Source organism: Dethiosulfovibrio faecalis (assembly GCF_021568795.1).
In the GTDB taxonomy this organism is placed as follows: Bacteria; Synergistota; Synergistia; order Synergistales; family Dethiosulfovibrionaceae; genus Dethiosulfovibrio; species Dethiosulfovibrio faecalis.
Genome location: NZ_JAKGUE010000003.1, coordinates 115344 through 230686 on the forward strand (window position 1 = coordinate 115344; position 115343 = coordinate 230686).

General features: G+C 57.4%; 109 protein-coding genes and 2 pseudogenes (2 of these 111 cut by a window edge). 62 read left to right on the forward strand and 49 right to left on the reverse strand.

All coding sequences use genetic code 11. The annotated features are described in order from the left end of the window. On the forward strand, positions 1-2095 hold the 3' portion of the coding sequence (locus L2W58_RS13155; protein ID WP_236101742.1) for a winged helix-turn-helix domain-containing protein. It extends 407 nt beyond the left edge of the window; only the last 2095 of its 2502 coding nucleotides appear in the window; its start codon lies off the left edge, out of view; its stop codon occupies positions 2093-2095. A 22-nt stretch (positions 2096-2117) separates the two neighbouring features. On the opposite strand, the gene L2W58_RS04095 is transcribed toward L2W58_RS13155, so the two are convergent. After that, positions 2118-2840: a PucR family transcriptional regulator gene (locus L2W58_RS04095; protein WP_338033063.1), complete on the reverse strand. Its 723-nt coding sequence runs from the start codon at positions 2838-2840 to the stop codon at positions 2118-2120. Between L2W58_RS04095 and L2W58_RS04100 the strand changes: the two are divergent. The 5 genes and pseudogenes from L2W58_RS04100 to L2W58_RS04120 form a co-directional block, all read left to right on the forward strand. Next, a pseudogene (locus tag L2W58_RS04100) lies at positions 2764-3651 on the forward strand (glycine/betaine/sarcosine/D-proline family reductase selenoprotein B); the annotation flags it as partial. The gene L2W58_RS04095 and the pseudogene L2W58_RS04100 sit on opposite strands and share 77 nt — an antisense overlap. 7 nt (positions 3652-3658) lie before the next feature. Beyond that, complete coding sequence (locus L2W58_RS04105) at positions 3659-4054, forward strand: GrdX family protein (RefSeq protein WP_236101743.1); 396 nt, start codon at positions 3659-3661, stop codon at positions 4052-4054. Next, a complete protein-coding gene (locus L2W58_RS04110) occupies positions 4047-5129 on the forward strand; it encodes a YkvI family membrane protein (RefSeq protein ID WP_236101744.1) in 1083 nt (360 codons plus the stop codon). The genes L2W58_RS04105 and L2W58_RS04110 overlap by 8 nt, the downstream gene beginning before the upstream one ends. 259 nt (positions 5130-5388) lie before the next feature. Beyond that, positions 5389-5667 (forward strand): type II toxin-antitoxin system RelB/DinJ family antitoxin, encoded by a 279-nt coding sequence (locus tag L2W58_RS04115; RefSeq protein ID WP_236101745.1) that lies wholly within the window; start codon positions 5389-5391, stop codon positions 5665-5667. Beyond that, entirely contained in the window at positions 5664-5954 is a 291-nt protein-coding gene (locus L2W58_RS04120; RefSeq protein ID WP_236101746.1) for a type II toxin-antitoxin system YafQ family toxin, read from the forward strand. The genes L2W58_RS04115 and L2W58_RS04120 overlap by 4 nt, the downstream gene beginning before the upstream one ends. Positions 5955-6086: 132 nt before the next feature. Here the strand turns inward: L2W58_RS04120 and fumC are convergent, their stop codons facing one another. Further along, the gene (gene fumC / locus L2W58_RS04125) at positions 6087-7448 is read right to left on the reverse strand and encodes a class II fumarate hydratase (protein WP_236101747.1); all 1362 of its coding nucleotides are present in this window, start codon (positions 7446-7448) and stop codon (positions 6087-6089) included. 116 nt (positions 7449-7564) lie between these two features. On the opposite strand from fumC, the gene nikR reads away from it, so the two are divergent. Beyond that, entirely contained in the window at positions 7565-7978 is a 414-nt protein-coding gene (nikR, locus tag L2W58_RS04130) for a nickel-responsive transcriptional regulator NikR (protein ID WP_236101748.1), read from the forward strand. A 34-nt stretch (positions 7979-8012) separates the two neighbouring features. On the opposite strand, the gene L2W58_RS04135 is transcribed toward nikR, so the two are convergent. Beyond that, on the reverse strand, positions 8013-8390 hold the full coding sequence (locus tag L2W58_RS04135) for a RidA family protein (RefSeq protein ID WP_236101749.1): 378 nt from the start codon (positions 8388-8390) through the stop codon (positions 8013-8015). 31 nt (positions 8391-8421) lie between these two features. After that, positions 8422-10119 (reverse strand): diguanylate cyclase, encoded by a 1698-nt coding sequence (locus tag L2W58_RS04140; RefSeq protein WP_236101750.1) that lies wholly within the window; start codon positions 10117-10119, stop codon positions 8422-8424. 100 nt (positions 10120-10219) lie between these two features. Between L2W58_RS04140 and L2W58_RS04145 the strand changes: the two genes are divergently transcribed. From L2W58_RS04145 to L2W58_RS04170, 6 genes are all read left to right on the forward strand, one after another. After that, on the forward strand, positions 10220-10987 hold the full coding sequence (locus L2W58_RS04145) for an LmeA family phospholipid-binding protein (RefSeq protein ID WP_236101751.1): 768 nt from the start codon (positions 10220-10222) through the stop codon (positions 10985-10987). A gap of 63 nt (positions 10988-11050) precedes the next feature. Next, positions 11051-12232, forward strand: a complete 1182-nt coding sequence (locus tag L2W58_RS04150; protein ID WP_236101752.1) for an MFS transporter — start codon at positions 11051-11053, stop codon at positions 12230-12232. A 24-nt stretch (positions 12233-12256) separates the two neighbouring features. Next, complete coding sequence (sdaAB, locus tag L2W58_RS04155; protein WP_236101753.1) at positions 12257-12931, forward strand: L-serine ammonia-lyase, iron-sulfur-dependent subunit beta; 675 nt, start codon at positions 12257-12259, stop codon at positions 12929-12931. Beyond that, entirely contained in the window at positions 12931-13812 is an 882-nt protein-coding gene (gene sdaAA, locus L2W58_RS04160; protein WP_236101754.1) for an L-serine ammonia-lyase, iron-sulfur-dependent, subunit alpha, read from the forward strand. The genes sdaAB and sdaAA overlap by 1 nt, the downstream gene beginning before the upstream one ends. Before the next feature lie 18 nt (positions 13813-13830). Then, a complete protein-coding gene (locus tag L2W58_RS04165; RefSeq protein ID WP_236101755.1) occupies positions 13831-16638 on the forward strand; it encodes a UPF0182 family membrane protein in 2808 nt (935 codons plus the stop codon). Positions 16639-16826: 188 nt separating this feature from the next. Further along, positions 16827-18194, forward strand: coding sequence for a 4Fe-4S binding protein (locus L2W58_RS04170; RefSeq protein ID WP_236101756.1), 1368 nt, complete (start codon positions 16827-16829; stop codon positions 18192-18194). A 144-nt stretch (positions 18195-18338) separates the two neighbouring features. Here the strand turns inward: L2W58_RS04170 and L2W58_RS04175 are convergent, their stop codons facing one another. Beyond that, a complete protein-coding gene (locus L2W58_RS04175) occupies positions 18339-19544 on the reverse strand; it encodes an FprA family A-type flavoprotein (protein WP_236101757.1) in 1206 nt (401 codons plus the stop codon). A 26-nt stretch (positions 19545-19570) separates the two neighbouring features. Next, the gene (locus L2W58_RS04180) at positions 19571-21697 is read right to left on the reverse strand and encodes a methyl-accepting chemotaxis protein (RefSeq protein ID WP_236101758.1); all 2127 of its coding nucleotides are present in this window, start codon (positions 21695-21697) and stop codon (positions 19571-19573) included. A gap of 182 nt (positions 21698-21879) precedes the next feature. On the opposite strand from L2W58_RS04180, the gene L2W58_RS04185 reads away from it, so the two are divergent. Beyond that, positions 21880-22569, forward strand: coding sequence for a transglycosylase SLT domain-containing protein (locus L2W58_RS04185; RefSeq protein WP_236101759.1), 690 nt, complete (start codon positions 21880-21882; stop codon positions 22567-22569). A 6-nt stretch (positions 22570-22575) separates the two neighbouring features. Here L2W58_RS04185 and panF read toward each other — a convergent pair whose 3' ends face one another. From panF to dnaA, 9 genes are all read right to left on the reverse strand, one after another. Beyond that, complete coding sequence (gene panF, locus L2W58_RS04190; RefSeq protein ID WP_236101760.1) at positions 22576-24054, reverse strand: sodium/pantothenate symporter; 1479 nt, start codon at positions 24052-24054, stop codon at positions 22576-22578. Beyond that, entirely contained in the window at positions 24041-24328 is a 288-nt protein-coding gene (locus L2W58_RS04195; protein WP_236101761.1) for a YhdT family protein, read from the reverse strand. The genes panF and L2W58_RS04195 overlap by 14 nt, the downstream gene beginning before the upstream one ends. A gap of 2 nt (positions 24329-24330) precedes the next feature. Further along, on the reverse strand, positions 24331-25080 hold the full coding sequence (locus tag L2W58_RS04200) for a hypothetical protein (RefSeq protein ID WP_236101762.1): 750 nt from the start codon (positions 25078-25080) through the stop codon (positions 24331-24333). Between the two features lie 4 nt (positions 25081-25084). Beyond that, positions 25085-25558, reverse strand: coding sequence for a DciA family protein (locus tag L2W58_RS04205; protein ID WP_236101763.1), 474 nt, complete (start codon positions 25556-25558; stop codon positions 25085-25087). Continuing rightward, positions 25545-27425: a tRNA uridine-5-carboxymethylaminomethyl(34) synthesis enzyme MnmG gene (mnmG, locus tag L2W58_RS04210; protein ID WP_236101764.1), complete on the reverse strand. Its 1881-nt coding sequence runs from the start codon at positions 27423-27425 to the stop codon at positions 25545-25547. Before mnmG ends, L2W58_RS04205 begins: the two co-directional genes overlap by 14 nt. Further along, positions 27422-27958: a hypothetical protein gene (locus L2W58_RS04215; RefSeq protein ID WP_236101765.1), complete on the reverse strand. Its 537-nt coding sequence runs from the start codon at positions 27956-27958 to the stop codon at positions 27422-27424. The genes mnmG and L2W58_RS04215 overlap by 4 nt, the downstream gene beginning before the upstream one ends. Positions 27959-27962: 4 nt before the next feature. Further along, entirely contained in the window at positions 27963-29027 is a 1065-nt protein-coding gene (gene recF / locus L2W58_RS04220; RefSeq protein ID WP_236101766.1) for a DNA replication/repair protein RecF, read from the reverse strand. 6 nt (positions 29028-29033) lie between these two features. Then, positions 29034-30194 carry a DNA polymerase III subunit beta gene (gene dnaN, locus L2W58_RS04225; protein WP_236101767.1) on the reverse strand — a complete coding sequence of 387 codons (1161 nt, stop codon included), beginning with the start codon at positions 30192-30194 and terminating at the stop codon, positions 29034-29036. Positions 30195-30425: 231 nt separating this feature from the next. Next, positions 30426-31748 (reverse strand): chromosomal replication initiator protein DnaA, encoded by a 1323-nt coding sequence (gene dnaA, locus L2W58_RS04230; protein WP_236101768.1) that lies wholly within the window; start codon positions 31746-31748, stop codon positions 30426-30428. Positions 31749-32108: 360 nt separating this feature from the next. On the opposite strand from dnaA, the gene L2W58_RS04235 reads away from it, so the two are divergent. The 3 genes from L2W58_RS04235 to L2W58_RS04245 all read left to right on the forward strand — a co-directional run bounded on the left by L2W58_RS04235 (position 32109) and on the right by L2W58_RS04245 (position 36216). Beyond that, entirely contained in the window at positions 32109-33269 is a 1161-nt protein-coding gene (locus tag L2W58_RS04235; RefSeq protein ID WP_236101769.1) for an aminotransferase class V-fold PLP-dependent enzyme, read from the forward strand. Positions 33270-33400: 131 nt separating this feature from the next. After that, on the forward strand, positions 33401-34768 hold the full coding sequence (gene trkA, locus L2W58_RS04240) for a Trk system potassium transporter TrkA (RefSeq protein WP_236101770.1): 1368 nt from the start codon (positions 33401-33403) through the stop codon (positions 34766-34768). Beyond that, on the forward strand, positions 34765-36216 hold the full coding sequence (locus tag L2W58_RS04245) for a TrkH family potassium uptake protein (RefSeq protein WP_236101771.1): 1452 nt from the start codon (positions 34765-34767) through the stop codon (positions 36214-36216). Before trkA ends, L2W58_RS04245 begins: the two co-directional genes overlap by 4 nt. A 189-nt stretch (positions 36217-36405) precedes the next feature. Here the strand turns inward: L2W58_RS04245 and L2W58_RS04250 are convergent, their stop codons facing one another. After that, positions 36406-36780 (reverse strand): tetratricopeptide repeat protein, encoded by a 375-nt coding sequence (locus L2W58_RS04250; protein WP_236101987.1) that lies wholly within the window; start codon positions 36778-36780, stop codon positions 36406-36408. Positions 36781-36906: 126 nt separating this feature from the next. Then, positions 36907-37080: a hypothetical protein gene (locus L2W58_RS04255; RefSeq protein ID WP_236101772.1), complete on the reverse strand. Its 174-nt coding sequence runs from the start codon at positions 37078-37080 to the stop codon at positions 36907-36909. Between the two features lie 51 nt (positions 37081-37131). Between L2W58_RS04255 and L2W58_RS04260 the strand changes: the two genes are divergently transcribed. Then, the gene (locus L2W58_RS04260; RefSeq protein WP_236101773.1) at positions 37132-37662 is read left to right on the forward strand and encodes a nitroreductase family protein; all 531 of its coding nucleotides are present in this window, start codon (positions 37132-37134) and stop codon (positions 37660-37662) included. A gap of 316 nt (positions 37663-37978) precedes the next feature. Here the strand turns inward: L2W58_RS04260 and L2W58_RS04265 are convergent, their stop codons facing one another. Genes L2W58_RS04265 through L2W58_RS04295 form a run of 7 tightly spaced genes read right to left on the reverse strand, consistent with a single transcriptional unit; the run spans position 37979 to position 42580 of the window. Then, positions 37979-38605 (reverse strand): IMPACT family protein, encoded by a 627-nt coding sequence (locus tag L2W58_RS04265; protein WP_236101774.1) that lies wholly within the window; start codon positions 38603-38605, stop codon positions 37979-37981. Then, complete coding sequence (locus tag L2W58_RS04270) at positions 38593-39075, reverse strand: HIT family protein (RefSeq protein ID WP_236101776.1); 483 nt, start codon at positions 39073-39075, stop codon at positions 38593-38595. The genes L2W58_RS04265 and L2W58_RS04270 overlap by 13 nt, the downstream gene beginning before the upstream one ends. 43 nt (positions 39076-39118) lie before the next feature. Continuing rightward, positions 39119-39355 (reverse strand): hypothetical protein, encoded by a 237-nt coding sequence (locus L2W58_RS04275; protein ID WP_236101778.1) that lies wholly within the window; start codon positions 39353-39355, stop codon positions 39119-39121. A 15-nt stretch (positions 39356-39370) separates the two neighbouring features. Next, complete coding sequence (locus L2W58_RS04280; protein ID WP_236101780.1) at positions 39371-40219, reverse strand: ParB/RepB/Spo0J family partition protein; 849 nt, start codon at positions 40217-40219, stop codon at positions 39371-39373. Then, the gene (locus L2W58_RS04285; protein WP_236101782.1) at positions 40198-40971 is read right to left on the reverse strand and encodes a ParA family protein; all 774 of its coding nucleotides are present in this window, start codon (positions 40969-40971) and stop codon (positions 40198-40200) included. The genes L2W58_RS04280 and L2W58_RS04285 overlap by 22 nt, the downstream gene beginning before the upstream one ends. Then, the gene (gene rsmG / locus L2W58_RS04290; RefSeq protein WP_236101784.1) at positions 40968-41684 is read right to left on the reverse strand and encodes a 16S rRNA (guanine(527)-N(7))-methyltransferase RsmG; all 717 of its coding nucleotides are present in this window, start codon (positions 41682-41684) and stop codon (positions 40968-40970) included. The genes L2W58_RS04285 and rsmG overlap by 4 nt, the downstream gene beginning before the upstream one ends. After that, the gene (locus tag L2W58_RS04295) at positions 41681-42580 is read right to left on the reverse strand and encodes a LysR family transcriptional regulator (RefSeq protein WP_236101786.1); all 900 of its coding nucleotides are present in this window, start codon (positions 42578-42580) and stop codon (positions 41681-41683) included. The genes rsmG and L2W58_RS04295 overlap by 4 nt, the downstream gene beginning before the upstream one ends. A 156-nt stretch (positions 42581-42736) precedes the next feature. Here L2W58_RS04295 and L2W58_RS04300 point away from each other — a divergent pair, with 156 nt between their 5' ends. From L2W58_RS04300 to arcC, 16 genes and pseudogenes are all read left to right on the forward strand, one after another. Then, positions 42737-43957 (forward strand): M20/M25/M40 family metallo-hydrolase, encoded by a 1221-nt coding sequence (locus tag L2W58_RS04300; RefSeq protein WP_236101788.1) that lies wholly within the window; start codon positions 42737-42739, stop codon positions 43955-43957. Beyond that, positions 43935-45170 carry a threonine synthase gene (locus L2W58_RS04305; RefSeq protein ID WP_236101790.1) on the forward strand — a complete coding sequence of 412 codons (1236 nt, stop codon included), beginning with the start codon at positions 43935-43937 and terminating at the stop codon, positions 45168-45170. The genes L2W58_RS04300 and L2W58_RS04305 overlap by 23 nt, the downstream gene beginning before the upstream one ends. 68 nt (positions 45171-45238) lie before the next feature. Continuing rightward, complete coding sequence (locus tag L2W58_RS04310) at positions 45239-46717, forward strand: pyridoxal-phosphate dependent enzyme (RefSeq protein WP_236101792.1); 1479 nt, start codon at positions 45239-45241, stop codon at positions 46715-46717. 98 nt (positions 46718-46815) lie between these two features. Further along, positions 46816-48393 carry an N-acyl-D-amino-acid deacylase family protein gene (locus L2W58_RS04315; protein WP_236101794.1) on the forward strand — a complete coding sequence of 526 codons (1578 nt, stop codon included), beginning with the start codon at positions 46816-46818 and terminating at the stop codon, positions 48391-48393. Positions 48394-48629: 236 nt separating this feature from the next. Further along, positions 48630-48734 (forward strand): annotated as a pseudogene (locus L2W58_RS13035) (DctP family TRAP transporter solute-binding subunit); the annotation flags it as partial. A 79-nt stretch (positions 48735-48813) separates the two neighbouring features. Next, positions 48814-49509, forward strand: a complete 696-nt coding sequence (dctP, locus tag L2W58_RS04320; protein WP_338033064.1) for a TRAP transporter substrate-binding protein DctP — start codon at positions 48814-48816, stop codon at positions 49507-49509. 17 nt (positions 49510-49526) lie between these two features. Next, the gene (locus L2W58_RS04325) at positions 49527-50105 is read left to right on the forward strand and encodes a TRAP transporter small permease (RefSeq protein WP_236099229.1); all 579 of its coding nucleotides are present in this window, start codon (positions 49527-49529) and stop codon (positions 50103-50105) included. Between the two features lie 21 nt (positions 50106-50126). Then, the gene (locus tag L2W58_RS04330) at positions 50127-51419 is read left to right on the forward strand and encodes a TRAP transporter large permease (protein WP_236101796.1); all 1293 of its coding nucleotides are present in this window, start codon (positions 50127-50129) and stop codon (positions 51417-51419) included. Positions 51420-51470: 51 nt separating this feature from the next. Further along, complete coding sequence (locus tag L2W58_RS04335) at positions 51471-52682, forward strand: YgeY family selenium metabolism-linked hydrolase (RefSeq protein ID WP_236101798.1); 1212 nt, start codon at positions 51471-51473, stop codon at positions 52680-52682. 21 nt (positions 52683-52703) lie between these two features. Further along, on the forward strand, positions 52704-53699 hold the full coding sequence (locus tag L2W58_RS04340; RefSeq protein ID WP_236101800.1) for an ornithine carbamoyltransferase: 996 nt from the start codon (positions 52704-52706) through the stop codon (positions 53697-53699). Positions 53700-53859: 160 nt separating this feature from the next. Continuing rightward, entirely contained in the window at positions 53860-54858 is a 999-nt protein-coding gene (locus L2W58_RS04345) for a BMP family protein (protein ID WP_236101802.1), read from the forward strand. Between the two features lie 69 nt (positions 54859-54927). After that, positions 54928-56442 (forward strand): ABC transporter ATP-binding protein, encoded by a 1515-nt coding sequence (locus L2W58_RS04350; RefSeq protein WP_236101804.1) that lies wholly within the window; start codon positions 54928-54930, stop codon positions 56440-56442. Next, entirely contained in the window at positions 56435-57517 is a 1083-nt protein-coding gene (locus L2W58_RS04355) for an ABC transporter permease (RefSeq protein ID WP_236101806.1), read from the forward strand. Before L2W58_RS04350 ends, L2W58_RS04355 begins: the two co-directional genes overlap by 8 nt. Further along, positions 57514-58431: an ABC transporter permease gene (locus L2W58_RS04360; RefSeq protein WP_236101808.1), complete on the forward strand. Its 918-nt coding sequence runs from the start codon at positions 57514-57516 to the stop codon at positions 58429-58431. Before L2W58_RS04355 ends, L2W58_RS04360 begins: the two co-directional genes overlap by 4 nt. A gap of 49 nt (positions 58432-58480) precedes the next feature. Next, positions 58481-59839 (forward strand): dihydroorotase, encoded by a 1359-nt coding sequence (locus L2W58_RS04365; protein ID WP_236101810.1) that lies wholly within the window; start codon positions 58481-58483, stop codon positions 59837-59839. A gap of 20 nt (positions 59840-59859) precedes the next feature. Next, a complete protein-coding gene (gene arcC, locus L2W58_RS04370; protein WP_236101812.1) occupies positions 59860-60804 on the forward strand; it encodes a carbamate kinase in 945 nt (314 codons plus the stop codon). Between the two features lie 213 nt (positions 60805-61017). Here arcC and L2W58_RS04375 read toward each other — a convergent pair whose 3' ends face one another. Both L2W58_RS04375 and panB read right to left on the reverse strand, forming a co-directional pair. After that, positions 61018-61872, reverse strand: a complete 855-nt coding sequence (locus L2W58_RS04375) for an alpha/beta hydrolase family protein (protein ID WP_236101814.1) — start codon at positions 61870-61872, stop codon at positions 61018-61020. Positions 61873-61901: 29 nt separating this feature from the next. Next, positions 61902-62774, reverse strand: coding sequence for a 3-methyl-2-oxobutanoate hydroxymethyltransferase (panB, locus tag L2W58_RS04380; RefSeq protein WP_236101816.1), 873 nt, complete (start codon positions 62772-62774; stop codon positions 61902-61904). 222 nt (positions 62775-62996) lie between these two features. Here panB and L2W58_RS04385 point away from each other — a divergent pair, with 222 nt between their 5' ends. Beyond that, on the forward strand, positions 62997-63545 hold the full coding sequence (locus L2W58_RS04385; RefSeq protein ID WP_236101818.1) for a DJ-1 family glyoxalase III: 549 nt from the start codon (positions 62997-62999) through the stop codon (positions 63543-63545). Between the two features lie 8 nt (positions 63546-63553). Here L2W58_RS04385 and L2W58_RS04390 read toward each other — a convergent pair whose 3' ends face one another. Then, positions 63554-64027 (reverse strand): ASCH domain-containing protein, encoded by a 474-nt coding sequence (locus L2W58_RS04390; protein ID WP_236101820.1) that lies wholly within the window; start codon positions 64025-64027, stop codon positions 63554-63556. Positions 64028-64197: 170 nt separating this feature from the next. On the opposite strand from L2W58_RS04390, the gene L2W58_RS04395 reads away from it, so the two are divergent. The 3 genes from L2W58_RS04395 (at position 64198) to L2W58_RS04405 (ending at position 67251) form a co-directional block, all read left to right on the forward strand. Beyond that, the gene (locus L2W58_RS04395; protein WP_236101822.1) at positions 64198-65343 is read left to right on the forward strand and encodes a ZinT/AdcA family metal-binding protein; all 1146 of its coding nucleotides are present in this window, start codon (positions 64198-64200) and stop codon (positions 65341-65343) included. Positions 65344-65522: 179 nt separating this feature from the next. After that, positions 65523-66338, forward strand: a complete 816-nt coding sequence (locus tag L2W58_RS04400) for an NYN domain-containing protein (RefSeq protein ID WP_236101824.1) — start codon at positions 65523-65525, stop codon at positions 66336-66338. 25 nt (positions 66339-66363) lie between these two features. Next, positions 66364-67251, forward strand: a complete 888-nt coding sequence (locus L2W58_RS04405; RefSeq protein ID WP_236101826.1) for a fumarylacetoacetate hydrolase family protein — start codon at positions 66364-66366, stop codon at positions 67249-67251. 12 nt (positions 67252-67263) lie between these two features. Here L2W58_RS04405 and L2W58_RS04410 read toward each other — a convergent pair whose 3' ends face one another. Genes L2W58_RS04410 through L2W58_RS04425 form a run of 4 tightly spaced genes read right to left on the reverse strand, consistent with a single transcriptional unit; the run spans position 67264 to position 72267 of the window. Continuing rightward, positions 67264-68991: an ABC transporter ATP-binding protein gene (locus tag L2W58_RS04410; RefSeq protein WP_236101828.1), complete on the reverse strand. Its 1728-nt coding sequence runs from the start codon at positions 68989-68991 to the stop codon at positions 67264-67266. Beyond that, positions 68991-70796 carry an ABC transporter ATP-binding protein gene (locus L2W58_RS04415; RefSeq protein WP_236101830.1) on the reverse strand — a complete coding sequence of 602 codons (1806 nt, stop codon included), beginning with the start codon at positions 70794-70796 and terminating at the stop codon, positions 68991-68993. The genes L2W58_RS04410 and L2W58_RS04415 overlap by 1 nt, the downstream gene beginning before the upstream one ends. Next, complete coding sequence (locus L2W58_RS04420) at positions 70793-71626, reverse strand: class I SAM-dependent methyltransferase (protein ID WP_236101832.1); 834 nt, start codon at positions 71624-71626, stop codon at positions 70793-70795. Before L2W58_RS04420 ends, L2W58_RS04415 begins: the two co-directional genes overlap by 4 nt. Positions 71627-71655: 29 nt before the next feature. Beyond that, positions 71656-72267 (reverse strand): TetR/AcrR family transcriptional regulator, encoded by a 612-nt coding sequence (locus L2W58_RS04425; RefSeq protein WP_236101834.1) that lies wholly within the window; start codon positions 72265-72267, stop codon positions 71656-71658. A gap of 169 nt (positions 72268-72436) precedes the next feature. On the opposite strand from L2W58_RS04425, the gene L2W58_RS04430 reads away from it, so the two are divergent. Beyond that, positions 72437-73798 (forward strand): rhodanese-like domain-containing protein, encoded by a 1362-nt coding sequence (locus tag L2W58_RS04430; protein WP_236101836.1) that lies wholly within the window; start codon positions 72437-72439, stop codon positions 73796-73798. Between the two features lie 463 nt (positions 73799-74261). Then, positions 74262-74981 (forward strand): TVP38/TMEM64 family protein, encoded by a 720-nt coding sequence (locus L2W58_RS04435; RefSeq protein ID WP_236101838.1) that lies wholly within the window; start codon positions 74262-74264, stop codon positions 74979-74981. Positions 74982-74991: 10 nt separating this feature from the next. On the opposite strand, the gene L2W58_RS13040 is transcribed toward L2W58_RS04435, so the two are convergent. Both L2W58_RS13040 and L2W58_RS04440 read right to left on the reverse strand, forming a co-directional pair. Continuing rightward, positions 74992-75114 (reverse strand): hypothetical protein, encoded by a 123-nt coding sequence (locus L2W58_RS13040; protein ID WP_255700374.1) that lies wholly within the window; start codon positions 75112-75114, stop codon positions 74992-74994. Positions 75115-75117: 3 nt separating this feature from the next. Continuing rightward, complete coding sequence (locus L2W58_RS04440) at positions 75118-75918, reverse strand: sulfurtransferase (RefSeq protein WP_236101840.1); 801 nt, start codon at positions 75916-75918, stop codon at positions 75118-75120. A gap of 117 nt (positions 75919-76035) precedes the next feature. Here L2W58_RS04440 and L2W58_RS04445 point away from each other — a divergent pair, with 117 nt between their 5' ends. The 7 genes from L2W58_RS04445 (at position 76036) to L2W58_RS04475 (ending at position 82764) form a co-directional block, all read left to right on the forward strand. Further along, positions 76036-77133, forward strand: a complete 1098-nt coding sequence (locus tag L2W58_RS04445; RefSeq protein WP_236101842.1) for a heterodisulfide reductase-related iron-sulfur binding cluster — start codon at positions 76036-76038, stop codon at positions 77131-77133. 41 nt (positions 77134-77174) lie between these two features. Then, the gene (locus L2W58_RS04450) at positions 77175-78176 is read left to right on the forward strand and encodes a biotin synthase BioB (protein WP_236101844.1); all 1002 of its coding nucleotides are present in this window, start codon (positions 77175-77177) and stop codon (positions 78174-78176) included. 66 nt (positions 78177-78242) lie between these two features. Then, the gene (locus L2W58_RS04455) at positions 78243-79178 is read left to right on the forward strand and encodes an ABC transporter substrate-binding protein (RefSeq protein WP_236101846.1); all 936 of its coding nucleotides are present in this window, start codon (positions 78243-78245) and stop codon (positions 79176-79178) included. Next, the gene (locus L2W58_RS04460) at positions 79175-79966 is read left to right on the forward strand and encodes an ABC transporter permease (protein ID WP_236101848.1); all 792 of its coding nucleotides are present in this window, start codon (positions 79175-79177) and stop codon (positions 79964-79966) included. Before L2W58_RS04455 ends, L2W58_RS04460 begins: the two co-directional genes overlap by 4 nt. Continuing rightward, on the forward strand, positions 79963-80706 hold the full coding sequence (locus L2W58_RS04465) for an ABC transporter ATP-binding protein (protein ID WP_236101849.1): 744 nt from the start codon (positions 79963-79965) through the stop codon (positions 80704-80706). The genes L2W58_RS04460 and L2W58_RS04465 overlap by 4 nt, the downstream gene beginning before the upstream one ends. A gap of 49 nt (positions 80707-80755) precedes the next feature. Further along, positions 80756-82093, forward strand: coding sequence for a TIGR04283 family arsenosugar biosynthesis glycosyltransferase (locus tag L2W58_RS04470; RefSeq protein ID WP_236101850.1), 1338 nt, complete (start codon positions 80756-80758; stop codon positions 82091-82093). A gap of 2 nt (positions 82094-82095) precedes the next feature. Continuing rightward, positions 82096-82764: a TVP38/TMEM64 family protein gene (locus L2W58_RS04475; RefSeq protein ID WP_236101851.1), complete on the forward strand. Its 669-nt coding sequence runs from the start codon at positions 82096-82098 to the stop codon at positions 82762-82764. 46 nt (positions 82765-82810) lie between these two features. Here the strand turns inward: L2W58_RS04475 and L2W58_RS04480 are convergent, their stop codons facing one another. The 5 genes from L2W58_RS04480 to cbiM are packed head-to-tail and all read right to left on the reverse strand — an operon-like array spanning position 82811 to position 87433. Next, on the reverse strand, positions 82811-84847 hold the full coding sequence (locus L2W58_RS04480) for a methyl-accepting chemotaxis protein (RefSeq protein WP_236101852.1): 2037 nt from the start codon (positions 84845-84847) through the stop codon (positions 82811-82813). Between the two features lie 52 nt (positions 84848-84899). Then, a complete protein-coding gene (locus L2W58_RS04485; protein WP_236101853.1) occupies positions 84900-85562 on the reverse strand; it encodes an energy-coupling factor ABC transporter ATP-binding protein in 663 nt (220 codons plus the stop codon). Beyond that, positions 85559-86278 carry a cobalt ECF transporter T component CbiQ gene (gene cbiQ / locus L2W58_RS04490; protein WP_236101855.1) on the reverse strand — a complete coding sequence of 240 codons (720 nt, stop codon included), beginning with the start codon at positions 86276-86278 and terminating at the stop codon, positions 85559-85561. The genes L2W58_RS04485 and cbiQ overlap by 4 nt, the downstream gene beginning before the upstream one ends. Beyond that, positions 86271-86819 carry a hypothetical protein gene (locus L2W58_RS04495; RefSeq protein WP_236101857.1) on the reverse strand — a complete coding sequence of 183 codons (549 nt, stop codon included), beginning with the start codon at positions 86817-86819 and terminating at the stop codon, positions 86271-86273. Before L2W58_RS04495 ends, cbiQ begins: the two co-directional genes overlap by 8 nt. After that, complete coding sequence (gene cbiM, locus L2W58_RS04500; protein ID WP_236101859.1) at positions 86816-87433, reverse strand: cobalt transporter CbiM; 618 nt, start codon at positions 87431-87433, stop codon at positions 86816-86818. Before cbiM ends, L2W58_RS04495 begins: the two co-directional genes overlap by 4 nt. A gap of 376 nt (positions 87434-87809) precedes the next feature. Between cbiM and L2W58_RS04505 the strand changes: the two genes are divergently transcribed. The 3 genes from L2W58_RS04505 (at position 87810) to L2W58_RS04515 (ending at position 91379) form a co-directional block, all read left to right on the forward strand. Beyond that, positions 87810-88601 (forward strand): sulfide-dependent adenosine diphosphate thiazole synthase, encoded by a 792-nt coding sequence (locus L2W58_RS04505; protein ID WP_236101861.1) that lies wholly within the window; start codon positions 87810-87812, stop codon positions 88599-88601. A 170-nt stretch (positions 88602-88771) separates the two neighbouring features. After that, positions 88772-90190 (forward strand): YfcC family protein, encoded by a 1419-nt coding sequence (locus tag L2W58_RS04510; protein ID WP_236101863.1) that lies wholly within the window; start codon positions 88772-88774, stop codon positions 90188-90190. A gap of 13 nt (positions 90191-90203) precedes the next feature. Next, entirely contained in the window at positions 90204-91379 is a 1176-nt protein-coding gene (locus L2W58_RS04515; protein WP_236101988.1) for an amidohydrolase, read from the forward strand. A gap of 51 nt (positions 91380-91430) precedes the next feature. On the opposite strand, the gene L2W58_RS04520 is transcribed toward L2W58_RS04515, so the two are convergent. From L2W58_RS04520 to L2W58_RS04530, 3 genes are read right to left on the reverse strand one after another with little or no spacing between them, the layout of a single operon-like run. Continuing rightward, entirely contained in the window at positions 91431-91841 is a 411-nt protein-coding gene (locus L2W58_RS04520; protein WP_236101865.1) for a pyridoxamine 5'-phosphate oxidase family protein, read from the reverse strand. Between the two features lie 16 nt (positions 91842-91857). Next, entirely contained in the window at positions 91858-92463 is a 606-nt protein-coding gene (locus tag L2W58_RS04525) for a hypothetical protein (RefSeq protein WP_236101867.1), read from the reverse strand. A 49-nt stretch (positions 92464-92512) separates the two neighbouring features. Continuing rightward, entirely contained in the window at positions 92513-92905 is a 393-nt protein-coding gene (locus L2W58_RS04530) for a winged helix-turn-helix transcriptional regulator (RefSeq protein ID WP_236101869.1), read from the reverse strand. 164 nt (positions 92906-93069) lie between these two features. Here L2W58_RS04530 and L2W58_RS04535 point away from each other — a divergent pair, with 164 nt between their 5' ends. The 3 genes from L2W58_RS04535 (at position 93070) to L2W58_RS04545 (ending at position 95190) form a co-directional block, all read left to right on the forward strand. Continuing rightward, positions 93070-93465 carry a pyridoxamine 5'-phosphate oxidase family protein gene (locus L2W58_RS04535; RefSeq protein ID WP_236101871.1) on the forward strand — a complete coding sequence of 132 codons (396 nt, stop codon included), beginning with the start codon at positions 93070-93072 and terminating at the stop codon, positions 93463-93465. Positions 93466-93670: 205 nt separating this feature from the next. After that, the gene (locus L2W58_RS04540; protein WP_236101873.1) at positions 93671-94705 is read left to right on the forward strand and encodes a M48 family metallopeptidase; all 1035 of its coding nucleotides are present in this window, start codon (positions 93671-93673) and stop codon (positions 94703-94705) included. A 38-nt stretch (positions 94706-94743) separates the two neighbouring features. Then, positions 94744-95190, forward strand: coding sequence for a YbjN domain-containing protein (locus L2W58_RS04545; RefSeq protein ID WP_236101875.1), 447 nt, complete (start codon positions 94744-94746; stop codon positions 95188-95190). A gap of 12 nt (positions 95191-95202) precedes the next feature. Here the strand turns inward: L2W58_RS04545 and L2W58_RS04550 are convergent, their stop codons facing one another. From L2W58_RS04550 to L2W58_RS04560, 3 genes are read right to left on the reverse strand one after another with little or no spacing between them, the layout of a single operon-like run. Next, positions 95203-96003, reverse strand: coding sequence for a radical SAM protein (locus tag L2W58_RS04550; RefSeq protein ID WP_236101877.1), 801 nt, complete (start codon positions 96001-96003; stop codon positions 95203-95205). After that, on the reverse strand, positions 96000-96413 hold the full coding sequence (locus tag L2W58_RS04555; protein WP_236101879.1) for a MerR family transcriptional regulator: 414 nt from the start codon (positions 96411-96413) through the stop codon (positions 96000-96002). The genes L2W58_RS04550 and L2W58_RS04555 overlap by 4 nt, the downstream gene beginning before the upstream one ends. Then, positions 96410-96691 (reverse strand): hypothetical protein, encoded by a 282-nt coding sequence (locus tag L2W58_RS04560; protein WP_236101880.1) that lies wholly within the window; start codon positions 96689-96691, stop codon positions 96410-96412. The genes L2W58_RS04555 and L2W58_RS04560 overlap by 4 nt, the downstream gene beginning before the upstream one ends. Before the next feature lie 215 nt (positions 96692-96906). Between L2W58_RS04560 and L2W58_RS04565 the strand changes: the two genes are divergently transcribed. Genes L2W58_RS04565 through L2W58_RS04580 form a run of 4 tightly spaced genes read left to right on the forward strand, consistent with a single transcriptional unit; the run spans position 96907 to position 101359 of the window. Beyond that, positions 96907-98247 (forward strand): YcaO-like family protein, encoded by a 1341-nt coding sequence (locus L2W58_RS04565; protein WP_236101882.1) that lies wholly within the window; start codon positions 96907-96909, stop codon positions 98245-98247. Beyond that, entirely contained in the window at positions 98244-99650 is a 1407-nt protein-coding gene (locus L2W58_RS04570) for a TfuA-like protein (RefSeq protein WP_236101989.1), read from the forward strand. The genes L2W58_RS04565 and L2W58_RS04570 overlap by 4 nt, the downstream gene beginning before the upstream one ends. Beyond that, a complete protein-coding gene (locus tag L2W58_RS04575) occupies positions 99643-101007 on the forward strand; it encodes an asparagine synthase-related protein (protein ID WP_236101884.1) in 1365 nt (454 codons plus the stop codon). Before L2W58_RS04570 ends, L2W58_RS04575 begins: the two co-directional genes overlap by 8 nt. Positions 101008-101050: 43 nt before the next feature. Further along, entirely contained in the window at positions 101051-101359 is a 309-nt protein-coding gene (locus L2W58_RS04580; protein ID WP_236101886.1) for a Nif11-like leader peptide family RiPP precursor, read from the forward strand. A 31-nt stretch (positions 101360-101390) separates the two neighbouring features. On the opposite strand, the gene L2W58_RS04585 is transcribed toward L2W58_RS04580, so the two are convergent. After that, positions 101391-102698 carry a TolC family protein gene (locus L2W58_RS04585; protein ID WP_236101888.1) on the reverse strand — a complete coding sequence of 436 codons (1308 nt, stop codon included), beginning with the start codon at positions 102696-102698 and terminating at the stop codon, positions 101391-101393. Between the two features lie 110 nt (positions 102699-102808). Here L2W58_RS04585 and L2W58_RS04590 point away from each other — a divergent pair, with 110 nt between their 5' ends. From L2W58_RS04590 to L2W58_RS04600, 3 genes are read left to right on the forward strand one after another with little or no spacing between them, the layout of a single operon-like run. Beyond that, positions 102809-104104: an NHLP bacteriocin system secretion protein gene (locus tag L2W58_RS04590; RefSeq protein WP_236101890.1), complete on the forward strand. Its 1296-nt coding sequence runs from the start codon at positions 102809-102811 to the stop codon at positions 104102-104104. Further along, positions 104097-106247 carry an NHLP family bacteriocin export ABC transporter peptidase/permease/ATPase subunit gene (locus tag L2W58_RS04595; RefSeq protein ID WP_236101892.1) on the forward strand — a complete coding sequence of 717 codons (2151 nt, stop codon included), beginning with the start codon at positions 104097-104099 and terminating at the stop codon, positions 106245-106247. Before L2W58_RS04590 ends, L2W58_RS04595 begins: the two co-directional genes overlap by 8 nt. Before the next feature lie 19 nt (positions 106248-106266). Next, positions 106267-109131: an NHLP bacteriocin export ABC transporter permease/ATPase subunit gene (locus tag L2W58_RS04600; RefSeq protein WP_236101894.1), complete on the forward strand. Its 2865-nt coding sequence runs from the start codon at positions 106267-106269 to the stop codon at positions 109129-109131. 12 nt (positions 109132-109143) lie between these two features. Here the strand turns inward: L2W58_RS04600 and L2W58_RS04605 are convergent, their stop codons facing one another. Genes L2W58_RS04605 through L2W58_RS04620 form a run of 4 tightly spaced genes read right to left on the reverse strand, consistent with a single transcriptional unit; the run spans position 109144 to position 113458 of the window. After that, positions 109144-110364 carry an ABC transporter permease gene (locus L2W58_RS04605; protein ID WP_236101896.1) on the reverse strand — a complete coding sequence of 407 codons (1221 nt, stop codon included), beginning with the start codon at positions 110362-110364 and terminating at the stop codon, positions 109144-109146. Beyond that, a complete protein-coding gene (locus L2W58_RS04610; RefSeq protein WP_274705045.1) occupies positions 110361-111056 on the reverse strand; it encodes an ABC transporter ATP-binding protein in 696 nt (231 codons plus the stop codon). The genes L2W58_RS04605 and L2W58_RS04610 overlap by 4 nt, the downstream gene beginning before the upstream one ends. Next, positions 111028-112209 (reverse strand): efflux RND transporter periplasmic adaptor subunit, encoded by a 1182-nt coding sequence (locus L2W58_RS04615; RefSeq protein ID WP_236101898.1) that lies wholly within the window; start codon positions 112207-112209, stop codon positions 111028-111030. Before L2W58_RS04615 ends, L2W58_RS04610 begins: the two co-directional genes overlap by 29 nt. Before the next feature lie 4 nt (positions 112210-112213). Further along, positions 112214-113458 carry a TolC family protein gene (locus L2W58_RS04620; RefSeq protein ID WP_236101900.1) on the reverse strand — a complete coding sequence of 415 codons (1245 nt, stop codon included), beginning with the start codon at positions 113456-113458 and terminating at the stop codon, positions 112214-112216. A gap of 188 nt (positions 113459-113646) precedes the next feature. Here L2W58_RS04620 and kdsB point away from each other — a divergent pair, with 188 nt between their 5' ends. Together kdsB and L2W58_RS04630 are read left to right on the forward strand one after the other, a co-directional pair. After that, the gene (kdsB, locus tag L2W58_RS04625; protein WP_236101902.1) at positions 113647-114396 is read left to right on the forward strand and encodes a 3-deoxy-manno-octulosonate cytidylyltransferase; all 750 of its coding nucleotides are present in this window, start codon (positions 113647-113649) and stop codon (positions 114394-114396) included. Continuing rightward, positions 114393-115343, forward strand: partial view of an iron-containing alcohol dehydrogenase gene (locus L2W58_RS04630; protein WP_236101904.1) — the 5' portion only. The gene runs 207 nt beyond the window's last position; the window shows 951 of its 1158 coding nt (coding positions 1-951); the start codon lies at positions 114393-114395; its stop codon lies off the right edge, out of view. The genes kdsB and L2W58_RS04630 overlap by 4 nt, the downstream gene beginning before the upstream one ends.

The following is a 115343-nucleotide window of genomic DNA, read 5'->3' on the forward strand; positions in this document are numbered from 1 at the left end:
CGAGACCCTGAGCATACTGTCCGATCTGGCGGAAAGCCCTTCCCCGGGGCTCATCTTGTGCATCCTCAGCAGAAAAGGACCTCCGAAGGAGCTGTCTCCATCGATACTGAACGGCACCATGGCACTGATGACGGAGGAATACCTCGTCATGGACGAAGAGGAGATATCCTCCATGATGACCAAGCACCATATGAGCCTGAGAAGATCGGAAGAGGTCATATCCGAGACGAGGGGGTGGCCGGTGGCGGTAAACGCCTATCTGATGGGAGACGAAGGCGACTGGAGCCTTCTGGACGGCTATCTCGACTCCCGGGTGTGGGACAGATGGCCCGAGGAGGTCAGGGAATTCATGGTAAGGGCCGCACCCTGCCCCAGGCTGGACGAGGATATATGCCGCAGCCTGAACGGATCGAGAGACTGCGAGGCCCTTCTGAAACGCCTCCGCAGCAGCGACGCCTTCCTGGAGAACTCGGAGGACGGCGGATACGGCATATTCCCCCCTTTCAGGGAGTATCTGCTCCGAAGGATCAACTCCCAGCTGAGTCGAGACAGGATCGACGAGATATATCGGTCGCTCGGCAGGATATTCTTCGACGAGGGGGACTACCTGGTGGCGGCGGATCTATACGTGAGGTGCCTCTGCCTCTCCGGGCTGTCCGACTGCTGCACTGCCATGACGAAATACAGAAAGGATATCTCGGTCCACAGCAGATTCCGCTTCTTCAAGGAGAGGGTGCTAGGACGGATCAGGTTCACCGGAGACGAGGGACTGCCTCTTCTGGCCCAGTCGGCCTTCATGTACTACCTGGACGGCAACGCCGAGAGGTTCACCGAGCTCATGGACATGCTGTACAGGAGGGCAAAGAGATGCGGAGACGGCCCCTTCGTGTCCTTTCTGACATTGCTGAAGGTCCTGGACTTCAGGATACCCCTGAAATCCTATATAGAGAGGGTGATAGACGGCAAGGAGACTCCCACGTCGCCCATATGCTTCGGAGAATCCCCCTCCCCCGGAACCTTCTCCGCAAATATGCCTCTGATCCACCGGTCCCTCAGGGAGAGGTCCGACCTGGCCCTGTCCATGGACGAGCTCTACAGGACGATGGAAAAAGACAGGGCGCCTCTGACCGATTTTCTGGTCAGAGACCACCTCATACTGAGGGAGTGTCAGATCGCGGGAATACTGTACGAACAAAACCACCTGGAGGAAGCCTATCGCCACGCGGTGGAGGCTCAGACCGCCGCCATGAAGAGAGACTGCCGTCGGGACGTCCGCTTCTGCTCCGACATGATACTGATCCACATTCTGAAGGCCATGGGACGAAGCGACGAGACGTCACTGACCGCTCTCGAGATGGAGAGACAGATCCACAGAGACGGGGCCACCGATCTGGTCCCAAACCTCAGGGCCTGGAGGTTCCGGCAAAGGATCGTCTCAGGAGACGGGACGGCTGCGGAGGAATGGCTGACCTCCTACGGAGAGAACCCCATGTCGTCTCCGGACCTATACGGCATCTACCGACACTTCACCACGGAGAGGGCCCTGGTGGCCTCGGGCAAGGCGGCCCTGGCCGAGCTCTTCGGGGAAAAGCTTCTCCGTATGAGCCGAGACTTCAATAGACCTATGGACGAGCTTGAATCCTACATCCTCCTCTCCACGGCCTACTGGAGCACCGACGACAGAAAACGGTCCTTCGAATACATAGAGAAGGCCCTGACACTGGCCGAACCTTACGGCTACATGAGGATGTTTCTAGACGAGGCCCTGTCGATAAAGCCGATGATGGTCTCGTTTCTCAGGAGGACGAAATCCGACGGCAGGCGGATATCCGACTTCGCCTCCGAGGTGGCCCTGGCCGTGACGGGAACGAGCTACGAAAACGTAGTCCCATGTTTCGAAGAGACCTCTCTGAGCGAGAGACAGATGAGGATTCTAACCCTGCTCAAGGGTAACGGCAGCTACAGAGATATAGCGGAGGATCTCGGCATAGCCCACTCCACCGCCAAATACCACGTGACCAAACTCTATCGTTTTCTGGGAGTCTCGAACGGGACGGAAGCCCTGAGAAAAGCCCGCTCCATGGGAATAATATGAAGGGAGGAACGGCAATTTAGGGTCACTCCTTGCTTCCGGGGCCGAGGAACCTGTCCAGCAACAGGGCGGTGTAGAGGTTTAGGCAGGTACGAAAATCCCTCAGGTCGTGGCCCGAATAGGCCTTTATCTTGTCCAGCCTGTATATGACGGTGTTCCTGTGCAGGTGAAGCTCCTTCGCGGTGTTGACCAATGAGAAACCGCTCTCGCACCACGATCGGATCGTATCCTTGAGCTCGTTCCAGTCCGGTCCCTCCCTTAGAGCTTTCAGATTGGACAGCACGAACCGGTTTCTCACCGACGGGGCGACGGTGGAGATCATCTCCTCCAGCCGATAGTCGTCTATACAGTAGACCCCGGGCCCCTGCATGAACTTCTTCCCCAGGGTCAATGCCCTCCAGGACTCCTTGTAGGAAGCGGCCAGGTCGGCTATCCCCAGGGCGGGAGACCCTATTCCCACGGCGGCGTTTAGCCCCTCGTCCATTATTCTGCCCAGAAGCTCCTCGGTCTTCTCCCTTGTTCCCGCAACGGCATTTGACGGTGCCGGATAGGACTCGGCGGGCCGAACCCCGTGGAGCACCACGAAGCGGTTGTTGCTCTCCATGGTGGATATATCCCTGGGACCGTTGAAGATCCTCCTTATCTCCAGGAGGATCTTTCTCTTTACGTGAGGAATGAAGGACGCGGTAAAGACCATGAGCTCTCTGCTTCTCAAGAGGTTGAAGGGCGATGCCATGGGATCCGCCATGGAAGAGGGATATCTGTCCAGAGGGGTCAGAAAGGTGTTCTTCCACGAGAAGACTGGCGCGAAAAGAGCGGTGGAGATGCTGCTCAAGAAGATGGACGGCCAGCCCTTCCATACCGAGTACGAGATGCCGGTGTTCAAAAAGATTCCGCCGTCGGCTCCCATAGAGGACCTCTCCAAGGCGACCATCGCCATAATAACCTCCGGAGGCATAGTGCCCAAGGGCAACCCGGACAAGATCAGGGTGTCCTCCGCCGAGAGCTACGGCATATACGACATAAGTTCACTGAACGATCTGACTCCGGACAACTACGAGTCCATCCACGGCGGCTACGATACCACCTGGGCCAACGAGAACCCCGACGTGGTGCTTCCTCTGGACGTCATGAGGGAGTTTGAGAAAGAGGGAGTTATAGGCAAGCTTCACGAATACGCCTACTGCACCACCGGAACAGGCACCGCCGTGGGACACGCCGAACGCTTCGGTCAGGAGATAGGCGCAAAGCTGAGGGAAAGCGGCGTAGACGGAGTTATACTCACGTCCACCTGAGGATCCTGCACTCGATGCGGTGCATCGATGTCGAGGGAAATAGAGAAATCGGCGGGTATACCGGTGGTCCAGATGGCTACGATCGTTCCGATAATGCTGACCGTCGGAGCTAACAGGATAGTTCCCGGGGTGGCCATTCCCCATCCCATAGGAGCTCCCGAGCAGGGCCCCGAGGGAGACGTAAAGGTAAGGAGAAAGCTCATCAACAAAGCGCTCGAGGCTCTGACCACGGAGGTTTCCGAACAGACGGTCTTCAAGGCCTGAGGAGGTGATGGACTTGATCGTCGTCACCAACAACGAGAGAACCAGGGACTCCCTCCCTATGGCGCGATGGGTTGACGGTACCGCCATCGACGTCCTCGACGAGGTGGAGTCGATGCTCCGAACGGGGTACGGTCTAGTGAGCGCCCCTCTTTCGGCCAACAACAGGCTGAACCGCTCTCCCTACCGTTCTATCATCCTTGGAAAACAGGGAACCTGGTCCGGAGACGACTTGGAACTGGTCGACAAGGCCAGAGCCTTCCTCAAGAGCCAGAGGATCGTTCAAGACAGCTCAGCCGACGTAGATTATCGTTGGATCGACGCCGATCTGGCAAAGACGGCCTGGGACGAAGGTATGAAGCTGGGCCTCCAACGAAGAGATCCGAAAGGGGCTCCCCATGAATAACGACGACTACAGCGTAAAGACGGTGATAACCTTCGGAGGAGCCTTCATAGCGTTTCTCATAGGATCGGGGTTCGCCACCGGACAGGAGGTGCTCCAGTATTTCACGTCCTACGGTTACAGGGGAATAGCCGGGGCGGTCCTGACGTTGATACTGCTGCTGTTCGTAGGGGTGAGCTTCATCACAGTGGGACAGGAGGAGAAGTTCGAGAGGAGCAGCGATATCTTCAGGTATTACTGCGGAGATACCCTCGGAGGATTCTTCGACTATTTCGCCACGGTCTTCATATACCTCTCCTTCGTGGTCATGATAGCCGGAGCTGGAGCCACGGTCGAGCAGCATTTCGGCCTTCCCGTTTACGTCGGAGGCGTCCTCATGGCCCTTATGGCCGGGTTCACCGTCTCCTTCGGGCTTGGCAGGATAGTGGACGTGATAGGCAGGATCGGCCCCACCATAGTGGTAATATCCATAGGGCTCGGACTGGTTTCCATATTCGGCAACTTCGACGGCATAGCCCGAGGTCAGGAGGCGCTCCCGACCATGAATATCATGAAGGCGTCCTCCAACTGGATATTCGCAGCCGGATCCTACGTTGGCTTCTGCATGCTCTGGCTGGCGTCCTTCCTGGCGGCCATGGGGGCCACGGCCAAAAGCAGAAAAGAGGCGGCCTACGGGGCCGGTCTGGGGGCGATAGGGTTCTCCCTGGCCGTCATAGTGGTGGCCCTGGGCCTTCTGGCCTACGTGAAGGACGTCGCCGCGAGCCAGATACCTATGCTGATACTGGCGGAGAAGGTCCACCCCATGCTGGCGAACGGCTTCTCTCTGATAATAGTGGCGGGAATATACACCACGGCCGTTCCGCTTCTGTGGTCCGTCTCCTCCAGGATAGCCGAGGACAAGAGCCCCCGGTTCAGGACGGCGACGATTATACTGGCCGTAGCGGGGCTGGTGGTCGGGATATACCTTCCCTTCGCCAGGCTGGTCAACATAGTCTACGTCATAAACGGCTATGTAGGCATACTCCTTCTGGGGATAATGGTACTGAAGAGCTTCAGACAGCGTGTCGCTAAAGCATAAAACGTGTCGCTAAAGCGTAAAGAGAGCACGGATAGATGATTAGGGGAGCCTTCGGGCTCCCCTAATCCCTTTTATACCATCTTCTCCGGACAGACTCCCCATGGTGGATATAACTGGCTTGCCCATGAAGAAGATCAAAGACATCTCGGAGAACAGGGAAAAGTACGCCGCCGAACTGGAGAACTAGTTAGTTCGTGCTATGTATTGTTTTTTTCGCACAATAGACGTATGATGTAGGTAAACAAAAGGAGGTGGGCATATGGCTGGAAATACCACAAATATCAGCATCCGTATGGATTCCGACCTAAAGGCTCAGGCAGAGATTCTCTTCGGAGAGATGGGGATGAATATGACAACTGCTTTCAACATCTTCGTTCGCCAGTCGCTCCGTGAAGGCAGGATTCCTTTTGAAATCTCTGTAAACAATATAAACAGGGAAACCATGGCTGCGATATTAGAGGCTGAGATTATCGCCAAAGACCCCTCAATCAAGGGCTACACCGATTTAGACAAGCTTTTTGCCGATCTCAGAAAATGAGAAAGACAAAACTAACTGTAAAACCGACCTCTCAATTCAGAAAGGACTACAAACAAGCCTTTAAACGTGGGCTAAAGATAGAGCTCATAGAAGACGTCATCTCCATTCTGGCTATGGCTGAGGAGCTCCCCCCAAAAAACAGGGATCACGCTCTTTCCGGAAATTGGGCAGGGCATCGAGAGTGTCATATTCAGCCTGATTGGTTACTGATATATCGTGTGGAAGCATCGGTCCTGGTGTTGACCCTTACCCGGACAGGAACGCATGCGGATCTTTTCGGGAAATAAAGCACCCTGTGGGACAGGAAATCCCTCAGGGTGCTTGTGTTAAAAAGGGCAATACCACAATGGAGAAGATAACGTACAATATCTTTCGCACATTTACTTGAGGTAAAACTTGGCAGTACCCCCTACTTCCTTTTATACCATCTTTTCCGGACGTACCAGCTTGTCGAACTCCTCACCGGACAGGCTCCCCATGGCTACCGCCGCCTCTTTCAGTGTAATTCCCTCGGAGTGGGCCTTCTTGGCTATGGCCGCCGCCCCGTCGTAGCCCAACACCGGCGCCAGAGCTGTGACCAGCATCAGAGATCTGTCCCTTACCTGGGATATCCGCTCCTCGTCGGCCTCCAGACCCGCCAGACAACGGTCCGTGAAGGATTCCATGACGTCGCTCAAAAGGCCTATGGAGTTGAGCACCGCCTCGATGGTCACGGGCATGAAGACGTTCAGCTGGAAGTTGCCCTGGCTGGCGGCCACTCCGACGGTGGTGTCGTTTCCCATGACCCTCACCGCCACCATGGTGACCGCCTCCGCCTGGGTGGGGTTGACCTTGCCTGGCATGATGGAGCTTCCAGGTTCGTTCGCCGGTATGATCAGCTCTCCCAGCCCGCACCGGGGCCCGGACGCTAGCCACCTGACGTCGTTGGCTATCTTCATGAGGTCCGCCGCCAGGGCCTTGAGGACGCCGTGGAAGGCCACCAGCTCGTCCTTGCTGGTCAGGGAGTGGAACTTGTCCGGAGCGGTGCTGAAATCGACTCCCGTGAGGTCCCCTATCTCCTGGGCGACCTTTCTTCCGAAGTCCTCCGGGGCGTTCAGGCCCGTGCCGACCGCCGTACCTCCCAGGGCCAGATCCTTGAGGTATTCCACCGAGGTGATCACCATGGACTGACACCTTTCCATCATGCGGACCCAGCCGCCTATCTCCTGTCCCAAGGTCAGAGGGGTGGCGTCCTGGAGATGGGTCCTGCCTATCTTGACCAGGTCTCGGTAACGGTCGCTCTTCTCCCTAAGCACTTTCGTGATCCTCTCCAGTGCGGGAAGGAGCCTTCTTTCCACCGCCAGTACCGTCGCCACGTGCATGGCGGTGGGGAAGACGTCGTTGCTGCTCTGGCTTCGGTTCACGTGGTCGTTCGGATGGATCGAAAACCTGGAATCGTCCGATGCTATCCTGGCTATCACCTCGTTGACGTTCATGTTCGTCTGGGTGCCGCTCCCGGTCTGCCAGAGAGACAGGGGGAACTGATCGGAAAAGTCCTCCGACAGTATCCTATCGGCCGCCTTGGCTATGGCTCGTCCTCTGTCCTCGTCCAAAACCTCAAGCTCCACGTTGACCACTGCGGCGGCCCTCTTGACTAGGACCAAAGCCTCTATTACCTCCTGAGGCATCTTCTCCCTGCCTATGGGAAAGTTGTTCAGGCTCCTCTGGGTCTGAGCCCCCCACAGGGCCTCCTCTGGAACCTGGACCTCCCCTAGGGAGTCTCTCTCTGTTCTGGTTTTCATTCTCCATCACTTCCTAATATTTATTTTTACCGTTTCGAACCTTCAATTTTTCCCTGAAAAAACTAAGTCGATACGTAAGTTGATATAATGGGGGAAAGGGGAAAGGGGTTAGTAGAATGGCAGGAGACGTTTTGGTCCGTTTCGGGGTGGCGGTTCCGGAAGGACTACTGAGGGATTTCGACCGCCAGATAGAGCGGAAGGGAGTTCCCAACCGCTCGGAGGCCATAAGACAGCTGATCCGGGACTCCATCTCGGACACACGCTGGACCGAGGGGAAGGGCACCGTCTACGGATCTGTGACCATCTCCTACAACCACCACACCAGGGAGGCCTGTTCGACCCTGACCGACATACAGCACGATTTCGGCGACGTCATAATATGCACCAACCACGTCCACGCCGATCACGACCACTGTGTGGAGGTCATAATGGTCAAGGGACAGGCGTCCAGGGTGAAGGTCCTCATAGAGGAGCTGTCGGGGGTAAGGGCGATAAACAACCTGTCGCCGGTCATAGCCTCCATACTTTAAAGAGGTCGTCGGGAGTTCCCGACGACCTCCGACTTTAACCTTTTAGGGCCACTACCTCTATCTCGACCATTCCGTTCAGAGGAAGCTTGGCTACCTGGAAGGCGCTCCTGGCGGGACACTCTCCCGTGAAGAAGGACTTGTACACCTCGTTCATGGCGGCGAAGTTATTCATGTCGCTGAGGAACACCGTGGTCTTAACGACCTTGTCCATGGAGCTTCCGGCCTTCTCGAGGATGGCCTTGACGTTCTCCAGGGCCTGTTTGGTCTGCTCCTCGATCGTATCGGGAAAGGCCTTGGTTGCCGGATCCATCCCGAGCTGCCCGGAGGTGTAGACGAACTGCTCCGTCTCTATTCCCTGGCTGTAGGGACCTATGGCCGCAGGGGCCTTATCGGTGGCTATCGCTTTTCTCAACTTACATCCCTCCTGTTTTTTATGGTTCCCTTCAATTATAACCAGCATCGTCGAAGACAACCACCCGGTTTCGCCCGTCTTTTTTGGCCCTGTAGAGGGCCTCGTCGGCCATGTTGGAGAGGTTTTCAAGGGACGCCCTTCCGTTCCACAGGGCCAGTCCGAAGCTGGCCGTCACTCCCTGAAAGCTCTCTCCCAATGCATCGCATATCCTCTTTCTCAGGTCCTCGGCCACTATCAGGGATTTATCCAGGTCCTGCTCCAGGGCCACCATGAACTCGTCGCCGCCCCAGCGCCCGAACAGATCTCCCATCCTCAGACGGCCCGACACCGCCTCGCTGGCCAGCACCAGGGCCCGATCTCCCTCCAGGTGACCTCTGGCGTCGTTCAAATCCTTAAATCGATCGAGGTCGAACATTATGAGGCAAAGAGGAAGCCTTTTCTGATCCATCTTCTCCTGAAGGAGAGATTCGAACCTCTGGCGGTTCAGTATGCCGGTGAGTTTGTCTATGGAGGCCATCTTCTCCAGCTTTTTGGTGAGCTCCAGCCTTTCCTCCTCTATCCTCTTCCGCCTGTCCACGTCCATGATCGTTCCTACCATCCTGAGAGGAGCCCCGTCGGACCTGCGGTCCACCACCCGGCCTCTCTCCAAAACCCACCGCCATCTTCCGTCGCCTCGGTTCATTCTGTACTCGACCCGATACTCGTCGCCTCTATCCAGGTGCCCCGTAAGGGCCTCATCTATGTCGTCCCGATCGTCCCTATGGGCCATCTCCCTCCAGACCCGATAGGGGAACCGTTCCTCGACGTCGCCGCTTCCGCCCCAGGAACTGCCGCTGACGTACATTGTCATGGTGGGAACGTCGAGCTCCCACAGACCGTCGTCGTTGGCCTCCATGGCGAGACGCAGCCTCTCCTCGCTACGTCTGAGAGCCCTCTCCGTCTCGACCCTGGAGGTCGTGTCCCTGACGACCATAACGACGATGGACCGTCCTTCCAGCTCGGTTATCCTGACGCTTATCTCCACCGGGAAGGGACCGGAGGGACCTTTGTGGACGGCCTGGAACAGCCCGCCCTCCTTGGGGCTGGAGTTCACCCTTCGGAGGAAGGCGGTGAGCTCGTCGTCGTCCATGAGGTCGTCCAGACGGGAGTTCAGCATCCTCTCTTCCGACAGACCGTACATTCGAAGAGCCGCTATGTTGGCCTCCAGTATGGATCTGTCCCATCGGGATGCCATTATTATGGCGTCTCGAGAAGAGGTGAAGAGTATGGAGTACCTTCCGGCTGTTATGGGCCCCACGGGAAAGGAGCGGTGGTCCGACTGGGTCCTGTCCGGTATGGAGTGGTGCAGATGCTCCTGGACCCATCGGCCCTCGACCTTTCGGAATACCACGGTCCTCCTGGTCTCGTATCTTATGGGCTCCCCCTTGACGTTGACACCGTAGACGGCCTGAAAGAAGAGCCAGCCGGCGTCCCCTCTGGCCTTGACGGTGACGAAGCCGTCTATCAGCCTGAGTTCGTCCAGCTCGCCGAAATCACGGGAGAAGCCCTCCCTTATTGCTTCGGAGCTTCGGCTGATCTCGTCCCTGCCTGTGCCTACGGATAAAACGTCCGGAGCCATCCACTTCATTATTCCCTCTATGTCGCCTCCGTCGTAGGATGCCATCCACTCCTGGAAAGCCCCGTATATCTCCAGCTCCTCCGGAGTGGGGGTCTCGTTGAGCAGTTTCAACGCGAAATGCCCCCTCCCGTCTTTTTCTTTCCATTCATTGTCCTTTGCCTACTATGATAAGATACGGAAGACATTACAACAACTAGGAGGGGCGATCAACATGACGAAGAGTTTCAAGGCCATAGCTCTGGCCGCAGCACTGATCACCGTATCGGCGTCTTCCGCCCTGGCGGAGGACCTGGGAGACAGGCTCTTTCGGATGTTCCTGGACGAACTCGATCCACAAAGGGCCCAGATGGTACTTAGTGAACCTCCGGAGGAATCCGGATTGGTCAAACACGTCTACATGGACATGGAGGGGGCCGATATAGGGGGAGTCCGCATAGACAGGATAACGGTGGAGGGAATGGACGTGGCTTTCACCTCCCCCGAGACGTGGGGAACAGAGAGCGCCGACGTAACCTCCATACTGGCGACCAACGCCGTGGCGGTGATAAAGGAAGAGGACATAAACTCACACCTGAGAAGCAAGGAGTTCGGCGACGACGAAAAATGGAACAACCTCGCCCTGGATTTCTCTCCGGGAAAGGTGTACGCCAAGGGGTACTATCTGGCGGACCTGGTACTTTTGAGGTTGAACATACTGATAGAGATAGACGGAACCTTCAAGGTAAAAGAGGGCAAGCAGGTATGGCTCGACGACTACACTCTGAAGGTCAACCGAGCAAAGGTTCCCGAGGGGCTGACCGACAGGGCCATGGCCAAGATACAGCCCATACTGGATCTGGGTAAGTTCATGTTCCCGCTGAAGCTATCCGGCATAGAGCTCGATGAGGACAAGGCGGTGGTTAAGAGCGTCTCCGAGCCCAGGCCCTTCGAGGGAATCGTCTACGAATACGATGCCGAAACCGTTTCGAGAGATCTGTGACACAGAGGAGCGGCGGTGTTAAAATGCCCTCCATCCATATAATGAAAGGGGGCAGATCGTCCCATGACGACCGCCGGAAAAGCTCTATCATCCAAGACTAAAGTAGCCCTTCTATCCACAGGGCATCTGGTGAACGACGTACACACGGCGTTTCTCGATACCTTCTTGCCCTATCTGGTCAAGAATCTGGGTCTGTCCTACGCCCAGGCCGGTATACTGACGTCCCTCTCCGGGGTGATCCACACGGTTTTTCAGCCGATAATGGGTCACGTGGCGGACAGACACACCAGGCCCTGGCCGATAATGTTCGGCCCCATAGCGGCGGCGTTGGGAGCGTCCATGATACCCCTTTCGACCTCGTACGCCATGGCCCTGGCAATGGTGACGTTGTGGGGGATAGGGGCTGCCACCTTCCACCCTCAGGGGCAGGGCTCTCTGGGATACGTGGCCCCTCCGTCGGAGCTGGCCTTCGCCATCTCCCTCTTCGGGCTGGGAGGCATGTCGGGCAGCACCATCAGCTCGCTCTACGCCATAGCCCTCTATCGTTACTTTCCCCACTGGGCCATGCCTGTGATAGCGGTTATTCCCCCTCTGATACTGGCGGCGGTCTACTACAGAACCATGCCGAGGATAAGGGACAGATCTCCCGAGGAGGACGGAGACGACGTCGGCATGATAAAAAACCTATCCTCGGTTTTCCGCCGGATATATCCCATATGGGCTGTGACCATCCTGAGAGAATGTTCCCAGAGAGGAGTCCGTTTTCTCCTTCCCCTTCTTATAGTGTCGGAGGGAGGCTCGATCACCAAGGTGGGAACCTTTCTGTTCTCCCTCTCCCTTACCGCGTCGATACTACCTCTGATAGCGGCGAGGATAGCCATGAAGACCGGGAACGTAAAGATCGTAAAGATAATAATCCCTCTGGCCTCCACCTTTTTGGTGATAGGATGGGCCACAGAGGGTTTTCTGTCCCTGGTGATGATAGTTATAGGAGGAGCGTCCATAACGGCCTGCAATCCCGCCACGGACGCCATGGCTCAGGAGTTGGCGCCTGACAAAAGAAGCACCGCCAGCTCTCTCATGATGGGCTTCTCCTTCGGACTGGCAGGAGTGGCCATGGCCCCTCTGGGATGGTTCACCGACGCTGCGGGACTCCGCGCCGCCCTGGGTGTCGTGGCCTTTTTGCCCTTTCTGTCCCTTCCGGTGATGTACCTGCTGTGGCCCAAAAAGGGACTTATCCGATAGGATAGGAGAGAAGGAGGTTTCGATATGTCGCTTATGGAGATAATAGGACCGGTCATGATAGGGCCGTCCTCGAGCCACACCGCCGGGGCGGCCAAGCTGGGAAACGTGGCCAGAAGATTATGGGGCGGAGACATAAAGGAGGCCACCCTTTACCTCAGAGGCAGCTTCGCGGCTACCTACTGGGGACACGGCACAGACAGGGCCCTGGTAGGTGGGCTCATGGGATGGCATCCCGACGACGACAGAATACCCAGGGCCTTCGAGATAGCCTCTGAATCGGGCATGATCTACCGTTTCAAGGAGGAGTTCGTGGACGGATCCCACCCCAACTCGGTCCGTTTCGTCCTCTCCGACGGAGATAGGACCATGGAGATGGTAGGGGCCTCCATAGGTGGAGGCTCGGTGAGGATACAGGAGATAGACGGTTTTCCGGTGGACATAGACGGAGAGCTTCCGACCCTGGTGATATTCCACAGGGACAAGCCGGGGGTGATGGCGTCCATAACGTCCGAACTGTTCAGGATGAAGCTGAACATAGCCCAGATGACCCTCAAGAGAAAGGCACGGGGAAAGGACGCCATGGTGTTCATAGAGATGGACGGAGCCCTGGACGAGGAATCCCTGAAGAGCCTGGAGGGCTTTCATCACGCCTACACCAGGATGTTCCTGCTTCCACCGGCCAGAGAGGAGATCGAATAATGAGGTCCTTCGGCGAGATGCTGGCCTACATGGAGGAAAACGGGGTTAACCTTCTGGAGGCCATACTGGAGAACGAGGCGGCGGAGCTCGAGTGTTCCACCGAACATGTGCTCCAGGGAATGGCGGACAGGCTGGAGACCATGAGACGGTCCATGGACGACGGCGCCAGAAAGGAGATGTACCCCAAGATAGTGGAGCTCGACGCTCCCAAGATGAGACGCTACCGCATGAAGAGAGACCCCCTGTCGGGATCCATCTCCGCCAGGGCGTCGGAGATAGCCCTGTCCATAAGCACCTGCAACTCCTCCATGGGTAGGGTGGTTGCGGCCCCTACAGCCGGAAGCTGCGGAATACTGCCGGGAGTTCTCTTCTCCTGGGAGGAGCATAGAAACCCCGAAGGAGACCTCCTATCCGAGGGGCTGACCGTGGCGGCCTTCATAGGTCAGATAATAGCCGAGAGGGCCACCCTGGCCGGAGCGGAGGGAGGCTGTCAGGCCGAGTGCGGTGCCGCAGGGGCCATGGCCGCGGGAGCTCTGGTCTGGATGGAGGGAGGATCGGCGGACCAGGTATTCCAGGCCGTCGCTCTGACTCTGAAATCCATACTGGGGCTGGTATGCGATCCTGTGGCGGGGCTGGTGGAGGTCCCCTGCATAAAGAGAAACGGCATGCTCGTGTCTCTGGCCTTCATAGCGGCCGACATGGCTCTGGCCGGTATAAGGTCGGTGATACCGGCCGACGAGGTAGTGGACTCCCTCTACGAGGTCGGGCGATCCCTGCCTCCCAGCCTGAGAGAGACCGGCAGAGGCGGGGTGGCAGCCACATCTACAGGAAAGGCCATAACGGCAAAACTTAGAGAATCCGCGCCCTCCCTGGAGGGATGATGAGGAAAGGATGGTTCCATGACCTACAGAGATTGGTTCCCAAGCGGAAAAGGCGACTGGTTCGGACAGGGTGACGGAGGAGGGGAAGGCGGAAACAGGCCTCCCAAGTTCAACTTTCCTCTGAACAAAACCCTTACGATAACCCTGGTAATCCTGGGCCTCGGTCTGTTTTTGGTACAGGCCTCGGCGGGACTTCTGACCGATTACTACTGGTATCAGGCCCGAGGACTGACCTCGGTGTTCTGGATGAGGATACTGCCACAATGGGCTCTCTTCGGAGTGGCCTTCGTCCTCTCGTTTATAGCTCTGTCCGGATCTCTGAGGCTCGCCAAAAAGAGGGCCGCCGATATTCCCCTTCCGGATGAGATAGCACGGATGCTTCCCCTGAGGGCCCCCTTCGCCGGACTGATAATACTGGCGGCGGCGGTGCTGCTCGCCCTGATGTCGTCAAACGGCGTGAGGGACCAATGGGAGGTGGCGTTGAAGTTCATCAACGGAACCCCCTTCGGCACCTCGGACCCCATCTTCGGGAAGGACGTCGGCTTCTACGTCTTCACTCTGCCGTTTCTGAGACTGTTCCAGACCTGGCTGATGCAGCTGCTGTTCCTCTGTCTCGCAGGGGCGGCGGCCATATACGTCCTAACCCTCCTTCCCAAGATACAGCTTGAACGGCGGGCCGACGTACCAAAGCCGGTAAGGGCCCATCTACTGATACTTGCGGCAATGATGGCCCTTAACTGGTCCTTCGGATATTGGCTGGAGAGGTTCAATCTGCTCTACTCGCCCAGAGGGGTGGCTTTCGGTGCCAGCTACACCGACATACACGCCGACCTGCTGGCCCTCAACGTCATGACCGCCCTGTCCGCCATAGTGGCGGTTCTTTTGGTCATAGGAATAGCCAGGAAAACCTGGAAATTCTCGGCGGCTGTGGTCGGAACCCTTTTCGTGGCCGGGTTCGTCCTGAGAGGCGTATACCCGAACATAATACAGAAATACGTGGTCGTCCCCAACGAGTTCACCAAGGAAAAACCCTACATAGAGAACAACATAAAGGCCACCAACGAGGCCTACGACCTGAACGACCTCACCATAATGGAGGTGGAACCGGGAGAAAGGGTAACCGAAAAAAACCTGGAGGCAGACCCAGACACACTGAGAAACGTACGTCTATGGGAGTACAGCCCTCTTCTCAGAAGCTACAAACAGCTTCAGGAGATAAGGAGCTACTACGACTTCCTCAACGCCGACATAGACCGCTACTCGGTTGACGGCCGAATAAGACAGGTGATGATAGCCGCCAGGGAGATCAACCTGAGGGAACTTCAAAACCCGACCTGGACAAACACCAAGCTGGAGTTCACCCACGGCTACGGAATCGTCATGAACCCGGTCAACGAGGTCAGCGTAAGCGGCCAGCCCATATTGTGGGTGAAGGACCTTCCTCCGGCGATGTCCATCCCCCTGTCCATAGATAGACCTCAGATATATTACGGGGAGACTCCGGAGAATTACGCCTTCGTCAACACCACGGTAGAGGAGTTCGACTATCCTATGGGAAACGCCAACGCCAGGACCGTGTACAGCGGCCTGGGAGGGGTGCCTATGGGATCGATGTGGAGAAGGCTCATCTACGCCCTCGATTTCAACGATTCGAAGATAATATTCTCCAACGTCTTCACACCGGACAGCAAAATTATGTACAAGAGAAACATCCAGGGAAGGCTGAGAGAGGTGGCTCCGTTCCTGATGTACGACGGAGATCCCTATATGGCGGTTATAGACGGCAGGCTTCTCTGGATACAGGACTGCTACACCGCCACAGCGGACTATCCCTACTCCGAACCGGTACTGATAGGAACCGGAAGAGGGCGGTCCAGGATCAACTACATAAGAAACAGCGTCAAGGCCACCGTGGACGCCTACGACGGCACCATGACCTTCTACGTGATGAACGAGAACGACCCCCTTATAGATACCTGGAGAAAGATATTCCCCGACCTCTTCACCGACGGATCGAAGATGCCAGCGGAGGTAAAAGAACACATCAGGTACCCCAAGGGGCTCTTCTCAATACAGAGCGAGATATACAGGACATACCACATGAAAAACCCCAACACCTTCTACAACAAGGAGGACGTCTGGGAGACCATGAGGGACGGCGACGACAGGACGACGATGGACTCGTATTACCTAATGATGAAACTTGCGGGAGAGCAAGAGACCGAGTTCGCTATAATATCCCCCTTCATGCCTGTGGGGAAGAATAACCTCATAGCCTGGCTGGCAGGAAGGTCCGACGGAGATAACTACGGGGAGCTCTTGGTCTACAAGTTCCCGAAACAGAAGTTGATCTACGGACCGACCCAGGTAAACGCCCTGGTGGACCAGACCCCGGAGATATCGGCTCAGCTCTCCCTCTGGACCCAGAGGGGATCGGACGTCATAAGGGGTAACATGCTGGTCATACCGATAGACAACTCTCTTCTCTACGTCCAGCCACTGTACCTGAAGGCAGATAGGGGAGACCTGCCGGAACTCAAAAGGGTAATAGTCTCCACCGGCGGCAGAGTCGCTTGGGCAGAGGACTTCGGAACAGCCCTGTCCAAGCTGCTGGGACTCTCCGCCCCGCCCGAGATGATTCCATCCCTCAAAACTGAGACGGGAGTGGGTATGGACATACACCAACTGGCCGAAAGGGCCCAGGAAGCCTGGGAGGAATCCCAGAAGGCCCTTCAAGGAGGGGACTGGTCGTCCTACGGAGATTGGATGAAAGAGCTTGAAAAGGCCATAAGGCAGATGACCGACATGGCCGATACAGCCGAGTAGAATAGAAACGAGAGAGAGGGGAGGTCCTGAGGACCTCCCCTCTCTCTCGTTGAAAGTGAAAGAAGAAAAGAGGTATTATCTTAGAAGGGATGGGATACCTTTCTTACTTTTCTTTACTCTAGCCTTACAACACCGATATAGAAAGCCCTGAACGGTCAGGATATCATGCAGAAGAGAGGGGGAGAAAAATGAAGACAAAAGGATCGAGATGGCTGAGATACGGGGTTCAACTGGGATTTCTGGCTTTTCTGACCTACGTGGGATACATGCATCAGAAACTGGGAGGCGGCCCTCAGGGGGCTCCTCCGGTGGACGCCCTATGTCCATTGGGAGGGGCGGAGAGCATCTACGGTTACATCACCTCCGGGACCTGGCTGAGGAGAACCGCTCCCAGCGCATTGATACTGTTCGTAGCTGTGGCGCTGATGACCGTCTTGCTGGGAAGGATCTTCTGCGGATGGATATGTCCTCTCGGGACCATAGGGGAGTGGTCCTCGAAGATAGGCAAAAAGCTGGGAATAAAACAGATAGAGATTCCCGACGGTCCGGACAGAATAATGAGACTGGGTAAGTACGTAGTCATGGCCATAGCGGTGTTCGGAGCCTGGTACTACGGAACCCTCCTCTGGAGGGACTACGACCCATGGGTGGCCTGGATGCACATATCCGCCGGATGGGCCGAGGTGGAGGAGAGCCCCTGGGCCTTCGCCGTCCTGTTCGGGACCGTGATAGGGGCGTCGTTCTTCGTAGAGAGGTTCTGGTGCCGCTATCTGTGTCCTCTGGGAGGGTTACTGAGCATTCTCCAGAAATTCAGCCTGGTCAAGGTTCGAAGAGACGATTCAACCTGCGTCCACTGCATGAAATGCGACCGTTCCTGTCCCATGGGGCTCAAACCAGAGTCGGTAAAGGTGGTCACTTCGGGAGACTGCATAGCCTGCGGCGAATGCGTCGAGAGCTGTCCCGTGTCGAACACCCTGGAGACCGGGACATCCGGCCGAAAAATCTCGCCTATGGCGATGGGGATCGTCGGGCTGATAATCTTCTTCGGAATCTACGGGACGGCCAAGACCACCGGATACTGGCAGACCTACGCATCAGCGCCCAAGGGAGTCACCGTCGAGGATCCGGCCGAATACGTCTACGGATGGATGAGTCTCGAACAGGTTTCGGATCAGGTGGGCCTTCCCATCGAAAAGCTCGTGGAGATAGGGAACTTGCCCGAGGGAATCCCCACCGACGTGGCTATGAAGAGGGTAGAGGGGGTGGACGATCACGAATTCACCGAGGCCCTTTCTCTTTGGTTCGAGGCCAACGACGTGCCGAAGACGGAGATGTCCACTATTCCGGAAAATCCGGACGAGATAAAGGGCAGTCTGACCCTGTTGGAGATAGGAACGATGTACGGGGTGGACCCATCCGAGATAGTGGATATGCTGAGAGATAAAGGGTGGACAGGCGAGATTTCCCTGGAAGAACCTGTGAAAGACATCGCAAAGAGCAGAGGCGAGGAAGTCCAGGTGATCAGGGACGCTGTAAAGGATATTTTAGGCAAATAACTTTCGGCAGCCCCTTGAGAAAAAGTTCGAAAGAGGGTATGCTGTTCGAGGTAGATCAAGTTTTTCTCCATACCAACAACCTCCAGACCGACGACGGCGGACCATATGGTCCGCCGTCGTCGGTCTGTTTTTTAGAGATGCCCTCTAGGCTTTCGATACCGCTTCCGCCATGTTGGCCCCCAACTTATGAGCCTCCTCCAGGTCCTTACGATCGGGACGGCTCAATACCTCCACCTCCGGCTCCACCTTGGTCCAGCAGCTCTGCTCGGCGAAGGCCCTCATAGGCTTCATCGCGGCACCCTTGCTCCAGGTATAGGAGCCGCATATTCCTACGAAACGGCCGGATACCTTTTTGCCCTCCACTATGTCCATGAAGTGTTTTATCTTAGGGAACACACCTCCGTTGTAGCTGCACCCCACGAGGATCAACCCCCTGCACCGCCACAGATCCCTGACCAGCTCGGAAAGATCCGCCGTGGCGGAGTTTCTGACGGTAACGTCGGTGATGCCTCCGGAGTGAACTCCCTCGGCCACCGCCTCGGCAAGCCGGGCGGTGTTGCCGTACATGGATCCGTAGACCACCAACACCGCCCGGTCCGTCTCGTTCCGGGCCATTTTTTCGTAGAAGTCTATTATATAGTCCGGGTCTTTCCTGTAGACCGGTCCATGAGAGGGACACACTATGGCTATATCCAGCTTCATGTCCCTTATCTTGTTCAGTGCCTTCATCACGAAGGACGAGTATTTGCCCACTATGTTGGCGTAGTAGCGATAGGTTTCGTCCCTGTAGGAGTCGAGCTCCAACTGGTCGTCGAACACCCCTCCGTCCAGAGCTCCGAAGCTGCCGAAGGCGTCGCAGGAGAAAAGAGCCTTGGTGGATGTATCGTAGCTAGCCATGGTTTCCGGCCAGTGGACCATGGGGATGAGGGCGAAGGTCAGCTTATGGTCTCCCAGGTCCAGAACGTCTCCGTCCTTCACCTCCAGGGATTTTGGCAGAGGACCGTAGAACTGGGTCAAGAACTTCAGGGTCTTGTCGTTTCCGACCACAGTTATGTCCGGGAAGGCCTGGACCATTACCTCAACGGCTCCCGAGTGGTCCGGTTCAACGTGGTTGACTATCATGTAGTCCACGGTCTTATCCGGACCGAGGATGGCCTTTAGGTTCTCGACGTACTGGGGATAGAAGTCGGCCTTGACCCCGTCGATGACCGCCACCTTATCGTCCGCTACCATGTAGGAGTTGTAGGATATCCCCCGATCCAGAGGCCATAGGGCCTCGAAAAGATCGGTGGTCCTGTCGTTGACCCCGACCCACCAGGTTTTATCGGCTATCTGAACAGGTCCCTTCATTCCTCATCGCCTCCCTTATTTTTTAGTCAACTCTCGACGGGCCTGAGTCCGCCGTCCCTTTCGACCGTGAATTTCCCGACCATGGACTGAAGATCCTCCATCGACTCGGCCAGAGACTCGGCTTCCTTGGCCACCTTCTCCGCCGCCTTGGTGGTCCTTTCCGTGGCGTCCTGGATGGAGTTCATCGACTCGACAGATTCCATGGTGGAGTCGGTGACAGACTGTATGGCGGAGGTCATCTCCTCGCTGGAGGCGGCCTGTTCCTCCGCTACCGCCGCTAGGTTCTGTATGGCCTCGTTGACGTTCTCCATCTGGGCCGTTGCCTTCTGAAGCTGTTCCTCGGCCTCCTTGGCCTCCTTCACGGCCTCGGACAGAATAGAACCGGTGTTCTCAGTGGCCGATATGGACCTCTTGGAGGTCTCCTGAAGTCCGTCGATGAGGTCGCCTATCTCCTTGGCAGACGCTCCGGACTCCTCAGCCAGCTTGCGGACCTCCTCAGCCACGACCGCGAATCCTCGTCCGGCGTCTCCGGCCCGGGCGGCCTCTATGGCGGCGTTGAGGGCCAACAGGTTCGTCTGATCCGCTATGCCGGTGATGGTGGTCACGAATCCGGCGATGGACTCGACCGCCTCGGCAAGCTCTCTTATGTTATCTATGCTGCGGGAGGACTGATCTCCGGCCTTCTCCATCCTGTCTATGGTGTTGAGCACCTTCTCCACGGCGTTCTCCGTCTCGGATATGCCCTTCTCCGAGGCCTCGGCGCCGCTGGAGGCGTCCTGTGCGGACTGCTGGGCCCCGGAGGCAACCTCCTCTACCGAGGCGTTGCTCTCCTGAAGTGCCGCCGAGTTGCCCTCGGCTATGGTGAGCATCCTCTCCAGGGAGGTATTTACCTCCTCCATGGAGGAGGTAACCTGCTGGATCATGGAGGACATGGCCTCGGAGCGCCGTGCCGTGGCCTCTGTCTGGTCCACCACGTTCTTGATCGTGCCCCTCATGCTCTCTGTCATACCGGCCATGGCGTAGGCCAGCTGGACCACCTCGTCTCGGCCCTTTATGAATATGTCCTCTCTGCGAAAGGTCAGGTCTCCATCCTCGATCCTCTTGGCCACACCGAGCATCCTCTTGAGAGGAGCGGTGATGCTCCTGGATAGCAGGATCGTCAAGACCACGGCCAAGACCAATATCACCAGAGAGGATACACCTACCGCCGCGGCGAGTCCCTTAAGGTTCGCCAACGCCTCCGAGACGGGAGCGGAAGCGGCCACCACCAGGCCGTTGGACAGCGTATCGAAGGCCACAAACCTGTCCGTTCCTCCGAAAAATGTGGTGGTTATACCTCTTTTCTTCTCCATCATGGTCCTGTACATGGGGGCTATCTCGCCCTGATCCAAGTCGGCCATGACCGGCCCGTCTATGGTCAAGGTGGGATGGGAGAGAAAGCGTCCGTCATCGTCTATCATGTAGACGTAACCGGTCTCCAGGACCTTCCTGCTCTTCAGGGCGTTATCTATGAAGGAGAAGTCCAGAGACATCCCTATGACCGCGACCTTCTTGCCGTTCATCTCGACCGCCATGTCGTAGTCGATCCTCTTCTCCCCGTTCTCGTCCACGTAGACCTCGGACCATACGGGGGTGTCGGATCCTACGGCGGAACGGAACCATTTCGTTTCTTCCTTAGAGGTATCCTTAAGGTCCTCTATCGTGAAGGTCTGATCCATAACGGGTTGGAGAACACCGTCTTTTTTGGTGAACCATACCTTCTGGACCGACGTAAGATCCGGAAACACCTCGGGGTTGAACACTATGTATATGTCCCTTACCTCCGCTATCTGCTCGGCCAGACGCCCCACGAAAGAGGTGTTCTGAGAGGCGAACTGATAGAAATAGATCTCCCCGCTCATAGAGGCCAGATCGACGTTGAAGGTCGAGAGGATGGCCGCCTTAAGGGCCAGCAGCTCGCCGTTGAACTCGTTGAATTTACCCTCTATGAACTCGCCGTTTTTTAAGACTACTTCCTGACAATAATCCTCCGAGGAGCTCACCAATGCCACCTTGCTTCTCCAATAAGACAGACCTGCCACAAGGGACGTCGTTCCCAACAGCAGGACCACCACGAACACGGTGATCTTGGTCCCTATAGTTTTGAAACCCATAATCCGATCTCCCTCCGTAAAACTCAGTTTGGATCCAGTGTAACACATAGGATTACTGCCTTGTATATTCCGTCTACCTAAAAACTCACGTCCGAGTTTTCTCGTAGAGGTCGGCGTTTTAGAGACGCCCTATTTGATTCCATCCCTTTTAGTCATGTATAATTCCATTGGGGTGGTACAGTATGGACGTCAAGATGAAAAAGAACATAGCGATGCTGGTACTGGCGGCATCGATAGTTGTCGTTGTCCTCTCTCTGCTGAAGCTTGAGCTTCAGGGAGAGTTTGTCGATGTCGACATATCGGACAGATTCACACGGTCCGCCTCCGCCTTCGAGAACGCAAGGTCGAGAGAACTGTACATCCCGGGATCGGATACAGTCAGGGAGTCCGTCATGGCCTGCCGGACTATAATAAGGTCCGCCGCCGAGGAATCCACCGTCCTGGCGTCCTATATAATCGGTCAGAACAAGAAAATCCCCCACTCCGTGGCGATGGAGGAGGCCGTCGCCTTTCTCAGATACAGCAGCCTCTACGGAGTACCGCTGGACATAGCTGTAGCTGTGGCCAACACGGAGAGCCATTTCAACCCCCAGGCCGAGAGCTCCCACGGTTCACTGGGTGTCATGCAGGTTACCTGGAGGGTACACAGAGACCTGCTATCGCCCTACGGATTCAAGTCAGACGACGACCTCCACGATCCATCCCTGGGGATAAAGGCGGGATGCATTCTGCTGTCCAGATACATAAAGGCAAACGACGACCTGAAGACAGCTCTGGGAAGATATTACGGCGGCTCCCTCGAGGTCTACTGGAGAAGGATATCCAGAAACCTCCGCAGGTACAGGAAATTCGAGGAAAACCGCCTAAAATAAGCCGTATCACTCCATCCAGAACAGATCGATAACCGAATCATTCGGCCTCTTCGACAACAGACTGACCAGGACGAAGGCCACGAGCCCCACCAGCAACGTCGGTATAATTACGTTCATCCCCATGAAGCTCTTCATCGTGGAGGCCATCGATATGTAGGTAATCACCCCTGTAACCATCGAGGCCAAAGCTCCCTTTCCGTTAGCCCTTTTCCAGTAGAGTCCCAAAACCAGAGGCCATAGAAAGGCGGCCTGCATTCCACCGAAGGCGAAGATATTTATCCACACTATCAGCTCCGGAGGCCTGAAAGCCGCCAGCAAGACCACCGTACCTATCATTGCCGTGGCGGCAAGGCTCATTATTCGGACCTTTTTTATGCCTCTCTCGGAGCGTACCGATTCTGGAGAGACGTAGTTCACGTATATATCCTTCACTATGGTGGCAGATGCCAATATCAGCTGGGAGTCTATTGTCGACATGACCCCCGCCAAGGGGCCGGCCAGGAATATTCCCGCCACCACCGGAGGCAACACCCTCAGGGACAGTATGGGCATTATGGTATCTCCCACGTCTATCCCCGGCACCACGGCCCTACCGAGAGCCCCGCAGAGGTGCATCCCCAACATGACAAAGGCTAAAACGAAGGTGCCTATCACCATGGCTCCGTGCATGGATCTCGAATCCCTGTAGCCCATGCATCTTACTGCGGTGTGGGGCAGACCGACCACTCCGAGACATACCAACACCCAGAAGGAAAGTATGAAGGGCTTGGATATGAATCCGTCCGGCCCGTGAGGGGTTATCAGGTCCGGGTCTATATTCCTCAAAGTGGCTATGACCTTCTCCATACCTCCTCCCATGGACACTATGCCGAAGAGCAGGGCCGTTGTCCCTACTATCATGACAACCCCCTGGAGAGCGTCGGTAAGAGCCACCGCCCTAAAACCCCCAACTGTTGTATACACTACCACGGTAACGGCGAATATTGCCAGTCCCGTGTTGTAGGATAGACCGGTCATGCCCTGAAAGAGCCTGGCCCCCCCTATAAACTGGGCGGTCATGGCTGCCACGAAGAAAGCCAGCAGACTGACCGATCCGGCTATGACCACAGCGGGACTCTCGTATCTGGCCCTGAGAAGGTCGTTGACCGTCACAGCCCCTATCCTCCTGGCCACTATGGCGAACTTCTTCCCCAGGACTCCCAGTGTCAGCCAGGCCGTAGGGACCTGGATCATGGCTAAGAGGACCCATCCGAGCCCCATTTTATAGGCAACTCCCGGACCTCCTATGAAACTGCTGGCGCTGGTGTAGGTAGCCACCAGCGTCATGGCCAGGACGAAGCCTCCCATGCCGCGACTTCCTATAAAGTACTCCTCCATGAAGTTATCCGAGCTCGACAGCCTCCTGTTGCAGTAGACCGCCATCGCGTATATTCCTATCAAATAGAGGGCTACGGGGATCACTACGGATACGTTAACCCCTTCCATCGTCTTCCTCCTTCGGAGCGAGGCTGACTTCCTTGAACAGGAGGTTCACCATGGCCCAGGCTATGAAGCAAAAGAGGAAGGGCCCCAACACGCAGCTGAAGAAAAACCACCCAGGAAGCCCCATGAAATAATGGTAGCCTTCCGGCCCGGAATCGGTACCGTGGTAGGCGAAACCGTACCACCATAAAAAATAAAGAGCGGTTAGAGCCAGTGAACAGATCGCCTCGAAATGAGCCGTCTTGAACCTTCTATCCTCATGTTTCCCGGGAAACATGTCTATTTACCTCCTATTATCCAGAAAGGATCGTCCGGATCCTTGATCCTGTAGATTTTTCCCTTTACACGGTCCCAGCAATACGGTCCGTTGGATCTAGGGGTTCCCCAGTTATCGAGAAACTGCATTTCCTCGGACAGGGCCCTGTTGGAGGAAATATAGCCTCTGACAGGCGAAGCCGTTGGTAGATGCCCCCAGGTCCTTAAAGGACTCCAGTCGCCTATGAGGCCTACGGAGGAAGCTACTTTCTCTATTACAGGAGCCATCTCCTCCGGTGGGTTGACTATGTAAAGATATCTTCCTCTGGGAGAGTCAGCCATCAACTCCAGAAGCAGCCCTGCCAGTCCCATTCCGTCCTCCATATGGGCCAGACAGGTCAGGGCGACGTAAAATCCGTCCAGCGCTATCAGCACACGGGGGATCTCCTGTGGCAGCACGAAACCAGATATATCCTCCCATCTGGACGGATCTCCCTCCGGGAAAATTCTGTCTATTATCGCCATGGCCGCGGAACATCGGCTCCTTTCGTCGCCGGTCCAAAGTAGCCTCCAAAGACCGATTTCGTCCATTTCGGGAGCCTCTGATACGAGTTTATCCCTGATAGCCTCGGCAGTCTCCATGGCGGAGTCTCTGAAAAGCATGGACTCCACCATATCGTCGAACCTATCTCCGTAATCCCCCTGATAAGCGAAGGATACAGATGATGAGGATAGGAAAAACAGCATAAAAAGGGAGAAAATAAAACGCATCACGACTTCATTCCTCCTTTTCGGGAAAACGCTTCATATACGTGGCCATCAGTCTGGCCAGAGCCTCTGCCACGTCCTCTCTGTCTATCTTATCGGACGTGTAGCTGAGGCATGCCTTCACCGATCTCTCCGAGGGTATTATCCTGGCAGGCTTCGACTCGGGAATATCCCTCTTGGCCTCTATCCTGGCAACCACGGCTCTCACCGACTTTACCCCCAAACGCCATCTTTTCTCCACCGAGGAGGCCACCGTACCTGCCTTCATCGATATCATCTTGGCCACCCCGGGACTCTCGCAGGCCACCACCAAGGTCCCTCTGTCCAGACTTACCGGTCTGCTCTTACGACCAAGGACGGACCCAACTATGGAGGACCACTCCTTGTCCACCTCCGATATGGACAGTGCCGTGGACAACCCCGGAGGAAGCCTGCCGGAGAGCAGGCCCCTCAGAAGCTCGGGACGGGATCTACGCCGCGCCATCTCTCCGTCTCCTGACCGACAGGGCCAGGGACAGAAGCTGCAGGTCCGTAGGGGTTACCCCGGATATGCGTCTGGCCTGTCCCAGGGTCTTAGGACGGATCCTCTCGAGTTTTTCCAGGCTCTCTGCCAACATGCCCTTCATCGATCTGTAGTCGAAATCGTCAGGAATGGTCAACGCCTCCATCCTCTCGAACTTCTTAACGGATCTCTCCTGTCTCGCTACGTAACCGGCGTATTTGATCTCGACCTCCACCCTCCGACGTATGTGTCCCTCCAGATCCTCTCCGGAGGGTATATGTCGAGACAGGAAGTCGTAATCGACGCCGGGGCGTTTCAGGAGCTCCGCTCCCGTGAGGGACCTGTCCATAGGGGCCTCTCCTATGGAGGCAAGATCGGAGTTTATCTCCTCCGACGGCTTTATCCTCGTGGATCCCAGTCTTTTTATCTCTCGATCCGTATTCCGCCACCGTTCGACCAGTATCTCCCATCTGCCGTCGTCCAGAAGACCTAGTTTTCTACCTATGCCGGAGAGTCTTCTGTCGGCGTTGTCGTGTCTCATGAGCAGCCTGTGTTCGCAGCGGCTGGTCAACATACGATAAGGCTCTCTGGTACCTTTGGTGACAAGATCGTCTATCAGGACCCCTATATAGGCCTCGTGGCGGCCCAATACTAAGTAGGGCTCCCCCCTGAGCCTGAGAACGGCGTTTATACCGGCCATAAGACCCTGGGCAGCGGCCTCCTCGTAGCCGGAGGTGCCGTTTATCTGTCCGGCGCAGAAGAGACCCTTTATAGCCTTTGTCTCCAGCCAGGGAGCGAGCTGGGTCGGGTCCATATAGTCGTACTCTATGGCGTAGCCGGCCCTCATTATCCTGGCCTCCCTGCATCCCGGAAGGGTTCTGGTCATCTCTATCTGGACGTCGTAGGGCAGGCTGGTGGAGAAGTTCTGAAGGTATATCTCCTTGGATCCCCGAGCTACCGGCTCGAAGAATACGGTGTGACTTTCCTTATCGGGAAACTGCATAACCTTGGACTCTATGGAGGGACAGTATCTCGGTCCGGTTCCCGTTATGGTTCCGGAGCTCACCGGCGACCTGTCCAGGTTCTCCGTTATTATCCTGTGGGTGTCCAGGTTGGTCTTTCCTACGCCGCAGGTTATGTGGCGATATACCTCCGGCTCGTCCCACAGGTCCATGGACTGAGGCTCCTCCTCGCCCTCCTGGATCTGGAGTTCGCTCCAGTCGATGGAGTCCGAGTGGACCCTGGGGGTGGTGCCGGTCTTGAGCCTTCCCATGCGGAATCCCAGCTTCAAGAGGTTCTCGCCCAGTCCGTGGGCCGGAATCTGTCCCAGAGGCCCTGACGAGAAGTTGACCGTGCCTATGTGGACCCTTCCGTCCAGATATGTCCCTGTGGTCAGTATCACCGATCTGGCGTGGTATGAGAGGCCGTACAGAGTCTCGACTCCCTTGACCTGATCCCCCTCGACTATCAGACCGACCACCGTGTCCTGATGCAGCTCCAGACGGGGACAGCTCTCTATCACCTCGCGGTAGTGCCAGTGGTAATCGTGGAGGTCGCACTGGGCCCTGAGGGCCCTTACGGCAGGTCCCTTGGAGGTGTTGAGCCATCTCATCATCAAGGCCGAGCGATCCGTCGCCCTGGCCTGTTCCCCTCCCAGAGCGGATATCTCCCTGACCAGATGTCCCTTTGCAGGGCCGCCTATGGAGGGATTGCACGGCATCAGGGCTATGTTGTCCAGATACAGGTTCAAAAGGAGCGTGTCGTGGCCCATTCTGGCGGCTACCAAGGCGGCCTCGCATCCGGCGTGGCCCGCTCCGACAACTATCACGTCGTATACTTTATTCGTCATGGTTTGACCGATCCGTCCTCCTCGAAAAGATAGGTCAGGGTGGTGGTGTGACCCGAGACGGATCGCCCGTCGCAGGCGAGGACTATCCTGGTTCCGTCGACGTTCCAGGTCTGGGTCTCCCCTCCTCCGTGGGATACTATCTCCCTATCGTAGCCGTATTTAGAACGAAGTTTGAGGGTCAGATCCGAGTAGTTCCCAAACATGGCGCCATCGGCGTCTCCGCTCGTCAGAACGTCTTTATTAAGGAAACAGAGACGGAAGGTCTTCATCTTTCCGCCCTCGAAATATACCCGGACCATGCAGGGCCTGCCGAAGAAGTCTCCTCTGTATAGGACCTCCCTGGCCCGGCCGAAGTCTAGAGACGACTGGTCCAGGATCATAGAACATCCCCTGTCGGACAGAGCGGACGATACCGTATCGAAGGCCGATCCCGCCGGAATTCCCCAGACCGATTCGACGGCGCAGAAAGCCGGTGTAGTTAAAGTCAGGGTGATTATCGTAGCTGTCAGAGCCTTTATATACCTCAATCTCAAATTTTCATTCCTCCCGTCTGGTTATACGCCCTTCCCTCACGGTCCATAGAGATCCGGGCCAGCTAATAAGGTCGTCCTCGGCCGTGGCTGCGAATATCTGCCACCCAGAGGAGACCAGGGTCTCTACCGTTATGTCCCTGCCGGATCGATCCAGCTCCGAGGCCACCTCGTCCAGCAGCAATATGGGAGACCGCCGCAGCTTTCTCTCCACGGCCCATCCCGCCGCCATCACCATAGCCAGAGAGGTCCGTCTTCTCTGACCTCTGCTGAATCTGGAAGACGCCTCCATACCGGAGGCCTCTATCGTCAGATCGTCCCTATGAGGCCCCACCAGAGGCCGTCCCGAGCCGATCTCGGACCGTCTTCTGGACCGGACTCCCTCTACATATCCGCCGGAAGGGTTTCTGGAAAGATCCACGCCCCCTCTCGAAAGGGCCAGATCTATCGGTCCCGGAAGAAGGTCGGAGAAGCTGTCCAGTCCCATGGTCACGGCCAGGGAGGCCTTTTCCCTGCAGGTCCATATCCACTCCGCCATAGGAGCCATTACCGAGTCGATAAGCTCGGTGTTTTTGCCCTCGGACAGAAGAGCCCTCTTGTGTCTGACCGCCCGTCTGTACTCTGTAAGTTTCAGGGCGTAGACCGGGTATAGAAGTGCGCAGAGGACGTCCAGAAACCTCCTCCTGACCGACGGACCTCCTTCTATGAGTGCCAGGTCCCCCGGCAGAAAGGCCAGAGCCGGAACCCTGAACCTTATGGAGGCGCAGTTACTCCTTTTTCCGTCACATTTCATGGCGCATCGGGACGTGACCGAGGACTGCACCAGGACGTCCTCTTCGCCTCCGAAGGTCCCCTCCAGGAATCCCCTGGACTCGTCGGAATCCCAGTTCAGAAGAGGCGATTTCCTTAGAGACTTGAACGGTCCCCATCCCGTGAGAATGTGAAGGCTTTCGAGAATATTGGTCTTGCCCGCTCCGTTTGGACCTATCAGGAGGTTGAGCTTTTTATCCCACTTTATCCTTCCGGTCTCGAGGTTTCTGAAGTTTCTGGTTCCGCTCTCGGAGAAGAACACGATGTCCTATAGGTCGTCTCCGCCGTCGTCCAGACCGTCCAGGTCGGCGCTCTTGAGCTTTATGGGCATAAGCATGTAGAGAAAATCGCTTTCGTTGGGCCTGAGCATCATCATCTGCCCCTCTTGGCCGTTGAAGGAGAGGGATACCTTGTCTCCGTGGAAGGCCTTCAGTCCGTCTATGAGAAAGCCGACGTTGAAGGCTACCTTGAGGGACTCGCCCTTTATCATTCCGTCCACTATCTCGGTGGCCTCGCCTATCTCAGGGGCCCTTCCCGAGAGTTTCAGGTCCCCTCCGGGCGACAGTATCAGGACGACCATCCGACTGTGGTCCCTGACCACCACGTCGACCCTCTCCAGAGCAGATATGAACTGGGATCTATCGACGTCCAACGTGGTGGTGGTGTTGGGGCTCAGTATCCTCTCGTAGTTGGGAAAGGACGAATCCACCCTTCTCACCGAGAACTCCAGAGAGTCCAGTCGGAAATAGCCCAGAGCGCCGTCTACCGATACGTTCACCTGAAGCTCCTCCCCAAGACCGGAGAGTATCCTCAGAAATTCCCTCACCGACGCCAGAGGCAGCAACATATCCTGTTCCGGGCTTTCCTTGTCGACGTAGGCCTTGGACAGAGAGAGCCTTCTGCCGTCGGTGGACACGCAGTGGCATTCTCCGGATTTGACCTGAAGGAGCTCCGCTCCAAGGTATTTGGGGAATTCCTCCCCCATGCTTCCGGCTATGCCTCCCTCGTCCAGGATCCTGTGCAGCTCGCTCTTTCCCAGTACGCAGAAGGAAGAGGCTCCCTCCGGAGAGGGGAGAGGAGGAAAGTCGTCGGCGGGATAGGTGGTGAAACGGTATCTGTTTCTACCGGAGAGTAGGGTTCCGGTTCCTCCCTCCGCCACCTCGACCGTAAATATGGAAGTGGGAGCCTTCTTGAAGAGCTCTCCGACGACCTTTACGGGAAGGACGGCCTTTCCCGGTTCGTCTACCGTGATCCCTTCCGACTTGACCTTGACGGATGTCTTAAGATCCGTTGCCTGTAGAGTTACGTTTCCATTTTCAGCAGTACAGAGTATTCCGGACAACACGCTAAGGGTGCTCTTCTGTGCCGCGACCCTTTCCGCTACGTTCCAGCTCTTCATAAAGGCGGTTTTGTCTATGGTGAGTCTCATCGTGGATAGTCCTCCCTCTGTGTTCTTCTATGGTCTTTATTATTTAGTTATAAGCAGTCGTCGTAGTATAGGCTGTGTATAAGTGGATATCCCTCTCGATCCCTTGTCGCCGTGAGTTGTCCACTGTGGATAAGTCTGTGTCGGATCGGAGGATCGTTATTCACATTATCCACAGGATTTTTGTGAATAAGCGGAAAGGTCGAGTTATCCACATGGAGTCCCACTGTGATTTCACAGCTTAGACTCGATGTTATCCACAATTCCCTTCACTCTGGCGTTGTCCTGTAAAAGTTGCTCTATCTTCTTCTGGGCGTGGAGAACCGTAGTATGGTCCTTCTTGTTGAAGGCCGATCCTATCTGTTGAAGGCTGCTCTCCGTGTGTTTTCTGCATATGAACATGGCTATCTGTCTCGCCAGGGCTATCTCCGAGGTCCTCTTGCTGCTGGTGAGATCCTCCACCGTGAAGGAGCATTCCTCCGCGACGATCTGCTGTATAAGGTCTATGCTGACCGGTCCCTTGGAGGTATGTCTCACTATGTCCTTGAGCCATTCCGAGGTGTTTTCCACCGTGACCGGCTCGCTGTTGAGCTCCGCACAGGCTATAACCCTGTTGAGGGCCCCCTCAAGCTCCCTTATGTTGCTCGGTACGTTCTGGGCCAGGTAGTTTATTACGTCCTCCGGCATGGGGTAATTTCTGAACTCTGCCTTCTTAGTGAGTATGGCTATCCTGGTCTCGTAGTCCGGCGACTGTATGTCCGTCACCAGACCCCATTCGAAACGGCTGACCAACCTGTCCTCTATGGACTTTATGTCCTTGGGAGGTCTGTCCGAGCTCAGTACTATCTGTTTCTTACCGTCGTGGAGGCTGTTGAATGTGTGGAAAAACTCCTCCTGGGTGCTTTCCTTCCCTGCGAGAAACTGTATGTCGTCTATCAGCAGGAGGTCCATGGTCCTGTATCTGGCCCTGAACTCGGCGGTTCTGTTGTTTTTTATGCTGGTTATGAGCTCGTTGGTGAACTTCTCCGAGCTGACGTAGCCTACCTTGAGATTCCTGTCGTTTTGAAGGGCATGGTGCCCTATAGCGTGCATAAGATGGGTCTTCCCTAGTCCTACCCCTCCCCATATAAACAGGGGGTTGTAGGCGGCTCCAGGGCTCTCGGCGACTGCCAGACTAGCGGCGTGGGCCAGCCTGTTGGATTTGCCGACGACGAAGGAGGAAAACAGGTAGTTGGGGTTGAGTCCGTTGACCTTTCCATGCGATTCGGGTTTTATTGTCTTCTCGGCCCTCTCCTGTTCCTTTCTGTTTTCTCCTGTTCCTACGTTCAGTTTAAGTCCGTCTCCGTAACCGAGATCCCTCATTGTATCCTCCAGTATTTTCTGGAAGCGGTTCTGGATCTGCACCTTTATAAAATCGTTGGCTACGTCCAGCAAAAGAACCTCGTCCTCTATGGAGAGGGGGACGCAGGTCTTCAGCCACACGTCTACCGTTCCGTCCGGAAGTTTAGGCGTAGATGCCGCGACGATGTCTTGCCATAGTTTTTCCACGTCTTTCACAAAATTCACCTCTGAAGGGTAATATTTTCGTCCACAAAAGTTATCCACATATCCACAGTTATCCTACAACAGCCTGTGAAAAAAGAGAAGTGGCTGTTTCAGTGGCGTTACGGATTGTGGATAGTTATCCACTCAATTTGACCAAGCTTCCAGATCCACATCCCATGAGGCTTTGTGGTTTATCCACAGGTTGTCCACTTTGGTGGATAAACTGTTTTCTCAAATCCGGAGCACAAGCACCCTATGATACAACAGGACCGGGGTTTCATGTGCATAGTGGACGGTTGATGTAATCCCTTTACAGGAGCTCTTTTTTGTGAATAATATATAGTAATACTTATTATGAGAAGAGGTATCATTATGTCCGTATATGTGAACAACGCCGCCACAAGTTGGCCCAAGCCGGAGTGCGTTCCCAGAGCGGTTTTCGATTTCATGACAGGCAGAGGAGCCAACCTGGCCAGAGGGGCTGCGGCTAAGAGGGATGTGGATACTCTGGACATGGTCATGGAGTGCAGAGAGGCTCTGGCGGACCTGTTTTGTGGATATCGTGACGGCGATCCCAGATACGTCACCTTCACGTCAAACGTAACCGAATCGTTGAACATAGTCCTGAAGGGATATCTGCGTCCGGGTATGACAGTGGCTACTACATCGATGGAGCATAACGCCGTGGTCCGTCCTCTTAGGGCTCTGGAAAAAAACGGGGTTAATTTGGAAATAATTGAATGCGATGATCGAGGAAGGCTGGATCCAAGGTCTCTGGAGCTGTTGATCGAAAGCAAGACCATAGATCTAGTGGTAATGGCCCATGGAAGCAACCTATGTGGGGTTATACAGGACGTTAAGTCGGTTGGGGACATATGTAGAGACAAAGGCATTCCCTTCGTCCTCGATACGGCCCAGACCGCAGGAGTTATCCACATATCGGCGTCCGATCTGAGTCTCTCCGCCCTGTGTTTCACCGGCCACAAGGGACTGATGGGGCCTCAGGGGATAGGGGGCATAGTCTGGGAGCCCTCCTTCGCCGAAAAATGCTCCCCCTTCGTTGAGGGAGGCACAGGAAGCTTTTCCGACGAGGAGTATCAGCCAACGAGGATGCCCGATAAATTCGAGGCGGGAACCCCCAACCTACCTGCCATAGCCGGGCTTCTGGCCGCAGTTAGGTGGATAGAGAAGACTGGGATAGACGCTATCCACAGCAGGGAAATGGAGCTCGGAGAGAGGCTTCTCAAGGGACTTGTCCACATTAAGGGGATAAAGTTTCACGGTCCTTCCGATATGGAAAGCAGGCTTCCGGTGTTCGCCGTCAACTTCGATTGTGTGGACAATGGAACCCTGGCGGGGGAACTGGCCGATCTGGGGATAGAGACCAGACCTGGACTTCACTGCGCCCCTCTCGCCCATAAGACCTTGGGGAGTTTTCCACAGGGAGCTTTGAGGTTGAGCGTCGGCTATTTCAACACCGAGGAGGATGTGGATTCCACCCTGAGCCAGCTGAGTCGACTGGTGGATAGATGAGTGAGGGATAGACGGTTATGACGGCAAACCCGGTGGATATCCGCCGGGTTTGCTTTTTTTCCACCCCTACTATAAAGTGACATACGTTGTGTGATAGGTTGTTCTATAAAACGTTTGTCTTGGAGGCCGTCATGAAAGTAGTGATAGTTGGAGCCGGAAACGTGGGCTATTCCATAGCGAGAAGCCTGTCGTTGGAGGGACACGATATAGTCGTCGTGGAGAGAGATATCGAGGTCGGATCCAAGGTGGAGAACGAGCTTGACGTGTCGGTGGTTATAGGCAACGGATCCCGTCCACCGGTTTTGGAACAGGCCGGAATAAAGGCCGGATGCGACGTAGATTTTCTCGTGGCCTGTACCGACAGGGACGAGGTAAACATAATGGCCTGCTGGGTGGGCAAGAGATGCGGCGTCAAGAGGGTCATCTCCAGGGCCAGAGGTATGGAGTATACCGATACTCCCCAATGGGCCACATTCCTCGGCATAGACGTCATGAACTCTCCGGAGAGGTCCGTCGCCAGGGATATAGACGATCTTCTGGCGGTCAGCGCCGCGGTTCACGCCACGGAGCTGTTCGACGGAAAGGCCGGGTCCTATGCCTTCAGGGTCGGATCCGACTCTCCCATAGTTGGGATGACCCTCAGCGAGGTGGGACAGGAGTACCCTAATCTCTCCGCCGTTATGGTTTACGTCGAGAGGGGAAACAAGGGATTCGTCCCCTCCGGCGACTGGGTGGCAATGGAGGGGGATCTGTGTTTCATGGTCTCCTTCAAGGACAGGGTGTTTCATCTTCAGGAGCTGTTCCATCCCTCCAGCGGCAAGGGACTCCGCAGGGTGATGATAGTAGGAGGAGGAAAACTTGGAGCCCATCTGGCCAGGAGGCTGGTCAGGAGATATCCCGGCATAGACGTAAAGATATTGGACAAGAACAGGGAGAAGTGCGACAAGCTGGCGGAGGAGATGCCAAAGGTCACGGTCCTTTTCGGAGACGGAACGGACGAGAGACTGCTCCTTCACGAGGGAATAGAGGACATCGACGGTTTCGTAGCCACCACCGACTCGGACGAGCTCAACATGATTCTGACCGTTCTGGCCGATAGTATGAAGGCCAGAAAGACCGTTGCGGTGGTCCATAAGGAGCTTTACTCCAGGCTGGCCGAGGACATGCCCATAGACTCGGTGGTGAACCCCAACGAATCCCTGGCCTCCTTGATACTCCGCCACGTCAGGTATCCGGAGACGGCGGGGTCTTTGTCCCTCATAGACAGGATAGGAGCGGAGATGCTGGAGGTTACGATACCGGAGGACAGCCCGGTGGTGGGCAAGAAGCTGATGGAAGTGGGACTTCCCAAGGGGGTCCTCTTCGCCATGGTCAACAGGAAGGGGAACATCATACTTCCCAGAGGGGACATGGTCATAAAAGAAGACGACACGGTCTCCATCTTCGCCACGGGGGATCTTCTGCCCAGGGCTCTCAGGATTTTGGGGATACAGGGATGAGATTCGGTCTGGTATCCAGGGTGCTTGGCCTGCTCTGCGCCATAGTATCCCTCTCCATGACCTGGCCTCTCTACTGGAGCCTGAAGGACGGTTCCAACGACATCAGGGCGTTTCTGGCCGCCATAGCTGTAGGATTTATATCGGGAGCGGCTCTCTACCTGGCGGGAAGAGGAGAGGACTACCAGGAGCTGGGAATAAGGGAGGCCTTCGCCGTGGTCACCCTTTCCTGGGTTTTGGCCTCGGCAGTAGGAGCCTTGCCCTTCTACTTCGCCGGGTCGGTTGATACCTACACGGACGGTTTCTTCGAGGCCATGTCGGGTTTCACCACCACGGGAGCGTCCATTTTGACCGATATACAGTCAAATCCCAGGGGGATCCTGTTTTGGCGCAGTCTGACCCATTGGTTAGGTGGAATGGGGATCATAGTTTTGAGCCTGGCCATCCTTCCCTTTATCGGGGTAGGGGGAATGCAGCTCTTCAAGGCAGAGGTTCCCGGTCCCACCCCGGAGAAGCTCACCCCCAGGGTTCAGCAGACGGCCGTGCTTCTCTGGGGGGTCTACGTCCTTCTGTCCGGCGCCGAGGTGCTGGCCCTGGCGGCCGGTGGAATGGATCTGTTCGAATCCCTGACCCACACCTTCGGTACCATGGCGACTGGGGGATTTTCCCCACTCAACGGCAGCATCGGACAGTACGGGAACCCCTATTTCGACTGGGTCATAACGATTTTTATGTTCCTGGCCGGGGCTAACTTCACTCTGCACTACATGGCTCTTAGAGGGAAGCCCCTCAGCCTCTGGAGGGACGAGGAATTTCGGTTCTACACCAAGGTAATTCTGTTTTCCACCGTTACGATAACCCTCTCTCTTCTGGTCTTCGGAGGATACGCCTCGGCGGAGAGGGCTCTGAGGGAAGCGGCCTTTCAGGTGGTCAGCATAGTAACCACAACCGGTTATGCCACGGCGGACTTCGACCTGTGGCCCCAATACTGTCGGTTTCTTCTGCTCCTTCTGATGTTCGTAGGGGGCTGTGCCGGTTCCACCGGAGGTGGGATGAAGAACGTCAGGATAATGGTCATCCTGCGGAGGGTGGGCATGGAGATAAAGAGGCTTCTTCATCCCAGACAGGTGATAAAGATCCGGCTCAACGGAACGGTGCTCAGGGACGACGTCATAACCTCGGTTACGGCCTTCTTTATCCTCTACATCGTGCTCTTCGCTCTGGCGACCCTTGCCATGGCCGCCATGGGGTTGGACCTTACGGCGGCTATATCCAGCGTAGCAGCCACACTCGGCAACATCGGCCCCGGTCTGGGAATGGTAGGTCCCACCCAAAACTATCACTGGATCTGCGCTCCGGGCAAATGGCTCCTCTCTCTGTGTATGCTGCTCGGCAGGCTAGAGATATTCACGGTAGTGATGCTCTTTTTCCCCGGTACTTGGAAGAGATAGGCTGAAACCACACTGCGGCAGGCCTAAAAGACTGGCTCGAACGGGCTCCACCGAAACGACCTCTCCGAGAAGTAGCGTTTTTAGATATGACCTTTAGAGATTTCCGTCACAAACGACGAAGGAAGGGACCCAAAACTGGGTCCCCTCCTTCGTCGTGTTTCCCGGGAAACATCCCGGTTTTTTAGGAAACTACAGGCTGTTGAGCCCCATCTCCGATATCGATCTGGCCGCACCTATGCAGCCGTTTCTCTTCGCTGTCTCCAGCCAATGCTCCGCCTTATCCTTTTGCCCCATTTTGGCGTAGAGAGAGGCCAGACTCATCTGAGCGGTAGCGTTGCCCTGATAGGCCGATAGGCTCAGCCACTTGAGAGCCTGATCCCTGTCGGCGGTGACCAGATAACCGGCGGAATAGGCCTCTCCAAGTACCCTCTGAGCCTCCGAATCTCCCTGTTTCGCAAGTTTATGGATCGACTGAAACTCTCGGGAGTCCACCGCACCTACCCAGCCTGGGGCTATAGCACAGAGAGAGAACAACGCGAATATCAAAAACATAGCCTTGAACATATTCACAGAAAACACCTCTTTTGGAGACGTATTTAGGATCTTTTACAGCTCGGATTATACATCTCCTTTTGGCGAATGCAATAGAAAGAGAAAAAGAAAGATAAGTGAAACTCGTTTTGTTTGATTTTATGTTTTTCTATTGTTCAATCCTATTCCGTCTCTACGTTTAAGTTCCTCCCTCACTGTTTCGGTTAGAGCCATGGAGGCCTGATCTGTTCGGCCGGATATTTCGTCCAGAAGGTAGAGAAGGTCGGTGGAGCCTATCTTTCTAAGGGAAATCCCCTCGTTGTCGTGTGTCATTGCTTCGAGACCTCCTTTCCTGGAAAATGATATCGAAAGGACGTGATATTCATGAATATGCTTAAAGTGATGCTGTCTCGCAGAAGCGTCAGGGCTTTCGACAGGGATAAGCCGGTCGAAAGCTGGAAGAAGGATGCGGTGATAGCAGCCGCAACCTCGGCACCCAGCGCGAAAAATTTGAGGCCCTTCAGGTTCCTGGTGCTGGACGACAGGGAGATACTGGACGATCTCGGAAACGTCCTGTCTCAGGGCAAGCCCTTCAAGGAGTGCGATTTCGCCGTGGCGGTCTGTGCCGATCTGTCCGATTATCCCGATGGAAGCCTGGGATGGCTGGAGGACTGCTCCGCAGCCCTGGAAAACATGCTTATAGAGGCCACCTCGCTCGATCTCGCTTCCTTCTGGTTCGGGGTCTATAGAAGGGATCCCAAGGAAGGACAGGTCCGGTCGGTTCTGGAGGTTCCCTCCCATGTGGAGGTCCAGGGAATAGGGGTCTTCGGCTACGGTGCCGAGTCCGTTCCGGCCAGAGAGGGAGTCGACAGCTCCGTGGTCAGATACGGCAGATGGGGAGACTTCAAGGCCTGATTTTTGGGAAATACAGGGCGACGAAGATCTTGATCTTATTTGACTAAAGGCATCTATAAAAAAACACTCCTCGGAGAGGTCGTTTCGGCAGAGCCCGTTCGAGCCCGTATTCCCGACCGGCCGTCGTGTAGTACGGATGGGGCGACAGGACGTCGCCCCAAGCCGAGGGGGCACAGGACGTGCCCTCCGAGGCGATTCGTACGAAACAGGCAGGTCGGGAATACGTTCGGGCGAGACAGGGCGGAGCCGAAATGACCTCTCCGAGGAAACTCGGAAGTGCGTTTTTAGAGGTGTCCTAAAAAGGGATGGGAGGACCTCAAAGGCTCTCCCATCCCTCTATTATCCCTCTGAGTCTGAGGTCCTCCATGGTCTCTTCCGCCCTACCCAGCAGGGAGATGGGGATTTCCACCTTTACCGAGACCTTCTCCCCGAAGGACGGCGCCACGTTTTCCTCCGGTATTCCCAGAGCTGTCAGATGGTGGAGACAGTCTCCGTAGCCCTCGTATCCGACGGTGAAACCTAGAGGTTCGGTGACGGTCCTCTCCTCTCTGGGACAGGTCTCCAGAACTCCCTGAGCGGAGGCGGAGTAGGCGTCTATCAGTCCTCTGACCCCCAGCTTCACCCCGCCGAAATATCTGGTCACCACTATGGCCAGATCGTAGAGGTCCGCCTTTACTACCGCCCCCAGTATAGGACGTCCAGCCGACCCCGAGGGTTCGCCGTCGTCGGAGCAATGTTCCGTCGTTTTTGGAAATCCGACCCTGTAGGCCCAGCAGTTATGTCTCGCGTCGGAGTACTTCTTCGATATAGACTCTATGGCCTCCTTGGCTTCCTCCACCGTATCGGCCGGCACCGCCGTAGCTATGAACTCCGATCTCCTCTCCTTCAGGGAGAACCGTCCTTCCTTTATTATCCTGACGTATCTGTCCTCTAATCGGGCCATGCTTCTTTGAATATCCTGTATGTCTCCTCCAGCGATTGGGGGACCACCCTTACGTCTCCCATCACCGGCATGAAGTTGGTGTCCCCGTTCCACCTCGGAACCACGTGCATATGTACGTGATCGGCGACCCCCGCACCGGCTACCTTGCCTATGTTTATGCCCAGGTTGAATCCCTCGGGGTTCATCGTCCTCTTTATCACGTCCATGGAGGTGGAGGTAAGACGGTGCATCTCCGCCACCTCCATGGGGTCCAGGGATCCGTATTCGGAGGTATGCCTGTACGGGACCACCATTAAATGCCCAGAGTTGTATGGGTATCTGTTAAGTATGACGAAGCAGCTTTCCCCTCTAAAGAGGATAAGGTTCTCCTCGTCGTCTTCCTGTGCCGGAAAAACGCAGAATATACATCCCGAGGGTTTTTCTCCGCTCTGGATATAGGCGGCACGCCAGGGTGCGAATATCTTCTTCATAATAGTAGGTCCTCCTGATCGCCGGATATTTCCCGGGAAATATCTAGCCCTTTTTCCCGTCTCTCTTGTTCAGTACATCCCTTACGCCGTAGATCCCGTGGAGGATGCCGACAAAGGTCCCCCCGATCGTGCAGGCGGACAGAGTCCAGTCGGGGTAGCCCTGTCTCAGTAGATATCTCCCCAAATAGAGGCCCATGAGCACGTATCCTCCGAACAACAACGCCAGAGAGACTATCTTGCCGAAGACGACCAGGTCGCTTAGGTCTATTTTCTGTCTCATGGAGAAGGGCCTCCTTTATTTCCCGGGAAATAAACGGTCGCTTTCGCGGGAGAGTATATCGCCTATCCTCTCTATCTGGTCTCTGTTCAGTCCCGAGAGGATGAGTTTCATCTTTCTTCCTCTTCCCGTCATGGATACCCCGACGTCGTGTCGAGAGAGGCTTTCTCCCCAGGAAGGGACTCTTTTTATCCGTTTTTCCTTGGGGAGGTCTTTAGTGGCTTCGGCGACCTTTTTTTCCAGTTCCCGAACGGTCCAGTCTTTTTCCGCCGCGGTGTCTCCCATCTTTATCATCGACTCGCTGGAGTCCAGGGACAGGAGCGCTCTCCCGTGTCTCTCCGATAGGGTGCCCTCGGATATCAGTCTCAATACCTCCGTCGGAAGTTTCAACAGTCTGAGCTTGTTCGCCACCGCCGGACGGCTCCAACCCACCTTCTCCGCCAGATTGTCCTGAGACAGGGAGAAACGATCCATCAGTTCCTTGAGGGACATGGCTACCTCGACCGGCGACAGATCCTCTCTCTGTACGTTCTCCACCAGGGAGACCTCCAGTATGGCTCCGTCGTCTCCGTCGAACATGTGAACCGGCACGTCCTTGATCCCGGCCTCTCTGGCGGCCCTCCATCGTCTTTCTCCTGCGACTATCATGTATCCGCCGTCTTTTTTCGTGACCAGCAGAGGTTGAAGGATGCCGTGTACCTTTATGGAAGCGGCCAGTTCCCCTATGCCTTCTTCGTCGAAGTCCTTTCTCGGTTGATCCGGGTTGGGTTTGAGCTCCTTGACCGGGAGGGTCTTGGGTATCGAAGGGGTCACGTCCTTGGGGAGCAGGGCGTCCAGTCCCTTGCCTAAAGATCTTCTTTGAGCCATCGGCCTTCCACCTCTCTTGCCAGATCCCTGTAGGCCAGGGCTCCTTTGCAGTTTTCCTGATAGTAGCTTATGGGTTTGCCGTAACTGGGCGCCTCCGACAGGGTGACGTTTCGGGGTATCAGGGTCTCGAAAGCGGCATTGCCGAATCCCTCCCTTACCTCAGTTACGACGTCGTTGGCCAATCTGGTCCTGCTGTCGAACATGGTAAGCACGACCCCGTCCATGTTGAGGTTTGGATTCAGGTACTGTCTTACCAGGTCCACCGTCCTGGCCAGCTGGCCGACTCCCTCCAGGGCGTAGTACTCGCACTGAATGGGGATCAATAGCCGTTTTGCCGCGACCAGGGCGTTGACGGTAAGAAGCCCCAAGGACGGTGGGCAGTCCACTATGGCTATGTCGTAAAGGTCGTCCACCGTGGATAAAGCCCCCTTCAGCCTGGACTCCCTGCTTATGGCGGAGGAAAGCTCTACCTCCGCTCCGGCCAGGTTTATGTTGGCTGGGACCAGGGAGACCCCTTCCCATGGGGTCTCCACGACGACGTCCTGTACCTCGGAGTCGTCGATAAGTATGTCGTAGAGGCTCTTGGGGGAGTCCCCCTTGTCGTGTCCCAATCCGCTGGAGCAGTTGCCCTGGGGATCGGTGTCAACCACCAGTACCCTATGTCCCAGCCTTCCCAGCTCCGCCGACAGGTTGACGCAACAGGTCGTTTTTCCTACTCCGCCTTTTTGGTTCGTCACGGCTATGGTGATCATCTCTTCGCCTCCCACCAGGGTTTTTTCTCCGCCTTGCCCGGCCGTCTAGGGTAGACCTCCGGACAGTGGGATTTCTTTCGGAACGCCAACAGGAATCCCTGACGTTCTCCGTTTACGTAGTCGAATATCCTGGGATAGTCCAGCCCCAAAAGATCCCACCGTCCCTTTATCTTTGCCAGCTCCTCCCGATATCCCGGACCTTTTATGGACAGAGCGGTGCCCCCTAACTTCACGAGGGGGGAGAGGTACTCTGCCACTATGCCGGCCTCGCTGACCCCTCTTGCCGCCGCCATGTCGTATACCTCCCTTTCCTCCAGGGCCAGCTGTTCCGACCGTCCCCATATGACCGAGACGTTCTCTACCTCCAACTCGGATACTATTGACTCCAGAGCTCCGGTTTTCTTGCTCTGGCTGTCCAGAAGGGTTATCTCCAGGTCGGGGCGGCATATTGCCCAGGCGAGCCCCGGAAGCCCGCCTCCCGTTCCCACGTCGACGACCCTGCCGGAATGGGGCAGGAGCTCCAGTGCGAAAAGGGAGTCTCTGACGTGGTCCTTCCAAATGGTATCCTCGTCCTTGGGGCCCGTTAGCCTGACCTTGTCGGAGGACCATCGAGCCAGGATTTCCGAATAGACCCTGAGTTTCGTCTCGATATTCTCGTCCAGAGGGGGGATTTCCACCGTTACGTGAACCTGATCCGACGTGCAGTAATTCATAGCGCCGCCCTCTTTTCCAGTATTCTCCTGAAGGCCCAGCCGGCGAAACTCAACCCGGTAGACTGTCTGTAGAAACATACCACGTCTATTCTCTTCATCTCCAATCCTTCTATAGATAGGGATACCAGATCCCCTTTTCTCAGGTCCTCCGCAACCGTGCCGTGGTTTATGAAAGCGACTCCCACGCCGGCCTTGACGAAGGCCCTGGCCACGTCCCTGCTGTTGACGAAGGTGCCCCTGTGTTGTCCCACCCTCTGTTCCATCAGATACTCCTGTACGAAGGGACAGAGGGAGCAGTCCTTCTCGTAGAGTATAAGCTGTTCCTCGTTCAGGTGGGAGGGGGTCACCGACGGCAGAGTTGCGAGGGGATGGTCTTTCGACGCCACCAGGACTATATGGTCCTCTCCTATTGTGAAGGTCTTCAGGTCCTTGTCGTTGAAGGTCCTGGCGTTCCCCTCCAGTATGGCTATCTCTATCTCTCCTCTTCGGAGCATCTCCTGTATGTCCGGGTCGTTTCCGGTCTGTACAGTCATGGCCACGTCGGGATGCTCGTTTCTGAACGCCTCCACCAGAGAGGGAAGGACCATCGTCCCCACGTAGGTGGACACCCCGAGCTCCAGTTTACCGTATCTCATTGCCTGCATCTCCCTGAATTTTCCCGGGATGGAATCGGCTCTCTGGAGGACGTCCAGCGCCAGTGTGTAGAGGGCGTTCCCCTCGGGGGTGAGGGACAGGCTCCTTCCCCTCCTGTTGAAGAGGACGACGTCGTACTCTTTTTCCAGAGTCGCGATATGCTGGCTCACCGAGGGCTGAGACAGATATAGCCTTTCGGCTGTCCTGGTGAAGGATCCTTCCTCCACCAGGGTGCAGAAAGTCCTAAGTTGATGTAGCGACATTGTCGTCCCTCCTCAGATGGAAATAGGTTCTTCCTATAATAATACTCCAATCTCGATCGGAACGCTTTATATATAGGACAACCTGATGGATTGGATTATCTTTTCTTTATTGATACTGATAACGCTCGGTGTATCCTGTAAAAGGAGGTGATGTCCATGGACGAAGCCAGACGGGACGATCTGGTCCAACTCTGTCAGGGGCTGGTTAGATATCCCAGCCCCTCCGGAGGGGAGGGCGAGATCGCCGCCTTTTTGCGGTCCGTCATGGTGTCCCTGGGTTACGACTCCGTCCAGGTCGACGGTTACGGCAGCCTGATAGGCACGGTGGACTTCGGTTCTCCCGGTCCAACTCTGCTCTTGGAGGCCCAGATGGATCACGCCGAGTCGGGAGACCCGGGAGAGTGGCGCCATTATCCCTTCGGGGGCCGGGTCGAATCGGGTCGGATCTACGGTCGGGGTGCCACCGATCAGAAGGGCATATTGGCCGCCATGGTGCTGGCCCTGGCCTGGCTGAAGCAGGATAGGGGAGATTTACTCTGCGGCAGGGCAGTCATGGCCGCCATGGTGCACCAGGAAAGCTTCGAGAGGGCCGCCTCCAAACTGGTGGCGGAGAGGGTGAGGCCCGACGGGGTAGTGTCCGGAGAGCCGTCGGACCTGACGGTGGAACGGGGGCAGAGGGGAAGGGCCTCCATAGCGGTAGAGACCTTCGGCCGTATGGAACACAGCTCCATGGGGGACAACAGCTCGGCTGACATGATGGTCCGACTGGTCTCCCGGCTCAAGGAGGACTACGTTCCAAAGGTGGACCCCTTCTTCGGAGAGGCTACCATGACTCTAACCAGCCTTCACTCCTATCCGGCGGACGTAAGGACCACCATGCCCATCCGTTGCAGGGGCACCTTCGACAGAAGGATCCTTCCCGGCGAGACCGCCCAGTCCGTGATGAGAGATATAGAGGCGTCCATTTCCTCCGCCATGAGGGATATCCCGGGCTTGAAGGCTCGGGCCTTTCTGGACGGAGGCGACGGACACTGCTACACCGGAGCGATGATAAGCTCCGAGGGATTCGCTCCGGCCTGGGAGATCGAGGCGGAGCATCCCTTCGTAGAAATGGTCCTGGACGGCGTCGCCGAGGCGGGGCTGGAACCGGTTCTCTCGAACAGGTCCGGTTTCGGAACCAACGGATGTATATATGGAGGAGACATGTCGGTCCCCACGGTGGTCTTCGGCCCCTCAAGGAGGGAGCTCGCCCACGTGGTGGACGAGTACATAGAGGTGGATCAACTGGCCCTCGGCTGTAAATGCTACGGTTCCATAGCCGAGAAGTTTCTTGCTCGAAAGGAGGAGATCCCAGGTGGGGAAGGCAGTAAAGCTTGAGTGCGCCATCTGCGGAAAGATCTACGATCCCGATCCGGAGTTCACCACCTGTCCCGACTGCGGCATAGACGGGACCATGCACGTTCTCTACGATTACGAGGAAATCAGGGAGACCATGACCGCAGAGTCTCTGGCGAGGGATCCGAACAGGTCCCTGTGGCGCTACCTTTCACTGCTTCCGGTTTCGGACGTCGATGCCGTCCCGGCACTTCAGGTGGGGTGGACCCCCCTATACGATTCCAAGGCCCTGGCCGAGAGATACGGCGTAGGTCGCCTTCTGGTCAAGGACGACGGAAGAAACCCCACGGCGTCGTACAAGGACAGGGCAAGCGCCGTCGCAACCGCCATGGCGAAGGAACTCGGACGGGACGTGGTGGCCTGCGCCTCCACCGGCAACGCCGCCAGCTCCCTGTCGGGATTCGCGGCTGTCTCCGGGCTGAAAAGCGTGATATTCGTTCCCGAGGCCGCGCCGGAGGCCAAGGTAACCCAGCTTCTGGTCTACGGATCCCGGGTGTTCTCCGTCAGGGGAGACTACGAGGAGACGGTCAATCTCGCCATAGAGGCCATAGATTCGGAAGGCTGGTACAACAGAAACTGCGCCATTAACCCATATCTGGTGGAGGGAAAGAAGACCTGCGCCATGGAGATAGCCGAGCAGATGGGATGGAAGGTCCCGGACAGGGTTATAACCTCCGTCGGAGACGGCTGCATAATAAGCAGCCTCTACAAAGGATTCCTGGACCTCAAGAGGATCGGCCTGATAGACCGGATTCCGGCCATAACCGGCGTCCAGGCAGAGGGAGCCTGTCCCATCCACGACGCGGTACTGTCCGGAGCGGATAGGGTGACCTTCGGTCCCGCCGATACCTTGGCGGACAGCATATCGGTTGGCGCTCCCAGGAACTGGGCCAAGGCGCTGAACGCCGTGAGGTCCAGCGGAGGGACCACCGTGACCGTGTCGGACCAGGAGATACTGGAGGCCATGACGGAGCTGGCCCGGGCCACAGGGGTCTTCGGAGAGCCAGCCGGCGTGACGTCCTTCGCCGGATTCAGGAAGATGGCGGACCAGGGAACGCTGGGATCGGACGAGACGGTCGCCATAGTGGTGACGGGAAACGGACTCAAGGACGCGGCCTCGGCCAGAAAAGCGGTGGAGGCACCTACATCGGTGGATCCGTCGATGGAGTCGTTCCTCAAGGTGTTGAAACGGTAGAGACGTAATCCAATAAATTTTATTTTGTAATATAAAAATACATAAATATGAGGAGAGTGTGTCTAAAGATGTCGTATAACATAATAGACCTCACCGTAAACGAGAAACAGCTCGAAAGCGCCGTCGAGAGGGCCAGGGAAAAGGAAATCGTAATTCCCACCTTCGCCGAGATGAAGGACCCCTCGAAGGTCCCGGCCAAGATAAAGGAAAAGCTGGGCTCGGTGGGACTCTGGGACGTGGATCCTCTGAACCTGTTTCGAATAACCTGGAAGAACGAGCCGGTCAAGGACGGCGGACTGTACGACGGGGTCAACTTCGTCGAGCTTCCCGAATCACTCACCGGGGTCAAGGCCAGGATCTTCGCCCTGGTGGGAAAGTGGTTCCCCACCGGAGCCCACAAGGTAGGGGCGACCTTCGGCTGTCTCGCCCCCAGGCTCGTGACGGGGCAGTTCGACCCGGTGAACCAAAGGGCGGTCTGGCCCTCCACCGGAAACTACTGCCGCGGCGGAGCCTACAACGCCCAGCTCCTGGGATGCGAGTCCATAGCCATTCTTCCCGAGGGAATGAGCCGCGAGCGTTTCGACTGGCTCAAGAAGGTGGCCGGAGAGGTAATAGCCACCCCCGGATCGGAGAGCAACGTCAAGGAGATATTCGACAAGACCTGGGAGCTCAGGAAGACCAGGGACAACGTGGTCATCTTCAACCAGTTCGACGAGATGGGCAACCCCCTCTGGCACTACGTCGTGACGGGAAACGCCATAGAGGAGATGCTGAAGCAGGTGATGGGCAAGGACGACCGCTACTTCGGCTGCGCCTTCACCACCGGGTCCGCCGGGACCATAGCCTGCGGCGACTACATGAAGGAGCTTTTCCCTGCGAGCAAGATAGCCGCCTCCGAGGCCCTTCAGTGTCCCACCCTTCTATGGAACGGATGGGGAGCCCACAGGATAGAGGGCATAGGGGACAAGCACGTGCCCTGGGTCCACAACGTTAAGAACACCGACATGATAATCGACGTGGACGACGAGGACTCCATGGCCTGGATCCGGCTGTTCAACGAGCCAGCCGGAAGGGACTACCTCAAGAAGAAGGGAGTGCCGGAGGATCTGGTGGATTCCCTCGACCTGGTGGGGATCTCCGGAGCGGCCAACATAATATCCTGCATCAAGATGGCCAAGTACTACGAGCTGACAGAGAAGGACGTCCTGGTGACCGTCCTCACCGACTCGATGGAGCTGTACAACTCCCGTCTGGCCGAGATGGAGGAGGAGTACGGTCCCTACGGCGAGATAGACGCCGCGGTGGACTTCCACCAGCACATCAGAGGGCTCTCGGTGGACTACATGCAGGAACTTTCCTACAGGGACAGAAAGAGGGTCCACGACCTCAAGTACTACACCTGGGTGGAGCAGCAGGGCAAGTCCATGGAGGAGCTGGACGCTCAGTGGTACGACGCCGAGAACTACTGGGGCGAGATCCACGGCATGGCGGACAAGATAGACGAGAAGATCAGAGAGTTCAACGACAAGACCGGATTGCTGAAATAAAGTCAGCTTAGATCAAGGTCCTGACCCCCTCTTGAGGACCTCGAGAGGGGGCCTTTTGTAAGCTATCTCCGAGTTTTTTTATGGAAGGGTGATTCATCTTGTTCGACCTCCTTATTACAGGGGCCTCCATAGTGGACGGCAGCGGAAGAGATCCCTTCGTCGCCGATCTGGCCGTTAAAGACGGCCTCGTCGCAGCCATAGGTTCGAATCTCGGACTGGCGGAGGAGACGATAGAACTCGCAGGCAAAACCCTGGTCCCGGGGTTCGTGGACGTTCACGGTCACTCGGAGCTGAGGGCCATGACCGACCCCGACGTGTCTCCTAAGCTGCTTCAGGGCTACACCTGCGAGCTGGCGGGAAACTGCGGAGTGGGAGTGGCCCCTGTCAGGGAGGAGGAGAAGGCCTCTCTTGCCCAGGAGGTGGCGGGGATATTGGGCAGAGGTCCCGACGTCTGGAACTGGAACTCCTTCCCCGAGCTGCTGGACCGGATGGAATCGGGGGCCTACGGACTCGACCTGGGGCTTCTGGTGCCTCACGGGCCTCTGAGGAACTACGTCATGGGAGAGAGGCGTTCCGGCCTCGCATCGGAGAGGGACATCGAGGAGATGACCGCCATTCTTCGGGAGGCCATGGACGCCGGTGCCTTTGGCCTGTCCACCGGGTTATTCTACGATCCCTGTTGCTACGCCGACTCGAAGGAGCTGACCGCCCTCTTCGAGACGGTCTCCGGCAGAGGCGGCATCGTGTCGGTCCACCAGAGAAACGAGGGCGATAGGATACTTGAGTCCCTGGAGGAGATCCTCGCTCCGGCAGAGTCCTCCGGGGTCAGACTTCAGATATCCCATCTGAAGGTGGGAGGAGAGAGAAACCGCCATAAGCTGGACAGGGTTTTGGAGACCATCGAGAGATACGCCGAGAGAGGTTGCGACGTTTCCTTCGATCAATACCCATATTCGGCCGGGTCCACGTCCCTCTACAGCCTGTTGCCCCCCTCGTATCTCGCCCTTGGATTTAGCGAGGTCAAGCGGCGTCTTGATGATAAAGTAGAGAGAGGAAACATCCGAGGACAGATGGAAGAGCCGGAGGGCTGGGACGGCGTCTACTCCATGCTGGGCTGGGACGGGATAATCCTGACCGGTGCCGATCTGGAGGAGAACCGGAGGTTCCTGGGTCGGACTCTGAGGGAGATAGGCGAGATGAGGGGGCAGGATCCCTTCGATTCCTACTTTGACCTGATCTCTAAGGAGGGGAAGGCGTTGACCATGATTGACTTTATCACCGACGAGGATTCGGTGGAGAGGATAATGGTCCATCCCCTTCAGTGCTTCGGCACGGACGGCCTCTATTCCGGCTGTCCTCATCCCAGAACCTTCGGATGTTCCTACCGTGTTCTGGATCGTTACGTGAAGGGCAAAAAACTTTTGACCCTTCCGGAGGCGATTCGAAAGCTTTCGTCCCTTCCGGCCCAAAGGGCCGGTTTCGACGACAGGGGACTCCTGTCGGTCGGCTTCAGGGCCGACATGGTCGAGCTGGACCTGGACGGTCTGGAGGATCGGGCGGACTACGGTTCCCCCTCTCTGACAGGTAGGGGGATTCCGTCCGTCTGGGTGCGAGGACGACCGGCCGTCAGGGACGGCGAGGTGGTATCTCGGGAGGGACGTCTCGTCAGGAGGTGACGTATGGAAAAATTGGAGGGAGACACTTAAGGGGAGATAGTCCTATGGTTAAAAGAACAGGAGAAAAGGAGGCGTATTGAGATATGAAGCGTAGAGTGACGATTATAGCCCTGGCGTTGGTGGTGGCCCTGTGTTCCTCCGCTCTGGCGGGACCTAAGGTCCTCAAACTGGCCCATCTGAACCCTCAGCAGCCCTTTGAAAACGCAACTGGAGCCATGGCGGCGGTGTTCAAGAGCATGGTCGAGGCCGGTACCAACGGCTCGGTTCAGGTGAAGATATTCCCGGCGGGACAGCTCGGCAACGAGAGAGAGACCATGGAGCAGGTCAAGGTCGGAGTGGTCCAGAGCTACATAGCCTCCGCCGGAGGAATGGCCCCCTTCTACCCCCTTTACGGCGTCCTGCGCAGTTCCCAACTACGCGGTGGCCTGGAAGGTCTTCGACGGCCCCTTCGGCGAGTATCTCAAGGAGGATATCAAAAAGGTCACCGGCTTCAGGGTCCTCGGTTTCGGCGAGGCGGGTGGTTTCTTCCAGCTCTCCAACAGCGTCCGTCCCATAAAGACCGTGGAGGACATGAAGGGTCTCAAGATGCGCACCATGACCCTTCCCACCCATCAGAACCTCATGAAGACCTACGGAGCCGCCGCTACCCCCATAGCCTGGGCCGAGGTCTACACGGCGCTCCAGACCGGAGTGGCCGACGGTCAGCATAACCCCCTTCCCATAGTCCTTCTCGGGAAGCTCTACGAGGTTCAGAAGTACCTCACCCTGACCAACCACATATACAGCACCTACTGCTGGATCATGAACGACGAGTTCTGGGACGGCCTCAGCGATGACGAAAAAGAGGTAGTCAACTCCTCCGCTATAACCGCCATAGTGGCCGGACGGGGCCTCAACAGGATCATCGAGGGCTCCGATAGAGGACTTCCAACCATCATAGAGAAGGGCATGGAGGTCAACACCCCGACTCCGGAGGCCATGGAACAGTTCCGCGAGATGGGCAAGGACTCGGCAATGGTATTCATAAAGGAGAACTTCGGCGATAAGGGCGTGGAGATAGCGGATCTCTATCTCGAGGCCATAGACGAAGCAGTGGACGAGCTGGAAGACGATTAGTCTTTCCGGACAGGTCCATGACGAAGGATAGAAAAAGCGCGGGCCGGGGAGTTTTCTCCCTGGCCGAGCGCCTCGGAAACGGTCTGGAGAGGTTCCTGGAGGTCCCGGTACTGATACTGTCGATCGTCATGACCGCATCGGTGCTCGCCGGGGTCTTCTTCCGATACGTCCTTCGATCCCCACTGGGATGGAGCGAGGAGCTCTCCCGTTACATCATGATATGGATGGCCCTGCTGTCGGTGGCTCTTTGTATATGGAGGCAGGAGCACGTTGGAGTGACCATGTTCATAAAAAAACTTCCCCGGCTTCTGGCCAAGACCCTCGTCTTCGCCTCCAACGGACTGGTCATGTTCTTCCTCTACATACTTCTGGCCTATGGGCTCAAGATGGCCGAGAGGGGCAAGTCCCAGATAGCCACCGGACTTGGGACCACCATGGAATGGTGGCTCATGGCGGTGCCAGTCAGCGCGGGCATCTGCATGGTGATGCTGGCCTGCAAGATGGTGCTGGACGTCAGACGGAGGGATCTGGACGAAATTCTGATGTCGGAGGAACTGGTGGACGCGGTCAAGAGAGAGGAAGGACTGGACTTTTAGCAGTGAACGGGGGGATTTTATATGACCGGATTCCTTAGCGCCTCCTTCGCCATACTGATAGCGGTGGGGATGCCCATAGGGTTCGTCCTGGGAGTGGCGGGACTTCTCGGTATGGTCAAGATGGGCGGTGGAGCCGTCTTGAACCTGGTGCCTCAGAGGTACTTCGCAGGGGTGGACATGTTTACACTGATGGCCATGCCCTTCTTCATACTGGCGGGAGAGATCATGAACAAGACCGGCATCACCCAGAGGCTGGTCAAGTTCAGCAACATACTGGTGGGACATCTCCAGGGAGGACTGGCCCACGCCAACATAGTGGCTTCAATATTCTTCGCGGGTATAACCGGAGCGGCGGTCAGCGACACCGCCGCCATAGGATCCATGCTCATACCGGCCATGGTGGACGAGGGATACGACAAGGACTTCTCGGCGGCCATAACCGCCGCGTCCTCCATAATCGGCCCCACCATACCGCCGTCGAACATAATGGTTATCTACGGGGCCTTCATGCAGGTCTCCATAGCGGGGCTCTTCATGACAGGGCTCGTCCCGGGGCTGCTGCTAGGGGTGGCCCTCATGATAATGACAGCCAGGATATCCAAGAAGAGGGGATATCCTGTTGGAGAGAGAAGAGCCACGGTAAAGGAGATGCTGGTCGGACTGAAGGACGCCATAGTGGCCCTTCTGATGCCCCTGATAATACTGGGGGGAATTCTCTCCGGCATGTTCACCCCCACCGAGGCGGCCGCAGTAGCCGTGGCCTACGCCATGGTGCTGGGCTTCTTCGTCTACAGAAACCTCACCTTGAGGGACATGGTTCCCCTGTTTCTCAAGATGGCCAGGACCACCGGGGTGGTCTTTCTGGTCATAGCAGCCGCGTCCATTTTGGGATGGGTGCTCACCATAGAGCAGATCCCGGAGAAGGTCGCCACCTTCATGTTGAGCATAAGCGACAATCGCTACGTCATCATGGGGCTCATCCTGATCATGCTCCTGGTGGTGGGTATGTTCATGGACATAGCGGCGGCACTCATAATACTGGGTCCTATCCTTCACCCTCTGGCGGTGCAGCTGGGATACCATCCGCTTCACTTCGGGATCATCATGGTCCTGGCGCTCAACATAGCCCTGATGACCCCGCCGGTGGGGGCCTGTCTGTTCGTGGCCTGCGGCATAAGCAAGCTGACCCTGGAGCAGATAAGCCGGGAGATACTGCCCTTCATTCTGGTGGAGCTGGCGGTCCTTTTGCTTATAACCTTCGTTCCGGCCATACCTCTGGCCCTTCCGGGAGCCATGGGGCTGCTGGCTCGGTGAACGAGAAGCAACCTTACATAACATAAAAAATCGAAAGCGAGGCGTTATCTCTTGAAGATCCCTTTTGATCAGGTGGTGGCGAAGGCGGAGGAGTACAAGGACGATATGACCCGTTTCCTCAGGGACATGATAGCCCTGCCCAGCGAGAGCTGCGGCGAGGAGGCCGTCATAAAGAGGATCAAGGAGGAGATGGAGAAGGTAGGTTTCGACAGGGTGGAGATAGATCCCATGGGCAACATCCTGGGATATCTGGGACGGGGCAAGCACCTGATCGCCATGGACGCCCACATAGACACGGTCGGCATAGGGGAGATAAAGAACTGGAAGTTCGATCCCTATAAGGGCATGGAGGAAGGCGACGTCGTAGGAGGCCGCGGAGCCAGCGACCAGGAGGGCGGAATGGCCGCCATGGTCTACGCCGGAAAGATAATAAAGGACCTGGGGCTCGAGGACGACTACACCCTTCTCGTCACTGGGACGGTCCAGGAGGAGGACTGCGACGGCCTCTGCTGGCAGTACATAATAGAGGAGGACGGAATACGTCCCGAGTTCGTCGTCAGCACCGAGCCCACCGACTGCCGGATCTACCGGGGCCAGAGGGGAAGGATGGAGATAAAGGTCGAGACCGGAGGCATAAGCTGCCACGGCTCCGCCCCTGAGAGAGGGGAGAACGCCATATACAAGATGGCCCCTATCGTCATGGAGCTTAGAGCCCTCCACGAGAACCTGAAGGACGACGACTTCCTGGGCAAGGGCAGCCTGACCATATCCCAGATATTCCACAAATCCCCGTCCCGGTGCGCCGTGGCGGACGGATGCACCATATCGATAGACCGCCGTCTGACCTGGGGCGAGACCTGGGAGGGAGCCCTTCAGGAGGTCAGAAACCTTCCCGCCGTCAAGGAGGCCGAGGCGGAGGTGTCTCTCTACACCTACGAGAGGCCTTCCTGGACCGGCCTGGTATACCCGACCGACTGCTACTTCCCGGCCTGGAAGCTGGAGGAGGAGCACCCGGCCTGCAGGACCCTTGTGGACGGCTACAGAAGGCTGTTCGACCGGGAGCCCGTGGTGGACAAATGGACCTTCTCCACCAACGGCGTCTCCATAATGGGCCGCCACGGCATACCGGTCATAGGCTTCGGACCAGGCAAGGAAGAGGAGGCCCACGCCCCCAACGAGAAGACCTGGAAAAGCCACCTGGTGACCTGCGCCGCCATGTACGCCGTCATCCCGGGAATCTACGTGGACGAACACTGCGATTAAAACGAAAGGGGAACTTTACGGATGAACACGATATTTAGAGGCAAGGACTTCATTACACTGGAGGAGTGGACCAAGGAGGAGATAGACACCCTCCTGGAGGTATCCAAGGACCTGAAAAAGGACTTCGCCATGGGCAAGACGACCCCCTATCTGCCATACCAGACCGTCTTTCTCATGTTCTTCGAGCAGTCCACCAGGACCAGAAACTCCATGGAGGCGGGGATAACCCAGCTCGGCGGACACGCCCATTTCCTGGACACCAGCACCATGCAGGTATCCCACGGAGAGGTCGCCAAGGACACAGCGGTCATCCTATCCCGTATGGGCCACGCCATAGCCTGCCGCAACTGCTTCTGGGGAATAGGAAACGCCTATCTGAGGGACATGGCCAAGTATTCCTCCGCTCCTATCCTCAACCTTCAGGACGACCTGTTCCATCCCATGCAGGGACTGGCGGACCTGTTGACCATACAGGAGAAGAGGGGCAGCGACGTCAAAAACCTCAAGGTCTCCATCATCTGGGCCTACGCCACAACCCACAAGAAGCCCATCTCCGTGCCTCTGACCCAGAGCCTTCTGTTCCCTCGATACGGCATGGACGTTACCTTGGCCTATCCCGAGGGCTACGACCTTCCCGACTGGGTCGTCGAGCAGGCCAAGAAGCACGCCGAGAGCACCGGCGGATCCTTCAGGATAACCCACGACCAGGAGGAGGCCTACAAGGACGCCGACGTGGTCTTCCCCAAGAACTGGGGCTCCTGGTTCAAGAACCCAAGCACCGAGGTGGTAGACGCCGGTCTGGAGGCCAACAAGGGCTGGAAGTGCACCGAGGAACGTTTCGCCCTGACGAACAAGGACTGCCTCTACATGCACGCCCTTCCGGCGGACCGGCAGAACGAGGTGGACGCCTCGGTCATAGACGGCCCCAACTCGGCCATCTACGACGAGGCGGAGAACCGCCTTCACACGGCCAAATCGGTCATGGCTCTCACCATGGGAGGCAGAGGCCGCCAGTAGACTCTTCGGATTTCGAAGCGGTTCCCCGGGGGAGACGGATTTCATCCGCCTCCCTTCGGGCTTTTTCTATGGAAGGGAGGTGTTGCCTGAGATTTGTCGACTGTAGCAAGAACTAAAGCGTGATGTAGACCATTTTCGAACCGTAAAAGGAGGGAGATCCATGAGATTCACCGAAAAGTGCGCCGTATTCTTCATGGCGGTCTGTATAGCCCTGGCCGCGATAGCCCCGGCTATGGCGGAGGCCAAGGCCCCGAAAGACCACAAAATAGTACTGATACTGCCGGGCCCCATAAACGACCAGAGCTGGAACGCCACCAACTACGCCGGACTGGTGGCCTGCAACAAAGAGCTCGGAACGGCCATGGAGTACGTCGAGAACGTCCAGGCCAGCGACTACGAGTCCACCTTCAGAAACTACGCCGAGAGGGGCTACGACCTCATAATGGCAGCCGGGACCCAGTTCGACGAGGCCGCCAACAGGGTGGCTGCCAAATACCCCGACAGCGTCTTCTGCGTCGTGAACGGCCTAGTATCCCAGGGGCCGAACGTCCGTCCCGTCCTGCCCAAGGAATACGAGGCCAGCTACCTGGCCGGGATAATAGCCGGATTCACCACCGAGACGGGCAAGGTAGGAATGGTCGGAGGCTTCCCGAACAAGCTGATGGTCCGTCTGATGAACACCTACGAGTACGGCGTCCGCATCGGGTCTCCCGAGGCCAAGGCCAACAGGGCCTACTCCAACTCCTGGAGCGACGTCGCTCTGGGCAAGCAGATGGCCACCTCCATGATAGACAAGGGAGCGGACGTCCTCTTCTTCTACGCCAACCAGGTGGGCCTCGGAGCCATCCAGGCCGCCAAGGAAAAGGGGGTCAAGTTCGTCGGCTTCGCCAGCAACCAGAACGATATAGCCAAGGGCACCGTCGTCGCCAGCGTCTACTTCGACTTCGCCGACATGTATAAATGGACCCTGGAGAAGTTCATGGACGGAACCCTGGCCCCCGAGGTAAACCAGGCGGGAGTCGCCGAGGGCATAGTCAAGGTGGCCTACTCGGACCAGGTTCCGGACGAGGTAAGGGCTCAGGTCGAGAAGGCCGAGAAGGCCATAACCTCCGGAAACCTCCTCTATTTCGCCTCCGAGTTTCCCGAGTCGCTGAAATAGGGTAAATACGAAATACGCCGGGCGGAGACAGCTCTTCGTCCGGCATTTCAGGTGGAGGAGGTGTCCGCGATGCCCGCGGTCGAGCTCAGGGGAATAACGAAATACTTTCCCGGCACGGTGGCGAACGACGGCGTGGACCTGAAGGTCCCGGCGGGAAAGGTCGTCGCCCTGTTGGGGGAAAACGGAGCTGGAAAGACCACCTTGATGAGGATCCTCTACGGAATGTACCGTCCCGACGGCGGGGAGATAGCCGTGGACGGCCAGGTGGTCCATATAGACTCCCCTCAGGACGCCATGGCCCTGGGGATAGGTATGATCCACCAGCACTTCAGTCTGGTGCCGGTCCATTCCGTGGCGGAAAACGTGGTGTTAGGGCTCGGATCCTCCATGTCGGGACTGGACCTCGGCAGAGTCTCTCGGGAACTGAAGGAACTGGGAGGAAAATACGGCCTGGAGGTGGATCCGGACGCTCTGGTGGGACAGCTTCCGGTCGGAATGCAGCAGAGGGTGGAGATAGTGAAGGCCCTCTATCGAAAGGCGAAAATACTGATCATGGACGAGCCCACGGCCGTGCTGACCCCTCAGGAGACCGAGCACCTCTTCGGTTTCGTCAGGGAGTTCACCTCCATGGGAAACTCGGTGATCTTCATAACCCATAAACTCGGAGAGGTCATGGCCATAGCCGACTCGGTCACGGTCATGAGGGACGGAAAACCGGTCGGAACGGTATCTCCCTCCGATTCCACCGAGATGGACCTGGCCAGGATGATGGTCGGGCGGGATCTGGATCTCCTCTCCGGCGACAGAGACGAGACCACCGGCGGCCCCCTCCTGGAGGTTCTCGAACTGGCGGTGAAGGACGACCGAGGGGCCGCGGCCCTGGACGGCCTTTCCCTGACCGTCAGAGAGGGGGAGATCTTCGGAATAGCAGGGGTCAGCGGAAACGGCCAGCAGGAACTGGCCGAGACGATCTGCGGCCTCAGAGAGGCGGTCTCGGGAAAGATCGTCCTCGACGGTCTGGACGTCACCGGCCTTCCTGCCTCCCGGATGATAGACCTGGGAGTCGGCTACATCCCGGCGGACAGACACAGAGACGGACTGGTGCTGGACATGACGGTGGAGGAAAACCTGATGCTCAAGGGAAGCTCCTCCTCCGATCTGTCACGAAACGGGGTCCTCCGGTTGGACCGAATATCCGAGATGGCCGTGGAGATGATCCGGCGGTTCTCCGTAAAGACCCCCTCTTACGCCACCAAAGCCAAGGCCCTCTCCGGAGGAAACCAGCAGAAGGTGGTCATAGCCAGGGAGATAGAGGTAGGATCCCGGCTTCTCGTGGCGGTTCAACCCACAAGGGGACTGGACCTCGGAGCGGCGGGATATGTCCACTCCACCCTCATGGAGGAGAGGGCCAGGGGAAAGGCCATACTGCTTCTCTCGACGGAGCTCTCCGAGGTGCTCAAGCTCTCGGACCGCATAGGGGTCATATATCGTGGTAGGCTTCTGGAGATATTCGACAGAGGCCGCTTCGACGTGGACCGTATCGGCCTTCTGATGGCCGGCATAGAGGAGGTGCGCCATGGCTGATATGAAGTCCACCGAGAGAAAGGGAGCCGGAGCGGTGTTCTGGCCTCTCTTCTCCGTGTTCATGGGGCTTGCTGCCAGCGGCTTAATGATGACCCTTCTTGGGGCGGATCCGATAGAGGTCTACCGCAGGATCTTCGCCATGGCCTTTCGAGACGGATACAACGTGGCGGACATATTCGCCAAGGCCACCCCTCTCATACTCACGGGGCTGGCCTTTGGATTCGCCTTCAGGGCCAACCTCTTCAACATAGGGGCTCAGGGACAGTTCTACCTGGGCTGCGTCGCCTCTGTATGGTGCGCTCTCAGGCTGGGACACCTGTCTCCGTGGCTGGTGCTGCCTCTGTGCGTGCTCCTGGCGGCGGCGGCCGGAGGCGCCTGGGCCTCTCTGGTGGGATTCGCCAAGGCCAGGTTCAACTCCAGCGAATTTCTCATAAGCATGATGTCCACCTACGTCGCTCTGGCTCTGATGAACTTTCTCCTCCGAGGTCCCCTGAGGGAGGCCAAGGGAGAGTATCCCCAGACCGACGTCATATCCGAGGGAAGCTGGATACCTCAGCTGATCCCCCATACCAGACTCCACTGGGGATTCGTACTGGCCCTGGCAGCGGCGGCCCTCGCCTGGTTCATACTGTGGAGGACCTCTCTGGGCTACAGGATAAGGGCGGTCGGCATGAACAGAGACGCGGCCCGTTACGCCGGAATGGACTCGGGAAAGATCTTCGTTATAGTCTTCGCCGTGAGCGGAGCCTTCGCCGGTCTGGCCGGATTCACCGAGGTCAACGGCATACAGCACATGCTGGTGCAGGGATTCAGCCCCATGGTGGGAGCGGAGGGAATAGGCATAGCCATACTTGGTAACGCCCATCCCCTGGGCATCGTGCTGGCGGCGATATTGTTCGGAGCCCTTCAGGTAGGGGGAAACCTGGCGGTCCAGACCTCCGGGGTCCCCGCCAGTATCGTAGGGATAATGGAGGGGTTCGTCATGCTCTTCGTCATACTCTCCTACGCTCTCCAGATAAGGCTGGCCTCCGCCAGGAGCAAGAGAAAGGCCAGAGAGGAAGGTGACCGACGATGATTACCGGACTGCTGGCCGGAGCCCTCCAGATGAGCACCCCCCTGATGATGGGAGCTCTGGCGGAGGTCTACGCCGAGAGGACCGGGGTCATGATAATCGCCATAGAGGGGATCTTTCTCCTGGGAGCCTGGGGAGGCTTCGTGGCCGCGTATTCGACCGGAAGCATGATGCTCGGTCTGCTGGCCGCCATGGCCATAGGGACGGCCACGGCCCTGGTCTACGGGATCTTCACGGTAAAGCTCAAACAGCACCAGATAGTCACGGGCACGGCGATAAACATCTTCGCCGCCGGACTGGGCATATTCCTCTACAGGGTCTTCTTCGGCGTGCCCCTTCTTCCCCTTACGGTGGATCCCCTCGAGAGGATAGCCGTACCGGGACTGTCGTCCATACCGGTTATAGGTGAGGCCCTGTTCCATCAAAACGCCCTCACCTATCTGGCCTGGGCCCTCATCCCCGTCGGCTATTGGGTTCTCTATAAGACCCAGCTTGGGCTGATACTGCGTTCAACCGGTGAAAACCCCGAGGCAGTGGACGCCGCCGGAATAAAGGTGGAGACGGTGCGTTTCGGCACGGTCCTGGCCGCAGGCGCATTGGACGGCTTGGCTGGGGCGTTCTACTCGCTGGGATTTCTGGGCATGTACACCAACGACATAATCGGCGGTCGAGGATGGATAGCCTTTGCCATATGTTTCCTGGGAAACTGGAACCCTATGGGGGTCCTGGTGGGGGCTCTGGTGTTCGGACTGGCCGACGCCATGGCCATTCAGCTTCAGACCTCCGGCGTAACCCTCGTTCCGAACGAGTTTCTAATAGCCATGCCCTACATACTGACCATAGTGGCCACGGTGGCCAGAAAACGGTTCAACGTCCCCGCCACATTGGGGGTCCCCTACGAGAAGGAGCGGCGGTAGTAAAAATCGAAAAAAACATAAACTTGATCTCCCACGGAGGTGATTTTTAGTGTATGATCTAGTGGTGCGAAACGGCAGGGTGGTTACCCCGGAAGGACTCTCCTACTGCGATGTAGCGGTGGATGAAGGTGTAATCGCAGCCGTCGGTTCTAAACTAAAGGGCAGAAAAGAACTGAACGCCGACGGTCTTTTGGTTTTACCGGGAGTGGTGGACGCCCACGTCCATATGGCCCTTCCGGTAAGGGGAGACCGGTCCAGCGACGACTTTCTGTCCGGCAGCATGGCGGCGGCGGCGGGGGGAGTTACCTCCATGGTCGACTTCACCGTCGGAAGCCCCCGGACCGATCTGGTTCAGGATATAGACGCCAGGCTGGAGACGGCTGCGCCGTCGGTGATAGACTACGGCTTCCACTGCGAGATGGTCGGATGGACCCCCGGCAGGGAAAACGAGATACCCTCGGCGATCGAAAAAGGCGTTACCAGCTTCAAGTTCTTCACCGCCTACGGCGACTCGGGACGCCGGTCCGACAGCGGAGCTCTCTATCGCTGTTTCTCCAAAATAGCCGAGACCGGAGCCGTTGCGGTGGTCCACGCCGAGGACGACGACCTCATAAGATCCCTGACGGCCGAGCTGTCCGACGACGAGAAATCGTCCATGACGGTCCTGAGCAGGACCAGACCGGATATCTGCGAGGGTGCCGCCATAGATCAGGCGGCATTCTACGGCGAGGTGACGGGAGCTTCGGTCCACGTGGTGCACGTCAGCTCCGCTCTGGGGGCCTCCAGAATAGAGGCGGCCCGAATGAGAGGGCTCGACATCACCGCCGAGACCTGTCCGCAGTATCTCTACCTCACCGACCAGGTCTACCGGAGGGAAGACGGCCACCTCTACTCGGCCAGTCCGGCCCTGAGAGGCGAGGACGACGGCGAATACCTCTGGGGCTGTCTGGGATACGGCGCTCTGGACTTCGTTGCCACCGATCACTGTCCCTTCACGTCGGAACAGAAGGCCTGGAAGGGCTCCTTCTCCGACCTCCCCTACGGACTTCCCGGGGTGGAGACGTCACTTCCCCTGATTTACTCGGGAGGGGTGGCGACGGGGCGGATTCCTCTGGAGACGCTTCCGGTCATCATGTCCCAGGCTCCGGCGGAGAGATACGGATTGAAGAGCAAGGGCAGGCTGGCTCCCGGTTACGACGGCGATCTGGTTCTGTTCGACCCAGAGGCCCGGTGGACGGCGAGGGCCGAGGATCTGCACATGAAGGTGGACTTCTCCCCCTACGAGGGGATGGAGATACAGGGTCGGGTGATTACCACCGTGGCCCGGGGAGAGATTATCTACTCGGAAGGGCGGCATCTCTGCGAGCCCGGACGGGGTAAATACCTCTTCCGAAATACGAGAGACTAATTTGAACGGGAGGATATAACATGAGTAAAAGAGTTGTCGTGGCGTTGGGCGGAAACGCGATCCTTCAGAGAGGCCAGAAGGGAACGGAAGCGGATCAGAGGGAGAACGTCCGCAAGACGGTGGCACAGATAGTCAAGATGATAGAGGCGGGCTACGAGGTGGTGCTGACCCACGGCAACGGACCTCAGGTCGGAGCCATACTGATCCAGAACGAGGCTGGCCGTGGCAGCGTGCCGGCCATGCCGATGGACGTGTGCGGAGCCGAGAGCCAGGGGTTCATAGGCTACATGTTCGTTCAGGAGTTCAAGAAGGCCCTGATAGCTCACGGCCTGGATAAAGAGCCGATCTGCATAGTGACCCAGGTGGAGGTGTCCTCGGAGGACCCCGCCTTCAGCAACCCGACCAAGCCGGTGGGCCCCTTCTACGACGAGGCCACGGCCAAGGCCCGGATCGAGTCGTCCGGCGAGAGCTGGATAGAGGACGCCGGAAGGGGATGGAGAAGGGTAGTCCCCTCGCCGAAACCCACCAACATAGTGGAGCGCAAGGCGGTCAGAGAGCTTGCCGACAACGGCTACGTCGTCGTGGCCTCCGGCGGAGGCGGCATCCCGGTGGTGAAGGGCTCCGATGGCAGCTACGGCGGAGTCGAGGCGGTCATAGACAAAGACCTTGCGGGAGAGCTTCTAGCCCAGCAGGTGGACGCGGACCTCTTCATGATCCTGACCGACGTACCCAAGGTTGCCCTCCGTTACGGAACCCCCGATGAGGAATGGCTCGGCAAGGTGACCATAGACGAGATGAAGGTCTACCAGTCTGAGGGACACTTCAAGGCCGGATCGATGGGCCCCAAGGTATCCGCCGCCATGGCCTTCGTGATGAACGGAGGATCCCGTGCGGTCATAGCCAGCCTGAACCAGGCCCTGGAGGCTCTGGAAGGCACCGAGGGAACCCAGATAGTCAAGAACTGATTTAAGCTCAACGTAAAATAGAATCTCAAAATAGAGGCCGACGTCCTATAGGACGTCGGCCTCTATGTGTTTAAAACGTATCCCCATCGGCGTGACGACCAGGGGAACGTTCAGCCTGGAAATCTAGATCAGTAAAGATCAGCTTCTATGTACTCTAATGATGGATTTGAACGCTAAAAAAAGGAGGCCCGATCAGGCCTCCTCTTTCAGCTTTCAGCGTATCGGTATATCCGAGCTCAGCCACTTAAGGATCGCCTCCGCCAGGGCTATCCTCTTGTCGTGAAACGAGTGGGAGGTGGTTATCACCATGTCCTTTGCCGTGGTCACTCCCGCCTTTCTAAGCGCCGTCATCAGGGGGTTGTGGTGTATCTCCAGATGAGACACGTCGTCTCTGGATCCGGCTATGGTCAGCAGATTTTTGCCCTTGAGGCGGTGTGCCAGGTCTCTTAGATCCCACTCCTGGGCTTTCTCCTTTATCTCGTCCAGAAGAGTTTCCGGGCTGGTTCCCTTGAGCGGCCTGGTGCAGTTTATGAACATCTCGTAGGTGTTCTTCGCGTACCTTTCATCCCTGTTCTCCCGTTGCCTTTCTTTTGCCACCGCTCCCAGGTTGTAGGTAGCTATGGTTATTATCCTGTCGATCTCGGTCATCTCCGCCCCGGTCATCAGGGCGGCGAATCCTCCTATGCTGTGGCCGATCAGGACGAACTTGGAGGGATCTATCATGTATCGCTCCCTGTTGATCGGATCCATGAGGTATTCTACCGCAGCCCTGGTGTCCTCCAGGACGTGTTCGAAGGAAAAGTCTCCCTCGCTGCCCCACGAGCCTCTGTAGTGAAACACGACCGAGTTGAAGCCGCCTCTCCTGAGGATCTGGGCCAGGTCCACGTTCTGCTCGCTTCCGGGGAACCCGTGAAGTATCAAAGCCGTGGGATGGGGGCCTCTTCCCTGAGGAGTGTACATTATTCCGTACAGGTCGCTTCCGTGGCTGGGTATGGTCAGGTCCAGCAGGTCGGCCGGATACCTGACGTCGGGAAATTCGGGATCTTTGCAGATACAGTTGAAGCTCATGCTCTCTCTCCTTTACGCCCCCTCTAACGTCAAACCACTCCCTTGGGCAGGTCGAACTCTCTCAGCATGGACTGGAATTCCTCCTCCATTCCCTCGTGAATGTGGTAGACGTGGTCGTCTGTGGGGAAACGGCCTTTCTTTACGTCCTGGACGTATTCCTTGAAGGCGGCTATCTCCACCTCGGCTACGTTGGCGTATTTCTTGACGAACTTGGGGGTGAAGGCCTGGAAAAGCCCCAGCATGTCGCCGCAGATTATGAGCTGTCCGTCGCAGGGAGCTCCGGCACCTATGGAGTAGACGGGTATCTCCAGTTTCTTGGCTATGAACTCGGTAAGCTCCGGCGGAACCGCCTCCAGCAGGAGGGCGTAGGCCCCGGCGTCCTGTACCGCGATGGCGTCTTTTATAAGTTCTCTGGCGCTTTCCGGGTCCCTTCCCTGGGCCTTGAAGCCGCCGAGCTGGCCGGAGCTCTGAGGAGTCAGCCCTATATGGCCGCAGACTAGAATGCCCGCGTCGGTTATGGCCTTGATCCTGGAGCAGACCCTGCGGCCTCCCTCCAGCTTGACGCAGTCCATGTCGGCCTCTTTAAGGAACCGTATGGCGTTGATCACGGCGTCCTCGTCGGATACCTGGTATGACCCGAAGGGCATGTCCCCCACGCACCACAGGTCAGGGGCTCCCCGGCGGACCGCCCGGCAGTGTATCAGGCATTCCTCCATGGTGACGGGAACGGTTCCGTCGTAGCCGAGCAGCACCATACCCATGGAATCTCCAACCAGGATCATGTCCATCCCGGCCTGCTGGGCGAAGGAAGCGGTAGGGAAGTCGTAGGCGGTTATCCAGGTCGCCTTTTCTCCCTCTCGCTTCATCCTCACAAAGTCCAATCGGGTCTTCTTCTTAGCCATGTCGGTTCCTCCTTACGTTATTCATATTACCTACTAGGGGTAACAGGAATATATGTCTTTCGCTTAATTCGGTCAACTGAGAAAAGAAAATCTTTGCCGACAAAATAGGTATCCGAACGGAGCGGACTCCTCTTTCATCCGTGGTTGGTCGATGAATCCGGTAGTATGATAGGAGATGGCGGTTTAAACGGCTGCCTAAAACTGTATGAGAGGTGATCCACGATGATCGAAGTTGCGGTTTTTCTGACGGACGGTTTCGAGGAGACCGAGGCCCTCACGACGGTGGACATACTGCGAAGGGGCGGTGTGGACGTGACCACGACGTCCCTGACCGGATGCATGACCGTCAAGGGGAAGCACGGAGTGCCGGTCATGGCGGACGCCCTTTTCGACGACGTGGCGGACCGCCCCTTCGATATGCTGGTGGTTCCTGGCGGAACGGTGGCTTATACGGAGCACGAGGGGCTGCTGGATCTGGTGGTCCGTTATGATTCAAAGGGCAAAAAGCTGGCCGCCATATGCGCGGCTCCGGCGGTCTTCGGCAAGGCGGGAATTCTCAAAGGACGAAGGGCTGTGTGCTACCCCGGCATGGAGTCATGGCTCACCGGCGCCACGATCGGTTCCGACATGATCGAGACCGACGGTCACATAACCACCGCCAAGGGCCCTGCCGTGACCCCCTTCTTCGCACTGAGGCTCCTGGAGATCCTGAAGGGAAAGGAAGTTGCCGACGAGGTTGCGAAGGCCTTTTTGATTCCGTTGGTGTTGTAAGAGTTTATTCACCTCGGGTAGACCACGGAGAACTCCTCGCATATCACAGGGGTCTCTTCGTGGAAGACCAGCCCCATGGAGGACAGCTCTCTGGAGAGGGCGGCACGGTGGACCTTTTTCCAGTATTCCAGCGAGCCGTCCCCCTCGCCCTCTATTGCGGCGAACTCCTCTGAGACCTGATCGAAGGGCACTACGCTCACCTTCTCGTTCTTGATCACGCATACGGCGACGCCCTTCCAGTCTGTGACGACCGAGTGATCTCCCGGCTTGGGAACAGGCTCTCCCTCCTGGATCATGGCCTCCAGAGACGATGTCGTACCCCTCTTTTGACCGGCCAACACCAGCTTGGCCAGCTTGTTTGCGTCCTTCTCGTTGTCGCAGAAACACCACGTCTCGTGTCCCGGGTCGTTCCGACGTGATATACCGGCGTTATCCAGATATTCCTTCCACATCTTTCTTACCGAAGGATGATCGAGCTGCATAGTGTAGCCTCCTTTTTGTTCGTTTCCCTTTGAATTATATAGAATAATCGCTTGACATTCTCTCTCCTGTGTCGTATACATCTTGTCGTGTGTTGAGTTAGTCTTATAAAACTTATTTGGCTAGGCAATCGAAGGAGCGTGTATCGGCCATAATCGAAAGGAGAGGTAACATGTCTGTTCTTAAGTTCAGAAACGGCATATTGGCGCTTTTGGTCGCGGTGGCGGCTTTTTCCTCCGGTGGGTGTGGAGGAGGTGGAGACAGCGATGTCTCTATGGACAAATGGAAAGGGTCTTGGAAAAGCGAGTCCGGATATCTGAAAGATTCCGGTATGAACGAAGCCTATTCTGCCGTGGCTTCCCACGTTTCAGGGGTGTCCTCCGAGGACGTCAAGGGAGCTTTCGAAGCGATGTTGTACAGTTCGATAGATTCCATAAAGATCTCCGGGGGCGCCGCTGTGTTGATCTCTAACGGAGGAGCGGTCAGTTACGATTATTCCCTCGTTGGAACCACCCCTATCCCCGGGTTCGACGGTAGTGTATGGAACAAGTTCGAGTCGGAACAGGACGGTCCGTTCAAGTATCTGATCGTGACGGAGGTACACTCCGACGGCCCCGACGCCATGAAACACTGGCATTTCCGTTACGGGGCCTCCGGATTCGATAGTCTTGTTAGTGGAGATAACTCTCTTTGGTGGCCCACTTTCGTAGCTGCCGACACCTCGATCGAGAAGGTGGCGAAGGACATGAACGACGAGGCCGAGGCGATGGCCCAGTTCCTCTCTTCCTCCCCCTCCCTTTCCGGTTGGGATGGCGACTGGAAGAGTTTTTCCTCCTATCTCGACGATCCCGCCATGGATTCCGCCTACGAGGCGATAGCTGCCAAGGGGAAGAATCTGACTGCCGCAGAAGTGGAGACCGCTCTCAAGAATATGTACGATTCCAAGGGTGTCACGGCTCTTTCAATAAGGGGAGACGTCATAACCGTCACGTCGGGAGGCGGCTCGATGGCCTACGACTACGAGGGACGGATGTTCGCACCCATCTCCGGATTCGACGGGGTCTTTTGGTATAAGTTCGAGGCTCCATCCGCCTCGGATCAGCGTTATATGGTGATGACGTCGGTCCATTCCGACGGTCCCGACGCTATGAAACACTGGCACGTTCGTTTCGGTGATGCGGGCTTCTCAGCTCTGACCGACAGGACCGATTTTTGGTATCCGACTTTCGTCGAGAGTTCCACCGAGGTGTCGGATATAGCTAGCGATTTTCTAGCCGAGGCCGACGAGCTGGCTGCTATGATAACTGCTTTGAAATAGTAGTTTCCATAATCGAGGAGAAAGACGAAGGGGTCCCGAGCTCGGGGCCCCTTCGTTTATTTCTTGTAAGGCCTTATACTTGTGAAAAGATTCGGGGCAAGCGACGGATGGGAGGAACTGACGTGGAGCAAATTCTAGAAGATGAACGGCTATGCCGTTTCGGAAAGGACATAGTATAAATGAGCGAACTGGACATCATACAACCCAGGCTGGCGGTGCTTATAGACGCCGACAACGCTAGGCCGTCGATCACCGAGCCTCTGCTGGCGGAGGTGGCCAAGTACGGAGTTGCGAGCGTCAAGCGCATCTACGGTGACTGGACCACCCCTAATCTCGGAGGCTGGAAGACCGTGCTTTTGGAGCACTCGATCCAGCCGATACAGCAGTTTCGCTATACCGTGGGAAAGAACGCCACCGACAGTGCCATGATAATAGACGCCATGGACCTGCTCTTCACCAACCGTTTCGACGGATTCTGTCTCGTGTCCAGCGACAGCGACTTCACCAGGCTGGCCGCCAGGATAAGGGAGGCGGGGCTGATGGTCTACGGTTTCGGCGAGAAGAAGACCCCCAAGCCCTTCGTGTCGGCCTGCGACAAGTTCATCTACACCGAGGTCATATCGGTGAGCAAGGAGGACTCCCCCTCGGCGATAAAGAGAAAGACCACCGACGAGCTCAAGGGAGATACCCAGCTGGTCAACCTGTTGAGATCGGCCCTCGAGGCGGCTTCGGACGACACGGGATGGGCCCAGCTGGGGACGGTGGGGAGCAACATAGCCAAGCAGTCTCCCGAGTTCGACCCCAGAAACTACGGCTACGGCAAGCTGGGAGAGCTGGCCTTCGCCATAGGTATATTCGACGTGGACGAGAGGGTCCAGAGCGACGGCCATTCCCGGGTGATATACATCAGAAACAAGCCCAAGAGCAGAAAGGTCGCCCGTAGAACCACCAACGGAAACGGCAACGGTAGAAAGACCAGAAAAAAGACCCAGTAAGGTTTGAGTGAGGAGGGAGCCGCGTATGAAGTTCGTCGCGTTCGAATCTGGAGGAGTTGCGGGGATCGGGGTCATGACGGCAGACGAAGGTGCCGTTTTGGACCTCAGGTCCGCTCTACCCGACCGGGAGTATAGGGACATGCAGGATTTCATAGAGAGGTCCTCCGAGAGGGATATCGAGGCCCTGAGGAAGGCCATCGAGTCGTCGGACCGTTTCGGTGCTTTATCTATGGACAAGGTCCGGATGCTCCCTCCAATAGCCAGGCCGATCCACGACGTGCTCTGCGTCGGGGTCAACTACAGGGATCATCTGGAGGAGACCAAGGGAGAGATGAAGGATTTCGCCGAGCCCTCCGCCCCGGTGTTCTTCACCAAGAGGGCGATCCGAATCATTGGCGACGGCGAGCCAATAGAGGCCCGTCTCGATCTGGACGATCAGCTGGACTACGAGGTCGAGCTGGCCGTCATAATAGGCAAGGCCGGTGCAGATATACCGGCGGAGAGGGTCGAGGAGCACGTCTTCGGCTATTCCGTGCTCGACGACCTCTCCTCCCGCAGGCTTCAGAAAAGACACGTCCAGTGGTTCCGGGGCAAGAGCCTGGACACCTACACAGCCATGGGGCCGGTCATACTCCATAAATCGGCCCTGCCCTTTCCCGTGAAGGTGGACGTCAGAAGCTACGTCAACGACGAGCTTCGCCAGAGTTCCAACACCGCCATGTTCATCCGCGATATACCGGCCCTGGTTTCGGAGATCTCCGCCGGGATGACCCTGGAACCGGGGGACATAATAGCCACGGGCACCCCGGCGGGGGTCGGAATGGGTTTCTCCCCTCAGAGGTTCATGAAGAGAGGGGACACGGTGGTCTGCGAGATTCCTCCAATAGGGCGGCTGGTCAACAGGGTGGAGTGACCTGAAGGCCCCTCAGATGGTCCATCCGGCCGACTCCTCCTGGATGGACCAGAGCCTGGCGTAGAGCCCCTTCTTCTCCAGCAGCTCTTTATGTGTTCCGGACTCAACCATCTCGCCCTGGTCCAGGACCACTATGGAATCGGCCCGGCAGATGGTCTTTAGCCTGTGTGCCACCACCACGACGGTCCGCCCCTTTATCAGGGTGTCGATGGCCTTCTGGATGTCCAGCTCGTTCTCCGGGTCCAGAGATGCCGTAGCCTCGTCCAGCAGCACCACCGGGGCGTCCTTCAGAAAGGCCCTGGCTATGGAGATCCTCTGTTTCTCCCCTCCGGAAAGGGTGCAGCCTCCCTCTCCCACCATGGTGTCGTAGCCGTCTGGCAGTTTTGTTATGAAATCGTGGCAGCACGCCCTCTTGGCCGCCTCCACGACCTCCTCCCTTGTGGCTCCCTCGCGACCGAAGGCGATGTTGTTCGCCACCGTGTCCTGGAACAGATAGACGTCCTGGAAAACCATTGAGATCCTTCCCATCAGGGCTTCCGGGTCCATCTCCTTCACGTTCTTGCCTCCGAAGAGAACCCGCCCCGAGTCGGGATCGTGGAACCGGGCCATCATTTTCAAGGTTGTGCTCTTGCCGCTTCCGGAGGGGCCCACCAGGGCTGTGAGGGATCCCTCCGGAACGGACAGTGACAGGTCCTTCAACACCGGCGATTCGCCGTAGCCGAAGTTCACCTGGTCCAGCCGTATGGAGTGGTTCTGAGGAGGGACCTTCGTCCCGGTCATGACCGGCTCGGATCGGAGTTTCAGTATCCTCTCTCCAGCCTGTTCGGCGTAGCGCAGTTCGGCGTAGTTTATCAGGGCCGTCGAGAGAGGGTCGAACACCCTGGAGCCAACCACCAGGAATGTCACGAAGACCATCGGGTTCAGGGTTCCCTCGGCCATCAACCATACTCCTGTGATGACCATTATGGTCAGCCCCGTCCTGGCGCAGGCTATGGCGGACATCACTATTGGCCCGGCCCCTCCCTCCAGGCGAATGCTCTCCTTCATTAGTTCCCTGAAGGATCTCTCCAGACGCTGAAACCGCCCTCCGGTAAGGTTATAGGCCTTTATCACCCTGATTCCGTAGAGATATTCCTGAAGCCTGTTGGCGGCGGATATCTTGGCCCTCATGTGTCTGGCACCCATCAGGCGGATGAACCTGGTGGCTCCTACCAGAATGACAAGTCCTATGGGCAGAGGGGCGAACATGGCAAGGGCCATTCGCCAGTCCAGAAACCAGAGTCCCGCGAAGGCCATCAGAGGCAGCACCAGGGCCCCAACCAGCTGAGGCACGAAATGGGACACGGCCTGTTCCAGCAGGGCGAAGTCTCCCATTATCATGTTGGCCATGTCTCCTGGGTCACGGCTGAACAGGTATCCCAGAGGCAGCTTTCTGAGGTGCTCCGCCAGAGCGGCTCGCCCCTTGGCGGAGGCGGAGTAGGCGCTTCTGTAGCATGTCCGGTAGGCCGGGATCTCCGCTGCGAATATAAGTAGGGCGTAGGCTGCCAGGCCTATGCAGACCTTCCACAGCCCGCCGATGTCCAGGGTGCCGTTTGTGCCGAATCCCTCGAAAAGGATCCCTATGGCTCCCAGGGCCATGACGAAGGGGCCCACGTTTACGATGTCCGACAGCACCGTGAAGGAGATGGGTTTTATCAGCTTCCCCGGAGCTCCGGCGGTTATGTTCTCGAAAAATCTCATCATATCGCCTCCGCCTTTGCCGGTCTCTCCATGCCCCACTCTCTGGCGCTGGTGTGGGCGGTCCACATCCTTTCGTAGACCCCTCGGTTTTCCAGAAGTTCCCTGTGGGTTCCCTCCTCGGACAGAGTTCCCCCGTCCAGGACCACTATATGGTCGGCTTCTTTTATGGTGGACAGCCTGTGGGCTATCACTATGACCGTCTTGTCCTTTATCAGGCTCTTGAGCGCCATCTGCATTCTGTGTTCATTCTCCGGATCGGCGAAGGCCGTGGCCTCGTCCAGCACCAGTATCGGCGAGTTCTTCAATATGGCCCTGGCGACCGCCACCCTCTGTTCCTCTCCGCCGGACAGATACACGCCGCCCTCTCCTATGAGGGTGTCGTACCCGTTGGGAAGCCTCTCTATGAAATCGTGACACTGGGCGGCTCTGGCGGCGGCGTGGACCTCCTCCTCCGTGGCGTCGGGTCTTCCTACCAGTATGTTTTGATACAGCGAGTCGAAGAACAGAAAGGTGTCTTGGAAAACGAAGGAGACCCTGTCCATCAGGTCCTCGGTCCTCATGTCCCTCACGTCGACCCCGCCTATCTTTATCGACCCGGAATCGACGTCCCAGAATCGGGGGATCAGGTTGGCCGCGGTGGATTTTCCCGACCCGGATGGTCCAACCAGGGCAGTGACCTCTCCCTCTCTGGCCGAGAAGGACAGCCCGCTCAGGGCATCTACCCTGGTGGATTCGTCCTCCGATCCGTAGGAGAAGGATACGTTCTCGAATGCTACGTCGTGTCCCTCAGGCAGGGCCGGTCGGGCCGGTTCGGAAACGGCGGGCTGATCCAGTATGTCGTCTATCCTGTTGACCCCCTCGGTGATCTGCCTCAGTGTGGCGGACAGATGCATCATCTTGTAGAGAGGGGCGGTCAGTCCGGGGATCATTATTATCGAGAAGAGCACGGTCAGGCCCGTGGACCGGTCTCCCCCTCTGGAGAGGAGCAGCACCCCTACGGGAAGCACGAAGGCCAGCAGTGACGTCAGCATTGTCTTGAAGAGGATGTAGCCGTTTTGGAAGGAGTCGGTCCAGTCCGTTACCAGACGGCAGTAGTCCATCATGTCTCCGTAGAACTTGCGGAAGGAGTGAACGGTCCGGCCGAATATCTTCACCGCCGGCATGCCCCTGACGTACTGCACCGCCGAGCCGTTGATCCTCTCGAGAGAGTCGTAGTAGGCTTTTATGAGGGTCTGGCCTCTTGAGCCTATCATCATGTAGCTCTGGACGAAGAAGGCCAGCAGGGCCGCTCCCGTCGCGGCTCCGGCTATCCAGGGGTTCAGTGAGAACAGAGCCGCCGCCATCACCGCCGCCGTCGCCAGTACGCTCACCAGGTCCGGTATCTTGTGGGCCACGAAGTTCTCTATCTTCTCCACGTTCTGTTCCAGGGTCTTCTTGACCGCTCCGGTGGACGTTCGAGACAGATACCCGAGGTGGAGTTTCCCTATATGTTCCGCCAGCCTTACCCTGAGGCCGTAGAGGATCCTGAACGCCGCAACGTGAGAGGCCATGTAACCGGCGTAGAGGAAGACCATGGAGGCCAGTACCCCGGCCAGGGCCGTGAAGCCCCAGAACCTCATGGACTGGCCGTCCAGGTTCGAGGGATTGCCCCAGTGGACCATAAGTTCCTCCAGTATTTTGTAGACCGAAAGATAGGGGGTCAGAGCGAGTATGGCGCTCACGACCGACAGAACGCCGGAAAGCACCAGCAGCCCTCTCTTCTCCCCTGCTATCTCCATAAGTCGGGCCACGCCCTTTTTTCTCATACGTTTCGTCTCCTTTCCGTCGACTCCGGCTTGAAGCGAAGGCGAACTATGTGGCACGAGGTCATCCTCTTAAGCTTTGGGATGTACTTGAAGACCCTCATCCAGCGCCATCGGGATCCGCCGTAGTCGTAGAAGTTCCATTTGCCCGCGATCTCTATCGACCGGGACCAGCTTGCCATCGTCTCGGGATCTTCCGGGCCCCATAGAAACTCGGGGGTCTCGTCGATCTTGGACAGAGAATCGTGCCATCTCGCCTTTCCCACCACGCAGGGGGCGGTGGACTCCAGCAGCATCTCTCCTCTGGGAAAACGATTTGCCAGCTCCACCAGGAGGGATCGTACCTTTTCCTCCGGAAAGTACATCAGAAGCCCCTCTGCTATGAAAAGCACCGGCTCACCCCTGGTCTTCACCTCGTCCATCCAGGAGAAGTCGAAAACCGAGCGGGCTATGAATCGTCTGGTGTCCGTCTCGCGGAAGAACCGCTGTCTGGTCTCTATTCCCTCAGGCAGGTCCAGGTCATACCATCTTGCGGAGTTCTTTCCGAGCCGCTCCATCCTGGAGCTCAGCCCCGCACCTAGTTCCACGACGGTTCCGTTAGGGTGGTTTCGGAGAAAGCGCTTGGTCTCGCGATCCAGAATCATAGATCTTATCGCGACCCCCACCTGGGATTTCCAGCATCCTTCGAAAGTCGAGAAGTCGTAATCTATGGCCTTCATCATCTTTACCGCCTTGGGATCCCTCAATAGCGGTCTCTCCATGCCGGTTTCCTTCGCCTTGGCCCAGAGGGTTATCAGCATAGTTCTCGGCAGGGCCGACATATCCTTTCCCATGGGAAAATCGCCTCCCTTCAGCCCCGAATCTACGGGGTCAGTCCCTTCAATATGATGGCGGTTATCTGCTCGAGGTAATCGTCGTCCTTAACCTCGCTGTAGCTGCCCTGTCTTACGTGTTCCTCCATGTGTCCGTGAAACTCCCACCATACGTGAACCGTTCCGCACACCATCGCCGTGATCGTGAGGGGCGACACGTCGTTTCTTATCTCGCCACGGCTCTGGGCCTCCTTGATGGACGATTCGTACCAGTGGTGGATGTCCTCCTCGCCGCCCCAGGGGGCGTCGTCCCCCTCCAGCCTTCCCCAGTTGGCCATGCGGACCATCCTGGGGTTGTCCCTGTAGAAGGAGAAGGCCACTTCTATCATGTCCGAGACGAACTCCGGCCCCGCCCCGACGGGAATCGGCTTGGGCTGAAGCTTATCCCTCCATCGATCGACTATCCCGTCCTTGACCGATTCGTACAGTCCCTCCTTGTTCTGAAAGTGAAACAGTATCAACGGCCCGGAGGCCCCGCTTTTCCTGGATATCTCGCTTATCGTGGCGCCTGCGAAGCCCTTGTCGGCGAAAACCTCCTCCGCCGCCTTCAATATGGCCCTCTTCGTCCCCTCCGGGTCTCTAGCAACTTTTCCCTCTTTCATAGTTAGAAACACCTCACTTACTTATCGGTCAGTAAGTTAGTTCATATAAACAAAAATGTCAAGAGGCAAAGAGCCCGTTCCCGCTCAAGCGGCTGTACGAGATCTCTCGTTGAGGATATAATCTCTATTCGGTTGTGTAATTTATTTAAGGCAGGAGGAGATGGTGCTTATGCGTTTTAGAACAATCGCAGGGTTCGTCTTTTTTATGGTGTCCTTTTTGTTCCGATCGGTGGCTTTCTCGGAAGAGGTCGACACGAATCGATTGAAAGAACTCGTAAACGGAGGGAACTGCGTTCTCGTGGATGTCAGGGACAGCGCTGCCTTCAATGGGTGGAAGCTGGATGGTGTCTCCAGAGGAGGCCATATCGCCGGAGCGGTCAATTTTGCCGCCTCATGGCTCGGCGTTGACCGTAAAGACCGAGAAGAGGTGCTGGACCAGGCGTTGGCGGACAAGGGAATCGCAAAGGATAAGACGGTCGTGTTGTACGACGTGAACGGCCGTGATTCCGTCGAGGTGGAGAGATGGCTCGAGGGCAAGGGGTTTGAGAACGTATTGACCTACGACGGCAAAAAATGGATCGACGATCCCGATCGGCCCGTTGAAGTCTTTTCCGGATATAGTCTGTTGATTCCTGCCGAGGTTTTGAAGGATCTCGTGGATGGCAAGAGACCGGAGACTTTCGAGAAGGCTGGAAATGTCCGTATACTCGAGGCGAGTTGGGGCGAGGAAAAGACCTCCTATGCCAAGGGGCATGTCCCCGGTTCCGTTCATGTCAATACCGATTGGGTGGAGCCTCCCGAGGAATACTTGCTGGAAGGCGATGATAAACCGGTTACCATGTGGATACTGGCCTCTTCGGATAAGCTGATCGATCTGGCACGAAGACTCGGAGTCTCGTCGAACGACACCGTGGTGGTCACAGGTGAGCATCAGATGGCGGCCTATCGTGTGGCTTTCGTGATGGAATATCTGGGAGTAGCGGATGTACGGGTTTTGGACGGTGGCAACGATGCATGGGTTAGGGCCGGTTATCCGTTGGAAAAAGATAGTGTGAAGCCCGAGCCAATAGACGATTTCGGAAGAACCTCTCCCGGCAGACCCGAGATTTTGGATACTATGGATGAGACCAGAGAAAGGCTTGTAGACGATCCCGATTTCGTGTTGGTGGATGTCAGAACCTGGGACGAGCATATCGGCAAGGTTTCCGGTTATTCCTATCATCATAGAAAAGGGCGTATACCCGGATCCGTCTTCGCCTACGCTGGCAAGACCGATTCCAACTCTTTGGATTACTATCGGAACGTGGACGGAACCATGAGGGAACCTAGAGAAATCCTCGCCATGTGGAAGGATTGCGGCGTAGACACCTCGAAACATCTATCGTTCATGTGCGGCAGTGGCTGGCGGGTGGCCGAGGTCTGGTTTTATTCCAGGACTATGGGGCTTCGGGACACGTCCATGTTCAGCGACGGTTGGATCGGCTGGAGCAATGCCGGATATCCCTTCGAGACAGGGGAGCCGGCAAAATAAATGTTTTGATGAAAAAGCCCGGAACTGCCGGTCTCCGGGCTTTTTTTTACTGTGTCGTGCTTTTTACGCAGGGTATTTTTCTGGCTGTCTGTCCGATACTGCGCCGGCTTTGCGATGAGAGAGCCGGAGTGATGAAACACGTGTATTACAGATCAGCCCAGCTGCGCCATGGAATCATGTCCGACGGCAATATCGCCTTCCTGTCCGCGGCGGCGCTTCTTGCGTCGTTGGTTTTGTTTTCGCTTTTTTGGGTAGGTAAAAAGAAATGGAGCCGAATTTGCCTTGCGGAGATTTTATGGGGAGTCTGTTTGAGCTTGTTTCTTGTCGCTGTTATTGACATGAGATGGTCTATGGATCATGTTTCCTATCGTTACGTAATTATAGCGGTGTTTTGGGCGTGGATTATACAGCTTGTACCCCTGCTCTTAGGGACATGGAATTTTTTTGCTCGAGGTGGTCGTCTGTGAGAAGGTTTCTTAACAGGTCGTTTCTTTTGAGGGTCTTTCTGCCGGTGGTCCTGATAGCCGGGGTCGTGGCTTTCAAGCCGTCCAGAGATTGGATAAAACAGGTTTTCTTGATGTTTCAGCTTCTGGACGTGAACCTTATTCGGGGATACATACTGTCGTTCGGAATCTGGGCTCCGGTCATGTCCTTTTTCCTCATGGTGTTTCAGTCGGTTATAGCTCCTCTTCCGGCGTTTCTGATAACCTTCGCCAACGCCGGGCTTTTCGGTTGGTGGAAGGGGGCTATCCTGTCCTGGTCGAGCGCCATGGCCGGTGCTGCTCTGTGTTTCTTTATCGCCAAATGGTACGGAAGAGGCCCGGTGGAGCGTCTCACCTCCAAGGCTGGGCTCGAAGGGGTAGACCGTTTCTTCGAACGCTACGGCAACTATGCCGTTTTCGTGGCGAGGCTTCTTCCCTTCGTGTCCTTCGATATCGTAAGCTACGGGGCCGGACTGACCTCCATGAAGTTCTGGCCGTTCTTTCTGGCCACCGGATTAGGGCAGCTGCCGGCCACCGTAGTCTACTCTTACGTCGGGGGGATGTTGACCGAGGGGACGAGACGTTTCGTCCTGGGCCTTTCCCTGCTTTTCGTCTTGACCGCTTTGGTCTCTCTGTGGAAAAAGATCTATAGGGATCGCAGGGATTCGGAAAGTTGCGTCGATCTATCCTCGGGAGATTGATCGATAGACGCTATTTCTCTATCGGCATGTCCTCGTTTCCGCCCCACTCGTAGATGGATCCCTCGTAGTTTCTCACCCGCTCAAAGCCGACGGCTCTGAGAACCGAGGTAACGTACCCCGATCTTATGCCCATCGTTCAGTAAACGGTGAAGGAATCCTGCGGAGTCAGTCCGAATCTCTCTTTCATGATGGACTTTATCTCCTCCGCCGATTTGGGGCTGCCGTCTTTGTTCAGTATGTCCAGCCACAGCATCCACTTGGATCCGGCTATGTGGCCGCCTCTGGGTTCCCCGGCGTTGGTGCTGCCGTCGAACTCCTTTTTGGTCCTGGTATCGATGATGAGTTCCTTTCCCAAGGAGCTGTACACCTGGTCCATTGTGGTGTACCAGGACGGATCGTATTCGTGAAGGGTGAGTGCCCCCTCGTCCGAGGGGGAGGGTTTCGCAACCTTTTTCGTAAGATCGTACCCCAGCGAACGATAGAGGGGCAGTCCGCCGTAGAGGAGTTTGACGTTCTTCATCCCGGCCATCTTCAACTGCCAGAAGTTGCGTCCGTCCGCTCCGGGACCTTTGAACATATTGGAATATAAGACCACTATGGAATCGTCGTTTACTCCCAGCTCTCTCAGTTTTTTCTCCAGACGATCTATTGGAAGGGACGTGCCCCAACCGGGGTCGCCAGGTCTTCCCACCGTTTTGGACAGGAAGTGAAAACCGATGTTTACCGCTCCAGGTATGTGTCCCTTCCGGTAGACCTTGGGATTGTTCCCGTCCAACAGGACCAGCTTGGGGTCGCCTAAAATCGAGTGGAGCTTCTGCGGCGTGATGAAGTACTCGGGGTGGACGAATCCGGAAAGATCCGGCTCTCCGCCCCAGGCGGTCGCCGAGATGGTCAGCATGCATAACGCGAACCACACTCGGAGAAGAGTTTGCTTCATTTAAGTAACTCCTTTCATATTAAGGTGCTATCATCATGCGATCCCTACGAAAAGGGATTATACACATTATAACCTGTGGTGACCAGGGTTGCCGTGTGGATCGGAGGAGGTCGAAAGTTGAAGTTGAACGAGGCCGTTTGCCCGGAATTACGGGTTTTCGCCGATAAGTGTGTTGATTGCGGACTGTGTCTCAAGGGATGCATTATGTCCGACCAGTTGGAAGAGGGGCCGGGGAAGGTAGTATCGCATTTTCTTAAAAACGGCGTGATCGAGGACGACTGGGCCTTCCGTTGTTCCCTTTGCGGCTACTGTTCCAGCGTCTGTCCCGTCGGAGCGGACCTAAGGTCCGTCATGACCGCCCTCAGAAAGAGGGCCTGTGCGAAGCCGTCCTTAAAAATGAGAAAGCTTTTCGCCGGGGTCCTCGCGTTTCAGTTTATGGCGGCCTGGGAACATATGGGAACGCCTCCGGTCTTCCCGAAGGGTAAGGGGCGTAGGCTGTTTTTCCCGGGGTGCGCCTTGGCGTCCTCCGATCCGGAGCTGGTGCTGATGACCTGGAGGGAGCTTCGTTCCCTGGATTCCGACATGGGCATCATGGTCGGTTGCTGCGGAACTCCCGCCGCGTCTCTCGGGCGAGACGACGTTGCCGAAGGGATAAGGTCCGAATTGGCTAAAACCCTGATGTCCTGCGGGGTCGAGGAGATCGTGGTGGCCTGTCCGAACTGTCTGAAGGCCCTGTCGAGCCTTCCCGTGAAGGTGTCGTCCATATGGGGTTGTCTGGGAGGTAACGGATCCCTGTCCGGATCTCGACATGCCGAGTTGGAGGGGGCCATGTTCCACTCTCCCTGTCCCCTCAGGGACGACGAAAGGGAGTTGGCCGAGGTCGAGAGACTGGCGGAAGAGGTCTGCCCGTCCATACGCACCGATCCCTACGGTTCGAAGGGCGGACTTTGCTGCGGGGCGGGGGGAATGGTTCCCATCGTCCATCCCGAGGTACTGTCGTCCTGGTCCGAGAGGATATCCCGCTACAGACGTAACGGTGAGACGGTGGTCTGCTGCTGTCAGAGCTGCGTGGACTCTCTGGGGGGAGGCGACTCCGACGTGGTGCATCTCCTGAGGTTGATGCTGGGCGGTGCTTCGCCGCCTCCTCCTACGGGATTGTCCAGATGGACCAACCGCAGGAAACTGAGAAGGGCGATACTCGACGACGTTGAATAAGTTTTTTATATCATGTGTGATTTTTATCGGAGGGGTTCTGAATGACTTGGAAAATAGCGCCTAAAACAGGGGAAATATTGAAGAAGGGCTCGGACGGCTCGGGAATCGACAGAGACGAGGCTCTCTATCTTATGGCCCTTCCCTTGAGATCCAAGGACACCTACGCCTTGATGGAAGCTGCCGATACCCTCTCCAGGGAGACCTTCGGCAACAAGGGGGAGAATCATTTCCACATAGGGCTGAACGTGGCTCCCTGTCCTCTCAACTGTAGTTTCTGCTCCCTGACAGTGAAGGCCGGGATCTTCAAGGAGTCTATAGACTTCTCCGACGATCAGATTCTGGAGTGGGCGAGATACGGTGAATCCCGCAAGGCCGATTCGCTGAACCTCATGACCACCGGAAACTTCCCGATGGAACGGCTCCTCCACGTGGGCAGGCTCCTTCGGGACAACGTCGACGTTCCCCTGGTGGCAAACACCAGAGACATAACCCACGAGGAGGGAGAGGCCCTCCTGGAGGCCGGTTTCGTAGGGGCTTATCACGCCGTGCGGCTGGGCGAGGGCAGGGATACCCCTCTAAAAAGGGATAAGAGAATCGAGACCATCAAGGTCCTCAAAGACGTGGGGCTGAGATGGATGAACTGCGTGGAGCCTGTGGGGCCGGAGCACGAGGCGGAGGAGATAGTCGACCTTATGTTCCTGGCAAGGGATTACGGGGCCACCTACAGCGGAGTAATGAGAAGGGTCAACTTTCCCGGTTCTCCCATGGAAAAATACGGCATGATAACCGAGAGAGAGATGGCCAGGATGGTGGCGGTGTCCCGGCTGGTGATGGGAACCGTTCCGAAGGCCCACTGCACCCACGAGCCCAACGCCCTCTCTCTGATAGCCGGGGGCAACCTCCTCTTTCCCGAGGTGGGGTCCAGCCCCAGAGACGGGGAGGCCGACACGGGCAAGGGAAGGGGAAACACCGTCGAAAACTGCGCCGGTATCCACCTGGAGACCGGATGGGATCCGACCGTAAAATCGAACTGTTTCGCCTAAAGGGTGCCTCTAAAAACGCTAATCCCCGGACGTGAGATTTTTTAGATACCGAAAGGACGTGTCGAGATGAAGAAACTATCCTTTTTGATGCTGCTGTGTCTATGTTTTGCAACTACCGTGTCGGCTGAAGAGGCCGTTAAGGTAGGGACCTGGAAAACCGCCCAGACCATACAGCCTTTTTTCTACGGCGATTACGCCTCCGAAGACGTGGAGGTCCTCTCCTTCACCAATCCGGCTGATCAGAAGACGGCTCTTCTGGCGGGAAGTCTCGGTATGTGCGGCACCACCATCGCTCACGCCATACACTCCGCCTCCATGGGGCAGCCGGTCGTTTTGGTGGCCTCCCTCTGCAACAGGTGCTCCGCCCTGGTGGTGGGAAAGGACGGCCCCATAGAGGAGATCTCTCAGCTCAGAGGTAAAAGGATAGGCTACGTTCCCGGGACTATGCACGAGATACTGCTGAGAGAGGCCCTGACCCGTAACGGCCTGTCCCCGGAGAAGGACGTCAGCCTGGTCAGGATAGACTTCTTCGACATGGGAACCGCCCTCGCCCGAGGGAGTATAGACGCCTTTTTGTCCGGAGAGCCTTTCCCCACCCTAGCCGTGGCCGATGGATACGGTCGTGTACTGTCCTATCCCTATTACGACGATAGCGTGGGGACCATAAACGCCGGGATGTTGGTCACGGAGAGGCTCATAGAGGAGGATCCCGACATGGTGATGGACCTGGTGAGGGCTCACGTCAGGGCCACCGAGTTTTTAAGGTCCAATCCCGACGTATGGCTGAAAAAGGCGGTCTCCTTCGGAACGGAAAAGGAGATACTGGAGAAGGCTTCGGCCAACATAGAACTTGCCTGGGACATGGACGACGCCTTCGTGGAGAGGGTCAAGGCACTCGGCGCCAGGATGGAGGAGCTTCACGTTATAGACCGCCAGCCCGACTACGAAAGGCTTTTCGACCTCTCCTTCGTCCGCAGGGTCAAGGAGGAAATGGGGTTTTGACCAAAAGGTCCCGGGCCTCTGCTTTTCTGCCCTGGATCGTTCCGACATGTCTTCTGGGAGCCTGGTTCTGGGTATGCCGCACCGGAATAGTCCCGACTTATCTGCTGCCCGACCCGATGGACATAGGAAGATCCGCTTGGGTCTACCTGTTCGGCGAGGTCGGATCCGCCCCATACGCCGGGAGATTCGTTACCGATCTATCGGCCAGCACCGGGAGGGTCGCCATGGGATTCGTCGCCGCGGTCGTCTTCGGGATACCTATGGGCGTGGTTTCCGGCAGGGTCCCGATCGTCAGGAGCCTGTTGGGAACCACCGTAAACGGACTCCGTTCCGTGCCGGGAATAAGCTGGCTGCCTCTGGCCATGGTGTGGTTCGGCGTGGGCATGAAGACCACCGTCTTCCTCGTCGCGTTGGCGTCGTTTTTCCCCGTGTACGTCAACACCGCCATTGGAGCGGGGAACGTCGATTTCATACTCTACCAGGTAGGTGCCACCATGGGAGTCGGCAGGATAAGGGGCGTCTTCGACATACTGCTGCCCGCAGCCATGCCCCAGATAATGAGCGGTCTCAGACTGGGTCTTGGAACCTCCTGGGCGTATCTGGTTTTAGGGGAGCTGACCGGAGTTCCCTTTGGCCTGGGTGCCCTCATAATGGACGCCAGGATGATGGGAAGGATAGACATGATAATAGTCGGCATAGTGGTCATAGCCGCTATGGGAAGGCTGAGCGATCTGCTGCTGTCTTCGGCCATGAGGTTTTTCTTCCGCTCGGCCCGGAGGATGGCGTGAGCCGCCTGAACGGGACGGGACCGGCCGCTCTGTCGGTCCGAGGGGTCTGCAAGACCTTTCTGGAAAAAGGCGGCGAGCTTGATGTCCTCTCGGACGTGAGCTTCGATATAGAAAAAGGCGAGCTGGTCTGCGTTTTGGGGCCGAGCGGTTGCGGAAAGAGCACCCTGCTGAAGATAGTGGCGGGTCTTGAATCCCCCGACCGGGGAGACGTGTCGGTGGATGGTCGGGCCGTATCTGGGCCGGGACGGGACAGATGCGTGGTCTTTCAGGAAGACGCCCTCTTTCCCTGGCTTACGGTGGCGGAGAACGTGGCCTTCGGGGCGAAGGGAAGGATGGCCAAGTCGGAGCTGAGGTCCGAGGTGAAGCGGCATCTCGAGATGACCGGACTGTCCCGTTTCGCCGATTACCTTCCCAGAGAGATATCCGGTGGCATGAAGCAGAGGGTCGCTCTGGCCAGGGTCCTGATACTGAAGCCCAAGGTCCTGCTGATGGACGAGCCCTTCGGCGCCCTGGACGCCCAGACCAGGGAGGCCATGCAGGAATTGCTTCTTTCCCTTATAGAGGACCATTCCTACACCGTGATGTTCATAACCCACGACGTGGGCGAGGCCGCCGCCATAGCCGACCGGGTGATCGTGATGGATAGATCTCCGGGCGGGATCAAGGCATTCTTGTCCACCGACGGTCTCGATCCGGCGGAGGTTCGAGCCGAGTTGCGGTCGATCATGAAGGCTCGGTGACGGCGGTAACGCCGATATATAACGAGTCGATTTCTCAGAGGTGATTTCGTTGGACCGAGTTGTAGCTTTCGTCAAATGGCCCGAGCCGGGAAAGGCCAAGACCAGGCTTATACCTGCTTTGGGAGCCCATGGCGCGTCGGATCTCCACCGTCGGATGGCGGAAAGGACCCTGTCTTCCATAAGGCGTGGAGCGAGGATGGCCAGATGTTCCTCGGAAATCAGGTCCACCGGTTCGGACCCCGATCGCTTTCGGAACTGGCTCGGCGAAGATCTTTCCGTCAGGGACCAGGGGGACGGCGACCTGGGAAGCAGGATGGAGCTTTCGGTTTTGGACGCCCTCGAAGAAGGCGTGAAAAAGGTGCTGATCGTGGGAACCGACTGTCCCGACGTGGATCCGTCTTTTATACCCAGGGTCATGAGGCTGCTCGACGATTACCCCGTAGTGATGGGACCGGCCTCCGACGGAGGATATTACTGTCTCGGCATAGACCTTGACTCCGTCGGAAAGAGGGCCTGCGGCCTCTTTCATGGGGTTCCCTGGAGTTCCGAAAGGACGGGCCGAGCCACGTTGGAGAGGGCCCGTTCCCTGGGTCTTGAGGTGGCCAGCCTTCCGGTCTTGAGCGACGTCGACAGGCCGGAGGACCTGGCCGTGTGGAATAGGGCCCGTCGAAAGATATCGGTGGTGATACCGACCCTGAACGAAAAGGACTCTATATCCCGTGCGGTACGTTCCGCCCTGGGAGCTATGGACGTGGAGGTCATAGTCTCCGACGGAGGCAGCACCGACGGCACGGTGGAAGCGGCCGAGCTTTGCGGCGCGAGGGTGGTTCGGTCTTCCCGGGGCAGGGCTGCTCAGATGAACGCGGGGGCCGAAGCCACCTCGGGAGATCTCCTGCTGTTTCTGCACGGCGACAGCGTCCTTCCCTGGGGATACAGCGGATCGGTCCGTAAGGTTTTGAGCGACGAAAGGGTTTCTCTAGGGGCCTTCTCCCTTCGGATAGGGCTGTGCGGCGAGCTGAAAGACCCCGAGTTCCGCTCATCTATGGCGACTATCTCCTTCTGGGCCAACGCCAGGTCCAGGTGGCTGTCTCTGCCCTATGGAGACCAGGGCCTTTTCCTTCGCAGGTCGGTTTTTCTCGACCTGGGGGGCTTTCCCGAGATGCCCCTGCTGGAGGACGTGTCGCTGGTGAGGTCAGCCTCGAGGGCTGGTAAGGTCACGACCCTTTCAAGGGAAGTACGTACCTCCGCCCGCCGCTGGAAAAGGCTGGGCGTGGCCAGGACCTCCTTGCGCAATTTCATGATAATGCTCGCTTGGGGAATGGGAATCTCTCCGTCAAGGTTGGCGGCCTGGTACAGGGCCGGAAGTTCCATAAAAGGGGGATCGTAACGATGAAGGGTAACTCCAGGGTGAGGCTTGCAATAGTAATCGGAGGACTGTTGACCCTGTTCGTGGTCTTTCGGATGTGCGGCATAGACAAAAGCTGGTTTACCGAGGAGCACCTTCGTTCGTTCGGGCCGATGGCTCCGGCGGTGTTCACCGCCATGTTCGCCGTGGCTGTGATTCTGGCCGTTCCAGGCGGGCCTATAACGATCCTGGCAGGCAGCCTTTTCGGCGTGTTTTACGGAACCGTCGTGGTCTCAGCGGGGTCTACTCTGGGAGCGGCGGCGGCCTTTCTGATAGCCCGATACGCGGCCAGGGATCAGGTCTCCCGATGGCTGGCCCGAAACCCTAGATTCGTGAAGCTGGACGACATGATCCGAGAGAAGGGTTTCCTCGTCATTGCGATAGTGAGGCTCATCCCCCTCTTTCCCTTCAACCTGGTGAACTACGGGATGGGGCTGACGTCGGTCTCTTTCGGGTATTACGTGCTGATGTCGTGGCTGTGCATGCTCCCGGGGACGGTCCTCTACGTGGCCGGAGGGGACGTCTTCAAGAGGGCTCTGATGGAGGGGTGCGTACCCTGGCGAACCGTCAGTCTCTGCGTGGTGATACTGATATGCCTGACGGTGGGCTATCTCGGCCTCAGAGGTTCGCTGAGCGAAAAGAGGGGAGAATAACGGAAGAAGGCGGCCGGATCTCCCGGCCGCCTTCTTGTCATGTGTCTTATCCTTTCAGAGTGGCTATTTCCGAGCTTTCCGTCTTGAACCTCTTCAGCTCTTCGTCTATGGACCGGGCCAGTCCAGCCAGTCTCTCCGCCTCCTGGGCCACCCCGTCGGAGCCCTTAGCGGTCTCTACGGTGGAGGACTTTATGGATTCCACCTTCTGGGCCATCTCCACCGTGGACTTGGATGCCTGATCGACGGCTCCGGCCATCTCGTTGGACGATGCCGCCTGTTCCTCCGAGGTGGCGGCGATGTTCTGCATGGCCACGTTTACCCTCTTTATGCTCTCCAGAGTCTCGTCCAGTCCCCTTCTGGCCTCGGAGGCGTTGGCGACGGTGTCCTTCATCACCTCGGCTGTCTCCTTGGTCACCGATATGGACTCGCCTGTCTGTTTCTGGAGATCCCCTATGAGGGCGTCTATCTTTCCAGCGGCTTTGGCCGATTCCTCCGCCAGCTTTCGGACCTCCTCCGCCACCACGGCGAAACCCCTTCCGGCCTCTCCCGCTCTGGCTGCCTCTATGGCGGCGTTCAGGGCCAGGAGGTTGGTCTGATCCGCTATGGAGTTTATGGTCTCTATGAAGCCCGTTATCTGTTGGACCGACTCGCCCAGGGCGTTCATCCTGGCTATGGTGTCGTCGGACTTACGTCCCACCGACTCCACTCCCTCTATGACTACCTCGACAAGCCCCGCCGCCTTCTCCGACGTCTCAGTGGCCGACTCGGTCGCCTCGGTTCCCTCCGTTGCCGATTCCGCCGCCAGATGGGCGCTTGAGGATACCTCCTCGACCCCTGCGTTGGTCTCCTCCAGCGAGGCGGCGTTCGTCTCGGCCAGAACGGCTATCTCCTCGACGGCCCTCTTCGCCTCGTCCATGGAGGCGTTGGCCTGTTCGCTTATGGCGGCCAGTCCGGAGGAGCTTTGGTTTATGCTGTCCGCCTCGGAGGTTATCTTGCCTATGGTAGCGCGGATGTTCTCCACCATGTCCGCCAGGGCCGTTATCATGTTACCCAGCTCGTCTTTGGCGTCGTAGCCTATGGAGCGGAGGTCCACCGTGAGGTCCCGTTCCTTCATCAGCCCGGCCATGTCGGAGACCTTCTTGAGAGGCGAGGCTATGCCCCTGTAGGTGAAGATCACCACGGCCAAGGTCAGTATCAGGGCTATCACTGATATTACGATCAAAGGCAGGGTCAGAGAGTGCACCAGAGCCGCTATGGCGCTGACCGGGTAGAGTATCGCCAGAGATACCCCCCATTTCGTCGGGGTGTAGAACGCGGTGTGGCTTCCGTTCAGGTTTACCTCCATGAAGCCCGATTTGCCGTCGGTCATCTTTCCGCCCAGTTCCGCCATGTCCGCCTCGGGTTTTTCCGAGAGCTTTCTGGTCATGACGTCCTCCTCGATCGGTCCCGCTATGACCATCCCTTCGGTGCTGAGCAAGATCCCTTTGCCCTGCCCCAGTATGGTCAGCTTTTTGGTGAACTCTACCAGGTGGCCTATGCCGACGTCGGCTCCGACGCATCCCACCAGCTTGCCTTCGTCGTCGTAGACGAGCTTACTCAGCGCTATGACCGGCTTGTTAGTGACTACGTCCATGTACGGTTCGGAGAGAGCCACCCTGTCTCTGCCCAGCTTGGAAGCCATGAGGTACCAGCTTCTCTTTCTCGAGTCAAACCCTTTCGGGGGGACGAATCTGTGACTGGTGGCTAAGTCTCCGTTGATCTCGAAGCCGAAGTAGATGTCCTGAAAACCCCATCTTTCGTTGACCTCAAGGGAATCGACCATGAGATCCTGTATCTGGACGAACTCTCTCTTGTTCTCCCTCCAGGCCTGATCTACGGCCAGAACGATGTTGTCTATTATCCCTGCCAGCATGTCGAAGTGCTGGCCCACCGTTTCTGCCGACCCCTTTACGGTCTCGAAGCCGGTTTTGGTCACCTGCCCCTTCAGGATATCTCCCCCCTTGAAGAAGATGGCGATCCCTATTCCCGACAGGGTTAGGATCAGTATTATCAACAACATGGCGAATCGTCGACCTATAGTCATATGAACGGACCTCCTGGGAAAAGATATATCGTAACCTTCCCTTATTATACTCCTATGGCATCGAGTTAGTGCCCCGATAACTAGGATGGCCTATCTTAATCTCCGAGGAGGTCACCCTGCGGAGGAAGTCCGGTTCGTGAGAGGCTATCAGATAACCTCCGGAAAAATTCCTCAAGGCCGTTATCAGCCTCTCGACGGCGTCGTCGTCCAGCCCCGCCGAAGGCTCGTCCAGCAATATGAACGAAGGCGACATGGACAGCACCGTCGCCAGGGCCCCGAGCTTCTTCTGTCCTCCGGACAGGCTGTAGGGAGGTCGGTCCGCCAGATTCTCTATTCCCAAGGCCCGGAGGGTCGAGAGGGACAGCTCCCCGGCTTCCTTTCGCTTGATCCCCATGTTCATCGGCCCGAATGCCACGTCCTCCAGGAGGGTGGGGCAGAACAGCTGGTCGTCCGGGTCCTGGAAGACCATTCCGACCTCTCGCCTCAGTTGGCGCCAGTCCTCGTCGTCGGAGATCTCCTTTCCGTCCAGAGCTATATATCCCCTTTGGGGTTTCAGCAGTCCCATGGTAACCCTGAAGAGGGTGGTCTTGCCCGAGCCGTTGGGGCCGGTCAGGGCCAGTCTGTCCTCGTCGGTAAGGCAAAGGGAGAGGTCCTTAAGCACCGGGGCTTCCTCCCTGTAGTGAAAGGAGAGCTCCCTCAATTCAAGAGATCTCAAAAGACCAGACACCCCCCGAAAAGGACCACGATGCCTCCGAACCACGCCAGGTCAGGAAGGGCCGCCCTGGAAGGCTCGTGCACCGACGGGAACGTGCCGTCGAAGCCCCGTAAGAGCAGTGCGTCGTTTACCCGGACCGATCGGTCGTAGCTCTTAACCAGCAAAGAGGCTACCATCGAGGCGGTGGTCCTCAGTCCTCTCGGGGTTATTCCCGGTCTGTAGCCTCGTAGGGCTGCCGCCTCGTGGATGCGCCTGTTCTCGTCGGTTATGACGTGTATGTATCGGGAGCAGAAGTGGAGCAATGTCACCAGCTTCGTGGACAGGCCAAGCTCTTTCAGGCCTCTCATCACCAGATGGGTCTGGCTGGTCCCCAGCAGGGCCATCAGCACCAGCACCATGGCGGAGCTTTTGAGGGTTATGTTCCCCGCCAGGTCGATGCCCTCCAACGACAGATCCAGTCCGGCCAGCCTTACCGTCTCGCCTCCGGTGGTCAGAGGCAGGGTCAGCCACAGGGTTATCAGCAGTCCGTTTACGGCTCCCAGTCTTTTCAGGGTCTCCTTCGGCGACAGTCGTCCTAAAAACGCCAGAAATACTCCGTAGCCCAGCAAAAGGGCCGAGCTGTGGATCTCTCTGGAGAAGGAGACCACGATGGCCACGGCGAAGGCGAGGAGGATCTTCCAGCGGGGGTCTATTCTCCCTAAAGGGGAATCAGACACGTTTCGATCTGCCCCACATGAAGGCCCCGACTATCCCGATTATGTAGCCTATGCCTCCCAGGATTTTAGGCATGTCCGGTTTTGACTGAGCCCTCTCCATATCCATGACCATCTTCTTCACCGGCGCTATCTCGGAGGCCACCGCCTTTTTTACGTCCTCCAGTGAGACGCCTGGGACGGACGTCTCGGCGGTAGCCTTTGCCTGTGGCTCCGTGGCTGTCGATGGCTCCGGAGCTCCCTCTCTGGCTATGTCCTCGTGGGCCACGTGTCCCATGCCTGCGTTTATGGTGACCTTGGCGGACAGGACTCCCTTCGGTATGGCTATTGAAAAGGCCCCGTTTTCGTCTGTCTTGCCCTGTCCGATCTCCTCTCCGTTGGACTCCACCGTTACGGGGCTGCCGACGATCGGGTCTCCCGTGGAGAAGTAGGCCTCTCCCGTTATCGAATCGCCCTCGAAGGAGGAGAGCATACATACCTTGTGGGCCCAGGCCGGGGACACCAGAAGGACCATCAACGCCAAAGTAGCCGCTATCTTTTTCATAGAAGTTCACCTTGCTTTCTTCCGATCATGTCCGGTCGAACCTTGGCCAGGAAAAGCACCGCCATGGCTCCTACGAAGCCCTCTATCAGGGCTACCGGGATATGAGCCCATACTATCAGTTTCGCCGCCGCCATGAAGCCCTCGCCGTTCAGTGCCAGAACTCCCGCCGTCATGAGGGCCGTCAGAATGACCCCTCCTGCGCTGCACAGAAAACCGCCCAGCAGCAGAGCCCATTTCCCTCTGGATACGAAGAGCAGCCTGAACAGAGCCCCGAATATCAGCCCAGGAAAGGCCATGTCCATAACGTTGACCCCCAGTACCGCCAACCCTCCGAACTGGAACAGCAGGGCCTGGAGGAAAAGGGCCACCACGCAGGCCGGGAAGATCGCCCATCCAAGAATGGCCCCGGAAATGCCGTTCAGCAGCAAGTGCACGCTGGACGGACCCAGGGATACGTGTATGAGCGACGCTACGAATAGCCCCGCCGAGACGATTCCCGTGGCAGGCACGTCCTCCGCCTTCATGGACCTCAGTCCCTGGGCGGTGAAGCCCACCGTCAGGGCGGCTCCCGCAGCCAGTATGGGAACGGACAGAACTCCTTCCGATATATGCATCTAGTCACCTCCGAAATTAGTTTGTTGAGTAAAACAAATCCACAAGAGAATACACCGCCGGGTGCCTTTTTGCAACGGTTTGGTGAAAACGTGTCACAGCTATGTACAAAGAAAATAAAGTGATTATACTGTTTCGTAAGAGAAACAGGGGAGCTCCTGAGTCTGGGGCTGAGAGTACGGGGGAACCCGTAGACCCTTCGAACCTGAGCGTGTGATCACGCTGTCGTCTCGTTACGACGACACCGGGTAATGCCGGCGCAGGAAGAAGAGTAATAGGATATCTCATCTCAGACGTCCACGTCGCCTCCCCTAGCTTGGGAGGCGACGTCTTTTCTCCCTGTCTTTCCGAAAAAATCACTAAAAAGGAGAGGGTATCATGGATTTGGACGAGAGGGTTATTTCCAAGGCCATCGTAAGCCGTTTTTTCGAGAGGCTTACGGATCATCTGGAAAACGACGTGGTCATAGTTGGAGGTGGCCCGGCCGGATTGGTGGCGGGGTACGTCTTGGCTGACGCGGGGGTAAAGGTATCCCTCTTCGACAGGCGGTTAAGCCTGGGGGGAGGCATGTGGGGCGGCGGCATGCTTTTCAACGAGATAGTAGTGCAGTCCGAAGGTGCGAGGATACTGGACGGTCTGGGGGTCTCCCTCAGGGAGTTCGAACCGGGATACTACACCGCCGGGTCTGTGGAGGCCGTCTCCACCCTGATCTCCTCGGCCGTCAGGGCCGGGGTCACTGTGTTCAACGGTATGGTTGCGGAGGACGTGGTGATGAGAGAGGACCGGGTTATAGGGTTGGTGATCAACTGGTCCACAGTCGAGGCTTCCGGCCTTCTGGTCGATCCATTGGCTGTTAGAAGCGATTTCATCATCGACGCCACGGGACACGACTCCAACGTGACCTCTACCGTGGAGAAAAAGGTGCCGGGAAGGCTATTGACGGAAACCGGCAAGGTGGAGGGAGAGAAGTCTCTTTGGTGCGAGAGGGCGGAAAAACTGACCGTGGATAACACAAAAGAGGTCTACCCCGGTCTGTTCGTCGCGGGAATGAGCGCCAACGCCGTTTTTGGAGGTCCCCGAATGGGACCGATCTTCGGGGGAATGCTTCTTTCCGGCGAAAAGGCTGCTAAGGAGATCCTCCTCAGATTGAACGGTAAAAAGGCTTCCTGATCCCAATTTTGAACGGTTTTTCCGGATTTTTCCGGGGAGGCCGTTTTTTCGTCGTTCCTGTGGTATTATCCCTTGGGTGGTCGATTTAGCGAAACGTCTCTTGACCTCGTCGTCGATTTAGCGCGAAAAAGGGGTCGGGTCTCGAATAAACTCAAGGAGGTAGTATCTATATGTCGTCTCAAGTCAACAACGCCGCAAATAATCCGAAGAAAAGGAAACTGTCGGTACCACACGTCTACGTGCTGCTGGTCTCTCTGACCATACTGGCGGCGGTGGGTAGCTGGATCCTTCCGGCCGGGGAGTTCACCAGGGAGATGAACGAGACCATCAACAGGACCGTAGTCGTCCCCGGGTCGTTCAAGGAGATAGCCTCCACCCCAGTAGGTCCTTTTCAGACCTTCATAGCCATACAAAAAGGGCTGGTCGACGCCGCCGAGGTGTTTTTCTTCGTCTTTCTGGCCTACGCTTCTTGGTTCGTCGTGCTGGAGACCAAGGCCCTAAACGCCTTCATCGGGTGGATGCTCCGTCTGTTCAAGGGCAAGAGCGACTACATACTGGTCGCCTTCGTGTACATCTTCGGCATGGCGGCCTCCGTGTTCGGCATGTTCGAGGAGACCTTCGGCTTTCTTCCCCTTTTCGTCGGAATGTCCATAGCGATGGGATACGACGCCATAGTAGGATTGGCCACCATCGGCATGGCCGTGGGGATAGGCTACACAGCGGCGGTGATGAACCCCTTCACCGTCATTCTGGCACAGAACTTCGCAGGCATATCTCTGCTGTCCGGATGGGCCTTCCGTCTGGTCACCTGGTTCGTCATGGAGACCTTGGCCTGCTGGTGGATACTCCGTTACGCCAGAAGCATCAAGAAAGACCCCGCTAAAAGCTACATGGCCGGTATAGATATGGGAGATCTACAGCTGGATCACGACGAACTGGTAAAAACCCCCTTCACCGCCAGGACCAGGGCCGTCTGCGGAGTGGTCGTGGTGTCCATAGTCGCACTGATCTGGGGGGTGACCCAGAAGGGGTGGTACTTCAACGAGCTGGCCGGACTCTTCATAGTTATGGGGATCCTTTCCGGCCTCATAGGCGGCTTCAACCCGAACAGACTGGCCGACGTCTACGTCAAGGGACTCAGGGACATAGTTTTCGGATGTATGATAATCGGTCTATCAAGGGGAGTGCTGGTGGTCATGAGAGAGGGACACATCGTGGACACGGTGGTTTACTATCTCTCCCTTCCCCTTCAGGATCTGCCCCGATGGCTGGCCGCCGAGGGGATGCTGGCGGTTCAGAACGTGATAAACTTCCTGATTCCCTCAGGAAGCGGTCAGGCTGTGGTCACCATGCCAATAATGGCTCCTCTCTCGGACGTCCTGGGGATCAGCCGTCAGGTGGCGGTCCTGGCCTTCCAGTTCGGCGACGGGCTTTCCAACCTGCTCTGGCCGACGGCGCTCATCCCTATCATGTGTGCCATAGCCCACGTTCCGCTGGAGAAGTGGTATCGCTTCTTCCTGCCCTTCTTTCTGATAGCAGTGGCTTTTCAGGGGTTTTTCATAGCGGCCGCGGTGGCCCTGGGGGTGTGATGCGGTGTCTCTCATGGATTATGGGCGGGCCTGCTCCAGGCTGGACGAAGGGGTAGAGAGGTTTCTAGGCGAAGCCGTGGCTCTGTCGGACTGGATGGCTGCCAACCCGGAGCTTTCCGGAGAGGAGTTCGAGGCCACCGATAGGATAGTCGCCCTTCTGTCTCGAGAGGGCTTCTCGGTGGAGCGACCCTACGGTGGCCTGCCCACGGCGTTCAAGGCCTCCATAGGGGACGAGGACGGACCGAAGGTGGCGATAATGGTCGAGTGCGACGCCCTTCCCGGTCTGGGGCACGGCTGCGGCCACTGCGTTCACGGATCCATGTCGGTCCTGGCCGGTCTGGCTCTGTCGGAGATCGTGGGATCTCTGGGAGGGGCGGTGCACGTTGTGGGGACCCCGGCGGAGGAGACCGACGGCGCCAAGTGCTCCATGTCTAAGGCCGGGCTGTTCGACGGCTACGATCTGGCTCTGATGATCCACTCTTCCGGAGGGATGAACACCACCGCCTTCCGTTCACTGGCTATGGACGGCTATCGTTTCATCTTTACGGGAAAATCCTCCCACGCCGCAGGTGCTCCCTGGGAGGGTAAAAACGCCCTCAACGGGGTTCAGCTCATGTTCCACGCGGTGGATATGCTCAGGCAACACTCCATACCGGAGGCCAGGATTCACGGAGTGGTCGACGACGGAGGAAAGGCGCCGAACATAGTTCCGGACAGGGCCGTCTGTCGCTTCGAGTTCAGGGCTCCGGAGCGGAGCTATCTCGACGGGCTGACCTCCCGCTGCATGGATTGCGCCAGAGGAGCCGCTTTGGCCACGGGAACGGAGGTTTCCTGGGAAACGTTCGAGTCCAGCTTCGACGACATGGTTCCCAACCCTCCGGGAGAGGCCATGATAGGAGAGATATACGACGAGCTTGGCGTTTCATTCGATCCCCCTGCGGCTCCTGCCGGATCCACCGACGTCGGCAACGTATCCCGCAGATGTCCGACCCTTCAGCCTCTGCTCGCCATAACGCCGGAGCGGTACGCCCTCCATACGGTGGATTTCGCCGACTCGGTGACAAAGCCCGAGGCCCACCAAGCCCTGGCCCTGGGAGCCAGGGTCATAGGCAGAGTGGTTGTGAAAACCCTTCTGGACAGGGATCTCGCGAGAGCCATGAAGGGTGTCGTTCCCGAAAAAGGCGTTTAAAATCGTAGCCCCCGACCGTTTACGGTCGGGGGCTTTTATGTCGGAGCTTTTTCAGACTGAGACAGTCTCGAAGATCTCGTCTATGTAGATCGTGGCCTCTTTGGCCTCGAACTTCAGGACGCAGTATTCCGGGTCGTCCTCTCCCTTGGGGAAGTGCTCTATGAACCAGTCCTGCCACAGGTCGTGCTTTATCTCCTTGTCGGAGATCACCGATATGTTTCCGACAAGCGTCAGGCTGTCTCCTCCGGAGTAGGTGCAGACGCTGGCTTTCGGGTTTTTTAGAAAATGGGCGGTTTTCCTGGAGTGAGTTCCTGTGGCCATCCAGATCGTCTTTATCCCCTCCGATTTTACGTTGGCCATGGCGCAGATGCGGGGAAAGCCGTTCTCGTTGACCGAGGCCAAGGTGACCACCTCCGATTTAGCCATCAGATTTTCCGCCAGATTCACTATATTTTTCTTCATACTTCCTTCCTCCTTATCAGTCGTCGCGGCCTGGGATCCATGAGGATAGCTCTCCCATTTTGTTTTCCCTCAGCCAGGATTTCAGATCCGAGGGAGTCCTGACCCCTCCCTTCATGACCGCTCGGTAGAGATCTATGGAGGGGCATTCTATCTCCGGGTCCATCCGTCTGTGCCACTTTAGATACAGAATGGCCTTTCTGGTCTCGTCGGTCAAGGCCTCTATCATGGGTTTTACGAAGTGTTCGCTTCTGGGAAGAGGGTAATCCTCCGGTGCCGACCACATGTCCACCTTCCAGGGAATTCCGTCTTTGACTATCGACAGCTTCCAATAGAGGGCTCCGTCCGGCCCTCCCAGGTGGTTTTGAAAGGAGCATCCCTTGACGAGGTCGCTTTTCTTGCCGCAAAGACGGGAAAAGACCTCGAATCCGTCCTCGATTTTAAGGGTGGGACAGTAGATCTCCATGTCTATGTCGCAATCGAGCACCAGATCGTAAGCTACGGCTCCGACCAGAACGGGCCTGCCGTATTTTCCCCAGGTCTTCATGAGCTCCAGGGTGGAGAGAATATCGAGGGCCTCTCTTCGTCGGCGATCTGAGCTTTCAAGGATTTCTTTCAAGTTCATCGCTTTCCTCCTGAAAAAATATAGTAGGACCTACTTTGATATTTTTAAGCTAATCAGCGGGATCTTTAAAGAAATAATCGCATTTTTGACATTGAGACATTCTCAAATCGTTTCCCTCTATGTGGTATGCTCCGGACCAACGGCAAATACTCTGTAATATAGGGATCACCGATTTTCCTTTTTTCGTTAGACTGTACTCTACTTTTGGTGGGATTTCATCGTATGATTTACGGAGAATCATCTGATCTGCCATTAGCTCCTTCAGAGTAGAGGCTAGAACTGCGTCGGTGATGTTCATCATCTCCTTGCGTAGCGAGCTGTATCTTAGAACGCCTTTTTCCGCCAACACGCATATCACTCGAGACTTCCATTTTCCTCCGAATATTTTAAGTCCGTATTCTAGAGGGCATCTTATCTCTCTCTTCAATTTAGGCTGATACAAACCGTCACCTCCGTAGCTAGAGTGTATGCCTAAGCTTCTTTTTTGACAAGTTGCTATTAAAATAAATAGTAACTAAGGAATTTGCTTATATATTGAAAGCTTGTAGCAAAAGAGTTATCCTGAGTTTCGTTGTAGAAGTTGAATTGTATAAGGAGGTCTTTCATATGAACGAAAAAGTTGTGCATTTGCTTAATGATCAGATGTGGTATCTGGCTACCTATTCCGATGAACCCAACGCCGTTCCGGTGGCTTTCAAGGACGTGACGGACGATGGGAAATTGTTGGTAGGTGATGTTTTTCTCGACACGACATTGAAAAATATAGAGAAGAACGGTCAAATAGCGGTTTCCGTCAGCGATGGGGCCAACATGGAAGGTTACCAGATAAAGGGAACCGCCGAATACTTGACCGAAGGGCCAATAGTGGATTTCTTTAAGAAGGCGGTCTCAGATCTTTTCGACGGAGCTATTACGGCTAAAGGCGCTGTAGTGATAACGCCTAAAAAGGTTATAGTGACCACTCCAGGGCCGGACAATAAAAAGGAGCTTGCTTTATCGTAGTGGTCGTCGGGATCTTCTAGTTTGCGAATTCGGGCAGATCGAGAATTCTCGATCTGCCCTTTTTTGTTCGTTTACAGGAAAACCTATATCTCGATCTAAAATAATCGAGACAGTTCTAGATCTCTCCACCCTGAGACACTAGGCCGGGGTTTCTTTCTCTGATATTCTTTTATCGATTAGAGCGATGAATTCGGAGGATGATCTCATGAACATGAAAAAAATAAATCTCCCAAAGTGGTCTTTGTGGGCTCTTTCGAGTCTGGTTTTGCTTCTGACCGTAGGGGTCGCGGATGCAAAGGTCTCCAGGGCGGCGATGGAGAGGGCCTGGGCCAGGCTGTCCAGGACCACCGGTTTCGAGGCATCCCTCCATCTGGAGGAGAAGGACGAGACCAACGCCTATATAACCATGGAGGACGGCAAGTACAGGATAGTGGTGTTCCAGGGTCTGTTGGACGTCATGGATACGGAGGATCAGATCGCCGGGGTCATCGCCCACGAGATCGGTCACGGAATGCACGGTCACCTGGAATCGGGGCAGAAACGCAACGCCGGGATAGGAATCCTTGCCGCAGTGCTGAGCGAGCTTCTGGACAGCGACACGGGAGACATAGCCATAGGTATCGGCGCCACTCTGGCGGTTCAGGGATACAGCAGAGAGCAGGAGGTGGAGGCCGACGACGCCGGAGTGGAATACTCGTACAAGGCGGGATACTCGGCCTGGTCGCTTTACAATGCCATAAAGAGGATGGCCGACGACGGCCTGGTGACCTCTCCCAGCGGCTTCAACTCCCACCCTCCCACGGAGCGCAGGATGACCAGATTGGCCGCCCAGGCCAAACGCTGGGAGGAGAGCGGAGTCGTAAAAAAGAAAGTCAATCTGCCCGAGGTCTCGGTTTCCCGGCCGAAATCCACCCCAGTGGTGGGCGTCGACCCCGACCGATCCGATCAGGGCGACGTCATATCGACCTATCCCGTAGACGGCGGGCTCAAAAACGTACTGGAAATAATACACAGAGAAGGATATGCCAGATATTCTTCCGGAGAGTTCGAAAAAGCTGTAGTTTCCTTTGAAAAAGGGGTAAAATCCTACAGCGGAAACTATCTCGCAGCCCTGTGGGCAGCCAGATCGGCCTATAAAGCCGGAGACGAGGAGAAGGCCGGGCGATGGATAGAGAGGGCTCTGTCCATAAATGGAAGTTACGAGCCGGCGCTGAAGCTTCGGGACGAACTTTTAAAATGATTTTTTAGCCCTGAGAGGGGCAGAAAGGTAGTGTGTTCATGAAGAAGTTTGTATGTCTGTTGGCCGTGGCTATCCTGTGTATGTCGTTCTGCTCCGCCGCCTTTGCGGATTCGACGACTTTGGTGGAGAAGATCTCTCTGCAGGACCTCAACGATTTCTTGGCCGAGGAGGGTTATCGTCCGGAGATCAAAGACGACAGAAATTGCGAGTTCAAGTTGAAGGGCCTTATCGTCCAGATGTTTCTCTACGACGATGGAACCTCCGTTCAGTTTCACTGCGGATGGAACAACACTGACGTGACGATAGAGGACGTCAACAAATGGAACTCGGAATGGCGTCTGGCCAAGGCATACCTGGACGACGACGGAGATCCCCATCTGGAGCTGGACATGGACCTGGACGGCGGAATAACGGTGCAGCGTCTCAGAAATTTCATGAAAAACTGTTCGCTCTTTCTCGATAAATTCGTCTCGTGGATGAACTGAGCTCCGTATCGATCAGAAATACACCCCGAACCTGAGTCCCATTTTTCTACAGTGGGAGCGGATCTCCCATGAGAGCTCGTCCCAGTAGCCGTAGTCTTTTTCCACGAAGATCCGGCGATACAGCGGGATCAGTTCGGGATATTCCCTCCGTATCATCTCCAGCACCCTGGGTCTGAAGGGGCCGTTCAACTTCAGGTTCTCGAAACCGTACTCGCAGGTCCAGGGTCTGGTCGCATCGATCACCGCCCTGAAGTCGGTTATCCCCGGAAAGATGGGGGACATGAAGACCCAGGTCTCGAGCCCCGCCTCTCTCAGCAGCCTGAGGGCCTCCAGCCTTTTTCTCACCGAGGAGGCCCTGGGCTCCGCCTTGGCCCTGAACGAGTCGTCCAGAGAGTTTATCGAGATTCCCACCTTGGCCTTCAACTTCAAAAACAGATCTATATCTCGGACCACCGCGTATCCCTTGGTCAATATCATAAGGTCGAAATCGCACTGGCTGAAGACCATGTCCTCCAGTATCTCCCTGGTGGCCTCGAAGCGAAGTTCCAGCGGGTTGTAGCCGTCGGTGGAGGAACACATCACCACGGTCTTTCCCTGCATCTTCTTGTAGGGGAGCCTGGCGTGACACCTCTTGACGTCCATGAAATCTCCCCAGTCCTCGGTATGGTCGGTATGCTGCTTTATGAACTCGGCGTAGCAGTATATGCACTTGTGGGGGCATCCCACGTAGGGGTTCACCGTGAAATCCACACCGGGAATTTTCGAAACGGAGATCAGGCTTTTGGTCCATACCTCTCCCAGAGATATCGTCATCGGTCGGGGTTCCCCGGGAGGCCGGACGCTTCGGTGGGGGGGGCCTCCTCGTCACCCAGCTCCGCCTCCAGCTCGTCCAGTATTCTCAACGAGTCCTCCAGCGACCCCATCCTGTTTATGAGGTTTTCCCGCTGCTCCAAGATAAGACTTCGAAAGCCTTTTCCCCCGTCTCCGCATATGATGCGTCTAACGTCGTCGACGGAGAAATCCGCCCTCCTGAGCCGCAGAAGGCGTTCGGCTTCCTCCAGCTGCGAGTCGCTGTAGTATCGATATCCCGTGTCGGAGTCAGTGTGGGTCGGGGTGAGTATGCCCTGTTCCGCGTAGAACCTCAGCATCCGAGGCGAAAGGCCGCTGAGCTTGGAGAACTGTCCTATAAGAAGCGTAGAGGCGGAGGGATCTTGGCGGGTCATGGTTTTACGATCCGCTCTTCTCCTGCTGCGCTCAGGAGCTCCATATCGTCGTCGGAAAGCTCTCCGTCGTCGCCGTCATTAGCCGATTTCCGGGCCATCGCGGCTATGGCCTCCCGAAGATCCTCCAGTTCCAGCTTTTTCAGCGCTATACGTGACTCCTCCTTCGCCAGCATGGCGAGGACCTTCTCCGATTCGCCCTTGTCCAGGAGTTCTCTGGTCGATCGAACGTTCAGGCCGAAGGAGCGTAACAGTCGATCCATCTCTCGTATATCGTTCATGATTATCCCCTCCGCTGTTTATTCTACATCCCGACACAGTGTCAAGGTCAAGCAGTATGTCCTCTCCGAGGAAACTCGGACGTGGTTTTTTAGATGTGTCCTACAGCGAGGATGGCCGGTGTTTTTTCGAACTTTCCTCTTGACTTTGACATTATGTCAAGCTTTATGGTTTATATGTAAGAAGATTGCGACCGATCATGAAGGGAAGTGTGCCGATGTCCGAGAACTTCCGTATCGCCTCTCCCGTGAACTTTAGGGGAGCCGAGCTCAGTCTTGAAAAAAGGACGGACAAAGAGGGAACCTCCGCCCATCCAGTCGGATACGACGAGGCCTGGAGACTCTTCGATCCGTTTCTTCGGGAGACAGGGGTCACCAGGGTATCGGACATAACGGGGCTGGACCGTATAGGAATTCCGGTGTTCAACGTCATAAGGCCCAGCATGGACGGCTATACCGCGGCCCACGGCAAGGGATTCACCGCTGCTGCGGCCCGTCTGTCCGCCGCCGGCGAGTCGCTGGAACGGTGGTACGGCACGAGGGATATTCCGGGAGCCTTCAGGTCTACCTGGAGGGAGCTTTCCTCCTCCTACTCAATGGTTCCCCTGGAGCGTCTAGCTCTGACCCCTCATTCCTTTTTTCACGAAAACCTGGAGACATGGTGGGTCCTATGTTGGGATATCGTCGGACAGGAGGAGATACCCGTACCTCTGGAACTGGTTCGCCTGTCGCCGGGCGGCCGTGATGACAGGCTGATGGATCTGTCGGAGGGCATGCTCTTTCAGTCCAGTTCCAACGGACTGGCCTGCGGCGTTCACATACTGGAGGCCATATCCCAGGCTCTTCTGGAGGTGGTGGAGAGGGACTCCGTTACCTGCGCCACCCTGGCCTCCAGGGCGATGGGGTGCGCCGCTCCGGTCTTTAGAGTCGCCGACCAGAAGACCATACCTTTTTCGAGGGTGACGGAGCTTCTGGAACGGATCAGGGCGGCCGGGATAGAGCCTATTTTGGCCGATAACGGCACCGACGTGAGGATACCTACCTGGAACTGCTATCTTTTCGATCTGGAGGATCCCAGATCCCTGGGCAGCGTCGCCCACGGGATGGGAAGCTCTCTCGATCATGAAACCGCCATGATAAGGGCGGTAACCGAGGCGGTTCAGGGAAGATGCGCTTTCCTGTCCGGCGTGAGGGATCTCGTGCCGTCCAAGGAGTTCTTCCGATCGATGAACGGAAACGGAAAGCTGTCCCTCGAGCTTATGGGACGGAACGTAAGGGAAACCATGGATCTCTCAGATGTGGTCGAGCAGGTCCGATCGTACTTCGAGGAAGACGTAAATTTATGTGTGGACCGTCTGAGCGCCGTGGGGCTCGACCGAGTGCTGGTTTTCCGGTTCTCCGAAGACGGCGATCCCGTGGAGGCCGTAAAGGTGATAGTCCCCGGTGCCGAGGGCTATATTTTCCCCTACTATCGTCCATGGGAGAGGGGCATCAGCTCCATCCGTCTTAAAACCGGTCGGGGCGGTCCTCTTTTCAGAGAGGAGGGATTCCGTTGGTGACCCTGGTTTTCGGAGGTCCCTCCCTTATCGGTCTGGACCTTTCGGGAAGGGACATGATCTTTCTGCCTCCGGCGGTCCAGGGAGATCTGTTGAGGTACGAGAGGGAACTGCGTCCGGACGCGATAGGTCTTCTGGATTGCGAGCTGCCCTACAGGGGGCTGCCGACATGGCACAAGGAGATCCTGGCCGTCATGGATGCCGGAGTGTACGTGGCCGGAGCCTCTGGAGTCGGAGCCCATCGGGCCTGCGAGCTAGCTCCGTTCGGCATGGAGGGGGTCGGAACCATCTTCGAAAGGGTGGCGTCCGGAGAGCTGGAGAGGGACGACGAGGTCCTCTGCGACTGGGTTGGGGAACCCTCCGGGGTGAGGCTTCTCTCGGTTCCTCTCGTCGTGATTCGGGACGTCCTGAAAGAGGCGGAGGCTGAAGGAATTCTCTCCGCCGAGAGCGGGGCTGGACTTATCTCCATGGCGGAAGGGTTTTTCTGGCGGCTGCGCACCTGGGAATCACTTCTGAAAAAAGCCGCCTCCGCAGGAGTCGACCCTGGAGAACTGGATCTCCTGACCGACTGGCTTCCTCGGGCGTCGAACGCCGTAAAAAACGACTCGGAGGCCCTTCTGAACCGCCTGGAGGAACCGGCCCGAAAGGGAATAAAAGCCAGAGATCGACGGAAGATATCCTCGAAACGGAGGAACTCCGCCATATTCAAATCCATGGATCGGCGGGACCGTCCGGTAGACTCCGAATACGGCCCGGTGAGGCAGTGGGCGGTGGCGGACATGGTAACCTTCTCCCATCCCGACGGGGAGGATCTCAACCGCGGGGGGCTGAACCGTAAACTCGCTCTCATGCTGGGGGAGCACCTGTGGAACATCGATCCGTCGATCGGAGCCGTTAAATCGGAGGAACGCCGTCTCAAGCGCCGTCTGGGGATCGAGTCGGACGAAGACCTTTCCGTCTGGATGGCCGATAACGATGTGGACGACGGCGATTTTCGCCGACTGGTAAGAGAGGAGGCCATACTGCACCATCTGCATAGATGGCTTATGCAGGGACGGGTAAGCGAGAAGAACAGCGGAATCGTCCTGGACGAGCTGAAGCTGCGGGGGGATTACGTCCGCTGGAAGAGAAAGGCCGCCCGAAGAGAGAGCCTTCTGGAGACCGACAGAGACGTCTATCTGGAGGAGGCGGACAGAGACTTCGCCGCGCCGTTTATGGACAGGCTGAGAGATCATCTCAGGGCGGAGGGGCTGCCCTGGAAGGCGTCCCTGATCGAGATGCTTTCGGAGACCGGCATGGAGATCTCCGATTTCGGCCATGAGATGACCCTTTCCAAGGTAGCTCGAACCTGCATAGGTCGGACCCTGGGATTATCCCCGAACGACGGGGATACCGTCGATGACTAGTCGATACGGGCAGCCGACGATCTACGCTCCCTTCGAGGGAGGGGTTGCGGTCGGTCGCTCCTATCGCGAGATATTCGATACGGGGAAGGTCCGCAAGGTCTGGCGCCGGGAGGCCCTGTTGGATTTTCTCTCCTCCGGAACGGTGGTTTTTCCCGACGGAGCGACCTTTTTCGAGGGGGTTTTCGAGGTGCCGCCGGGCGGAGAGCTTCACGTGGAGGGAGGCGACGCCCGGATTTCCGAGCCGAACCCCCTTCCCGATCCCTCGGAGGAGCTGGGAGAGGAGATCCTGCCCCTTTTCCGCGAGGCTCTGATCGGTTCTTTGGGGGACATACCGGAAGACGCCGGTCTGTGTCTCAGCGGAGGACTGGACTCCTCCGCCATAGCCGCCGCCTGGTCGTCCGTCGGAAATCCCGGGTGCTTCGTTTACTCCGTGTCCAACACTCTCGACGAAAAGCTTGCCCTCGAGACGGCGGAGGCCCTGGGGACCGATCCGTCGGTGGTGAAGGGAGACCAAGTCGTCTCGTTGGAGGAGCTGGAGAATATGTGCAGGATTCTGGAGATACCGGTTCACATACCTCTGGGCCCTCTGCCTCAGTTCAGGCTCCTCTCCGCCATGTCCCGCCGGGGAATAAAGACGGTCTACAGCGGTCAGGGAGGCGACGAGGTGCTATGCGGTTATCCCTGGCACTTCCCTATGGCCATGGACAGACTGGCCGTCGGGGATCGAGAGAAGGCGGAGTTATGGAAGAAGGCCCAGATGGAATCTCCCCCTATGGGAGTGTTGACCCTTCGACTGGTCAGGCGGTGCTTCACCAGGACCAGCAGCTGGGTCAACCTGAACGACGGCGGTGCCTGCGCCGTGTTGGGGCTGTCCAGAGAGGAGGTCTGCCGGCGAAGGGGAGTTCGTTTTTTCGCGGCGGACTGTTCCGATTGGGAGTCGGTCAGAAGGCAGGACCTTCTGAACAGGACTCTCCGTTACCTGCTCCACTACGACGTAAGCCTTGCGGATCACTTCGGAATGGAGGTAAGGGCCCCCTTTCTGTCCGACGTCATCGTCGATCTGGTCTCCCGGTTCAGACTGGATTTCCTCTATGGGAAGGGAACTCTCAAATATCCCCTGAGGACGGTCTTTCCCGAGGTTCCGGAAAAGGTCCGTTTTAACAACGTAAAGACCGGCTTTTGGCACAACGGATCGGGGTTGCCCGAACTGATGCCGTCGGTAAAGCGCATGTTGGAGGAAACCTCTCTGGGCGATCTCGTGAAGGTTCCGGGTATGGTAGATAAGATGTCCCCTCTGGCGCTTTGGCGGTTTTACTCCGCCGGGGTGTTGCTGGAGGATGGCGGAATAACGGCGTAGGAAACGTGGTCTGTGATTATCGAATACGAAGGAGGCGATGTGTATGTCCATGGAATCGGCGATTAGTTTCTACGAGAGGCTGGAGTCCGACGGCGAGCTGTCCGAACGCATCAAGGAGCTGGGCGACAGGGAGAGCATAAGCCGCTACGTCAAGGAAGACCTGGGCTACGACTTCTCCGAGGAGGAGATGCAGAAGGTGGTCTTCGAGAGGAACCCGGAGCTCTCCGACGAGGAGCTGGAGGCGGTGGTCGGAGGGACGTCGGACGACATGATTTACGGAATCTCCATAGGAATCGGTATAGGTGGAGGTATGGGCATCATCGCCCTCGCCATCGCCGCCGCCGGTGCGTGACGTTCTCGGGATGGAAACTGCCCAAAGGGCCTTACTCCTTCGGAGAAGGCCCTTTTTTTGGTTCCGACGTGAATCGGGAGACGTAGCGTCCGGCCACTCTGTCCGCCTCGGAGAGAACCAGCCACAGTTCCTGAATCGCCGACAGATGGTCGCCTCTGGTCTGCTGATCTCTCTCCTGGGCGTTTATCAGGTCCAGCTGAGAGGCCAGACCCTCCCGATAGAGCATCTCCGCGATCTTCAGCTCTTTCGACGATCCCTCAATCTGGCTCCGTCTCAGGGTCTCCAGCTCTCGTCCTCTGTCCCAGCGGTTTCGGACGAGCTCGATCTCCTTGGCGATGTCGTCCTGTCGGGCCCTCAGCTCTCGATCGGCCTTTTCCTCCGTCAGCCTGGCGGCCTCGACGGCGTTTTCGGTCTGGTTCCCGTCGGAGATGGGAACGGAAAGCACCGCCGTCAGCATCAGCTCTCCCTGGTTGTCCTCCGCGAAGGGAGACCGGTAGTCCTCTCCGAGCCTCCAGCCTATGGACAGGTCCAAAAGGGGGGAAAGGCCTCTGGCCGCCAGGGATTTTCTGACCCCCGCCTGTTCGATCGCGAGCCTTAGAGCCTCGATCTCCGGGCGCCCTTCCATCGCGGAGTTCAGATCTATCGACAGATCTAGGGACGTCGGATCCGGCACCTCCACGACGGGGTTTACCTCGGCGTTTCCGACGAAGGACCGCATCTCTATCAACCTCTGTTCGTAGTCCCTATGGGCACCGAGAAAAAGGGCCTCTCCCTCGTCCCTCTGAGATCGGGCCCTTAGAAGGTCCAGCAGTGGAACGAGTTCCTTCTCGAATTTTTCCCTGGTTACCTCCAGGGATTTTTCACGATGTTCCAGAATGTCCTCTCTCATCTTCAGGTTCAACCCGGCCATGACCGCTCTTCTGTAGGTCGACGACGCTCCGGCCAGGGTATCGTTTACCGATCCGTAAAAACTCTGTCTCAATATGTCCAGTCCGATCAGAAGATCCCTTTCCTGTAGGCCGTACCTGCCGGAAAGGTCGATACGGTGGGAGAGAGCCAGGTCGAGGTATCGGTCTCCTCTGTCCCTGTTCATCCAGCGATCGATCTCGGTGGCCAACTTCAAAGAGGGTCGCTGCGTTCCCATCTCGGACCTTGCAGAGAAGACCCCGGCGTCGATCTCCCTTCCCATGGCGGCAAGGTCCTCGTTTCTCTCCAGAACCAGGCTCAGATAGGCATCTTCGGTCAGAACCGTCTCCCCGAAGGACCCGGAGGGCCATAGGAGAGCGAGGACCGCCACTAGGGCCACGATCGCGATGGGCTGTGAAGAAAGAAATCTCATCCAATACCTCCCGGTGATCGATGCGTAATTTTCAGATATGTCTTATTATATTATAGATGACGTGCTCTTTCATGATATGAAGAAGGGCCTCTTGAAGGTGGTTTTCGTAGATGAAAAAACAGCTATTCCGCCAGTCCGCTCTGGATCGACTTTCGTCACCGGATCAGCTGGACGTCCCGTTTCGCATAGTTCGACCGGCCTCTTGGGTCGCCCTGGCTGCGGTGACGCTTCTTCTGGCTCTGCTGATCTGGTGGGGATTTTTCGGAACCGTAGCCACCAAGGTAACAGGTCAGGGTATTCTGCTGAGGGAAGGGGCCTTGGAGGAGGCGTCCTCCCCGGGCGACGGCCAGTTAAACGTCGTCCTGGTCGACGTGGACGACCGGGTCGAGACGGGACAGGTCGTGGCTAGAATTTCCCAGCCGGACCTGATACACAGTATCGCCGAACTGGAGGCCAAGCTCGACTTGCTCGAGCTCGAGAGGGACACCGGCGAGGAGATGGGCGACGACAGGAAAAGCCTGGAGTCCGAGTATCTGGCCAGAAGAAGACAGACCCTGACGGCCTCCCTTCAGGTGGCTCGCGAGAGGGCGGCATCTCTTAAGGAACAGCTCGAGAGGTACGACGAGCTGTTTCGCAAGAAGTACATAACCCGCAGTCAGTATCTGGACGTCAAGGAAAAATATAACGGAGCCCTTCAGGACATACTTTCCCGAAGGGAGGAGCTGGCCAGAGTGCCTATGACGGCGGTGGACTCTTCCTCCCAGCTGGAAAGGGAGAAGATGGACGTCGATATGAGGATAATGGCCTCTAAAGAGCAGCTGCGGGCTCTGAGGGATCGTCTGGAACTGGAGAGCGTTATCAGGAGCCCGGCGGACGGACGGGTTTTGGAGGTCTTCAAGACCAGAGGACAGGTAATCCGCTCCGGAGAGGCTCTGCTGTCGGTGGAGAAAGAGGACGACGGAAGAACCCCCCTCTATCTGCACGCCTTCGTCCAGCCCCGGCAGGGTAAGAAGATCTCCGCCGGTATGGAGGCCCAGGTCTCTCCCTCGGTGGTCAAACAGGAGGAGTTCGGCGTCATCCTGGGACAAGTCACCAGGGTCTCCCGTTTTCCCGCGTCCTCCAGGGGAATGAAGCGGGTTCTGGGAAACGACGAGCTGGTTAAGAGCCTGTCTCAGGGCGGATCCCCCATAACCCTGACCGTAGCCATGCGAAGATCGATGAAGACCGAGACCGGCTATGAATGGTCCTCCGGAGGCGGACCGCCTCTGACGCTGCAGAGCGGGACCCTGGCCGGGGTCACCGTCGTGGTCCGTAGACAGGCCCCTGTGACCCTCGTCCTGCCCTTCCTCAAAAACTTCTTCCTGGGGGTTGGAGAGGAACCTCACGGGGAGGACCCAGATGACTAGACGGGTGAAGACCCCCACGGTGATCCAGATGGAGGCGTCGGAATGCGGGGCCGCGGCCTTGGCCATAGTCCTGGGATATTACGGCGTCCACGTTCCTCTCGAGGTTCTGAGGGAGGACTGCGGCATAGGCCGTGACGGCAGCAAGGCGGTAAACGTCCTGAAGGCCGCCCGGAAGTACGGCATGGTGGCCAAGGGCTACAGAAAGGAGACGGACCGCCTGAGCGATCTGACCTTTCCGACGGTGCTGTTCTGGAACTTCAACCATTTTCTCGTCCTGGAGGGAATGAAGGGGGACAGGGTATACCTCAACGACCCGGCCTCCGGGCCCAGAACTGTCGATAGGGAGACCCTGGACCGCTGCTTCACCGGCGTCGCTCTGTCGATAACGCCTGGACCGGATTTTCGCCCGGAGGGAAAACCCAGAAGCACCTGGGCCTCCTTGAGAAAAAGGCTCTACGGTGCCAGATGGGCCGTGACCTTCGCCGTACTGGCGGGACTGGCTCTGGTCGTGCCCGGAATCCTCAACTCGTCTTTTCAGCAGATTTTCGTGGATCGGCTTCTCGTGGAGGGACGGATGGAGTGGTTCCGTCCCCTTCTGTCCCTGATGGCAGCCATGGCCCTGGTGAAGGCCGTCCTCACCTGGCTCCAGAGCTCCTCCCTGCTGAGGCAGGAGACGTCCATGGCCCTTCGGGACTCGGCAGGGTTCATGGTCCATCTCTTCCGTCTTCCCTACGTTTTTTTTCTTCAACGCTACGCCGGGGAGATCGGAAACAGGGTTCAGCTTAACGACCAGGTAGCTCAGCTGATATCCCGAGATCTGGCCAGCACGGTGCTTCAGTGCCTGATGGTCGGGTTCTACGGCGTCGTGATAGTTCTCTACGACCCGCCTCTGGCCCTCGTCGCGGTGGGTGCCTGTGTCGCGGCTCTGATAATGTTGGCCGCCATGAACCGCCGAAGGTCCGATCTGAACGAAAGGCTTACCAACGAGATAGGCCGTTTCGCCGGTACCGCCATGGGAGGGCTTAACGTCATAGAAACGGTCAAGTCCTTCGGAGGCGAGGACGATCAGTTCGCCCGACTGGCGGGGCACATGGCCAAGGTATTGGAGGCCAGGACCTCCCTCGGGCTCTTCTCCGCCAGGGTGGAGCCCGTGATGCCCATGCTCTCGTCCCTTTCCGCCGCTGCGATCCTCTGCTTCGGAGGGCTCAGGGCGATGGACGGCGTGCTCACCATGGGGATGCTTCTGGCCATCCAGGTCCTCATGCAGCAGACCCTTTCGCCTATGTCCGATCTGGTCGGCCTGTGGAGCTCTTTCGAGAGCGCCAGGGGAAACGTCAACAGGCTGGACGACGTTCTTCGCTATCCTCCATCGAGGCCCCGTCCGGCAATGGAGGAAGGCGGCATGGTCGGACTGAGCCAGGTCCGTCTGTCCGGCCGTCTGGAGCTCCGAAACGTCTCGTTCGGCTACTCTCCTCTGAACCCTCCGCTTTTGGAAGAGTTTTCTCTGAACCTGGTTCCAGGATCCCGAGTCGCCCTGGTGGGAGGTTCCGGATCGGGGAAATCCACCGTGGCCCGGATAATCTGCGGGCTCTTCTCCCCCTGGTCCGGCGAGGTCCTGCTGGACGGTCGCCCTCTGGCGGAGATTCCCAGAGAACAGCTGATAATGTCCTTTTCCTTCGTGGATCAGGAGATATCCCTCTACGAGGGCACCGTTCGGGAAAACCTCACCCTGTGGGACGACACCATACCCATGGAGTTGTTGGTGGAGGCCTGTAAGGACGCCGAGATCCACGGAGACATCGTCGAGCGCAGCGGCGGATACGACGCCATGGTCGAGGAGAACGGCCGTAATTTCAGCGGAGGTCAGAGACAGAGGCTGGAGATAGCCAGGGCCCTGGTCCGCCGACCGTCGCTTATAGTTCTGGACGAGGCCACGAGTGCCCTGGACTCTCCCACCGAGGAGGCGATAGACAGGGCCCTCCGTCGGAGGGGATGCACCTGTCTGATAGTTGCCCACAGGTTATCCACCATAAGGGACTGCGACGAGATCGTCGTCATGAAAAGCGGCAAGGTGGAGGAGCGGGGAACCCACGAGGAGCTGATCGCTCTGGGCGGAAGATACGCCGATCTCATCGAGAACTGACCTTATGGGAGGCGACGACGTGAACCATCTCTTTAAGATCCTGGAGCCGATGGGGAAATCCCTGGAGATGACCGGAAAAACCCCGTTTTTCCTCGACGACCCCGAAAAAGTATGGTGCGTGGTCGGTGGAGAGGTCCACGTCTACGTGGTCTCCCGATCCGGGGACGTCCAGACCGGCAGAAGAGACTATCTGTTCTCCTCCGGCCCCGGCAGTATCCTGCTCGGCGTGGACACCGGTTTCTTCGGAAAAGCCACAGGGCTTCTGGTCAGCGGAGTTCCCGGCACCTCCGTGGTGGAGCTGTCCCGGTCGGACTTCCTGGAGGCGGCCCGAACCGAGGCCTCCGAGGCGGCGTCTCTCGTCGACGGTTTTCTGGAGGGGCTGGGCCGTGGAATAATCAAGGACATAGTCCCTTTGCCCAGAATCCGTCAGGAGATAGTCCCGGGAGACGCCGAGCTTCAGGCCGATCGTCCTGCCGGCAGCGCCTCGTCGCTCTGGATCGAGCTCCGGACCGGACGGGCCCTCTTCGTGGGGACCGAGGACATGGCCCCGGGCGGCGGCTTTTTCGCCCTGCCGTCGAACTGTTGGATACTTCCTCTCGAGGGATGTTCCCTGTTCTCCGTCTCCACGGAAGATCTTATCGTTCAGGGAGACTTCTCCTCCTACTTCGACCGTTTTTCCGAGGTCGTCTTTTCGTCTCTGGCCATGAACTCCCGAATGAAGGCCGCCGACGACGTAGGGGAGCTCAGGGAGATGCAGCGTTCCAGGAGGACTGCGATGTCCTCCGGCATGGGTCGTCTTTTTTCACATCTGTCGGGAGATGAAAGGGCGAGCGAAGTTCGGAAGGACGACCCAGTCTCCGTCGCCTGCTCCGCGGTGGCGGCTTTTCTGGGGGTCGATATCCCTCGATCTACCGGCGAACGGAACGGCGACGTCCCGGACGTCCTTCGCAGGGCCGATCTGCGAACGAGGAAGATAACCCTGGCCGGAGATTGGTGGATCTCCGACGGAGACCCTATGATAGCCTTCAGGGAGGATCGTCCTGTGGCCCTGATCCCCAAGGGAAGAGGAGGCTACCGCATGGTCGGTTGCGACGGGGAGCTCGACGTCGACCGAACAGTGGCCGAGTCTATCTCCCCGGAGGGGCTTCACGTCTACCTCCCTATGCCGACCCGGTCCTTGAACGCTTGGGATCTGCTCCGTTTCGGAATCTCCGGCCGCGGCCGCGATATAGCCCTGACCTTCGTCTTCGGCACGGTTCTGGCTTTATTGGGACTTATCCCTCCGGAGATCAACGGTATAGTCTTCAGCGAGGTCATCCCCCAGGCCGAGAGGGGACGGATGATCCAGCTTTTCGCCATCCTGGTGGGAGTGGCCCTGTCGTCGGCGCTGCTCCGCTTCGCCCAGGCCGTCGCCTTCTTGCGAACGGAGACGATCCTGGACCACAGGGTGTCGACCGGCGTCTGGGACCGGATACTTCGCCTTCCGGTGGACTTCTTCAGGAAGACCACCTCGGGAGATCTGGCCAACAGGGCCCTGGGGCTGTACATGCTTCGCTCTCTGGCCTCCATGGCGGTCAGGACCTTCATCGTGGAGGGCATCTTCGTCCTGTTCTACGCCGCCCAGTCCATCTGGTACGACTGGCGGATCGCTCTGGCGGGACTGGGCTGTCTGACCATTCAGGGAGCGGTGATGCTGGTGGTGAACCTGTTCCAGCTTCGGCTTCAGCGCCCTATGATTGCCCTGCAGAACAGGATCTCCGCCCTTACCTTTCAGCTCCTTACGGGGATAGCCAAAATCAGGATAGCCGGAGCGGAGGAGCTGTCCTTCTTTCGTTGGGCCGCTTCCTTCGGAGAGCAGAGAAAGCTGTCCTCCAGGGCCCGAAAGCTGGAGAACGGCATGAACTCCGCCATGGCGCTCATCTCCGGGGTAACCACCATAGCGGTGGTGTACGTTCTCGTCCGCTGGAGCTCCGACGACGGAGCCTACGACACCGGACGATTCATGGCCTTCTGGACGGCCTTCGGGGCTCTACAGACGTCCTTTCTCAAGGTGGTGAGCTCCGTTACCACGACCTTGAACGTCCTTCCCCTGGTGGAAAACCTGGCGCCGATCCTGAGGACCGAGCCGGAGACCGGCGGGGGAAAGACCGACCCGGGGGATATAACCGGCAGCGTCGAGCTCGACCGGGTGACCTTCCGCTACAGGAGCGACGGCCCCCCGGTGTTGAAGGACCTGAGCTTTTCCGTCTCCCCCGGGGAATTCGTAGCCATAGTGGGCCCCTCCGGAGCGGGAAAGTCGACGATCATACGGATGCTTCTGGGGTTCGACCGTCCCGAATCGGGGGGTATCTTCTTCGACCATAAGGAGATAGGCGAGCTGGACCTCAAGAAGCTCAGAGAGCAGATAGGGGTCGTCCTGCAGGGCGGCGGGCTGCTGCCGGGAAGCATCGCCTCCAACGTCAGGTGTTCCAGGGACCTTTCCGTCGACGACGTGGAGGAGGCCCTGGCGAAGGCGGGGATGAAGGACGACATCTCGGAGATGCCCATGGGAATCCATACGGTGCTCACCGAAGGGGCCAACACCATATCCGGAGGCCAGAAGCAGAGACTGCTCATAGCCAGGGCGATAGCCGGAAAACCCCGGGTCCTGATCTTCGACGAGGCCACCAGCGCCCTGGATAACAGGACCCAGGAGCTGGTGAGCGAAAGTCTCGAGGCCATCGACGCCACCCGCATAGTCGTAGCCCACCGTCTTTCCACCGTCATGGGGGCGGACCGGATTCTCGTCATGGATCGCGGTGCCGTGGCGGAGGAGGGAACCTACGACGAGCTGATGGAGGAGGATGGGCTCTTCGCCGATCTGGTCAGACGGCAGATGGCCTAGGCCGGTCCCGGCCTATTCGTGTCTGAGGGCGTCTATCGGGTTCAGCCTGGCCGCCTTGGCAGCCGGGTAGTAGCCGAAGAACATCCCAGTCGCGGCGGATACCCCTACGGCCAGCACCACCGCGAAGACCGGCACGGACGTGTTCCAGCCGGTGAATCTCGTTATGGAGAATGCCCCTCCCCAGCCCAGGGCGACCCCTACCAGACCGCCTATCAGAGACAGGAGCAGCGCCTCCGTCATGAACTGGATCCTTATGTCCGTGGCGGTGGCTCCTACCGCCATGCGGATGCCTATCTCCCTGGTCCTCTCGGTGACTGAGACCAGCATTATGTTCATTATCCCTATGCCTCCCACCAGAAGAGAGACCGACGCCACGGCAGTGAGGAGCATGGTCATGACCCCCGTGGCGGACTTGGTGGCCTCGACCATCTGGGTGACGTTCTGCACCCTGAAATCGTCCTCGGCTCCCTCCTTTATCCTGTGTCTCTGCCGGAGCAGGGCCTCTATCTCCTTCTGGGCGGCGTTGAGCCTTTCGGGGGAGGACGACTTTACGAATATCGACCCCACCCGACCGGGGGTCCTGGAAGGGGACAGCCTCTTCCTGGCGGTGGTGAAGGGAACCAGGACTATGTCGTCCTCGTCTCCCATCATGGACTCTCCCTTGCTCTTCAGCAGACCTATCACCTTGAAGGGAACCTTCCCTATCCGGACCGACGCCCCTATGGGGTCCTCCGAGCCGAAGAGCTCATCCGCCACGGTCTCTCCGAGAAGGCACACCTTGGCGGCCCCTCTCTCCTCGGTGGAGGTGAAATTCCGTCCGTCCTCTATCTCCCAGTCCTTGACCGTGAGGAACGGGCCGGTTGTTCCGGTTATTCTGGTGGACCAGTTCGTGTTCCCCTGGACCACCTGGGCGGAGAAGTTCACCACCGGGGCCACGGCGGTCACGGAGGGGCACTCGATCCCTATGGCCTCGGCGTCCTTGACGTTAAGCGTCTGCACCGAACCGGACCGGACCCCTCCGGTACGGAACACGTCGGGGCGTATGAAGAGCATGTTGCTCCCCAGGGAGTTCATCTTGGCCGATATCTCCTCCCTGGCTCCCGTCCCTACGGCGAACATTATTATCACCGCCACCACGCCTATCACTATGCCCAGCACGGTCAGGGCCGACCTCATCTTGTTTGCCCACAGGGCCTTGGTGGCTATATGGGCGGTCTGGATGGGGGATATCACGATTCCTGCCTCCTGTCCTCGACGAGTCTGCCGTCCCTGAAGGTTATCACCCTCTTGGCGAACACCGCCATGTCCGGCTCGTGGGTTATCAGTATCACCGTGATACCCTGCTTGTCGTTGAGGGTCCTGAAAAGCCTCATTATGTCCTCGCTGTTGGCGCTGTCCAGGTTCCCCGTGGGCTCGTCGGCCAGTATCAGAGGAGCCCGGTTGACCAGGGCCCTGGCTATGGCCACCCTCTGCTGCTGTCCTCCGGACATCTGGTGCGGCATGTGATCCATCCTGTCTCCCAATCCCACCAGGTCCAGCGACTCGGCGGCCCTCCTGTGGCGTTCCGAGGGGGACACCCCGGCGTAGACCATGGGCAGCTCCACGTTCTCCAGGGCGCTGGTTCGTGAGAGCAGGTTGAAACCCTGGAATACGAAGCCTATGGAGTCGCGCCTCACGTGGGCCAGCTCGTCCGGCTTCATCTCCGCCACGTCCCTGCCGTCCAGAACGTAGCTTCCGGACGTCGGCACGTCCAGACAGCCCAGCATGTTCATCATGGTCGACTTTCCCGAGCCGGAGGGCCCCATTATGGCGGCGAACTCGCCCCGGTCCACCTTGAAGCTGACCCCCTGAAGGGCGTGGACCTCCTGGCTTCCCAGGACGTAGCTTTTCCTCAGATCACGGACGTCTACCAGGGCCTGGTCCAAAGAGTCCGCCCCCCTTCTCCTCCGACGATCCGTCGGACAGAACCTCGACCACCACCCGGGTCTCCTCGGACACCTCTCCGGAAACCTGAACCCATCTGTTCTCGGCCAGACCGGTCTTCACCGGTACGGGAACGGGACTGTCGCCGGACAGTGTGAATAGTACGCCGCTGCCGTTGAGGGATCCGCCGTGGGGCTCTCCTTCCTGTGTGGGTATGTCCACCCTGAGGGCGGCGGACGGGGCCATGAGCACGTCCTCTCGACGGTCCGTCACGACCGCCACCTCCGCCGTCATGCCGGGATAGAGGGACAGGTCGTCGTTGGAGACCCCTATCTCCACCGTGTAGGTCACCACGTTGTCCGTCTCCGTAGGAGCCAGCCTTATCCTGTCCACCTTGCCGGAGAAGGTCCGGCTGGGGTAGGCGTCAACGGTGAAGGACACGTCCTGACCTTCCTTTATGGAACCTATATCGGCCTCGTCTATGTCGGCCTCGACCCTCATCCGTCTCAGGTCCTCCGCTATGGTGAAGAGCTCCGGGGCTGACAGGCTGGCCGCCACCGTCTGTCCCTCGTCCACCTCCTTGGCCGTCACCACCCCGTTTATGGGGGACACTATCTCCGTGTGGGCCAGATCGGTCTTTGCGCTGCTGAGGGACGCTTTGGCCTGGGCCACCTTGCCCTCCAGAGCCCTAAGGCTGGCCCTGGCCGTAGCAACCGAGAGCTCCGCGTCGTCCAGGTCCACCTTGGCTATAAGATTCCGCCCCACCAGCTCTTTCTTTCTAGCCAGGGCCCTGTTTGCGTGTGCCAGAGATGCCCTGCCCTCGGCCAGGTCGGCCTGGGCGGTCAGAAGGGCCGCTTCGGCCTTGTCCACGTTCGCCTGAAACAGAGTGGGGTCTATCCTGGCCAGAAGCTGTCCCTTAGTCACCTCGTCGTTGTAGTCCACCAGCACCTCCGAGAGGTTGCCCGACACCTGGCTTCCGACCAGAACGGTGTTTATCGCCTCCAGCGTCCCTGTGGCGGACACCGTCTTCACCATGTCGCCCCTTCGAAGCGACTCGGTCCTGTAGGAAATCCTCTGCTTCTCTCCGTCGCCCCTATACCACCAGATCCCCGCTCCGATCGCCGCGATCAGAACCAGTGCAAATAGTTTTTTCATGATCCTACATCCTTCCCATGGCCTGTTTCAGAGCGGCCAGAGCTGTCTCCCTGTCGTATCTGGCCTGGGAGAGGGAGAGTCTCGCCTCTCCGTAGGTCGTCACTGCGTCGGCCACCTCGGTGGGGCTTCCCTCTCCCACCTCGTACCGTCCGTTGGCCAGTTTAAGGTTCGCCTCCGCCTGTTCCACAGTCTCTTTTGCCACCGTCACGCTCTGATCCGCCTCGTCCAGCGCCAGCCAGGCCTTTCTCACAGCCAGCTCCACCTTCTGACGCTCCGACTCGGCCTTCGCCTCGGCGGACTTGAGGTTTCCTCTGGCCTCGTCGGTGTCCGCCGTAGTCTGGCCTCCGTCCGATATGGGAACGGTTCCCTTGACGCTTACGGACCATTCCCCGTCCTCGAAGGGGGCGTCTCCGTTCCAGGAAAAGCCTCCGGTCGCGCTTATCGTGGGGGACAGGCCTCTGGCCGCCAGCTTCAGAGAGCTCTTGGCCTTGGCCACCGAGTGGCCGTAGGACTTTAGGTCCGGATGTTCCGCCATGGCCGTCGATATGGCCTCGACGAGGGTCTCCACCGGACGGCGTTCCGGCGCCAGGTCCGCTATCTCGTAGGGCTCCATGTCCGGACGGCCCATGGAGTGGTTCAGCTGCTGCCTCGCCAGCTCCGCGGCGTGCCTGGCCTTCACCAGGTCGAGCTGGGCCTTGCTCAGGTTGACCCTGGCCTGGGTGACGTCTATCAGGGCCTTCTCCCCCACGTCGTAGAAGCCCTTGGCTATCTCCAGATGCTTGACGTCCTGTTCGACTATCTCCTCGGCTATCGACCGGGCCTCCAGAGAGTCCAGCAGGTCGCAGTAGGCCTCGACTATGGAATATCTGAGCCCCTGAAGGGTGGAGATTCCGTCCGCCTCGGTGGACATCATCCCCTCCCGGCTGGCCTGTACCGAGAGCCTGGTCTGGCCCGAGTCGAATATACGCTGGGTCAGTCCCACCGAGCCGGAGTGGCCTCCGTCGTCTCCCTCGGAGCGGCTGTACTGGTCCGAACCCGATATGGTGGTTCTCCAGCCGGAGGCAGAGCCGGACACCCTGGCCCTGGCCGCGTCCAGGTCGCCCTCCGCGGATATCAGGTCCGGGTGGGTGGAGGCCATCTTTAGACAGTCCTCCAGCGTAAGTATCCTGGTCTCCGCCGATGCGGCCCCCGCCGCTATCGCCACCGTCGCCACAGCGGCGATCAGGCGAACGGTCACTCTATCGATCATGAAGGGATCATCTCCTCTTGTCCGTATTCGACTCATATAATACTCGCAAAGGAACTCTCGGTCCGTAAAGAAATGTCATGGTCTGCATCGGCTTGGGGTGGGTGCTGTCGCCTCGATCCATTATCAACGGTTTTATTCGTGCCACTATCGCCCCTAGTTTGTGATACTTCTACGTGAAAGGAAAAAAGATGGAGGTGAAAGACTTGATCGAGACCCTGGCGGTGATACCGGCTCGGTACGGCAGCACGAGGCTTCCGGCCAAGCCCCTGATGGAGATAGGAGGGGTCCCCTTGGTGATCAGGGTGCTTCGCAACGCCCTGAGGTGCCGTGGCGTGGACAGGACCCTGGTGGCCACCGACGACGATAGGATCGCCTCGGTCGTCGAGGACTGGGGCGGAGAGGCCATGATGACCCCGAAGGACCTCCCCTCGGGAGGGGATCGGGTGGCCTACGTGGCGGAGCGAATAGAGTCCAGATACGTGCTGAACATCCAGGGAGACGATCCCCTGGTCGGGCCGGAGATGGTGGACCCTCTGATGGAAGCCCTCAAGGGAGATCCCTCGGTGCCCCTCGCCGTGCTGGCCAAGAGGATAGAACGGCCCGATGAGGTCGACTCGCCCGACATAGTGAAGATGGTCTTCGACGGAAGGGGAAACGCCCTATATTTTAGCCGTTCTCCCATACCGTACCGTAGAGTCGGAGAGGCCGTCTGCTACAAGCACATAGGGCCCTACGCATATAGGAGAGATTTTCTGCTGCGTTTTTCCAGCTGGGATCAGACCGAGCTGGAGCGCTCCGAGAGCCTGGAGATGCTTCGGGTCCTCGAGAGGGGATACCCCATCAGGTGCGTGGAGACCTACAGGGACACCATAGAGATAGACACCATGGAGGACGTAAAGTCCTTAGAGAGATATCTTCGGGAGGTAGAGGACGAATGAATTTCGATATGTTCATGGCTGGAAGGATCTCCTTCGGTGCCGGAGTGTCGGCTACGGTAGGGGAAAAGGCGAAGGCCCTGGGGGCATCCAAGGTCATGTTGGTGACCGACGAGACAATGGTCTCCATAGGAACGGCTGAACGTATAACCTCCCATCTGGAGGAGGCGGGCCTTCCCGTGGAGGTCTTCTCCCAGGTGGAGCCGGAGCCGTCGGTGGAGACGGTAGACCTGGCGGCGGACCGGCTCAAGGCCACAGGATGCGACCTCGTGGTGGGGCTGGGAGGAGGAAGCTCCATGGACGTTGCCAAGGCGGTCAGCGTCCTGGCAACCAACGAGGGTTCCGCCGGGGCCTATCAGGGACTGGGTCTCGTCGAGAGCCCCGGCATCCCGAAGATAACCATACCGACGACCGCCGGTACCGGTTCGGAGGTCACCTTTACCGCCGTGTTGATCCGCAAGAGCGACGGAGTCAAGGGCGGAATAAACTCGGACTACCTATATCCGGACTGTAGCCTGTTGGACCCGGAGCTCACCCTATCCATGCCCAAAAAGATTACAGCCGAGACCGGCATGGACGCCCTGGCCCACGCCCTGGAGGCCTACACCAGCCGCCAGGCCTCTCCCTTCAGCGACATGATGGCCGAGGCCGCAATAGCCAGGATCGGCAGATACCTCAGGGTCGCAGCCTTGAGAGGGAACGATATCGAGGCCAGAGGCGAGATGATGCTTGCCGCCCTCTTCGGAGGAGTAGCCCTGGCCAACGCCGGGGTCACCGCCTGTCACTCCATGGCCTACCCCTTGGGAGCCCTCTACGGCGTGGGGCACGGCCTCTCCAACGCCCTGCTCCTTCCCTACGTCGTCCGGTTCAACGCCATGGCGGCGCCGGAGAAATTCGCCAGGGCCGCGGAGCTCCTGGGCGGCCCTAACTACTCGGAGGGGCTCTTCGAC

Bases quoted from the DNA above. Each gene is read 5' to 3' on its own strand.
- L2W58_RS04095 (WP_338033063.1), bottom strand. From the start codon at position 2,840: ATGGCGGATCCCATGGCATCGCCCTTCAACCTCTTGAGAAGCAGAGAG.
- L2W58_RS04105 (WP_236101743.1), top strand. From the start codon at position 3,659: ATGGACTTGATCGTCGTCACCAACAACGAGAGAACCAGGGACTCCCTC.
- L2W58_RS04110 (WP_236101744.1), top strand. From the start codon at position 4,047: ATGAATAACGACGACTACAGCGTAAAGACGGTGATAACCTTCGGAGGA.
- L2W58_RS04115 (WP_236101745.1), top strand. From the start codon at position 5,389: ATGGCTGGAAATACCACAAATATCAGCATCCGTATGGATTCCGACCTA.
- L2W58_RS04120 (WP_236101746.1), top strand. From the start codon at position 5,664: ATGAGAAAGACAAAACTAACTGTAAAACCGACCTCTCAATTCAGAAAG.
- fumC (WP_236101747.1), bottom strand. From the start codon at position 7,448: ATGAAAACCAGAACAGAGAGAGACTCCCTAGGGGAGGTCCAGGTTCCA.
- nikR (WP_236101748.1), top strand. From the start codon at position 7,565: ATGGCAGGAGACGTTTTGGTCCGTTTCGGGGTGGCGGTTCCGGAAGGA.
- L2W58_RS04145 (WP_236101751.1), top strand. From the start codon at position 10,220: ATGACGAAGAGTTTCAAGGCCATAGCTCTGGCCGCAGCACTGATCACC.
- L2W58_RS04150 (WP_236101752.1), top strand. From the start codon at position 11,051: ATGACGACCGCCGGAAAAGCTCTATCATCCAAGACTAAAGTAGCCCTT.
- sdaAB (WP_236101753.1), top strand. From the start codon at position 12,257: ATGTCGCTTATGGAGATAATAGGACCGGTCATGATAGGGCCGTCCTCG.
- sdaAA (WP_236101754.1), top strand. From the start codon at position 12,931: ATGAGGTCCTTCGGCGAGATGCTGGCCTACATGGAGGAAAACGGGGTT.
- L2W58_RS04165 (WP_236101755.1), top strand. From the start codon at position 13,831: ATGACCTACAGAGATTGGTTCCCAAGCGGAAAAGGCGACTGGTTCGGA.
- L2W58_RS04170 (WP_236101756.1), top strand. From the start codon at position 16,827: ATGAAGACAAAAGGATCGAGATGGCTGAGATACGGGGTTCAACTGGGA.
- L2W58_RS04175 (WP_236101757.1), bottom strand. From the start codon at position 19,544: ATGAAGGGACCTGTTCAGATAGCCGATAAAACCTGGTGGGTCGGGGTC.
- L2W58_RS04180 (WP_236101758.1), bottom strand. From the start codon at position 21,697: ATGGGTTTCAAAACTATAGGGACCAAGATCACCGTGTTCGTGGTGGTC.
- L2W58_RS04185 (WP_236101759.1), top strand. From the start codon at position 21,880: ATGGACGTCAAGATGAAAAAGAACATAGCGATGCTGGTACTGGCGGCA.
- panF (WP_236101760.1), bottom strand. From the start codon at position 24,054: ATGGAAGGGGTTAACGTATCCGTAGTGATCCCCGTAGCCCTCTATTTG.
- L2W58_RS04195 (WP_236101761.1), bottom strand. From the start codon at position 24,328: ATGTTTCCCGGGAAACATGAGGATAGAAGGTTCAAGACGGCTCATTTC.
- L2W58_RS04205 (WP_236101763.1), bottom strand. From the start codon at position 25,558: ATGGCGCGGCGTAGATCCCGTCCCGAGCTTCTGAGGGGCCTGCTCTCC.
- mnmG (WP_236101764.1), bottom strand. From the start codon at position 27,425: ATGACGAATAAAGTATACGACGTGATAGTTGTCGGAGCGGGCCACGCC.
- dnaN (WP_236101767.1), bottom strand. From the start codon at position 30,194: ATGAGACTCACCATAGACAAAACCGCCTTTATGAAGAGCTGGAACGTA.
- L2W58_RS04235 (WP_236101769.1), top strand. From the start codon at position 32,109: ATGTCCGTATATGTGAACAACGCCGCCACAAGTTGGCCCAAGCCGGAG.
- trkA (WP_236101770.1), top strand. From the start codon at position 33,401: ATGAAAGTAGTGATAGTTGGAGCCGGAAACGTGGGCTATTCCATAGCG.
- L2W58_RS04245 (WP_236101771.1), top strand. From the start codon at position 34,765: ATGAGATTCGGTCTGGTATCCAGGGTGCTTGGCCTGCTCTGCGCCATA.
- L2W58_RS04250 (WP_236101987.1), bottom strand. From the start codon at position 36,780: ATGTTCAAGGCTATGTTTTTGATATTCGCGTTGTTCTCTCTCTGTGCT.
- L2W58_RS04255 (WP_236101772.1), bottom strand. From the start codon at position 37,080: ATGACACACGACAACGAGGGGATTTCCCTTAGAAAGATAGGCTCCACC.
- L2W58_RS04260 (WP_236101773.1), top strand. From the start codon at position 37,132: ATGAATATGCTTAAAGTGATGCTGTCTCGCAGAAGCGTCAGGGCTTTC.
- L2W58_RS04265 (WP_236101774.1), bottom strand. From the start codon at position 38,605: ATGGCCCGATTAGAGGACAGATACGTCAGGATAATAAAGGAAGGACGG.
- L2W58_RS04270 (WP_236101776.1), bottom strand. From the start codon at position 39,075: ATGAAGAAGATATTCGCACCCTGGCGTGCCGCCTATATCCAGAGCGGA.
- L2W58_RS04275 (WP_236101778.1), bottom strand. From the start codon at position 39,355: ATGAGACAGAAAATAGACCTAAGCGACCTGGTCGTCTTCGGCAAGATA.
- L2W58_RS04280 (WP_236101780.1), bottom strand. From the start codon at position 40,219: ATGGCTCAAAGAAGATCTTTAGGCAAGGGACTGGACGCCCTGCTCCCC.
- L2W58_RS04285 (WP_236101782.1), bottom strand. From the start codon at position 40,971: ATGATCACCATAGCCGTGACGAACCAAAAAGGCGGAGTAGGAAAAACG.
- rsmG (WP_236101784.1), bottom strand. From the start codon at position 41,684: ATGAATTACTGCACGTCGGATCAGGTTCACGTAACGGTGGAAATCCCC.
- L2W58_RS04295 (WP_236101786.1), bottom strand. From the start codon at position 42,580: ATGTCGCTACATCAACTTAGGACTTTCTGCACCCTGGTGGAGGAAGGA.
- L2W58_RS04300 (WP_236101788.1), top strand. From the start codon at position 42,737: ATGGACGAAGCCAGACGGGACGATCTGGTCCAACTCTGTCAGGGGCTG.
- L2W58_RS04310 (WP_236101792.1), top strand. From the start codon at position 45,239: ATGTCGTATAACATAATAGACCTCACCGTAAACGAGAAACAGCTCGAA.
- L2W58_RS04325 (WP_236099229.1), top strand. From the start codon at position 49,527: ATGACGAAGGATAGAAAAAGCGCGGGCCGGGGAGTTTTCTCCCTGGCC.
- L2W58_RS04330 (WP_236101796.1), top strand. From the start codon at position 50,127: ATGACCGGATTCCTTAGCGCCTCCTTCGCCATACTGATAGCGGTGGGG.
- L2W58_RS04340 (WP_236101800.1), top strand. From the start codon at position 52,704: ATGAACACGATATTTAGAGGCAAGGACTTCATTACACTGGAGGAGTGG.
- L2W58_RS04345 (WP_236101802.1), top strand. From the start codon at position 53,860: ATGAGATTCACCGAAAAGTGCGCCGTATTCTTCATGGCGGTCTGTATA.
- L2W58_RS04350 (WP_236101804.1), top strand. From the start codon at position 54,928: ATGCCCGCGGTCGAGCTCAGGGGAATAACGAAATACTTTCCCGGCACG.
- L2W58_RS04355 (WP_236101806.1), top strand. From the start codon at position 56,435: ATGGCTGATATGAAGTCCACCGAGAGAAAGGGAGCCGGAGCGGTGTTC.
- L2W58_RS04360 (WP_236101808.1), top strand. From the start codon at position 57,514: ATGATTACCGGACTGCTGGCCGGAGCCCTCCAGATGAGCACCCCCCTG.
- arcC (WP_236101812.1), top strand. From the start codon at position 59,860: ATGAGTAAAAGAGTTGTCGTGGCGTTGGGCGGAAACGCGATCCTTCAG.
- L2W58_RS04375 (WP_236101814.1), bottom strand. From the start codon at position 61,872: ATGAGCTTCAACTGTATCTGCAAAGATCCCGAATTTCCCGACGTCAGG.
- panB (WP_236101816.1), bottom strand. From the start codon at position 62,774: ATGGCTAAGAAGAAGACCCGATTGGACTTTGTGAGGATGAAGCGAGAG.
- L2W58_RS04385 (WP_236101818.1), top strand. From the start codon at position 62,997: ATGATCGAAGTTGCGGTTTTTCTGACGGACGGTTTCGAGGAGACCGAG.
- L2W58_RS04390 (WP_236101820.1), bottom strand. From the start codon at position 64,027: ATGCAGCTCGATCATCCTTCGGTAAGAAAGATGTGGAAGGAATATCTG.
- L2W58_RS04395 (WP_236101822.1), top strand. From the start codon at position 64,198: ATGTCTGTTCTTAAGTTCAGAAACGGCATATTGGCGCTTTTGGTCGCG.
- L2W58_RS04400 (WP_236101824.1), top strand. From the start codon at position 65,523: ATGAGCGAACTGGACATCATACAACCCAGGCTGGCGGTGCTTATAGAC.
- L2W58_RS04405 (WP_236101826.1), top strand. From the start codon at position 66,364: ATGAAGTTCGTCGCGTTCGAATCTGGAGGAGTTGCGGGGATCGGGGTC.
- L2W58_RS04410 (WP_236101828.1), bottom strand. From the start codon at position 68,991: ATGAGATTTTTCGAGAACATAACCGCCGGAGCTCCGGGGAAGCTGATA.
- L2W58_RS04415 (WP_236101830.1), bottom strand. From the start codon at position 70,796: ATGAGAAAAAAGGGCGTGGCCCGACTTATGGAGATAGCAGGGGAGAAG.
- L2W58_RS04420 (WP_236101832.1), bottom strand. From the start codon at position 71,626: ATGGGAAAGGATATGTCGGCCCTGCCGAGAACTATGCTGATAACCCTC.
- L2W58_RS04425 (WP_236101834.1), bottom strand. From the start codon at position 72,267: ATGAAAGAGGGAAAAGTTGCTAGAGACCCGGAGGGGACGAAGAGGGCC.
- L2W58_RS04430 (WP_236101836.1), top strand. From the start codon at position 72,437: ATGCGTTTTAGAACAATCGCAGGGTTCGTCTTTTTTATGGTGTCCTTT.
- L2W58_RS13040 (WP_255700374.1), bottom strand. From the start codon at position 75,114: ATGGGCATAAGATCGGGGTACGTTACCTCGGTTCTCAGAGCCGTCGGC.
- L2W58_RS04440 (WP_236101840.1), bottom strand. From the start codon at position 75,918: ATGAAGCAAACTCTTCTCCGAGTGTGGTTCGCGTTATGCATGCTGACC.
- L2W58_RS04450 (WP_236101844.1), top strand. From the start codon at position 77,175: ATGACTTGGAAAATAGCGCCTAAAACAGGGGAAATATTGAAGAAGGGC.
- L2W58_RS04455 (WP_236101846.1), top strand. From the start codon at position 78,243: ATGAAGAAACTATCCTTTTTGATGCTGCTGTGTCTATGTTTTGCAACT.
- L2W58_RS04475 (WP_236101851.1), top strand. From the start codon at position 82,096: ATGAAGGGTAACTCCAGGGTGAGGCTTGCAATAGTAATCGGAGGACTG.
- L2W58_RS04480 (WP_236101852.1), bottom strand. From the start codon at position 84,847: ATGACTATAGGTCGACGATTCGCCATGTTGTTGATAATACTGATCCTA.
- L2W58_RS04495 (WP_236101857.1), bottom strand. From the start codon at position 86,819: ATGAAAAAGATAGCGGCTACTTTGGCGTTGATGGTCCTTCTGGTGTCC.
- cbiM (WP_236101859.1), bottom strand. From the start codon at position 87,433: ATGCATATATCGGAAGGAGTTCTGTCCGTTCCCATACTGGCTGCGGGA.
- L2W58_RS04505 (WP_236101861.1), top strand. From the start codon at position 87,810: ATGGATTTGGACGAGAGGGTTATTTCCAAGGCCATCGTAAGCCGTTTT.
- L2W58_RS04510 (WP_236101863.1), top strand. From the start codon at position 88,772: ATGTCGTCTCAAGTCAACAACGCCGCAAATAATCCGAAGAAAAGGAAA.
- L2W58_RS04515 (WP_236101988.1), top strand. From the start codon at position 90,204: ATGGATTATGGGCGGGCCTGCTCCAGGCTGGACGAAGGGGTAGAGAGG.
- L2W58_RS04520 (WP_236101865.1), bottom strand. From the start codon at position 91,841: ATGAAGAAAAATATAGTGAATCTGGCGGAAAATCTGATGGCTAAATCG.
- L2W58_RS04525 (WP_236101867.1), bottom strand. From the start codon at position 92,463: ATGAACTTGAAAGAAATCCTTGAAAGCTCAGATCGCCGACGAAGAGAG.
- L2W58_RS04535 (WP_236101871.1), top strand. From the start codon at position 93,070: ATGAACGAAAAAGTTGTGCATTTGCTTAATGATCAGATGTGGTATCTG.
- L2W58_RS04540 (WP_236101873.1), top strand. From the start codon at position 93,671: ATGAACATGAAAAAAATAAATCTCCCAAAGTGGTCTTTGTGGGCTCTT.
- L2W58_RS04545 (WP_236101875.1), top strand. From the start codon at position 94,744: ATGAAGAAGTTTGTATGTCTGTTGGCCGTGGCTATCCTGTGTATGTCG.
- L2W58_RS04550 (WP_236101877.1), bottom strand. From the start codon at position 96,003: ATGACGATATCTCTGGGAGAGGTATGGACCAAAAGCCTGATCTCCGTT.
- L2W58_RS04555 (WP_236101879.1), bottom strand. From the start codon at position 96,413: ATGACCCGCCAAGATCCCTCCGCCTCTACGCTTCTTATAGGACAGTTC.
- L2W58_RS04560 (WP_236101880.1), bottom strand. From the start codon at position 96,691: ATGAACGATATACGAGAGATGGATCGACTGTTACGCTCCTTCGGCCTG.
- L2W58_RS04565 (WP_236101882.1), top strand. From the start codon at position 96,907: ATGTCCGAGAACTTCCGTATCGCCTCTCCCGTGAACTTTAGGGGAGCC.
- L2W58_RS04575 (WP_236101884.1), top strand. From the start codon at position 99,643: ATGACTAGTCGATACGGGCAGCCGACGATCTACGCTCCCTTCGAGGGA.
- L2W58_RS04580 (WP_236101886.1), top strand. From the start codon at position 101,051: ATGTCCATGGAATCGGCGATTAGTTTCTACGAGAGGCTGGAGTCCGAC.
- L2W58_RS04585 (WP_236101888.1), bottom strand. From the start codon at position 102,698: ATGAGATTTCTTTCTTCACAGCCCATCGCGATCGTGGCCCTAGTGGCG.
- L2W58_RS04590 (WP_236101890.1), top strand. From the start codon at position 102,809: ATGAAAAAACAGCTATTCCGCCAGTCCGCTCTGGATCGACTTTCGTCA.
- L2W58_RS04595 (WP_236101892.1), top strand. From the start codon at position 104,097: ATGACTAGACGGGTGAAGACCCCCACGGTGATCCAGATGGAGGCGTCG.
- L2W58_RS04615 (WP_236101898.1), bottom strand. From the start codon at position 112,209: ATGAAAAAACTATTTGCACTGGTTCTGATCGCGGCGATCGGAGCGGGG.
- L2W58_RS04620 (WP_236101900.1), bottom strand. From the start codon at position 113,458: ATGATCGATAGAGTGACCGTTCGCCTGATCGCCGCTGTGGCGACGGTG.
- kdsB (WP_236101902.1), top strand. From the start codon at position 113,647: ATGGAGGTGAAAGACTTGATCGAGACCCTGGCGGTGATACCGGCTCGG.